Here is a 111,567-nt window from a genome sequence, read left to right as displayed (position 1 = left end):
CTGGAACAGCGCCAGCAGCCGTTGCGCCTGCTGCTGCGCACCGCCCGCCTGCACGGTCGCGTCCTGCGGCGGCGCCAGTGTGGCGCCGAGGGTCTGCAGCTGCGAGACGAACAGCTCGCTTTCGGTGAGCACCGGCTGGCCGCGCGCCAGACGCAGTTCGTTGACCGCAGGCTGCATGACCAGCGCGCAGTCCGGCATGCCGTCGGCCAGCGCATGGATGTAGTCGCTGAGCTGCACCGTCGCGCCCAGCAATGCGCCGTACAGCGCCTCGGGCTCGGCGATGCGCTGCTGCGTGAGATCCTGGATGCCCGCCGTCATCTCCGTGGCAACGGCGGCAAGTCCGAAGCACTCGATCATCGCCGCAGTGCCACGGACCTGGTGCAGCTCCACATAGGCCTGCTGCAACTGCAGCGGATCGCCGCTGCCTTCGGCGTAGTGGTCGATGAGCGTGCGCGCACGCGCGATGCTCTGGTCGAGCTCGCCGCGCACCCAGTGGATGCCGGTGATCATCTGCGGACGGCTCTGCGGACCTGGGCTGGCGTTCATATCGCGGCGGACCTGAAGGCTTCGTCCTGCACGAGCCGGTGCAGCGAGAACGCCAGCCAGTGCTGGTTCTCGCGCGCGAAAGCGCCGAGCAGATAGGGTGTGAACGGTTGCGCGTCGTTCATCAGCGCCGGGCGCTGGTCGCCCGGGGCGAACTGCCGGTGACCGGCCACCTCGTCGACGAGCAGGCCGACCGGCGTGCGCTTGGAGTTGAGCACGAGCACGCGCTGCAGGCGCTGTTGCGGGGCGTCGGGCAGTCCGAGCAGGTTCGGCAGGTCCACGACCGCCAGCAGTTCGCCACGCACGTTGGCCACGCCGCGCATCCAGGCCTTGGCATTGGGCACGCGTGTCGTCGGCGGCGGCGGGATCACCTCGCGCACGTCCTCGCGCGGGGCCACGAGCCAGGTCTGCCCTAGGCGGAAGCCCAGGCCGGTCCAGGTCTGCGCCTCGCCGGCGACGGCGTCCATGCGCGCCATGCGCAGCACGCGCTCCAGCTCGGCCAGCTGACCGAATGGATCGTCGCGCAGCGCCCTGAGTTCTGCTGCCATCCCTGCCCCCGCCTATTTCTTCGTGTGAGCCCGCACCGCGCCGAGCAATTCGTCCTTGGTGAACGGCTTGGTCAGATACTCGTCGGAACCCACGATGCGTCCCCTTGCCCGGTCGAACAGCCCGTCCTTGGACGACAGCATGATCACCGGCGTCTTCGCAAAGCGCGGATTGCCCTTGATCAGCGCGCAGGCCTGATATCCGTCCAGGCGCGGCATCATGATGTCGATGAAGATCAGGTCGGGCGGATCGTCGGCAATCTTCGCCAGCGCCTCGAAGCCATCCTGGGCGGTGGACACCTGGTAGCCCTCGCGTGCGAGCAGGGTCTCGGCGGTGCGGCGGATGGTCTGGCTGTCATCAATGACCATGACCTTCGCGATGGGCTCGGTGGACACTCACTACTCCCCGTAAGAAATGCGTCAAGAACATGATGCAAGCGCTCGTATTCGGCGGGTTTTAGCACAGTCGCCAGTGGTCTTGACAGCGCCGTCGCAGGGTCGCGCATCCACCGCGCCCGGCGGCGGCCATGCGTTACCATGCGGTCCCCTTGCCGGCGGCCCCGCCAAGCCGTCGCGCCCCCGATCGAGCCCCGACATGCAAAACCCCGTTCCCCACCTGACGACCGCGCTGACCGGCCCGCTGCTGGCGCTCGAGTCGACCCTGCTGCGGCGTTCCGCGGACATCGAAGCCTGGTTCCGCGAACAGTGGCTCAAGACGACGCCGCCGGTGTACAGCTCGGTGGACCTGCGCAACGCCGGCTTCAAGCTCGCCCCGGTCGACACCAACCTGTTCCCGGGCGGCTTCAACAACCTCAACCCGGCCTTCGAGCCACTGTGCATCCAGGCGCTGCAGACCGCAATCCAGCGCGTCTGTCCGACCGCGCGGCGGGTGCTGCTGGTGCCCGAGAACCACACCCGCAACAAGTTCTATCTGGAGAACGTGGCGACGCTGGTGGACCTGATCGGCAAGGCCGGCTTCCACGTGCGCATCGGCTCGCTGATCCCGGACCTGCACGAAGCCACCGACCTGACACTCGAGATCTCCGGACGGACCCTGCGGCTCGAACCGCTGCAGCGCAACGGCAACCAGGTGCAGGTCGGCGACTACGTGCCGTGCGCGGTGCTGCTCAACAACGACCTGTCGGCCGGCGTGCCGGACCTGCTGCGCGGCCTCGACCAGGAAGTCATCCCGCCGCTGGACCTGGGCTGGCACGCCCGCCAGAAGTCGAACCATTTCGGCTTCTACCGCGAGGTCGCCAAGGAGATCGGCGGCGAGCTCGACATCGATCCCTGGCTGTTCGACCCGCTGTTCCGCAACTGCGGACAGATCAATTTCCAGAAGCGCGAAGGCCAGGAGTGTCTGGAGGCCAACGTCGCCCTGCTGCTCGAGGACATCGCCGCCAAGTACAAGGAGTACGGCATCGAGGAGAAGCCGTTCGTGATCGTCAAGTCCGACGCCGGCACCTACGGCATGGGCGTGATGACGGCGCGCAGCGTCGAGGACATCCGCAACATGAACCGCAAGGCGCGCTCGCACATGTCGAGCGCCAAGGAAGGCAAGGACGTCACCGGCGCGATCATCCAGGAAGGCGTCTACACCTTCGAGAAGCTCGGTGCCGACGGCGCCACGGCCGAACCGGTGGTCTACATGATCGACCAGTTCGTCGTCGGCGGCTTCTACCGGCTGAACTCGCAGCGCGGCAACCAGGAGAACCTCAACGCCCCGGGCATGCGCTTCGAGCCGCTGGCCTTCGAGGAGTGCTGCAGCCATCCGGACCCGAACTGCGGCCCGGACGAACGCCCCAACCGCTTCTACGCCTACGGCGTGGTCGCCCGCATGGCGGCGCTGGCCGCGGCGCGCGAGATCGAGGCCACGCGGCAACTGGCAGCGCCGCAGGGTGAGCCGGATCAGGCGGGAGTCCAGTGGACTCCGGCCCCGGCGAACGCCCGGCCACGGATGGCCGGCCCGGTGGTCGAGTAAATGCGCACGGTCGCGCCAGGGACGGCAGGTATGACTCGTCTATCGGAACTACCGGAATGACGCGCACGCTCGCGGTGGTGATGGACCCGATCCAGTCCATCAAACCCTACAAGGACACGACGCTGGCGCTGATGCTCGCCGCGCAGAAGCGCGGGTGGGCGCTGCGCTACCTGGAGATGCAGGACCTGTGGCTGCGCGACGGCGTGGCGATGGCGCGCACGCGCCCGGTCACGGTGTTCGACGATACCCGGCGCTGGTTCGAACTCGGCGAGGCGCAGGACGCGCCGCTGGGCGAGGTTGACGCCGTCTTCATGCGCAAGGACCCGCCGTTCGATCTCGAATACATCGCGGCGACCTACGTGCTCGAACGCGCCGAGGAACAGGGCGCACTGGTGGTCAACCGGCCGCGTTCGCTGCGCGATGCCAACGAAAAGGTTTTCATCAGCTGGTTCGCGCAATGCTGTGCGCCGACGCTGATTGCCCGTGACACCGCGACGCTGCGCGCCTTTCATGCGGAGCACGGCGACGTGATCTACAAGCCGCTCGACGGCATGGGCGGCGCCGGCATCTTCCGCGTACAGGCCGATGGCCTGAACCTCGGCGCCGTGATCGAGGCCCTGACCGACAACGGCCGGCGCCACATCATGGCGCAGCGCTACATCCCGGAGATCGTGAACGGCGACAAGCGCGTGCTGATGGTCGACGGCGAGCCGGTGCCGTTCGCGCTGGCGCGTATTCCGCAGCACGGCGAGGTGCGCGGCAATCTGGCCGCCGGCGGCCGCGGCGAGCCGCGCGAGCTGAGCGAACGCGACCGCTGGATCGCGGCGCAGGTCGGACCGGCCTTGCGCGAGATGGGGCTGCTGTTCGTCGGCCTGGACGTCATCGGCGAGTACCTGACCGAGATCAACGTGACCTCGCCGACCTGCGTGCGCGAACTCGACGCCGGCTGCGACCTCGACATCGGCAGCGAGGTGATCGCCGCGATCGAGCGCCGCCTCGCCTGAGCCACACGACCGCGGCGGCCCGCGCGCCGGCACCGCGATCACCCGCCCCCGCCATGAAGCTGCCCGAATCCCCGCATCTGCGCCTGTTCCTCCGCCGGCTCGCGCTCGGCACCGGACTCGCCGTCTTCTTCACGTGGCTGGCCCTGCGCCAGCCCCAGGGCGACGACGGCCGGCTCGTGCAGGAGGAGTTCCTCGCGATGGGCACCATCGTGTCGATCTCGCTGTATCTCGATACCGACCAGGACCGCGACGCCGCGCTCGATGCCCTGGATGACGCGCGCCACGACCTCGAAACCTACGCGCAGCGCTGGAGCGCCTGGGGAGACGGCGCACTCGGCCGGATCAATCGCCAGCTCGACGCCGGCGAGCGCGTCGAGATACCGGCGGAGCTGCAGCCGCTGTTCGACGCGGCGGCGCGGCTCGGCACCGCCAGCGGCGGACTGTTCGACGTGCGTGTCGGCCGTCTGGTCGAACTCTGGGGCTTCGACGACGAGGCCCACTACCGCAGCGCGCCACCGGATGAGGCCGCGATCGAGGCGGCCGTCGCCGACCTCGCCGGGGCGCCGCCGCTGCTGCCCGGCGCCGCCGAGTACGGCCCGGCCGCCGGCGCGCGTTTCGACTTCGGTGCCATCGCCAAGGGCGAGGCGACCGACCGCATCGTCGAGACACTGCGCGAGGCCGGATACCCGAACGTGATCGTCAACGCCGGCGGCAACCTGCGTGCAGCCGGTCGCCGCGGCGGGCGGGCCTGGCGCATCGGCGTGCGCCACCCGCGCCCGGGCGCGCAGCAGCGCGTGCTGGCAACGCTCGACATCGACGGCGACGAGGCCGTGATCACCAGCGGCGACTACGAGCGCTACTTCGAGGCCGACGGCGAGCGCTATCACCATCTGCTCGACCCGCGCAGCGGCATGCCGGCGCGCGGGCTGCAGGCCGTGACCGTGGTCGCCCCGTCCGGTGCGCTGGCCGATGCCGCCAGTACCGCGATCTTCGTCGCCGGCCCCGGACAGTGGCGCGACACGGCGCGTGCGCTGGGCGTCGACCAGGTTTTCGTCGTCGATGCGCAAGGTCGCATCGAGGTCACCGCGGCGCTGGCCCGGCGCATCGACTTTGCCGAGGGGTCGGCGGCGATCACCGTGCCATGAGCCGCGGCGACGTTCTCGCCATCGTGCTGGCCGCGGCCTGCGTCGGCCTGCTCTACGCGCATCTCTGGCAGCCCGCCGTCACCGCCACGCACGTCGAGCTGCGCGTCGGCGGCAAGCCGGCAGGACGCTACGCGCTCGCCGATTCGCGCGACGTCGCCGTCGAAGGGCGCCTGGGCACGTCGGTGCTGCGGATCGAGGACGGCCGCGTGCGCTTTCTCCGCAGCCCCTGCCGCAACCAGGTCTGCGTCCACAGCGGCTGGCTGCACCGCGGCGGCGACGCCGCCGCCTGCCTGCCTAATCGCGTCAGCGTCGGCCTGGTCGGCGGCGACGCGCTCGACGGCGTCGCCCACTGATGCGGATCACGCCCTCGCCCGAGGATCGTCTGGTCGCCGGCTATGCGGCGCTGGCGATCGTCATCCATGTGCTCGAGGCCGGCTTCCCGTCACCGATCCCCGGCGTCAAGCCCGGCCTCGCGAACGTGGTGACTCTGATCGTGCTGCTGCGCCACTCCCTGCGCCTGGCGATCTGGGTCGCGCTGCTGCGCGTACTCGTCGGCAGCCTGCTGGTCGGCAGCTTCATGGCTCCGGGGTTCTGGCTGTCGACCGCCGGTGCGGCGGCCAGCCTGCTGCTGCTGACGCTGGGCAGCCTGTGGAACCGCACCGTGCCGGTGCTGCGCCTGGGTGCCCCGGGGTTGTCGGTTCTCGCGGCGCTCGCGCATATGGGCGGTCAGTTCGCCCTCGCCTACACGGTGTTCGTCCCGCATCCGGGCCTGCTGCGGCTGCTGCCGCCGCTCATGACCGCGGCCCTGGCTTTCGGCCTGGCCACCGGTTTCGCCGCGGCGGCGATCCTGCGCCAGCTGCCGCCGGTGGCTGCCGGGCGGCCTTGACTCCCCGTCCGGCGGGCCGATACTGGTCCCATGAACGACGTCGAGGCCTTCCTGAAGCACCAGTTTCTCGTGGCCATGCCCAGCCTGGACGACGAGAACTTCACCCACACCGTCTCGCTGCTGTGCGAGCACAGCGACAGCGGCGCCATCGGCCTGGTGATCAACCGCCCCATGGACCTGCTGCTGGTCGACATGATGGAGCAGATGGGCCTGGAGCACGATCGCATCGACGCCGGGGCCAGCGTGTTCTGGGGCGGACCGGTGCAGCCCGAGCGCGGCTTCGTGATCCACCGCGAGCCCGGCGGCTGGGAATCGTCGATGCCGCTCGACGACGGTCTGTACGTGACCACCTCGCGCGACGTGCTACGCGCGATCGGCAAGGGCGACGGCCCCGACGAGTACGTCGTCGTGCTCGGTTACGCCGGCTGGGGCGCCGGACAGCTCGAAAGCGAGATCCTGCACAACGCCTGGCTCAATGCCCCGGTCGACCAGCAGATCCTGTTCCGCACGCCGCCGCCGCAACGCTGGGCGGCGGCGACCAAGCTGCTCGGCGTCGATGTGACCCAGCTCAGCGGCGAAGCAGGCCACGCCTGATCGACGCACGGTCGGCACCCGACCGGCGCCTGGTCACGCTCAGAAGCGGTACGACAGCAGCAGCGACGTCACGATCGGATCGAGATCGATCGTCGTTTCGCTGCGCGCCAGACGCGTACCGTCGGCGGCGCTGAGCACGATCGTGGACGTCGTCTTCAGCGGTACGTGCGACACCGACGCCAGCACGCCCCAGCGCTCGCCCAGCGCATAGGCGAGGCCGGCGTTGAAGATCGGCGCCCACGACGGCGACGACTCGGCCTCGGCGTGCGTCGGCCCGGGCGCTCCGGCCGCCAAGGCCAGCGGCGCACCGAAGTTGCGCTGCACCTCGTCGCGAAACGACGGATTGAGTTCGATGTCGGTGAACCAGGTATAGGTCGCGCCGACGCCGACGAAGGGCCGCAAGCGCAATTGCGGCTCGAAGAAGTAGTACTGTAGCAGCAGCGCGGGACTCCACTGGCGGGCACGGGCCAGCGGATTGTTCGCAGGGGCTCCGAGGTCGACGCCGATCAGGGCGCCGGCCGGCCCGGTCGGGCGCACCAGGCCCTCGCCACGCAGATCGAAGCGCGCCGGTATGCCGCCTTCGGCCTTGATCGCCAGATGGTCGGTCACGAAGTAGGTCAGCGTCAGTGCCAGCGTGTCCGAGCGGTCGACCGATGCCGCCGTGCCCGGCGACTCGAATTCGGGACCGATCCCCAGCAGCGCACCGAGCGCGGTCGGTGTCAGCTCGGTGCGCAGCGGATCGCTGGATTCGTGCGGAGCGATGAAGAACCAGCCGGCCTGCGCCACCCAGTCACCGGCTTCGTTGGCCTGCGCGACGCCGGCCGAAAGCAGGGAAGGCCACAGCATCGACGCGATCCGCAAGCCGCGACACCACGGCGCCGGGCGCGCGGGGCGGCGTGATCGGTCGCCGGGCGGCATGCGCAATCTCCGGGAGGAACGGAAGCGCCAGCTTCGCGGCAGCCCACTGAATATGCTGTGAATCCCGCCAGGAATGGCCCGCTCGTCTTGAATCGCGACCAGCGAGCCTCGACACTGCCGTCGATGCCGCTCTATCTCGCATTCGATTTCGGTTTGCAGCGCACCGGCGCTGCCATCGGCGACGACTTCACCGGCCGCGCGCGCGCGCTGGCCTCGTTTCCCGGCGAGGACTGGAAGGCGGTGCTCGATCTGGTCGACCAATGGCGGCCGGCGGCACTGATCGTCGGCTTGCCGCTGGATCGCGATGGCTCGGAACAGCCGATGACCGCCGCTGCACGCCGCTTCGCCGCCCAGCTCGGCGAGCGCAGCGGACTGCCGGTGCACCTGGCGGACGAACGCTACAGCTCGCTGGCCGCCGACGAACTGCTGCGCGAAGCCCGCGCCAGCGGACGCATGACACGTCGCGTGCGCAAGGGCGATCGCGACGCGCAGGCGGCGCGGGTGATTCTGCAGCAGTGGCTGGAGAGTCGGGGCTGAGGGTGGAGCGTTTCCGAGATCGAATCAAAGCGGTTTCGGCCCTGCCGGGCCGAGTCACCTTTCTTTGCTTGTGCAAAGAAACGTAACCCAAAGAAAGCACACCCCGTGTCGGCGCCGGCTACGCCGGTACCCTCGCTGCGCGCCGTGCTCGGCCGACGGACCGACGGCACATCCTTGTGCCGGCGGTCCTTGCGCGGCATCCCTGCCGCGCACAGCCTGTGCGCGGCGCTCCACTCGGCGCCTCCAAGGGGACCCAACGTCAAAAGCACGGCGGCTCTGCGCCGCAACGACTCCCTCTCCCCGCTTGCGGGGAGAGGGTTGGGATGAGGGGCCGCTGTTCCGGGTGCCCTTCGGCCGCACCGAGCAGCGCAGCGCGCGCAGTGGGTCAGCCGGCCAGGGACGGCCGGCTGAGCGCTGCCGCGACAGGATGTCGCGTCAGCGCGACCCCGAGCACGTGAGCAGCGCAGGGAACCCGCGCAGCGGGGGCGGCCGCAGGGTGTCCTTTCTTTTCGTCCCTTTTCTTTGGACAAGCAAAGAAAAGGGACTCGGCCCGGCAGGGGCGAAACCGGCTCAGAGAACAAAGGCACGCGCGCTTTCATTGCCACGCCCGAACGCCCACAATACGCGCCCAGCATGAGCCCCCAACTCCAACTCGACAGCCACGGCCGCCTGCGCCACCTGCTCACGCTGGAAGGCCTCGACGCGGCGCTGCTGACGGAGATCCTCGACACCGCCGATGGCATCGAGCGCTCGCTGCGGGGACCCGACAAGAAGCTGGCGACGCTGCGCGGACGCACTATCGTCAACCTGTTCTTCGAGCCGAGCACGCGCACGCGCACGACCTTCGAACTCGCGGCCAAGCGCCTGTCGGCCGACGTGCTCAACCTGCAGATGGCGGCGTCCAGCACGTCCAAGGGCGAAACGCTGTTCGACACGCTCAAGACCCTGGAGGCGATGCAGGCCGACATGTTCGTCGTGCGTCACGAGGCCTCGGGAGCAGCGCATTTCTTCGCCGAGCACGCCGCGCCGGACGTCGCGATCCTCAACGCCGGCGACGGCCGCCATGCCCATCCGACGCAGGGCCTGCTCGACCTTCTGACGATCCGCCGCTACAAGAGCGGCGCCGGCAGCGGCGGCAATTGCTTTTCCGGGCTGCGCGTGGCGATCGTCGGCGACGTCCTGCACTCGCGCGTCGCACGCTCCGACATCCATGGCCTGCGGGCGCTCGGCACCCGCGACATCCGCGTGGTGGCGCCGCCGACGCTGGTACCGGCCGGCATCGAACAGATGGGCGTGCGCGTCTGCCACCGCATCGAGGACGGCCTCGATGGCGTCGACGTGGTGATCCTGCTGCGGCTGCAGAAGGAGCGCATGCTCGGTGCCTACCTGCCCTCCTCCGGCGAGTTCCATCGCGACTTCGGCCTCACCCGCCAGCGGCTGGGCGCGATGCGCCGCGATGCGATCGTCATGCACCCGGGTCCGATCAACCGCGGCGTCGAGGTCGAAGGCGAAGTCGCCTACGGACCGCAGTCCGTGATCCTGCAACAGGTCAGCCACGGCATCGCCGTGCGCATGGCGGTGATGTCGATGATTCTCGGGCGAGGCGGAAGAGGCCGGAGTCCGGTGGCCTCACGCCCCGCCGGGCGCGCGGCCAAGAATGGCCGGGCCGGAGGTCGATCAGGAAGCGGCACGTCGCGCCAGGGACGGCGAGCATGAAGCGCCCCGAGAACATGCGCGAATGGTCGGCGCGCGCACGCGCGCCCGAAACGCGGGCGGCAACGCCGGCAGGCACGACGCTGATCCGCGGCGCACGGGTTCTCGACCCGGGCAGCGGCGTGGACGAGACCGCCGACGTCCTCGTCGACGCCGGTCGCATTGCCGCGATCGGCGCGGCGCTCGATGCGCCGCCGCAGGCCCAGACCCTGGATGCGCGCGGCTGCTGGCTGATGCCGGGGCTCGTCGACCTGTGCGCGCGTCTGCGCGAGCCGGGCGCAACCCACAAGGCCAGCTTCGCCAGCGAGATTCCCGCGGCCTTCGCCGGCGGCATCACCCAGGTGCTGTTGCCGCCGGATACGCAGCCAGTGCTCGACACGCCGGCCATGCTGATCCGCGTGCAGCGGCTCGCTCGTCAGGCCGGCGCCCTCGACGTGCGCCTGCTCGGCGCCCTGACACGCGAACTGCGCGGCGAAGCCCTGGCCGAGCTGTCCGCCCTCAAGGCCGCCGGTGCGGTGGGCGCCAGCAACGCCTGGTCGCCCATCGACGACTCACGCATCGCACGACGCGCTCTTGAGTACGCCAAGGGCCTCGGCCTAACCGTACACGTCTACGCCCAGGATCACGGCCTCGCCGGCAGCGGCTGCGCGCACGAAGGGCCGGTCGCGACGCGCCTGGGCCTGGCGGCGGTGCCGGCCGCCGCCGAGGTCGCGGCCCTGCGGTTCTGGATCTCCCTGGTCGAGGACACCGGTGCACGCGTGCACTTCTGCCGGCTGTCGACCGCGCGCGGTGCCGAACTGATCGACGCCGCGCTCAGCCGCGACCTGCCGGTGTCCGCGGACGTGGCGGCGCACCAGCTGCATCTCTGCGACACGGACGTCGACGGCTTCAACGCCCAGTGCCACGTGCAGCCGCCGCTGCGCACCGACGCGGACCGCATCGCCCTTCGCGAGGCGGTGAGAAGCGGCGTCATCGCGGCCATCTGCTCCGACCACCAGCCGCACGAGGCCGACGCCAAGGTCAATCCGTTTCCGCTGACCGAGCCGGGCATCTCGGCCCTGGAAACGCTGCTGCCGCTGACCCTGGCACTGGTACACGACGGGCTGCTCTCGCCGCTGCAGGCGGCCGAACGCCTGTGCCATGGCCCCGCGCGCATCGCCGGGCTGGAAGGCGGGCACATCGGCATCGGCGCGCCGGCCGATCTGGCCGTGGTCGAGCCCGATACGGTGTGGACCCTGCGCGCCGCCCAGTTGCTCAGCGCCGGCCGCAACACCCCGTTCGACGGCAGACGTCTGCGCGGACGGGTGCGCGCGACGTTCCGCGGCGGCCTGCGGGTCCATGGCGGCGCGTCCTGAGCCCGGCTTTTTGGCGCCTTTGCACCGCGCTTGGTATAAAGGCGGCATAACGATTCCAGCATCCGAGGGTCCGTCCGCACGGACCGGGGAAAGACTATGGCACGCGTACTGATCGTGGATGATTCGCCGACCGACGTTCAGAACCTGCGCAACTTGTTGCAGAAGGCCGGACACACCGTCACCGACGTCTCCTCGGGGGAGGAAGCGATCGGCCGCGTGCGTGCGGAAAAGCCGGACGTGGTGATCATGGACGTGGTCATGCCGGGCGTGAACGGCTTCCAGGCCACGCGCATGCTGTCCAAGGATCCGGCGACCGCGCACATTCCGGTGGTCGTCGTCAGCAGCAAGAACCAGGAAACCGACCGCGTCTGGGCCCTGCGCCAGGGCGCCCGGGAATACCTGACCAAGCCGGTCAAGGAAGCCGACCTGCTCGCCAAGATCAATACGGTTCTCGGGCAGTAGCGGCAACCGCTTACAGGGGGAAACATGGCCGAACCACGCAGGGCCCGGGGCACCCGGCGCGAACTCGCGACGCTGATCGTCGCGGTATTGCTCATCGCCGTCGCGATGGCAGGCTTCTACTTCATCCAGCGCGTCGATACCCGTGACGAGACCTGGGTCGAGCTGTCGCGGCAGATTTCCGCGGACGTCGGCGAGGTGGTCGATGTCGGCGAAACCGCCACGCGCGGCCTGACGCCGGACTTCCTGACCCTGGTCGCACGCGTCGAGGATCTCGATCTCAATGTCGAGGCACTGGCGCAGGGCGACGACATCGCCGGCATCGAGCCGGCACCGCCGGCGGTACAGTCGGAAGTCGCCGAAGTGGCGGCCGCCTGGGAACAGATGAAGGGCACCGTGCAGACGGTGCTCGACGGCGAACAGGCCTGGCGCCTGTCGGCCAGCAGCGTCAGCACCATCCGCAGCGCGATCCATGCCGACGAGGGCGACGATCTGTTCAAGATCTACGAGCGCATCGCCGAGCGACTCGGCGGTCGCGCCGGACAGAATCCGGCCATCGCCCCGCTGGTGCGCCTCGAACGCATCTCCTCGGAGGCCACGCGCGTGCTCGGCGCCGGTCGCGACGCACTGGCCACGGTGCAGGCGCTGGATGCCGAGGTCCGCACCTTCCAGCAGACAAACGCACGTCTGGCCGGCGATGCCGAGGTCGGCGCGCTGGCGCGCGAGGCGGCCGAGCGCTTCGAGGCGGTGGCCTCGGCCAGCGAACTGCTGCTCGAGAACGCCGAAGCGGTGGACCAGTTGCAGATCGCCGCCGGCCAGCTGCAGGGCCTGGCCACCAACGTGATCGCCACCGCCAAGGCGCTGGAACAGCGACTGCTCGACACGCGCGTGCGGCAGGTGATCCTGCCGATCGTCGTCGCGGTGTCCGGCGGCCTCGCCATCGTGCTGCTGGTGATCTTCATCGTCATCACCGTGCGGACGACGCGCACGCGTCTGCAGAACGCCGAAGAGCGCGACGCCAAGCAGCAGCAGGCGATTCTGTCGCTGCTCGACGAGATCACCAACCTCGCCGACGGCGACCTGACGGTAGACGTCACCGTGACCGAGGACTTCACCGGCGCGATCGCGGACTCGATCAACTACACCGTCCAGAACATGCGCAACCTGGTCGGCACGATCAACAACACCTCGGTGGAGATCGCGACCGCGGCGTCCAACACCAAGGAAACGGCGCTGCGCATGAACGAGGCGTCCGAGCGCCAGGCCAAGGAGATCACCGCGGTCGCCAACACGATCACGGCGACCTCGCAGTCGATGCAGCAGGTGGCCGCCAGCGCCGAGCAGCTCGCCCAGCAGGCGCAGCAGTCGGTGCGGGTCGCGCACAACGGCGCCGATACCGTGAACCGCACGATCCTGGGCATGACCGCGCTGCGCGAACAGATCCAGGACACGTCCAAGCGCATCAAGCGCCTCGGCGAGTCGTCGCAGGAGATCGGCAACATCATCGAGTTCATCAACGACATCGCCGAGCAGACCAACACGCTCGCCCTCAACGCCTCGATCCAGGCGGCGATGGCCGGCGACGCCGGGCGCGGCTTTGCGGTCGTTGCCGACGAGGTGCAGCGTCTCGCCGAACGCGCGGCCAACGCGACGCGTCAGGTCGAAACCCTGGTCAAGACGATTCAGGCCGATACCAACGAGGCCATCGTCTCGATGGAGCGATCGACGCAGAACGTGGTCGTCGGCGCGAAGAGCGCCGAGGAAGCCGGTCAGGCGCTGACGAAGATCGAAAGCGCCTCGCAGGAACTGGCCAAGCTGATCACCAACATCTCGTCGTCGGCCCGCAAGGAATCCGCGCAGGCCACCAACATCGCCGGCACGATGCAGGTCATCCGGGACATCGCCGTGCAGACCTCGGGATCGGCCAACCGCACCGCAAGCGCGGTCGAGGAACTCAACGTGCTTTCGCAGAAGCTGCGCGAGTCCGTGGCCGGCTTCAAGCTGCCGGAAGACACGCTGGCCTGAGCGCCCGGCCGGCGGCAGCCGTCTTGACTCCCGCGCCCCCGGGCGCGGCGCGGCTGCGCTTGCCTCCCCCGCCCCCCCTCCTTACCATTTGCGCTCTTTTTTGCGCGGTTTCTGCACCGTCGCTCCCGACTTCCGAGGGATTTGAATGACCTTCCAGGCCGATCTTGAGAAGCTTCTTGGACTGAAAACAGTTACTTACAAGCACAATCTCGATAAAGAGGCGCTGTTTTCCGAAGCCATCGCCAACGACCGCGGCCGCGTGCGCCGCGACGGCCCCAGCAACGAGCAGAAGGCATATCCGACCAAACTGGGCGTCAAGGGCCCGCTGGTCTACTACACCGACCCGGACTGCACCGGGCGCCGCACCAAGGACACCTACGCGGTGAAATGGCCCGAAGTGGCCGACGAGATCTGGTTCAAGGCCGATCTGAACCCCTATGACCCGGCACAGTACGAAGGCCTGCTGCAGCGGGTGATCCAGCATCTCAACGACAAGCAGGCGACCCTCTACGTCAAGGACGTCTTCATGGGGTCCGACCCCGACTTCGCAGTGCCCTACCGCTTCGTCGGCGAGTACGCGACGCACGCGATGTTCGTGCACAACATGTTCCCGAAGGATCTGCAGGGCGTGCGCGATGTCGACGCGCGCCGCTGGACGATGCTCAACGCACCCAGCTTCGTCTGCGTGCCCGAGCGCGACGGGTGTCGCGCCGAGGCCGCGGTGATCATCGACGCCAAGAACAAGATCTGCCTCGTCGCCGGCCGCGCGGACTACTGCGGTGTCAACAAGAAGACCATCTTCACCGTCGGCAACTACCTGCTGCCCAAGGAAGGCCGGCTGTCGATGCACTGCTCGGCCAACGTCGGCGCCAACAACGACGCGGCCATCCTGTTCGGCCTGTCCGGCACCGGCAAGACCACGCTCTCGGCCGATGCCGCGCGCCGCCTGATCGGCGACGACGAGACGATCTGGTCCGACAACGGCCTGTGCAATCTCGAGGACGGCTGCTACGCCAAGCTGATCAACCTCGACAAGGAGGCCGAGCCGGTCATCGCCGCCGCCCTGTCCAAGCCCGGCACGATCATCGAGAACGTGCCGCCGCTGCCGGGCAAGCGGATGGAGGAATGCCATCCGGACGAGCTCGACCTGAACGACGATTCGATCGCCGAGAACACCCGCTTCTCGTATCCGCTGGACGCAAATCCCAACGTCATGCCCAACGGCCAGGGCCCGCATCCGCAGACCATCGTGCTGCTGACGGCGGATGCCTTCGGCGTGCTGCCGCCGATCTCGATCCTCGAGCCCAAGGACGTGATGTATCACTTCGTCTCCGGCTTCACGGCACGCGTGGCCGGCACCGAGGTCGGCGTCACCGAGCCGCAGCCGACGTTCTCGGCCTGCTTCGGCGGACCGTTCATGGCGCACAAGCCCAACGTCTACGCCAAGCTGCTCGCCGAGAAGATGCAGAAGCACAAGGCGCGCTGCATCCTGCTCAACACCGGCTGGAGCGGCGGGCCGCACGGCGTCGGCAAGCGCATGAGCCTCAAGGTCACGCGCGCGCTGCTCAACGCCGCCCTCAACGGCGAACTCGACACGGTCGAGACCGAGCTGCACCCGATCCTCAAGCTGAAGATGCCCAAGTCCTGCCCGGGCGTCGACAGCGGCATCCTCAACCCGCGTAACACCTGGACCGACAAGGACGCCTACGACGCGACCGCGGTGAAGCTGCGCGACATGTTCCGCGAGAACTTCAAGAAGAAGGGCTTCGCCGACTTCGGCATCGAAGAGCGCATCTGATCCGACCGTCCGCCGGAATGCGAAGGCCGCCCCCGGGCGGCCTTCGCCGTTTCTGGCACGTCGTGTGCCTGTATCAATCCCGACGGTGCGACATGCGGCACCGGTTCATCTTCGCTGGTCGATAATCGCCCGAAGTTCACATCGTCCGAGTGCCATGCCCGCCAACCGCATTTTCTGCATCGGCAAGAACTACGCCGAGCATGTCGCCGAGCTGGCCCACCTGGGCCACAGCCCCGACGGCGACTGCGTGGTGTTCATGAAACCCGCCAGCTGTCTGGTCGAGGAGGGTCAGCCCATCGTGCTGCCGCGCGACCGCGGCGCGGTGCACCACGAGGCCGAGCTGGTGATCGAACTGACCGGCGGCGGCCGCGACATTCCCGAGGACGAGGCGCTCGACTGTGTCGCCGGCATGACGCTGGGCCTCGACCTGACGCTGCGCGACCTGCAGACGGCGCTCAAGAGCAATGGCAAGCCCTGGGAGCTGGCCAAGGCCTTCGACGGCTCGGCGCCGATGGGCGCCGTGAAGCCCTACCTCGAACAGGACCTGCAGGACATCCGCTTCACCTGCCACGTCAACGGCCAGCTGCGCCAGCAGGGACACACGCGCGACATGCTGTTCCCGGTCGCACGCCAGATCCACATCCTCTCGCAGACCTGGGCGCTGGAGCCCGGTGATCTGCTGTACACCGGTACGCCCAAGGGCGTCGGGCCACTGGTGCCCGGGGACGAGATCGTGCTGTCGAGCCCCCTGCTCGGCGAGTTCGCCTGGAGCTGCGCATGACCGAGATCCCGTCCGCCGTCGCTGCCCCGCTGCGCCAGCAGTTCGCGCGCCTGACGCGCGTGTTCCTGACCGGCCTGCTCGCGATCCTGCCGATCCTGGTCACGATCGCCGTGATCCTGTGGCTGGTCCAGCTGGCCGAAGCGCTGTTCGGCGGCATGCTCGACGTGCTGCTGCCCGACCCCCTGTACCTGCCCGGCATGGGCCTGGTGGTCGGGGTCGTGCTGGTGTTTCTCGTCGGCCTGAGCCTGCAGGGTGTGTTCATGAACCAGTTGCTGCACTGGTTCGAGACCGTGCTCAACCGCATCCCGCTGGTGAAGACCGTGTACGGCGCCGTGCGCGATCTCACCGGCATGCTCGGCAGCAACGGCGAGCGCCGCTTCAGCCAGGTGGTGATGGTGCGGCTGCCCGACATGCCGATGCGGCTGGTCGGTTTCGTGACGATCGAGGACCTGCAGTCGGTGGGCCTGGCCTGCGACGACGACGAGGTCGCGGTCTACCTGCCGATGAGCTACCAGATCGGCGGCTATACCCTGCTGCTGCCGCGCCGCTGCCTGACGCCACTGGACATGGGCTTCGAGGACGCGATGCGCTTCGTCATCACCGCGGGCCTGTCGCGGCCCGGCGCCGAAGAGGGTGGAAACGGGCGGCGCGGCTGAGCGCGCATGCCGCTGGCCTACAAGATCTGGCTGCTGACGAGCCTGTATCTCGCGCAGGGCCTGCCCTACGGCTTCTTCACGCAGGCGCTGCCGGTGCTGCTGCGCGAGCAGGGTTTCTCGCTCACCGCGATCAGCGCGACGACGCTGCTGTTCGCACCCTGGGCCCTCAAGTTCGCCTGGGCACCACTGCTGGACCACACCGGCAGCCGGCGCCGCTGGCTGCTGGCGCTGCAACTGGGCGCCGTCGCCGGTGCAGCGGCGCTCGGCCTGGTCGTCGACCTGGGAGCGGCGCTGTGGCTGCTGCTGTTGTCGCTGTTCGCGTTCAATCTCGTCTCGGCGACCCAGGACATCGTCACCGACGGCCTTGCGGTGAACCTGCTCAGTGCCCGCGAGCGCGGACTGGGCAACGGCATCCAGGTCGGGGGCTACCGGCTCGGCATGATCCTCGGCGGCGGGCTGTTGCTGTGGGTGTTCGCGCAATCCGGCTGGCAGCTGATGTTCCTGGGCATGGCCGTGCTGCTGGCGATGACGGCATTGCCGGTTTTCGTTCTGCGCGAACCGGCGCCTGCCTCCCCCGCGTCGCCGCCGCCGCGTGCGCTCGTTCTGGGATGGTGGCCGCGCCTGCGGCAACCCGGCATCCCCGCATTCATCGGGCTGATCTGCCTGTACAAGTTCGGCGATTCGATGGGGGCATCGCTGGTCGGCCCGTTCATGCACGACAGCGGCCTGTCGAAGGCGCAGATCGCGCTGATCAAGGGCACGTTCGGCTCGGCGGCGACGCTGGCCGGTGCCGCCGCCGGCGGCTGGATGGCCTGGCGGCTCGGCCGACGCTCGGCGCTGCTGTCCTGCGGCCTGCTGCAGGCCGCCAGCCTCGTGCTGTACGCCATGGCCGCCCTCGGCGACAGCGGGCCGCCGCTGATCGCGGCGGCGTGCATCGCCGAGCACCTGCTCGGCGGCATGGCGGTGGTGGCGCTGTTCACGCTGATGATGGACGCCAGCGACCCGCAGCACGCCGGCACCGACTACACGCTGCTGTCGTGTGCGCTGGTGCTGATCCACGGCGCCGCGGCATTCACCGGTGCGTTGCTCGCCGACGCGGCCGGCTACGGCGCCCTGTTCGTCGTCAGCGTCGTCGTCGCGACGGCTGGCTGCCTGGTGCTGGTCGGCGCGATCGACCGCGGCGCCGGACCGGCGCGGCTGCGCGAGGTCTGGACACGGCGCATAACCTCAGAACTTCACGCACCGGCGCCCGCCCCGGGCGCCTAGGTCCGTGCATTGTTGCTATCGTCACCTCCGTCGCGCATGACGCACGGCATCGCACAGGGGGAAGCCGCGTCCATGTGACCGGGCATCGTGCCCGTACCCGGCCGCGACGAACCGGACTCATCATCCTCACCCGTTTATGGAATTCAACGCCTGGATCACGCTGGCCGTTCTGGCCGGCACGCTGGCCCTGCTGATACGCGAGAAGCTCGCCCCGGAACTGGTGCTGCTGCTCGCGATGCTGACGCTGCTGACACTCGGCGTGCTGTCGCCGCCGCAGGCGCTCGCCGGCTTCTCCAACGAGGGCATGATCACGGTCGCGGCGATGTACGTGGTGGCCGCCGGCCTGCGCGACACCGGCGCGATCGACCTCGTCGTCCACTACCTGCTGGGCCGGCCGCGCCGCCTCGCCACCGCGCAGATGCGGGTGATGGCCCCCACGGTCGCGCTGTCGGCCTTCATCAACAACACACCCGTGGTCGCGACCTTCCTGCCGGCGATCCTGACCTGGGCACGGCGCAACGGCCTCGCGGCGTCGAAGCTGCTGATGCCGCTGAGCTATGCCGCGATCTTCGGCGGAACCTGCACGCTGATCGGCACCTCGACCAACCTCGTGGTCAACGGCCTGTGGACCGGCGACGGTCACCCCGGCCTCGGGATGTTCGACATCGCCGCCGTCGGTATTCCCAGCGCGCTCGCCGGCATGGCCTATCTGATGCTGATCGGACGGCGCCTGCTGCCCGAGCGCCAGTCCGGCACGAGCGCCTTCGCGAACCCGCGCGAGTACACGGTCGAAATGCTGGTCGAGCCCGAGGGCCCGCTGGTCAACAAGACCATCGTGGAGGCGGGGCTGCGTCAACTCGGACGTCTGTACCTGGTCGAGATCGTCCGCGAAAGCCGCATCATCCCGGCCGTTAACTCCAGCGAACGCCTGCTGGCGGACGACCGGCTGGTGTTCGCGGGCGACATCGAGGCGATCGTCGAACTGCAGCGCATCCGCGGCCTGCGCGCGCCGCTGGGCGCCGACGACGCAGCGATCGCGCGCCAGTACCCGGAGCGCAAGCTGGTCGAGGTCGTGATCTCGCCGCGTTGCCCGCTGATCAACCAGACGCTCAAGGAAAGCCGCTTCCACACCTACTACGGCGCGGCAGTGGTCGCCATCGCCCGCGACGGCCAGCGCCTGCGCGGCGGCCTCGGCAAGGTCGTGCTGCGCGCCGCCGACACCCTGCTGCTCGAGGCGCGGCCGGTCTGGGTCGAACGCCATCGCCATTCGCCGGACTTTCTGGTCGTCAGCGACATCGCCGACTCCGAGGTGCCGCGTTTCGACCGCGCGGTGCGTGCCTGGGCGATCCTCGCGGCGGTCGTCGTCTCGGCAACCGCCGGCTGGGTGCAGATGATCACCGCCGCGCTGCTCGGCGCGGCGGCGACGCTGGCATTGGGCTGCGTGAGCCTGAGCGCCGCGCGCCGCAGCATCGACACCCAGGTGCTGCTGGTGATCGCCTGCTCGTTCGCCCTGGGCAAGGCCCTAGAAGTCACCGGCGCCGCGGCGTCGATCGCCGACCTGCTGCTCAACGTGCCGGGCAGCAATCCCTGGGTCGTACTGGCGCTGGCCTATCTGATGACCATGCTCCTCACCGAGATGATCACCAACAACGCCGCGGCGGTACTGATGTACCCGATCTGCATGGCGGCCGCGAAGACACTGGGCGTCAGCCCGCTGCCTTTCGTGTTCGCGGTGATGATGGCGGCCTCGGCGAGCTTCTCGACCCCGCTCGGCTACCAGACCAACCTGATGGTCTTCGGTCCCGGCGGCTACCGCTTCACCGACTTTCTCAAGGTGGGCATCCCGCTGCAGCTGCTGATGTGCGCGGTGAGCGTGAGCGTGATTCCGCTGGTCTGGCCGTTCTGAAGGTCGCGTAGGGACGCCAACCTACCCTCTCCCTCCGGGAGAGGGGGAACCGATCGCAGAGCGAGCGGTGGGTGAGGGCTGCGACCCATAGGGATCAGCGCTTGACGTGCGACATCAGCCGGCGCTTCTTCTTGATCTGGCGCGCGGACAGGACGTTCTTCTTCCCCTTGTACGGGTTGTCGCCGGTCTTGAAGCTCAGCAGCAGCGGCACGCCGACGAGCTTGAAGGCATCGCGGAAGCGGTTGGCCAGGTAGCGCTTGTAGGCGGCCGGCAGCTTCTCGGTCTGGTTGCCGTGGACGACGATGCGCGGCGGATTGCGCCCGCCCTGGTGCGCGTAGCGCAGCTTGATGCGACGGCCGAGCACGGCCGGCGGCTGATGGGATTCGACGGCCTGCTCGAGCACCCGCGTGACCTCGCCGGTCGACAGCTCGCGCATCGTCGATTCGTAGGCCTGCTGAACGAAGTCCATCAGCTCGCCGAGCCCGGAGCCGTGACGCGCCGAGATGAAGGCCGTCGGCGCGTAGTCCAGAAACGGCAGCTTCAGACTGACCTGGTAACGCACCTGCTCGCGCACGTCGCCGGCGAGGCCGTCCCACTTGTTGACCGCCAGCACCATGGCACGGCCGCGCTGGGCGATCAGCCCCATCAGGCGCGCATCCTGCTCGCCGATGTCGGCCCGGGCGTCGACGACGGCAACGACGACGTGCGCCTGCTCGATCGCCTGCAGCGTCTTGACGATCGAGATCTTCTCCACGCCTTCCCAGACACGCGCGCGACGGCGCACGCCGGCGGTGTCGATCAGCCGGTACGGCCGGCCGTCGTAGTCGAAGTCGACGCTGATCGCGTCACGCGTCGTGCCCGGCACGTCCGCGGCGAGCAGGCGGTCTTCGCCGAGCAGGCGGTTGACCAGCGTCGACTTGCCGACGTTCGGCCGACCGACGATGGCCACGCGCACCGTGCCATCCTCGTCGGGAAGCTCGTCGTCCTCGACCACGGGCAGCCCGTCGAGCACGCGCCGCAGCAGCGCCGGCACGCCCTGCCCTTTCTCCGCCGAGATCGCGATCGGCTCACCCAGGCCCAGCGCGTGAAAGTCCGCCGATGCCGTGTCGCGGTCGCGGCCCTCGGCCTTGTTGACGACCAGCGTCAGCTCCTGGCCACGCTTGCGCAGTTCGCGTGCGATCGCGGCATCCGAGGGCGTCAACCCGGCCTGCGCATCGACGACGAAGAGGATGCGGTCGGCCTCTTCGAGCGCCATGCGCGCCTGATCCTCGGCCAGCACCGCCAGCGGATCGCGCGATTCCGGCATCAGGCCGCCGGTATCGACCACCATGAACCGCCGGTTCTCGAAGCGGGCGCTGCCGTACTGACGGTCGCGGGTCAGGCCCGGCAGGTCGGCGACTAGGGCGTCGCGGGTGTCGGTCAGCCGGTTGAACAGCGTCGACTTGCCGACGTTCGGTCGGCCGACGAGCACGAGCAGGGGCAGCTTGGCGGCTTGCATGGGGGCCATTCTCCGCGAAGCCGCGCCGACGAAAAAGGCGGGCCGACCGGCCCGCCTCGTCCTTGCGTCCCGCGCAGCGGGTGGTCAGTCGACGCGGATCGCGCTCAGGCGTCCCGGCTGGTTGTAGACGTAGAGCAGGTTCTCGCCGACCGCGGGGCGTGCCCGGATCGGATCGCCGCCCGCCCGGCTGCGCGCAACCAGTCGGCCGTCGCGCGGATCCAGCCAGTGCAGATAGCCCTCGAAATCACCGACGACCACGTGGCCGGCGAAGGCCTGCGCCGGCGACAGGCGACGGTACTTCATGTCCTCGTTGCGCCACGCGGCGGCGCCGGTGCCGGCATCGAGGCCCCAGACGACGCCGGCCTCGTCGGAGACAACGACCAGCTCGCCGACGCGCACCAGACCGGTGTAACTCTTGAGTTCGCGCCGCCACAGGATCTGTCCGCTGTCGGCGTCGATGCGCACGACCTCGCCGCCGAAGCTGGCGACGAACAGATCGCCGTCGTCGAGCAGCAGATTGCCGTCGACGTCGTTGAGCCGTTCGAGCTCGTTGCGCCCTGCGGGGGCGGTCACCAGCTGCTCCCACAGCGGCTGGCCGTCGAGCATGCGCAGTGCGGCGACGCGGCCGTTGTCCATGCCGATGTACGCCAGCGCGCCGTCGATCACCGGCTTGCCGAGCCCGCGCAGGGTGAGGTTGGGCACGCTGCGGTCGAAGACCCAGCTGCGCGTGCCGCTGACGGCCGACAGCGCCTGCACCAGCCCGTCGCCGCCGCGCGCGATGACGCGCGTGCCGTCGCTGACCGGCGGCGCCAGCGCCTCGCTCGAAATCTGCGCGCGCCAGTACTGCGCGCCGTCGGCGCGCTTGAGCGCGATCACCTCGCCGTCCATCGTGCCGAGGAAGATCGCGTTGCCCGAGACGGTCGGCCCCGAGATCACGCGCGCATCGGTCTGTGTCTGCCAGATGCGCGAGCCGTCACGCGGGTCGTAGGCGTAGACGCGGCCGCGCACGTCGGCGACGAACACCGCATCGGTCTCGACGGCCGGGATCAGTGCGCTGTGATAGTCGTCGCTGCCGACACCTGCGCGCGCCGTCCACACCGTCTTCGGCTTGATCTTCGGGTTGACGATGTCCTGCAGCTCCGCCGGCTCGCGGACCTTGCCATCGCTCGAACAGCCGGCCAGTGCGGCCAGCATCAGCGCGCAGACGATACGGCGGGTCACGACTGCGCCACCGCGGTCAGATCGTCCAGCTTGCGCTGCAGGCTGTCGCGAAGACCGGGAATGTCTTCGGGCGCGCCGGCCAACGCCTTCTCGTAGGCGCCGCGCGCCGTGCCGCGGTCGCCCGCGGCCAGCGCGATGTCGCCGCGCAGCTCGTCGAACTGCGCCTGGAACGGACCGCCCGAGGTCGAGAGCAGCGCGAGCGCCGCGTCGGTTTCGCCCTGCTGCCAGGCGACGCGCGCCTCACGCAGCGTGGCGATATGACGCACGCCCTCGTCGTAGCCGTGTTCGCGCACCCAGGACAGACGCGTGCGGGCATCGGCGAAGTCGCCGGCCTCGACCGCCTGCGCGGCGAGAAACAGCATGGCGGTGGACGCGTACGGGCTGCGCGCGTGCTCGTCCGCCAGGGCCTCGCCGATGCGGCGCGCATCGTCGATGCGCTGCGCGTCGAGGGCAAGCTTGAGTTCCTCGTACATGCGCGAGGCGCTGGCGCCGCGGGCATCCTGGTGGGACTTCCAGCCCTCCCAGCCGAAGATCGCGGCCAGGCCGATGATCAGGCCGCCGGCCAGCGCCATCCAGTTCTCCTTCCACCACTGCTTGAGGCGCTCGGCCTGATCTTCGTCGTCGTAATGTGTAGCCACGGCAGCTCAGTTCCTGTTTCTATGACTCGAGCAGACCGCCGAGGCGCGCGGGCAGTTCCGCCCAGGCCAGGGTCTGCTGTGGTGGGGATGCGGCGCCGGAAGCGTCGGCGCGCAGGGATTTTACTTGAATGCTGCGGTCCGCAAGTTCGGCCTCGCCGAGAATCAGCGCCAGCTGCGCACCGCTGCGATCGGCGCGCTTGAGCTGCGCGGCCAGCTTGCCGCCGCCGGCGTTGACGATCAGGCGCAGCTGCGGCCAGGTGTCGCGCCACTGTTCGGCGAGCCTGCGCGCGGCACGCCCGGCCTCGTCGCCGAGCGCGCACAGGTAGACGTGTGCGCCGGACTCCGGCGTGACGCCGCCCTGCGACTTCATCAGCAGGATCAGGCGTTCGACACCGCAGGCCCAGCCGACGGCGGGCGTCGGCGAACCGCCCAGTTGCTCGACGAGGCCGTCGTAGCGACCGCCGGCGAGCACCGTCCCCTGGGCACCGAGCTGATCGGTGATCCACTCGAAGACGGTGCGGCTGTAGTAGTCGAGCCCGCGCACCAGTCGCGGGTTCACCGTGAACGCGATCCCCAGGTCCGCCAGCCCCTGCTGCAGGGCCTCGAAGTGGGCTCGCGAGTCGGCGTCGAGCGCATCGACGATGGTCGGTGCCTCGCGCAACACGTCCTGCGTCTGCGGCGACTTGGAATCGAGCACCCGCAGTGGATTGCGGTGCAGGCGCCGCTGCGACTCGGCGTCGAGCGCATCGGCATGGCGCTCGAGGAAGGCGACCAGCGCAGCGCGGTAACGCTCGCGCGTCTCTGCCGTTCCCAGCGAGTTCAGCTCCAGCCGGACGCCGCCGATGCCCAGGCCGCGCAGCAGCCGCGCCGACAGCGCGATGATCTCCAGGTCGATGTCCGGCCCGGCCATGCCGTAGGCCTCCGCACCGAGCTGATGGAACTGGCGATAGCGACCGGCCTGCGGCCGCTCGTGCCGGAACATCGGCCCGGCGTACCACAGCCGCTGCTGCTGGTTGTGCAGCAGGCCATGCTCGAGTCCGGCGCGCACGCAGCTCGCCGTTCCTTCCGGCCGCAGCGTCAGGCTGTCGCCCTCACGGTCCTGGAAACTGAACATCTCCTTTTCGACGATGTCGGTGACCTCGCCGATGGACCGCGCGAACAGGCTGGTGTGCTCGAGCAGCGGCAGGCGGATCTCGCCGTAGCCGTAGGCCGCGAAGCTGCGTGCGGCGACGGCGTGCAGCTGCTGCCACAGCGCAGTATCCGGCGGCAGCACGTCGTTGAATCCGCGAACGGACTGGAAGCGCTTGGCCATGAATCAGGCGCCCGTCGGCTCGGCCGCACGCGCCGTCCTGCGCGCGGCGATCTTCTCGCGTACGAGCTTTTCCAGCAGGTCCACCAACTCGTCGTTGTGCGCCTTGTGCGCGATCTTGCCGTCGACGAAGATCGAGTTCGGATAGCCGCCGGCGACGCCGATCGCCGCCTCGCGCGCCTCGCCCGGACCGTTGACCACGCAGCCGATCACGGCGACGTCGAGCGGTTCGTCGATCTCGTCGAAGCGCGATTCGAGTTCGGTCACGGCCTTGATCACGTCGAAGTTCTGGCGCGAGCACGACGGACAGGCCACCAGGTTGATGCCGCGGTTGCGCAGGTGCAGGCACTTGAGCAGGTCCCAGCCGACCTTGACCTCCTCGACCGGATCCGCGGCCAGCGAGATGCGGATGGTGTCGCCGATGCCTTCGGCCAGCAGCATGCCCAGCCCCGCGGCTGACTTTACCGCACCGGCGCGCGCGCCGCCGGCCTCGGTGATGCCCAGATGCAGCGGCTGGTCGATCAGCGCCGCGAGCTTGCGATACGCGAACACGGTCATGAAGATCTCGCTGGCCTTGAGCGAAACCTTGAAGTCCTCGAAGCTGTGCCGCTTGAGGATCTCGATGTGCCGCAACGCGGATTCGACCAGGGCGTCGGCGTTGGGTTCGCCGTACTTCTCCTGCAGGTCCGCCTCCAGGGAGCCGGCGTTGACGCCGATGCGGATCGGAATGCCGTGGTGCTTCGCGCAGGCGACGACCTCCGAGACTTTGCGGTCGCTGCCGATGTTGCCCGGGTTGATGCGCAGGCAGTCGGCGCCGGCCTCGGCAGCGGCCAGCGCGCACTTGTAGTTGAAGTGGATGTCGGCCACGAGCGGCACGTAGCCGACCTCGCGCTTGATCTCGCGGAACGCCTCGGCTGCCTTGAGCGTGGGCACCGAGACACGCACGATGTCGGCGCCCGCCTTCACACAGGAACGGATCTGCGCGACGGTCGCGGCCACGTCCTCGGTGTCGGTGTTGGTCATCGTCTGCACCGCCACCGGGGCCCCGCCGCCGACCGTCACCCGGCCGACGCGCAGCGCGCGCGAGACGCGCCGCGGAATCTGGTGGTGGTGGGTCATCGCCATGGCGGAGCGTTCGTCGGTCTCAGGGCAGCGGCAACGTGAAACGGGCGGTGTTGTTGTCGCGGGTGAAAGCGCTGATGTTCACGACCCGCCCCTCGTACTCGACCTCGGTCCCGGGGGCGTTGCCGAGGAACACGCTCAGCGGTGCCTGTCCCTGAATCGTCTCGACGGTACCGGCCGTGCGCAGACCGCTGAGCAGCACGCGACCGGCAACGTCGTCGATGCGCACCCAGGAATCCTGCGTGAAGCGCAGGCGCAGGCTGCCCGGAGGCGCCGCCGCGACCTCGGGCGTCGGCGCCGGCACCAGCGTCGCGTCGGGCGTCGCCAGCGGTTCGGGCGGTGTCGCCATCTCGGCCGCGGGAGGCTCGACCGTCGGCTGCACGGCGCTGAGCGGGACTTCCTCGAGCACTGCGGAAGCCGGTGGATAGGCCTGACGATCGTCGCGCGCGAACCAGATGAAGGCGCAGACGATCACCGCGACGACTGCGGCAAGCACCGCCATCGACACCGGCAACCGGCTCGTCGACCCGAGTTCGGTGCCGGACGCCAGACGCAGTTTCGCCGGTGCCTCCGGCGTACGCGGCGCCACGCGGGCGTTGTAGGCGGCGATCAGGCGCTCCTCGTCCATCTCGAGCACCTTGGCGCACTTGCGGTAGTAGCCGCGCACGTACACCGGTTCGAGCAGCGACTGGTAGTCGTCGCGCTCCAGCGCCTCCAGCGTCGGTCGCGCCAGCTTGGTGTGCGCGGCCATGTCGTCGATCGAGAGTCGCGCCTGCTCGCGCGCCTCGCGGATCATCGTACCGGGGCTTGCGGGGGGCGGCGGCGCGGGCGCCGGTTCCGGGGGCAGATCCGGGGTTTCGTTGGTCATGACGGATCGGGCGTCAGCTGTACGGCTTGTTCGGACTCGGGGAATTCGAGCAGCAGGCGTTGCTCGAGGGCATTGGATGCGGCGACGTCGCCAAGGGCGGCCTCGGCACGCGCCGCGATGAACAGCAGTTCCGGCGTGGCGCCGGTCGACAGATCGTAGCGCTGCAGGAATGCACGCGTGCGCAGGTAGTCGCCCTGGTCGAAACTCAGTCGCGCCATCTGTCCCAGCGCATCGCGATAGGCCGGGTCGATCTGCAAAGCCCTGCGCAGGTGTCGCTCCGCACGCTCGGCATTGACGCCCAGCATGCAGCGGCCGGCGTTGGTCAGCGCCGCTGCCGGCGTCGCGTAGCGGGCATCCTTCGCCGCTTCGAGAAAGTACGGCTCGGCCTCGTAGCTGCGGTTGCGGCTGCAGAGGAACACGCCGAAGTTGTTCTTCAGCGCGGGATCGTCGGGACTGAAGCCCAGCGCCTTGCGGTAGTGGATCTCCGCGCGCTGCGGATCGTCGAGGTTCTGGTAAACGTAGGCAATGCCGGCATGCGCGGGTGCGAGTTCGTCGTCCTGGCTCAGGGCGCGCTTGAGCTTGTCGAGCGCCGCGGCGAACTGGCCGCGCTGCGCGTAGCTCAAGCCGAGCTGCGCGTTGATGCGCGCCGCATCCTGTTTCTCCGCACGCGTCATCGTGCTGCCGCAGGCGGCGAGCAGGGTCACGGACAGGATCAGGACGATACCGCGCATCACGCGGTGGTCACCGGAACGTCGCCGATCCGGGTGCCCAGGCGGTTCTTCTGCCGGGACATCACCTTGCCGACGAGCTGGCCGCAGGCCGCATCGATGTCGTCGCCGCGCGTCTTTCGCGTCGTCGTCAGGATGTGCTTGTCGCGCAGGATCTTGGCGAAGGCCTGGATCGCCTCCGGCGACGAGCGTCGGTAGCGGGTCTGCGGAAACGGATTGAACGGAATCAAATTGACCTTGGCCGGCATGCCGGCGAGCAGCTTGGCGAGCTTGCGCGCATGCTCGGGCCGGTCGTTGATGCCGTCGAGCATCACGTACTCGTAGACGATGTGCGTCTTGCGGTCCTTGCCGGCGGTGTAGCGGCGGCAGGCGTCGAGCAGCTCGGCGATCGGGTACTTGCGGTTGATCGGGACGATCTCGTCGCGCAAGGCGTCGTCGGGTGCGTGCAGCGAGACCGCGAGGGCGGTGTCGACATCCTCGCGCAGCCGGTCCATGTACGGCACCAGCCCGGAGGTCGACACGGTCACGCGCCGCTTGGACAGGCCGAAACCGAAGTCATCGAGCAGGATGCGGATCGCCGGCAGCACCGCGTTGTAGTTCGCCAGCGGTTCGCCCATGCCCATGAAGACGATATTGGAGATGACCCGGCCGCCGCGTTCGTCCTCGGGCTGGTCGCGGTCCTTCCAGTGCTGGCCGTGAAAGTCGCCGCCGAGCGTGCGCGCCGCGAACCAGACCTGGGCGATGATCTCGGCCGTCGTCAGGTTGCGGTTGAAGCCCTGCTGGGCGGTCGAGCAGAACGAGCAGTCCATCGCGCAGCCGACCTGCGAACTGATGCACAGCGTCGCGCGACCTTCCTCGGGGATGTAGACCGTTTCGATCGCGTTGCCGCCGTCGAGGCGCAACACCCACTTGCGCGTGCCGTCGGTCGAGACCTGCTCGGTCACCAGCTCGGGCGTGCGGATCTCAAAATGACGGGCGAGCCGTGCGCGCAAGTCCTTCGACAGGTTCGACATGCCGTCGAAGCCATCCTGCCCGCGGCGGTAGATCCACTGCATGACCTGGTCGGCACGATACGGCTTCTCGCCCATGGCCGCGAAGGCCGCGCGCAGCTGCGCGCGGTCGAGACCGAACAGATTGGTCACCGGCGAGGGCCGATCCTGCGGGCGCGCAGACTCGACGGCGGCCGCAAGGGCCGCCGCACGGTCTTCACTGTCGATGCCCTTATCGGTCACGCATCACCTGCAACGGATCGAAAAGCGGCGCGCGTCAGCGCGTCCGCGGGCAGAGTTCGGTGGCGCGGAAGAAGTAGGCGATCTCGATCGCCGCGTTCTCGAGGCTGTCCGAACCATGGCAGGCGTTCTCGTCGATCGACGAGGCGAAATCGGCGCGGATCGTACCCGGCGCCGCCTTCTTCGGATCGGTGGCGCCCATGATCTCGCGATACCTGGCCACGGCGTTCTCGCCTTCCAGCGCCATCACGACCACCGGACCGCTGGTCATGAACTTGACCAGGTCGCCGAAGAACGGACGCTCCTTGTGCACCGCGTAGAATCCCTCCGCTTCGCGCTGCGTCAGGTGCTGCATGCGCGCGGCGACGATCTTCAGGCCGGCCTTCTCGATATAGGAAATCACGCCGCCGATGGCATTGTTGGCGACCACGTCCGGCTTGAGGATGGAAAGGGTACGTTCGACCGACACTGAGCAAACTCCTTCAAAAGCAAAAGAAAATGGGGCCGGCCGGCATTCCCGGCAGGCCTAATGAAATCAGTGGATTATAGCGGCCGCTGCTGCAGCGCGGCAATCAGATGGGCGCGACTCAGGTGGTGAAGCTTTCGCCGCAGCCGCAGTGGGCCCTGGCATTGGGGTTGACGAACTTGAAGGCCTGATTGAGCCCCTGCTTCTGGAAATCCAGCGTCGTGCCGACGAGCAACGGCAGGTACTCGCGGCGAACGACCACGGTGGCCCCGTGCTGCTCGAACACGGCGTCGCCGGCTTCGACGGCGTCGGCGTAGTCCATCGTGTAGGCATGCCCCGAGCAGCCGGACTTCTTGATGCCGACACGCAGGCCCAGCCCGTGACCGCGCTGCTGGAGTTGCAGCTGGATACGCTGCGCGGCGCGTTCGGTCAGGTGGATACCTTGGTTCGACTCAGTGCTCATGCGACTCGGGATTTCAGTTCGGCTTCCAGGGCGCGGATCGCGTCCTCGCCCATGAAGGCACAATGGGCGCGCTCATCGGGAATTTCAAGTGCGGCGCGGATCGCCGGCGCATCCAGTTCCGACAGAGCCAGACGCCCCTGCGTCTCCAGGCGCTCGGCCAGCCACGCGCCGACCGCGATCGTCACCGGACAGCCGAGCGCACGAAACCGCGCCCGCGGCACCGGTCCGGCGGCGAAACTCAGTTCGAGCACGAATGAGGCGGCCGGGCTGCGGGCGCGGACGCGGACGACATCGTGCCCATCCAGTCCGCCGGCACGCTCGGGGCTCACGAACCGCCGCCACACGGCGTCGGGATAGCCGAACACGTTGTCCATCACGCGTCTGCCGGCGCCAGCCCGCGCAGCAGCTCCACCGCCGCGCGCACCTCGCGCGCTGCCTGATCGATCTCGGCCTCGGTCGTCGTGCGGCCGGGCGAAAATCGCAGCGAGGCGCCGGCCAGCCGGTCGTCCCGACCCAGCGCGCGCAGGACGTACGAGGGTTCGCGCGTCGCCGACGAGCAGGCCGAGCCGCTGGAGACAGCCAGATCCGGCAGACGCGCCCGCAGGCTCTCCCCTTCGATGCCGCCAAAACTCAGATTGAGAATGTGCGGCGCGGCCCCATCCGCTGCGCCGTTGCGCCACACGTCGGGCAAGGTGCCGAGCTGCGCGTACAACCGCGCACAGAACGCCTTCATCCGCGGGGCGTCGACCTCGAGCCGCTGGGCCGCGAGCGCCGCGGCCTGCCCCATGCCGACGATCTGGTGCGTCGCCAGCGTGCCCGAACGCATCCCCTGCTCGTGTCCGCCGCCGTGCATCTGCGGCGCCAGACGGGCGCGGGGCCGCTTGCGCACGAACAGCGCGCCGATACCCTTCGGGCCATGGAACTTGTGCGCCGACAGCGACAGCAGATCGACCGGCACCTCGGCCAGATCGATCGGCAGCTTGCCGGCCGCCTGCACCGCGTCGACGTGCAGCAGCACGCCGCGCTCGCGCAGCAGCGGGGCCAGTTCGCGAATCGGGTTGACGGTGCCGATCTCGTTGTTCACCCACATCAGCGAGACCAGCGCCGTGTCGGGACGCAGCGCCGCGAGCACCTGCTCGACGCCGATGCGGCCATCGGACGTCGGGTCGAGCCAGCTCACCCTTACGCCGCGGGTCTCGAGATAGCGGCAGGTGTCGATCACCGCTTTGTGCTCGATGCGCGTCGTGACCAGGTGCGCCCGCTCCAGACCGCGGAACTCCAGCGCACCCTTGATCGCGAGGTTATTGGACTCGGTGGCACCGGAGGTCCAGATGATCTCCTCGGGCTGCGCCGCGAGCAGCGTCGCGACCTGCGCGCGCGCGCACTCCACGGCCGCACGCGCCCGGCGGCCAAGTGCGTGGTCCGACGCCGGATTGCCGTAGCCGCCGGCGTCGTCCAGCCAATCGAGCATCGCCGCACGCACCAGCGGATCCAGCGGCGTGGTCGCCGCATGGTCGAGATTGATCATGCGCCCGCCACCGCGCCGCGTCCCGCCGAGCCCAACACGCGGAGGGCGTCGACGAAGCCGTCGACCTCCTCGGCGGTGCTGGCAACCCCAAGACTCACGCGAATCGCCCCGCGTGCAGTCTCCCGCGAGAGACCCATCGCCAGCAGGACGTGGCTGGGCTCGCCCTTGCCGCTGGCGCAGGCCGAACCGCTGGAGACGGCAAATCCCTTGCGGTCGAGCTGCATAAGCAGGGCCTCGCCGTCGTATCCGGGAAGCGCGAACTGCACCGTGTTCGGCAGCCGCTCCACCTGGGCGCCGAAGATCACCACGCCGGGTAGCTCGCGAAGCGCCGCCTCCAGCCGCTCCCGCAAGACACCGACATGACCGGCCCGTGCCTGCCACTCGCGTTCGGCGAGTTCTGCCGCCTCGCCGAAGCCGACGATCGCGGCGACGTTCTCGGTTCCGCCGCGCAGGCCTTTCTCCTGGGGACCACCGTGGTGCAGCGGCCACAGGTCGATCCCCGCGCGGCGCACCAGTGCGCCGATGCCCTTGGGCCCGTAGAGCTTGTGGCTCGACAGGCTCATCAGGTCGGCGCCGAGCGCCTCGAAATCCAGCGCCATCTTGCCGGCTGCCTGCACGGCGTCCACGTGCAGCCGCGCGCCTGCGGCGCGGACCATCGGAGCGGCCCGCGCCACATCCTGGATGACGCCGGTCTCGTTGTTGGCGCGCATCAACGCCACCAGCGCGACCGGGCCCCGCTCGAGCTGCCGCGCGAAGGCCGGCCAGTCGACCAGCCCCTGCCCGTCGACCGCCACCGCCTCGACGGTCCGCTGATCGCCCAGCGCCTCGGCGGCTTCCATGACTGCCGGATGCTCGGTCGCCCCGTACAGCACCCGCCCGGGATGCAGTGCCGCCACCCCCTTGATCGCCAGGTTGTTCGACTCGGTGCCGCCCGAGGTCCAGACGACCTCGCCGGGCTGGGCGCCGACCAGCGACGCGACCTGCACACGTGCGCGCTCGACCGCATCGCGCGCCGCGCGCCCGAAGCGGTGCAGCGACGAGGCATTGCCGTAAGGCCCGGACAGATACGGGAGCATCGCCTCGAGCACGCGCGGATCGACGCGCGTGGTGGCGTTGTGATCGAGATAGGCAGGCATCGGTCAGACCGTGTCGCGGCCGTGTGCGACGAGACGATTCATCTCAATCGAGGCCGGCTCGCGCCTTCGTGTCCGCCCGTTCGCCCGCTTCGGCATCGTCTCTGCAGAAATCCGGCAGTTCCAGACGCCCGAGCTCGAGCTCCGGCATGCGGCTGTCCAGTGCGCGCACGACCTTGCACATGCGCGTGAGCTGCTCGTCCTGCGTCTGCACGTGCTCGAGAATCTTCGCGATCGCCTTGGCGACCGGGTCCGGCATGCCCTCGTCGGTGAGGCCGTAGGCATGGAATTCCGTCTTGCGCTGGGCATCGACGCCGACGACGCGTGCCGGAATGCCGACCGCGGTCGCCCCATCCGGCACCGCGCGAACGACCACGGCGTTGCTGCCGATGTTGGCGCCGGCGCCAACCGTGAACGGGCCCAGCACCTTCGCGCCGGCACCGACGACGACGTTGCTGCCCAGCGTCGGGTGCCGTTTCGCCCCGCGCGTCAGCGAGGTGCCGCCCAGGGTCACGCCTTGGTAGATCGTGCAGTCGTCGCCGACTTCCGCGGTCTCGCCGATCACGACGCCGAGGCCATGATCGATGAACACCCGGCGCCCCAGCCGGGCGCCCGGGTGGATCTCGATGCCCGTGAGCCAGCGCGCGAGGTGCGAGTTGAAGCGCGCCAGCCACTTGAATCCACGCATCCACAGGGCGTGCGAGATCCGGTGCCCCCAGATCGCGTGCAGCCCCGGATAACAGGTCACGACCTCCCACCAGGACTGGGCGGCGGGATCACGCTCGCGGATCGAGCGGATGTCTTCGCGGATGCGATCGAACATGACGTGCTCTTCGGCTGGCTTGAGGCGGGACTCGGCTGCGGTTCCGGCGGCAGGCGGGATGCTTTTTATTCTAGACCAATTTAGTCCGCTTTAGGCGCGTCTTTCGGCGGCGCGCCGGGGGTCGGCGGCGCAATCCGCCGGCGCTTGGGCTGCTCCACCGAGGTGAGAATCCCGCGCAGGATGTTGAGCTCGTTGCGATCCGGCGCCGAGCGATTGAAGTAGGTCCGCAGCCGCCGCATCAGCATGCGCGGATTGGCCGGGTCCAGAAAACCGGTCGACAGCAGGCAACGCTCGAGGTGCTCGTAGAAGCGTTCCATTTCCTCGGCGGTCGGCGGTGCGTACCAGGGATGCTGCTTCTTCGGCGAAACCGCCGCCTGCTCCGGGGCCGCCGCGCGACGCAACTCGTAGGCCACGACCTGGACCGCCTGCGACAGGTTCAGCGAGCTGTAGTCGGGGTTGGCCGGAATCAGTGTCGTGGCGTGGCAGAGGTCCACTTCCTCGTTGGTGAGGCCGGTTCGCTCGCAGCCGAAGACGAAGGCCACCGGCGCCTCCCCGGCCACCGCGACCGCGCGCTCCGCCGCCTGCCACGGGCGCAGCGGCTCGTCGCCGAGGTGGCGTACGCGGGCCGACAACGCGACGACCCAGCCGCAGTCGGCCACGGCCTCGTCGAGACTGCCGACGACGCGCGCACCGTCCAGCACCTCGGCGGCGTGGGCGGCAGTGGCCCTGGCCTGCGGATGCGGGAAGCGGTCCGGGTTGACCAGCACCAGATCACGCAGCCCCATCGTCAGCATCGCGCGCGCGCTCGCGCCGATATTGCCCGGATGCTGGGTCGAGACGAGGACGATGCGAATGTTGCCGAGAAGACTGCGTGTTGCGCGGATTTCCATGGATTGCTTGTATGAAAAGTCGGCGCCAGTGAGGCGGATCGAGCGAGAGTCCTGTGAACTCTCGCTCCGCCGAACGGCGCCGTCGTGTACAGGACGTACGTGCACACGATATTCTAGGATGCCTTTTTTCGTTCCTTTCAGAACATGCATCCGCTGGTCAATATCGCCGTGATGGCTGCGCGTGCAGCCGGCAACTTCATCATGCGCAGCTTCGACCGGGCGGACCAGCTCACCGTCGAACGCAAGGCACGCAACGATTTCGTCACGCAGGTCGACCGCGGCGCCGAGGCGGAAATCATCCGCCACATTCGCAAGGCCTATCCCGACCACGCGATCCTCGCTGAGGAATCCGGCTTTCTGGGTAGCGAGAAGGCCGGGCCACGCGGCGACAGCGATGTCACCTGGATCATCGACCCGCTCGACGGCACAACCAACTTCCTGCACCGCATTCCGCACTTCGCGGTGTCGATCGGCGTGAAGGTCAAGGACCGGATCGAGCATGGCGTGATCTACGCCCCCTGCACCCAGGATCTGTACAGCGCCAGCCGCGGCCAGGGCGCGGTGCTCAACAGCCGCAAGCTGCGCGTCAGCGCCTGCCGCGACCTCAGCCAGGCCCTGATCGGCACCGGCGTGCCGCTGAGCGAGGAGTACCTGGACCACTACACGACGATGCTGCGCAACGTCGCCCGCGAGACGGCCGGCGTCCGCCGCGCCGGATCGGCGGCGCTCGACCTTGCTTACGTCGCTTCCGGGCGCCTAGAGGGTTTCTGGGAGTACAACCTGAAGCCCTGGGACATGGCGGCCGGCATCGTGCTCGTGCAGGAAGCCGGCGGCGTCGTGCGCGAACTCGAGGGCGGCGACGATGTCCTCGCCAGCGGCCACGTGCTGGCCGGCACGGTCGGACTGATCGATCCGCTCAGCGAACTGCTGCCGCGACGACGGCCGGCCGCGGCCTGACCCGCCGACCGCGTCGGCAGGGATCACACAAGGGGGGAACCGCAGCCATGGCTTCGACGCTACTGGTCACCGGCGGCGCCGGCTTCATCGGCTCGGCATTGATCCGCCTGCTGTTGCGGGAGTCCGACTACCGCATCGTCAACGTCGACAAGCTGAGCTACGCGGCCAGCCCCGAGGCGCTCGAGGACGCGTCAGAGCATGCGCGTTACCGCTTCGAGCAGGTCGACATCTGCGACGCCGCGGCGCTGGCCCGCGTGTTCGCGGATCACCTGCCCGACGGGGTCCTGCACCTGGCCGCCGAGTCGCACGTGGACCGCTCGATCGACGGTCCGGCGGACTTCATCCAGACCAACATCGTCGGGACCTTCCGCCTGCTGGAAGCCGCGCTTGCGCACTGGCAGGCACTGGACGGCACGGCACGCACGAACTTCCGCTTCCATCACATCTCCACCGACGAGGTTTACGGCTCGCTGGGTGAAGACGGCCTGTTCACCGAGACCACGCCGTATGCGCCGAACTCGCCGTACTCGGCGAGCAAGGCCAGCTCCGACCACCTGGTCCGCGCCTGGCACCACACCTACGGGCTGCCGGTGGTGCTCACCAACTGTTCCAACAACTACGGGCCCTACCAGTTCCCGGAGAAGCTCATTCCGCTGATGATCCTGAACGCGCTGGAGTTCAGGCCGCTGCCGGTCTACGGCACCGGCGCCAACGTGCGCGACTGGCTCTACGTCGAGGACCATGCGCGCGCGCTGCGCCTGGTGTTCGAGCAGGGCCGCATCGGCGAGCAGTACAACATCGGCGGCCACAACGAGCAGCGCAATCTCGATCTGGTCGAGCAGCTCTGCGATCTGATCGACACGCTGCGCCCCGACAGCGCCGGGCGCAAGCGCCGCGAGCTGATCACCTTCGTCGAGGATCGCAAGGGTCACGACCTGCGCTATGCGATCGACGCCGGCAAGATCCAGCGCGACCTGGGCTGGCGCCCGCAGGAGACGTTCGAGACCGGTCTGCGCAAGACCGTCGAGTGGTATCTGGCCAACCGGGCGTGGTGCGAGACCGTGCAGTCACGCGGCTACCAGCGTCAGCGCCTCGGCCTGGGGAGAAAGGCATCATGAAGGGGATCATCCTTGCCGGCGGCAGCGGCACGCGGCTATATCCGGTCACGCAGGCCGTGTCCAAGCAGCTGCTGCCGGTCTACGACAAGCCGATGATCTATTACCCGCTGTCGACGCTGATGCTCTCGGGCATCCGCGAGATCCTGGTGATCTCGACACCGCAGGACACGCCGCGCTTCGAGGCGCTGCTCGGCGACGGCCGCCAGTGGGGCATTTCGCTGACCTATGCCGTGCAGCCGAGTCCGGACGGGCTTGCGCAGGCCTTCCTGATCGGTTCGGACTTCATCGGTGACGATGCCTGCGCGCTGGTGCTCGGCGACAACCTGTTTCACGGCCACGATCTGGCACCGCAGCTCCAGCGCGCCGCCAGCCGCCGCGACGGCGCCACGGTGTTCGCCTATGCGGTCACCGACCCCGAGCGCTACGGTGTCGTCGAGTTCGGCAGCGACGGGCGGGTGCTGTCGATCGAGGAAAAACCCAAGGCGCCGAAGTCGCGCTATGCGGTGACTGGCCTGTACTACTACGACAAGCAGGTCGTCGAGCTGGCACGACGCATCAAGCCATCCGCGCGCGGCGAACTGGAGATCACCGATCTCAACCGGCTGTATCTGGAAGCCGGCGCGCTGCACGTCGAGGTCATGGGTCGCGGCATGGCCTGGCTCGACACCGGCACCCACGACTCGCTGCTCGACGCCGGCACCTTCATCCAGACGCTCGAAAAGCGCCAGGGCCTGAAGATCGCCTGCCCCGAGGAGGTCGCCTGGCGCAGCGGCTTCATCGATGCGGAACAGTTGCGCACGCTCGCCCAGCCGCTGCTGAAGAGCGGCTACGGCGAGTACCTGCTGCGGGCACTCGAAGAAAAGGTTTACTGACGGGGGTACTGATGCAGGCCATCCCGACCACGCTGCCGGACGTCCTGATGCTCGAGCCCAGGGTATTCGGCGACGAGCGCGGCTTCTTCATGGAGAGCTTCCATGCCGCCCGTTTCGCCGAGTTGAGCGGCTGCAGCGAGCCAATGGTCCAGGACAATCACTCGCGTTCGGTGCGCGGCGTCCTGCGCGGCCTGCACTATCAGCTGCCGCCGATGGCGCAGGGCAAGCTCGTGCGCGTGGTATCCGGCGAGATCTACGACGTCGCCGTCGACATCCGCCGCGGATCGAAGACCTTCGGTCAGTGGGTCGGCGTCACCTTGTCGGCCGAGAACCGGCGTCAGCTCTGGGTGCCCCCGGGCTTCGCCCATGGCTTCTGCGTGACCTCCGATACCGCCGACGTGATTTACAAGGTCACGGCCTACTACTCGCCCGAACACGATCGTGGCATCCGCTGGAACGATCCCGCGATCGGCATCGCCTGGCCGCTGGAGACCGCACCGCAGCTTTCTCCGAAGGACGAGAAGGCGCCGCTGCTGCACGACGCCGAGGTGTTCTGACGATGAGACGCGTCGTCGTCACCGGCGCCGGCGGCCAGCTCGGCGTCGAACTGTTGCGGCGCATCCCGGAAGGGGTCGAGGCGACCGGTCTCGATCGCTCTGCGCTGGATCTTGCCGACCGCGACGCCGTCCTCGCGACGATGCAGCGCATCGAACCTGCCGCCATCATCAATGCCGGCGCCTACACTGCCGTCGACCGGGCAGAAACCGAATCCGAGGCCGCCTATCGCGCCAATGCCGAAGGGCCGCGGCATCTGGCCGCGGCTGCTGCGGCGGTCGGCGCGCGCCTGCTGCACGTCTCCACCGACTTCGTCTTCGACGGGCGCAAGTCCTCACCGTACATGCCGGACGACGCCACCGCCCCGCTGGGCGTCTATGGCGCGAGCAAGCTCGCCGGCGAGCAGGCGGTGCACGAAACGGCCGGTGTCGACGCGCTGATCGTGCGCACCGGCTGGGTCTACTCGGCACACGGCCAGAACTTCGTCAGGACGATGCTGCGCGTCATGCGCGAGCGCCCGGAAGTCCGGGTCGTCGCCGATCAGGTCGGCACACCGACCTCGACCGCGACGCTGGCCGAGACGCTGTGGACCCTGCTCGGGCGCGAGGCACCCGCCGGCACCTACCACTGCAGCGACGCCGGCGCCGCCAGCTGGTACGACTTCGCCTGCGCCATCCGCGAACTCGCCCAGGCCCACAGCGGCGAAAAGCTCGCACCGGTGCAGCCGATCGCAACCGCCGACTACCCGACGCCGGCGCGACGCCCGGCCTACAGCGTGCTCGACAAGACCGCGACCTGGGCCATCACCGGCGCGGCGCCGCACTGGCGCGAGCCCTTGCGGGCCGTGATCGAGACGCTGCTTCCAGCGCCCTGATCAGCCGATCCGCTCGGCACCGCCGACGTACGGACGCAACGCTGCGGGGACGGCGACCGAGCCGTCCGCCTGCTGGTAGTTCTCGAGAATCGCGACCAGCGTGCGACCGACGGCGAGCCCCGAACCGTTGAGCGTATGCAGCAGCTCGGTCTTGCCGGTTTGCGGATGGCGGTAGCGCGCGAGCATGCGCCGCGCCTGGAAGTCCTCGCAGTTCGAGCACGACGAGATTTCGCGATAGCGGTTCTGGCTCGGCAGCCAGACTTCGAGATCGTAGGTCTTGGCTGCCGCGAAGCCCATATCGCCCGCGCACAGCGCCATCACCCGGTACGGCAGCTCCAGCTTGCGCAGGATCGCCTCGGCGTGGCTCGTCATCTCTTCGAGCGCGTCATAGGACTTCGACGGCTCGACGACGTGCACCATCTCGACCTTCTCGAACTGGTGCTGGCGGATCATGCCGCGCGTGTCGCGCCCCGCAGAACCCGCCTCCGAGCGGAAGCACGGCGTATGTGCAACCCACTTCTTCGGCAGCTCGAACGCGGCGAGGATCTCGTCGCGCACGAGGTTGGTCACCGGCACCTCGGCGGTCGGGATCAGGCGCCAGTCCTGTTCGCCCTCCAGCGCGAACAGATCCTCGCCGAACTTCGGCAACTGCCCGGTGCCGCGCAGGCTGGTCGCGTTGACGATGTAGGGCACGTACAGCTCCTCGTAGCCGTGCTCCTGCGTGTGCACGTCGAGCATGAACTGCGCGAGCGCGCGGTGCAGGCGCGCAAGGCCTCCGCGCAGCAGCGTGAAGCGCGCGCCGGTGAGCTTGGCCGCGGCGGCGAAATCCATCAGGCCGAGCGCTTCGCCCAGATCGGCGTGGTCGCGCGGCGCTGCAATCGCCTTCGGTTCACCCCAGCGCCGCAGCTCGACGTTGTCGTCCTCGTCCTTGCCGTCCGGCACGCTGGCGTGCGGCGGGTTCGGCACGCGCGCGAGAAAGTCGTCGAACTCGGCCTGCAGGGCGCCGAGCTGCGTCTCGTTCTCCGCGAGCTGGGTCTTGATGCGATCCATGTCGGCGAGGATCGGCGATGCATCCTCTCCTTTCGCCTTGGCCTGGCCGATGCGCTTGGATCCGGCGTTGCGCTCCGCCTGCAACTGCTCGGTACGCACCTGCAGGTCCTTGCGGCGCTGCTCGAAACCGCGATAGGCATCGAGGTCGAAGACGTAGCCGCGGCGTGCCAGGCGGTCGGCAACGGCCTGCGTATCGCTGCGCAGCAGTTTGGCGTCGATCATCGTGGAGAGGTGGTTCTGTCGAGGGGCGCTATTGTAGAGCCTGCCCTGCGTGCCCCGAGGGCGTATCGAAGGGCCGGCGCTTAGGCTCCCAGCGCACGGGCCAGGCCGACGCCCAGCGCCGCGCCGCACAGACACAACACCAGGTTGGCGATGACATTGAACGCGGCGAGCCCGACGTGGCCCGCGTCGAACAGTCGCAAGGTCTCGACCGAAAACGCCGAGAACGTCGTGAACGCACCGAGAAAGCCGACGATCAGCAGGGCACGCAGCGTCTCGCTACCGCCACCCGACTCGACTAGGCGTACGAAGAGCCAGCCGGCCACGCCGCTGCCGATCACGTTGACCGCCAGCGTGCCGTACGGGAAGGCAGGTCCGAGCCAAGCGGTCAGCAGGCGCACGCTGCCGTAGCGCGCCAAGGCGCCGAGCGCACCGCCGGCGGCCACGGCCAGCCACGGCATCACGACGCCCCGCCCCGGCGCTGGCGCAGTGCGGCCAGACGCTCGGCGATGCGCCCCTCGATGCCGCGCGCGGTCGGTTCGTAGAGCCGCAACTCGCCGAGCGTCTCGGGCAGGAAGCGCTGTCCCGCAGCCTGCGCATCGGGCTCGTCGTGGTCGTAACGGTAGCCGTCGCCGTATCCCAGATCCTTCATCAGCTTCGTCGGCGCATTGCGCAGGTGCATCGGCACCTCGAGGGCGCCGGTCCGCTCGACGAGCGCGCGCGCCGCGTTGTAGCCGGCATAGACCGCATTGCTCTTCGGTGCACAGGCGAGATAGACCACGGCCTGGGCGATCGCCAGTTCGCCCTCGGGACTGCCGAGGCGCTGATAGCTGTCCCAGGCGGCCAGGCACAGCTCCTGTGCACGCGGATCGGCGAGGCCGATGTCCTCGATGGCCATGCGCAGCACGCGGCGCGCGAGATAGTGCGGATCGCAGCCGCCATCGAGCATGCGTGCATACCAGTACAACGCGGCGTCCGGGTCGCTGCCGCGGACCGACTTGTGCAGCGCCGAGATCTGGTCGTAGAAGTGCTCGCCCTGCTTGTCGAAACGACGCAGGCCCTTGCCGATCAGCCGTTCCAGGGTGCGCAGATCGTCCGCCTGCGGCTGCGCACGGATGAGTTCCGCCGCCGTCTCCAGCAGCACGAGACTGCGCCGCGCATCGCCATCGGCGGCTTCGGCAATGCGCTCGATCCAGCCCGCCGGCAACTCGACGCCGACCCCGCGCTGCGCGTCGGCACAGGCGCGGCGCAGCAGGTCGACGATGTCGGACTGCTCCAGCGCGCGCAGCACGAACACGCGCAGCCGCGACAGCAAGGCACCGTTGAGTTCGAACGAGGGATTCTCGGTGGTCGCGCCGATCAGCGTCAGCGTCCCGTCTTCGACGAAGGGCAGCAGCGCATCCTGCTGCGCCTTGTTGAAGCGGTGGATCTCGTCGATGAACAGCACCGTGCGCTGCGGCGCGAGCCCCTCGGCAGCAGCCTTCGCCTGCGCCACCGCTTCGCGGATGTCCTTGACGCCGGCCAGCACCGCCGACAGCGTCAGGAACTGCGCCTGCGTGTAGCCGGCGATGAGCCGCGCCAGCGTGGTCTTGCCGACGCCCGGCGGCCCCCAGAACACCATCGACGGCACGCTGCCGGCTTCGAGCAGCGTACGCAACGGAGCGCCGGAACCGAGCAGGTGCGCCTGGCCGACCACCTCGTCGAGCGTTCGCGGACGCATGCGCTCCGCCGTCGGCTGGGCAGGTGACTGATTCCGTCCACCAGAACGGATCGGGGGCTGTGAAGACATCGCGCTCGCGGCATCTGCGTCCTGAGCGCGGATCGTATCAGGCGTGTCGATCAGCCCGCCGGGTCCAGATTCACGACCTCGACGCCGGCCGGCGGCCGGAAGCGGAACACGCCGGCATCGATCTTCGGGTTGCGGACGACGTCGCTGAACCGGATCTCGCTGATGCCGCCCAGCGGATCGTGCAGACGCATGCGCGTCGGCGTCCCGGAGGATTCCAGCCACAGCTCGATCTGGCGAAAATCCGCGTCGTCGGTCTTCGGCCGCAGGCGCAGGCCGCTGTCCCTGCCCTCGCCGATCGGCTCGACCTCGAAGCGCTCCGCCAGATTCGCGCCTTCGGCGAGCAGGGCCACCGGCGTGTCGCGCAGGATGTCGCCGGCCGTTCGCACCGTGACCTGCGCCAGATCCGGCTCGTAGTTCCAGATGCGCTCGCCGTCGCAGACCATGCGCTGCTCGTAGGGCTGCTCGTAGTGCCAGTCGAATCGGCCCGGACGCGCCAGCGAGAAACGGCCGCTGCGACGCCCGAGCTCGCCGCCGTCTTCGTCGTACTGGATCTGCTCGAAGTGCGCCGTGAACGTGCGCACCTCGTCGACGAAACGCTGCAGCGCGTCGGCGGCGGGCGCCGGCCCGGTACTGGCGAGCAGTAGGGCGACGGCAAGGACGAGGGTTCGGATCATGGCGGGACGGGATACGGGAGAAGTCGAAGTGTGCCGGTCGCGGCTTGCCGGCCCATGAACCGCACGCGTCAGTCGCGGCCGCCCGGTGCGAGAATCTCGCGGTTGCCGCCGGGGCCACTGGGACCGACGATGCCGGCGGACTCCATCTGCTCGACCATGCGCGCCGCGCGGTTGTAGCCGATCTTGAGCCGGCGCTGCACCCAGGACACGGACGCCTTGCGCGTCTCCAGCACCAGCGCGACGGCCTGGTCGTAGAGCGGGTCGGCCTCGGCATCGCCGCCGCCGTCGCCCGCGGCATTTGCCGGCGGCTCGTCGGCGCACAGGTCCTCGATGTACTCGGGCGGGCCGACCTGCTTGAGATAGGCCACGACCTTGTGCACCTCGTGGTCGTCGACGAAAGCGCCATGCACGCGATCGAGACGGTTGGCGCCGATCGGTCGGAACAGGCCGTCGCCGTGCCCGAGCAGCGTTTCCGCTCCCATCTCGTCGAGAATCGTGCGCGAGTCAATGCGCGAGGCCACCTGGAACGCCAGCCGCGACGGGATGTTGGCCTTGATCAGGCCGGTGATGACGTCGACGCTCGGCCGCTGCGTCGCGACGATCAGGTGCACTCCGGCCGCACGCGCCTTCTGCGCCAACCGCGCGATCAGTTCTTCGACCTTCTTGCCGACGACCATCATCATGTCGGCCAGCTCGTCGATGATGATGACGATGTTCGGCAGCGACTCCAGCGGCATCGGCTCCGGCGGCCCCTGCTCGGGATCGAACAGGTCCTGCGACGGGTTGGCCAGCGGGTCGCGGATCGGCTCACCGGCCTTGGCCGCATCCTCGATCTTGCGGTTGAGGCCGGCGAGATTGCGCACGCCGAGCGCCGACATCAGCCGGTAGCGACGCTCCATCTCGGCCACGCACCAGCGCAGCGCGTTGGCCGCGTCCTTCATGTCGGTGACGACGGGCGTCAGCAGGTGCGGGATGCCCTCGTAGATCGACAGTTCCAGCATCTTCGGGTCGATGAAGATGAAGCGCACCTGGTCCTTGGTCGCCTTGAACAGCATCGACAGGATCATCGCGTTGATCGCCACCGACTTGCCCGAGCCGGTGGTGCCGGCGACCAGCAAGTGCGGCATCTTGGCCAGATCGACGGCCACTGGGTGACCCGCGATGTCCTTGCCCAGCGCGATCGTCAGCGGTGATGCGACGTTGCGATAGCCCGGCGAGTCGAGAATCTCGCTGAGCATCACCATCTCGCGCTTGGCGTTGGGGATCTCCAGCCCGATGACCGACTTGCCTTCAATGACCTCGATCACGCGCACGCTCGACACCGACAGCGAGCGCGCGAGATCGCGCGACAGGTTGGTGATCTGCGAGCCCTTCACGCCGGGCGCCGGCTGCAGCTCGAAACGCGTGATCACGGGGCCGGGCCGGGCGTCGACCACTTCCGCCTTCACCCCGAACGAGGCCAGATGACGCTCGACCTCGCGCGACAGGTGCTCGAGTTCCTCCGCGCTGTACTTACGGCCGGACGGGCGCGCCGGATCGAGAATCTCCAGCGGCGGGATCGGGTCGCCATCGAAGGCCGGCACCGGCTCGCCGGCATCCTTGCGCGCCGTCGCGCGGGGCTTCTTATCGGCCTTGGGCGCGGCAACCGGCAGCAGATCGAGCTGCTCCTCTTCAGAACTGGTGAGCACCGGCGCCTTGCGCAGCCGACGCTTGTCCCTGGCCGCCACCGGCTCGGGCTCCGGCATCGGGCGCGGCAGTGGCGACTCAGCCGCCTCCCCTGCAAAGGGGGACGGCACTGCATCCTCGTGCTCAGCCGCCGCCTGCCGCCGACGCGCGATCAGCTCGAACAAGCGCTCGCCGAGGCGGTCGGCGATCTGCACCCAGGAAAAGGTCAGCGCCAAGGGCGCGGAGGTGATCGCCAGCGTCAGCAGCAGCAGGCTGGCACCGAAGGCGCTGAGCACGTCGACCAGCGTCCGCGCCAGCGCGAGGCCGGCGATGCCGCCGCTGCCTTGCGGCGCCCAGTCCGGCGACGCGCCGACATGCAGCGCCGCCAGTGCGGCCAGGCTCACCAGCAGCACCAGCCAGGCGGCGATGCGCACGCCGCGCGGCATCACCTCTTCCTCGGGCGGCGGGTTGTGGAAGATGCGCAGACCGATCAGCAGTACCGCCAGCGGCAGCAGGAAGGCGACGTAGCCGCACAGGGACAGCAGCACGTCGGCAATCCAGGCGCCGACCGTACCGGCGAGGTTGTGCACCGGCTCGCCGGCGCCGGAAGACGACCAGCCCGGATCGTTGGGATGGAAGCTGGCCAGCGTCACGAGCAGGAAGAGCGACAGCCCGAGACAGGCCAGCATCGCCGCTTCGCGGGGGAGTCTCTCCAGCCAGCTCGGGCCGACGGCCGCATCCGTGGCGTGGGATTTGCTTCTCAGCATGCCGAATGGTGCGATCTGATGCGCGGCAGTATAGCGAACCGCCCGGCGCGCTCGCTGCCCTGTCCGCCACTCGACCGGCCTTGAATACCGCAGGTAAACCTTCATATTGAATTCCGGTCCAAAATCCTGAAGAGTGGTCTTCAGAGCATCCGAATGAGCACGCAGACTCGCCATTTCGTCCTGACGCCGGAAGGCACGATCCGCGAATTCTCCGCGGAGCAGGCGGCGTCGATCGCGGCAGGTGCCGACCGGATCCCGGAGTTCGCCGGGCACGACCTGCGTTACCTGCAACTCACGCTCGAGGACGCCCCGGACACCAGCGAGCTGCGGGTGCAGACGGCGGGCGCGCGGATTCACTTCGACGACGACGGCCGTCTGACGCAGGCCGGCCCGCCGGCCGAGTCCGAGCCGATCACGCGCTTCGAGCACGACGCGGTCGTGCAATGGGCGCTGCGCGACGTCGCGTCGGTCGCGCCGACCTTCCACTGAGCGCGCACCCGGCACGACGGCCGCTCCACCGGGCTCCGCTGGCGTATGCTGGCGGCGTCGTCCCCCACGCTGCCGGCCATGGATAGTCCTGTCCGCCTGCACTGGCTGGACCCGCGTCATCCGCTCCAGCCCTTCCCGCCCGTGCATCTGGCAATGCGCGAGCCCAACGGGCTGCTGGCGATCGGCGGCGACCTTTCGTTGACCCGCCTGCTGCGCGCCTACGCGCAGGGCATTTTTCCCTGGTACAACCCCGACGAGCCGATCCTGTGGTGGTGCCCGGACCCGCGCGCGGTGCTGGTACCGGACCGGCTGCATGTCTCCCGCTCGCTGCACCGGACGATCCGCCGCGCCGACTACGCGGTCACGCTCGATCGCGCCTTCGAGGCGGTGCTGGACGGCTGTGCCGCTCCGCGTCGCGGCAGCCAGGGCACTTGGCTGGGCGGCGACATGCGGCGCGCCTATCGCCAGCTGCACGCCCACGGCCATGCCCACAGCGTGGAGGTGTGGCGCGCCGGCACGCTGATCGGCGGCCTCTACGGCGTGGTCAGCGGCCGCGTGTTCTTCGGCGAGTCGATGTTCTCCGCAGCGACGGACGGCTCGAAACTGGCCATGTTCTGGCTGTGCCGTCAGTTGCAGGCCTGGCACTTCTCGCTGATCGACTGCCAGGTGAAATCGCCCCATCTCGACCGGCTCGGCGCCATTGAGATGCCGCGCGAGACCTTTCTGCGCGAGCTCGCGCTGTCGCGTGAGCGGCCGCATCCGCCGGGCATCTGGCGCTTCGGCATCGAGGTGCCCTCGTCGCCGGAGCACCTGCCGCGATGAACGACTCGCAACCCGTCCGGCTGTACCTCAGCGCCGAACACGCCTGCGGTTACCTGAGCGGCTATGCCGCCCGCAGCGCTTTCGTCGATCCCGAGTGGACCCTCAACGCGCCGCGCTACCAGCGCCTGCTGGAGATGGGCTTTCGCCGCAGCGGCGGTCACGTCTACCGCCCGCACTGCCGCGACTGCATGCGCTGCGTGCCGGTGCGCGTGCCGGTCGCCGATTTCCGTCCTTCGCGCTCCCAGCGCCGCTGCCTGCAGCACAACGCCGACCTGCAGCTGAGCCTCGACACCGAACTGCGCGACGAGCACTTCGCGCTGTACCGGCGCTACCTGCTCGGACGTCACGCCGACGGCGGCATGGACCCGCACGACCGCCTCGCGTTCCACAATTTCCTCGAATGCCCGTGGGCCCCGGTGCGTTACTGGAGCTTCCGCGAGCACGGGCGCCTGCTCGGCGTCGCGGTGGTCGATCACCTGCCGCTGGCGTTTTCGGCGGTCTACACCTTCTTCGAGCCGCGCGCCGCCGACCGCGGCCTCGGAACCCTGGCCGTGCTCCGGCAGATCGAGCTGGCCCGCGAACGCGGCCTCACGCATGTCTATCTGGGCTACTGGGTGCGCGAGAGCCGCAAGATGGCCTACAAGTCGCGCTTCCGCCCGCTGGAGTCGCTGACCGCACACGGCTGGACGCCAATGCCCGACGACGTAGACCGGCCATCAGCCCCTGCCGGTTGAAACATTCGGGGCCGGCTCCAATAATGCACGCCTCATTTTTGCCGGCAGGGCGTATGGCCAAGGAAGATCACATCGAGATGAACGGGGTGGTGCTGGAAACACTCCCGAACACCACATTCCGCGTAAAGCTCGAGAACGGCCATATCGTCGTTGCACACATCTCCGGCCGCATGCGCAAGCACTACATCCGCATCCTCACCGGCGACAAGGTCACGGTGCAGCTCACGCCCTATGACCTGACCAAGGGCCGCATCACGTTCAGAGACAAGTAAGTTCCGGGCAGCGTGGAGGGCCCTGGCGCCGCCGGGAATCTTGCGTCGCGAAGGGTCGGCGCGCAGCTTCACGGACTGCACGCCCGAAAACGACAAAGCCCGCTCGAAGCGGGCTTTGTCGTGTGGAACCACCTCAAACCGGCTCGAGCTGCGCCGCCTTCTCGCGCCCTTCGAGTTCGAACTCCAGCTGTCCGTCCTCGCCGAGCACCACGTGCACGCGGCCGCCGTTGGCGAGCTTGCCGAACAGCAGCTCCTCGGCCAGCGGGCGCTTGAGATTCTCCTGGATGATGCGCGCCATCGGCCGCGCGCCCATCTTCGGATCGTAGCCCCGCTCGGCCAGCCACAGCCGCGCGGACTCGTCGATGTCGAGCTGCACGCCCTTGGCGCCGAGCTGCTCCTCCAACTGCATCAGGAACTTCTCGACGACGCGCAGCACCTCGGCCTGACCCAGCGGCGCGAACTGCACGATCGCATCGAGGCGGTTGCGGAACTCCGGCGTGAACATGCGCCGGATCACCTCCATCGCATCGGTCGCGTGGTTCTGCTCGGCGAAGCCCATCGAGCGCCGTGACGATTCCTCGGCACCGGCATTGGTGGTCATCACCAGGATGACGTTGCGGAAGTCCGCCTGCCGCCCGTTGTTGTCCGTCAGCTTGCCGTGGTCCATGACCTGCAGCAGCAGGTTGAAGACGTCGGGATGGGCCTTCTCGATCTCGTCGAGCAGCACGACACAGTGCGGATGCTTGATCACCGCTTCGGTCAGCAGGCCGCCCTGATCGAAACCGACATAGCCGGGCGGTGCGCCGATGAGGCGCGACACGGTGTGCCGCTCCATGTACTCGGACATGTCGAAGCGGATCAGCTCGATGCCCAGCAGCTGGGCGAGCTGGCGCGTGACCTCGGTCTTGCCGACGCCGGTCGGGCCGGCGAGCAGGAAGTTGCCGATCGGCTTCTCCGGATTGCCGAGCCCGGAACGCGCGAGCTTGATGCACGCGGTGAGCTGGTCGATCGCCGCGTCCTGACCGAAGATCACCAGCTTGAGATCGCGCTCCAGCGTCGCCAGCCGGTCGCGGTCGTTGGCCGAGACGCTCTTCGGCGGGATTCGCGCGATGCGCGCCACGGTTTCCTCGATGTCACGGACCTGCACGGTCTTGCGGCGCCGCGATTCCGGCAGCAGGCGCAGACGCGCGGCGGCCTCGTCGATGACGTCGATCGCCTTGTCCGGCAGGTGCCGGTCGGTGATGTGGCGCGTGGACAGCTCGACCGCGGAACGCAGCGCGCCGCGCGTGAACTGGACCTGGTGATGGTCCTCGAATCGGGCACGCAGCCCTTCGAGAATCTTCACGGTGTCCTCGACACTGGGCTCACCGACGTCGATCTTCTGGAAGCGCCGCGCCAGCGCACGATCCTTCTCGAAGATGCCGCGATATTCCTGGTAGGTGGTGGAGCCGATGCAGCGGATCCCGCCCGACGCCAGCAACGGCTTGAGCAGGTTCGAGGCGTCCATGACACCGCCGCTGGCGGCGCCGGCGCCGATGATCATGTGGATCTCGTCGATGAAGACGATCGAGCCGGGGCGCTGCTGCAGGTCCTGGATCACCGCCTTGAAGCGCTTTTCGAAGTCGCCGCGGTACTTGGTCCCGGCGATCAGCGAGCCCAGATCCAGGCTGTAGACCACCGAGCCGCGCAACAGCTCCGGGACGCGTCCTTCGACGATCAGCCACGCCAGTCCCTCGGCGATCGCCGTCTTGCCGACGCCGGCCTCGCCGACGAGCAGCGGGTTGTTCTTGCGCCGCCGGCACAGGGTCTGCATGACCCGCTCGACCTCGAGATCGCGACCGATCAGCGGGTCGATGGCGCCATGCGCCGCCCGCTCGTTCAGGTTCACGGCGTACTGCTCGAGCGCGCTCTGGTTGGCCTGGCCCTTGTCGCCGGCGTCTTCCCGCTCCTCGGACTCCGCCGGCTTCTCGGCCGCCGCGTTGTTCTTGGCGATGCCGTGCGAAATGAAGTTGACGATGTCGAGCCGGCTGACACCCTGCTCGCCCAGCAGATAGACCGCGTGCGTGTCCTTCTCCGAGAAGATGGCGACCAGCACGTTGAGCGTGGTCACGTGCTTCTTGCCGGCCGCCTGGACGTGGTAGATCGCCCGCTGCAGCACGCGCTGGAAGGACAGCGTCGGCTGCACTTCGTGCTTCTCGACGTCCTTGACCGCCTGGATGTGGGTGCGGATGTACTCCCGCAGGCCCTCTTCGAGTTTCTCGGAATCGGCCCCGGCAGCACCCAGCGCCTCGGACACCTGGGTGTCCGACAGCAGCGCCAGCAGCAGGTGCTCGACCGTCAGCAGCTCATGGCCTTCCATGCGCGCCGAAACGAACGCGGCATCCAGGGCTTTCTGTAGATCTTCCGACAACATTGCGTCTGCTCCGTATGGCTCTTCCATGCCCGTTCCGTCATCCGCGGATCAGGCCTTCTCCATCACCGTCAGCAACGGGTGTTGGTGCTGGCGGGCGTAACCGTTGACCTGCGCGGTCTTGGTCTCGGCGATCTCCGCCGGGAACAGACCCGCCACGCCGCGCCCCTGTGTATGAATGGTGAGCATGATCTGCACCGCCTTTTCACGCGTGTGGTGAAAAAACTGCTGCAAAACCTGGACCACGAACTCCATCGGCGTGTAGTCGTCGTTGAGCATCACCACCTTGTACATGGGCGGCTGCTGCAGGCGGGGTTTGACCTCCTCGACGGCGACGCCCTGGCCGGAGTCCGTGCCGTTGCGCGGTTTGATGTCGTTGCTCATCGGCGGACACCCGCCGCCCGCAGGCGCCGCGCGCGGCACCGCCCATCGAAATCCGTGACCGGTCGACTCGTTCTCACCATGATCCCAGTGTAGCGCTGCTGTCCCACTACTTGGAGACTCGCCGGACCGAATGCAAGCCCGCGGGCACGAACGGCACTCTGCCGCGCCCGGAACTGCGCGGCGCAGGGGCTCTACTTGTGCCGGAAGGTGAAGGTGCCGTTCCAGTCCGGGGGCGGCGGATTCTCGCGCAAGGCCATGATGCGCTGGATGAACAGGCTGTAGACCGGGTGCGGCCGCGGACCCTGCGCCAGGTTGAAGAACTCCACCTCGGCCTCGTCCCAGCGCCGCGCCCGGTAGAGCTGCAGCGCGCCGCGGTGCCGCGCCAGGTCTTCGCGCAGACCCGGATCGAGCTGGTCCTTCGGCCCCATCGGCTCGTAGATCGCCACCGGCTCGCGGCGCCCCTTGACGATCACCAGATCGACTTCGCGGAAGGCCCAGCCGGAGGGCAGCAGATCGCGCGTCTGCTGGCCGACGAGCACGCCGACGCCGTATTCCTTGGTCAGGCCCTCGAGCCGCGACGCCAGGTTCACCGCATCGCCCATGACCGTGTAGGCCATACGGAACTCCGAGCCCATGTTGCCGACGCTCATGCGCCCGCTGTTGATGCCGACGCCGATGTGCAGCTTGGGCCAGCCGCGACGCTCGAACTCGTCGTCCAGCTCGCGCACCGAGCGCTGCATCTGCATGCCGGCGAGCACGGCGTGCAAGGCGTGCTGCTCGTCGCGCAGCGGCGCGCCCCAGAATGCCATCACCAGGTCGCCGATGTACTTGTCGATGGTCCCGCGGTGCTGCTGCACCACGGCGGTCTGCCGCGTCAGGAAGGTATTGATCATCGCCGCCAGCTCGCGGGCGTCGAGATTCTCGGACATGCTGGTGAAGTCGCGCACGTCGGAGAACAGCACGCTCATTTCCCGGCTCTCGCCGGCCATCGACACCGCTTCCGGATGGGCGGCCAGCTCCTCGACGAGTTCCGGCGGCACGTACTGGCCGAAGCGGCGGGAGATCTCGCGCTTGCCACGGGACTCGATGAAATACCCGTAGAGCAGGTGCGCCATGACCAGGGTCAGCGTGAACACCACCGGCACGCCGAGCGGCATGACGAAGTCGGCGCCACTCCACATCGCCAGCGCCAGGCCGACGATGCCGGCGACCACCGCAGCGCTGACCAGTGCGCTCGCCAGCGCACTCAGCCGGGCAAACGCCCAGGCCAGCAGCAGCGCGATCAGCACGTGCATCACGACCTCGATGCCGGCGTAGTACGGCGCCTTCTGGCGGATGCGCCCGTCGAGCATCCCCGACACCAGGTTGGCGTGGACCTCGACGCCGGCAAACACCTTGTTGACCGGCGTACTGCGCAGATCGAACAGGCCGGCGGCGGTGGTCCCCATCAGTACGATGGCGTTGCGCAGGCGCTCCGGGGACACGACCTCGCCGCGCAGCACGTCCACCGCCGGAATGTAGGTGAAGGTCCGGTTGTCGCCGCGGTAGGGCACGTAGGCCGCGACGCGGCCGTCGACGGGAACCTCCAGCGGCCCGACACGCAGGCGTTCGAGATGCAGCGAGCTGCGCACTTCCGGCGGATCGAAGACCAGCTCCACCGGCGGATCGCCGAGTGCCAGCCGCACCAGGGACAGCGCCAGCGACGGGTAGACAGCGCCGTCGTACTGCTGCAACAGCGGCACGCGACGATAGACGCCGTCGTCGCTGGCCGCGAGCGGGTTGTCGAAGAAGCCGCAGGCGGAAGCCGCCTCGGTCAGCCGCGCAAGGCTGCCGCCGTAGCCCCTTGCCTCGATGAAATCGACGTCGTACAGCTGCGCCGTGCGCGCATCGATCAGGGGCGCACACAGGCCGCCGGTCGTCGGCAGCTCGCCGCTCCGCACGACCGGCTTGAAGAAGTAGCCGAGAACGACCGGGCGGCGGCTCAGCGCGGCGGAAAAGCGGCCATCGTGGTCGAGTTCGGCACGGATCGCGGTGTCCCGGGAAACGACTTCGGGAATCTGCGAGAACTCTTCACGGTGCAGGCGGTCCCACAGGCGCAAGGCGCTGTCGTCGGGCTCGGCAAACACGATGTCCAGGCCGAGCGCACGAACGCCATAACGCTCGAACAGCTGGTCGACGAGGGTCGCGAACTTGTGCCGCGGCCACGGCCAGCCCTCGGCGGCGAGACTGCGTTCGTCCAGATCGACGATCACGACGCGCGGATCGTCGGTACCGGGGGCGGTCAGCACGACGCGTGCGTCGTAGGTGAAATTCTCGATCAGATCGAGCAAGCGCAGGGGCAGCCAGCGTCCGCCATGCAACACGAAGACCAGCAGCACCGCGGCACTGATGCACAGGCGGACCAGGCTGCGTGCGGACATGAACCTCCCCCAAGGGTTCGCAGCAAGGTAACCAATGGCGCCGGCCGCAGCAATCCGGCCGCTGCCCTACAGGCCCCACGAGTCCACGGGTTATGATTCGCCGATGTCTGAAACCCTGAGTCTGCAGCGCGCTGCGCAGTGGTACGAGCGGCACGGACGCCGCTTGCCGCCGCTGGCCAATCTGGCGCTGGCCATCGTCGTCGCGTGGCTGCTGTCCAAGATGGTCTGGGCGCTCATGCCGGTACCCGAGGCCGCCCGCTGGCAACCGCCGCCGCCCCCGCCGGCTCCGGCGCGCGCCGGCAGGACACCGTCGGCGGGTATCGACCGCCTGCTCGCCGCCCAGCTGTTCGGCCGCTACGAGGCGGAGGCCGCGCCGGCCGGCAACGTCGAGGACGCACCGGACACCCGCCTGTCGCTGAACCTGCTCGGAATTCTCGCCGGCGCCGACCGCGAGTCGCGCGCACTGATCGGCACCAGCAACGGCGAAGAGAAGCCCTACGCGATCGGCGACACCGTCGTTTCCGGCGTCAAACTGCAGTCCATCTTCGCCGACCGCGTCATCCTGTCGCGGGCCGGCAAGCTCGAGACCCTGCGGCTGAACAAGGATGCACCGAGTTCGGCGCAGGCGGTCGCGGCGCGCAATGCCTCGGCCGCCGCCGCCCTGCCGCAGACCGATGCCAACACCGCGCAGATGCTGTCGCAGATCCGCGAACAGATCATGTCCGACCCGACCAAGGCGTCCAACTACCTGCGTGTGCAGCCGGCGACGGTCGGCGGCCAGCAGCGTGGCTACCGCATCTATCCCGGCCGCGAGCGCGAAGCCTTCCAGCAGCTGGGGCTGCGCCCCGGCGATCTGGTCACCGCAGTCAATGGCGTACAATTGGACGACAATCAGAAGGCCCTGCAGCTGCTGGGGCAGCTCAGTCAGGCCAATGCCATTTCCCTGACGATCGAACGCGGCGGGCAGGTGCAGAACCTGAACGTGACGCTTGGCCCTTGACCCGGCGCGCCCGATGACCCGGTCCAAGATCGCAGACCCTGACTCCAGCCCGGCCGCGACCGTACTCCGCCAACGATGAAATTCCGCAATCTCGCTGCCGCCACGGCGGCCGTCATGCTGACGCTAGGCACGCTGCCCGCGCGCGCCGAGATCACGCTCAACCTCAAGGACGCCGACATCAGCACGCTGATCGCGACCGTCAGCGAGGTGACTGGAAAGAACTTCATCGTCGATGCCCGCGTCAAGGGCAAGGTCACGGTCGTCAGCGCCTCGCCGATGAGCAGCGACGGGCTGTACGAGACCTTCCTCGCCGTGCTGGCGGTCAACGGTTTCGCCGCGATTCCGGCCGGCGACACGATCAAGATCATTCCCGAGGCGACCGCGAAGCAGGAAGGCAGCGGCGTCTACGGCTCCAGCAGCCGGCTGCCGATCGACGAGGTGGTCACGCACGTCTACCAGCTGCAGAACATCAACGCGGCGCAGCTCGTCCCGATTCTGCGGGTGCTGGTTCCGCAGTGGGGCCATCTCGCGGCCTACCAGCCCAACAACTCGCTGATCATCACCGACCGCGCATCCAACGTCGAACGCATCGGCCGGCTGATCCAGCAGATGGACCAGGCCGGCGACCGCGAGATCGAGTTCGTGCGCCTGCAGTACGCGGCCGCCAGCGAGATCGTGCGCATCCTCACGGCGATGACGCAGCAGGACAAGCAGTCCGACCCGACCAGCCAGCCGGCGACGATCATCGCCGACGAGCGCAGCAACAGCATCCTGATCGGCGGCGACAAGGCCGCGCGGCAGAAGTTCATCGACATCGTCAGGCAGCTCGACATCCAGCTCGAGGACGACGGCGCCACCCAGGTCGTCTACCTGCGGCATGCGAGCGCCGAGAACCTGGCGCCGATCCTCGAGGGGTATGCCCAGCAGGTGCGCGAGGTCGACAACGGCTCCGGAGCCGCGGCGGGTGGCGGCGCTGCTGCGCCGGCCGCCGCCGGCCGCTCGGGCGGCGGCACCGTGGACGGTGCCCGCGTGCTCGCAGACCCGGATACCAACGCGCTGATCATCACCGCCAATCCGAAGGCGATGCGCCAGATCCGCGACGTCATCGCGCAGCTCGACATCCGCCGTGCACAGGTCCTGGTCGAAGCGATCGTCGCCGAGGTCAGCGCCAACAAGTCCAGTCAGATCGGCGTCGACTGGGCGGTATTCAACGGCGACCGCATCGCGGCCGCCGGCATCCTCGATCCCGGTACCCTGTCGGCACTGACCGCGGCGGCCGCCAGCGGCAACCCCGAAAGCGCCCTCGGGGCGATCGGCCAGGGCATCAACATCATCGGCGGGCGCGACGGCGGCGACAACGGCACCACCTTCGGCCTGCTGCTCAAGGCCCTCAAGGGCGACGGCGACACCAACGTGCTGTCGACGCCGACGCTGGTCACGCTGGACAACGAAGAAGCCAAGTTCTCGGTCGGCCAGGAAGTCCCGTACCAGACCGGCTCGTTCACCAACACCGGCTCGGTCAGCGGCTCGGTCAATCCGTTCCAGACCATCGAGCGCAAGGACGTCGGCCTGACGCTGTCGGTCACGCCCCAGATCAGTGGCGAAAGCGAGACCATCAAGCTCAAGCTCGACCTCGAGGTTTCCGGCATCGCCAGCGGCACCGCCGGCTCGGCCAACCTGATCACCAACAAGCGCACCCTGACCAACGTGGTCGGTGTCGAGAACGGTCAGGTCCTGGTCGTCGCCGGCCTGATCGACGACCAGATCAACGATCAGCAGCGCGGCGTACCCTTCCTCAGCGACATTCCGCTTCTGGGCGCCCTGTTCAAGTACCGCTCGATCGACAAGACCAAGCAGAACCTGATGCTGTTCATCCGGCCGTCGATCCTGCGCAAGAGCGCGGACGGCGACTACTACACGCGCAAGAAGTACGACGCGGTGCGCCAGGCCCAGATCGATGCCGCCACCGGCGCAGCCTCGCTGATCGGCGGCCAGCGTCCGATCCTGCGCCGCCTCGAGGACTGGGCCACCCGCCCGGACTCCGACGCGCCGGCCGCCGCCGTCGAGGATGCGGCTTCGGCGCCGGCCGCGCCGGTGGCCCCGACCCCGGCGGCGGACTGATCGCGCAGCCGGCCCATCGACCCCATGGAACCCGCCGCCCTGCGCCGCCCGCCGTTCGCTTTCGCCAAGCGGCACGGGCTCGTCGTGACCGAGGATCGCGGTGACCACGTGCTCGCCGTCATCCGCCCGGGCATCGCCATCGACGTCGTCCAGGAGGCGCGGCGCTTCGTCGGCCGCCCGCTGCGATTGCAGAGCGTCACGCCGCAGGAATTCGATGCCCTGCTGTCACGCACCTACGAGGGCCAGACCGCTGCCTCCTCGTCGCTGATCGACGGCCTCAACGACGACGATGCCGATCTCGACGCGCTGGCCCTCGCGCTGCAGGAGAACCAGGACCTGCTCGAATCCGACGACGATGCGCCGGTCATCAAGTTCATCAACGGCCTGCTGGTCGAGGCAATCCGCGAGAACGCATCGGACATCCACGTCGAGAGCTTCGAGAGCCGTCTGCAGGTGCGCTTCCGCGTCGACGGCGTGCTGCGTGAGATCATGTCGCCACCGCGCAGCCTGGCACCGCGCCTGGTGTCGCGCATCAAGGTCATGGCCAAGCTCGACATCGCCGAGAAGCGGCTGCCGCAGGACGGTCGCATCTCGCGCGCCTTCGGCGGCCGCAAGGTCGATGTGCGCGTGTCCACGATCCCGACCGGCGCGGCCGGCAACGAGCGCGTGGTCATGCGTATCCTCGACAAGCAGGCCGAGAAGCTCGACCTGGAGCAGATCGGCCTGGATGCGAAGCAGGTCGCGACGATCAACCGCATCATTCACCGGCCCTACGGCATCCTGCTGGTGACCGGGCCCACCGGCTCGGGCAAGACCACGACGCTGTACTCGGCGCTGTCGGTGCTCAACGATCGTGCGCGCAACATCATGACCGTCGAGGACCCGATCGAGTACTACATCGACGGTGTCGGCCAGACCCAGGTCAACACCAAGGTGGAAATGACCTTCGCCCGCGGCCTGCGCGCGATCCTGCGCCAGGATCCGGACGTGGTGATGGTCGGCGAAATCCGCGACCTCGAGACCGCGCAGATCGCGGTACAGGCGTCGCAGACCGGCCATCTGGTGCTGTCGACGCTGCACACGAACACCGCCGTCGGCGCCGTGACCCGCCTGCGCGACATGGGAGTGGAGCCCTACCAGCTCTCGTCGTCGCTGGTGGGGCTGATGGCACAACGGCTGGTGCGCGAGCTGTGCAGGCACTGCAAGCAGCCCTACGAGGCCAGTACGGTCGAGAAGGAACAGCTCGGCGTCGATCCGTCCAAGCCGCTGACGCTGTACCAGTCCGCCGGCTGCCCGCAGTGCCGCCACATGGGCTTCGCCGGCCGCACCGGCATCCACGAGATCATCGAGGTCGACCGCAAGCTCGAGGCGATGATCCACGACAACGCCTCCGAGCAGGCGCTGGAGACCTACGCGCGCACCCAGAGCGCCGGCATCCTGCAATCGGGCCGCAACAAGGTCATCGCCGGGACGACGACGCTCAAGGAAGTCCTGCGCGTGACGATCGAGGAATAGGCGCAGGTCCGTGGCCGCCTACGAATACAGCGCGCTCGACGCCAAGGGTCGCCAGACCAGGGGGCTGATCGAAGGCGACACGCCCCGCCATGCACGCCAGTCGCTGCGCGAGCGTGGCCTGTCCCCGCTCGACGTTCACGAGGTCGCCGAGAGCAAGCAGACCGGCAGATCGCTGTTCAGCCGCGGCGGCAGCCTGTCGAGCACCGAGCTGTCGCTGTTCACCCGGCAGCTCGCCACCCTGGTGCGCTCGGGACTACCGCTCGACGAATCGCTGACCGCCGTGTCCGAGCAGAGCGAGAGCAAGCGCGTCAAGCGCATTGCCCTGGGCGTGCGCGCCGGTGTGGTCGAGGGCAATTCGCTGGCCAGCTCGCTCGACCAGTTTCCCAACGCCTTTCCGACCCTGTTCCGCGCCACCGTCGAGGCCGGCGAGCAGTCGGGCCAGCTCGACTACATCCTCGAACGGCTCGCCGACTATGTCGAGCGCCGGCAGGTGATGCAGCAGAAAGTCATGCTCGCGGCGTTCTATCCGGTGATCCTGAGCTTCGTCGCCATTACCGTGGTCGTCCTGCTGCTCACCTATGTGGTGCCGCAGGTCGTGGACGTGTTCACCAGTATCGACGCGCAGTTGCCGGGCCTGACCACCGGACTGATCGCGGTGTCGGACTTCCTGCGGGACTACGGCGTCTATCTGCTGATGGTCCTGGCCGCTGCCGGCATCGTGTTCGCACGGATGATGCGCAACGACGGCTTCAAGCGTCAGGTTCACCGGGCCACGCTGCGCCTGCCCCTGGTCGGCAGGCTGGTTCGCGGTGCCAACACCGGCCGCTTCACGCGCACGCTCGGCATCCTGTTCGGCAGCGGCGTGCCGATTCTGGATGCGATGCGCATCGGCACGCAGGTGGTCAGCAACGTGCCGATGCGCGATGCGATCGAGGCAGCTGCGGCCAAGGTCCGCGAAGGCGCGGCCCTGAGCCGCTCGCTGGCGGCGAGCAAGCTGTTTCCGCCGATCACCGTGCACCTGATCGCCAGCGGCGAATCGTCAGGCAAGCTCGACGACATGCTCGACCGCGCCGCGGAGAATCAGGAGCGCGAGGTCGAAACGCTGGTTGCCGCGATGATGGGCGTCTTCGAGCCGATGCTGATCCTGGTGATGGGCGGGGTGGTCCTCCTGATCGTCCTCGCCATCCTGCTGCCGATCTTCGACCTCAACACGCTCGTCCAGTAGGTGACACCGCTCGAACAGGGGCTGCTGGCGCTGCTCGGCTTCGCCGCGAGCTTCTTCTCCGCGCTGGCCGGCGGCGGCGCGGGACTGCTGCAATTTCCGGCCCTGGTACTGCTCGGTCTGTCGTTCGCCGCCGCGGTCGCCACGCACAAGGTCGCGGTCGTCGCGCTTGGCGTCGGCTCGACGCTGCGCCATCTGCGGGAGGGCGGCATCGACTGGCAGCTGCTGGGACTGATGACGCTGCTCGGCCTGCCGGGCGTCGTGCTGGGGACGCGCATCGCGCTGACCATTCCCGATCGTCCCGGCGAGATCATCTTCGGCTTCGTCAACATCGGCCTCGGCCTGTACTCGATCTTCCGCCCACGGCTCGGCATCGACAGCCAGCCTCGCAACCGCCGCGGCCGCGGCCTGGCCATCGGCGGCGCGCTGGTCTTCGCGATCGGTTGGGTCACCGGACTCGTGCCCTCCGGCCCCGGCGTATTCACGACGCTGCTGCTGCTGACCTGGTTCGGCTTCGACTACCGTCAGGCCGTGGCGTACACGATGATCATGGTCGGCCTGCTGTGGAACAGCGCCGGCGCGATCACCGCGGGGATGACGGGCCCGGTTGCGTGGCACTGGATTCCCGCGCTGGTGATCGGCGGACTGCTCGGCGGCTACGCCGGCGCGCATACGGGCCTGCTGCGCGGCAATCGCCTGATCAAGCGCGCCTACGAGACCCTGACGCTGCTGATGGGGATCGCCCTGATCACGCAGGGCGTACTCGGCTAGGAGCCCCGGCGGCAGGAGCCGCTCAGGCCTGCGCGACGAGTTGCGGCGTCTTCGGCAGCGTCGCCGCCATCAGGCCGACGATGCGCTGCGGAACGGCCTGCTCGACCTCGCGGATCGCCACGCGGATGGCCGTCGCGAACGCCTGCGCGTCGGCGCTGCCGTGGGACTTGATGACGATACCGTTGAGCCCCGCGAGACTCGCGCCGTTGTAGTTGCGCGGGTCCATGCGTCCGCCGAGCGCCTTGAGCGCCGGCATCGCCATCACCGCCGCCAGCTTGGTGAACAGCGAGCGCGTGAACTCTTCCTTGATGAAGTGGTAGATCAGCCGCGCGACGCCTTCCCCGGTCTTGAGCGCGATGTTGCCGGTGAATCCGTCGCAGACGACGACGTCGATGTCACGCAGGAACACACCGTCGCCCTCGACGAAACCGATGTAGTTCAACGGCGACGACGCGAGCAGCTGCGCCGCCTGCTTGATCACCTCGTTGCCCTTGATCTCTTCCTCGCCGATGTTGAGCAGCGCGACCTTGGGTCGCTCGATGCCCAGTGTCGCGGTGACCAGGGCCGAGCCCATGACCGCGAACTGCAGCAGTTGCTCCGCCGAGCACTCGGCGTTGGCGCCCAGGTCGAGCATGTGCACATGCCCGTTGACCGAGGGAATCGCCGAGATGATTGCCGGCCGGTCGATGCCGGGCAGCGTCTTGAGCACGAACTTCGCGATCGCCATCAACGCGCCGGTGTTGCCGGCCGAGACGACCGCCTGCGCCTGCCCCTGCTTGACCAGGTTGAGCGCGACTCGTGTCGACGAGTCCTTCTTGTTGCGCAGCGCCTTCGACGGCGACTCGTCCATCGCCACCACTTCCGAGGCGTGCTGGATCCGCAGCCGCGGATCGCCGGCACGCTTGCGCCGCTGCAGGTCGGCACGCAGCGTCGCCTCGTCGCCGACCAGAATCAGCTCCACCGAGGAATGGGCATCCAGAGCCAAAAGAGCCGCGTCCACGACCGTCTCATGGCCGTGGTCGCCGCTCATGGCATCGATGGACAGAACAACGGGAGCCTTCATCGCCAGCCGCCCGCCGCCGCGTCGGGCGTTACTCTTCGCCGACGTCGGCCGCCGCGCCCTTGTCGATGACCTTCTTGCCGCGGTAGTAACCGTCGGCGGTCACGTGGTGGCGGCGATGCGTCTCGCCCGAGGTCGGGTCGGTCGACAAGGCCGGCGCCGTCGCCTTGCGTGCCCAATGGGCCTTGCGGTGACCGCGGTAGGCGCGCGACTTCTTGGAATCCTGAACTGCCATGGCTCAACTCCGTCGGACCTCTCGGCCCGCTACTCTTTCGACTGCAATTGCCGCTTGAGCACCGCGAACGGGTTGTCCCGCGATGCCGGCGCCTCCTGTTCCGGCGGGAGCGCGGGGTGCGCCGCCGCCTGATTCACCTCATTTTCACACGATTGACAGCGCGGCAGCATCGGCAGCGCCAGCAATACCTCGTCCTCGACGATCTGCCGCAGCGGCAGGCGATCGCCCTCGATCAGCAGCGGCTCGGCCTCTGCGAGCGCGGCGCGCTCCTCGGCCTCGCCGAACACCAGCCGCAGATCCAGCGCCAGATCCAGTGCATGGTCGTAGACGCGACCGCAGCGACGACATTCCAGCGCCAGTGTCCCGGTCACGCGACCGTGCAGACGCGGCCAGCCACTGCGCCGATCGGCCTGCAGTTCGGCCCGCAGTACCGGGTCCGTTCCCGCGACGATCTCGGCGCTCAGGCGCGTGCACTGCGACACCGCGAGCTCGCCAGCGTAGTGCTGCGCGCGCTCCAGGGCGACCGACGCCCGCGCTTCATGTGCAAGTCCCATCGGCGCTTGCCCATCAAAGGGCCGCGCATCATAGTGATGCGCCCCTCGAAAGTCAAAGAAATCCTATGCTTAAGGCGCCGCCCCCGCTGCTGCTGGCGTCATCCTCGCGCTACCGCGCGGAACTGCTCGCCCGCTTGCGCCTGCCGTTCGCCAGCGACAGCCCCGATATCGACGAGCAGCCTGCTGCCGGCGAGGCGCCGGCAGCGCTGGCGCTGCGGCTCGCCCGCACCAAGGCGGCCGCGCTGCGGCCGCGCCATCCTCAGGCCTGGATCATCGGCTCCGACCAAGTCGCGGTGACGGACGATCGCGTCCTCGGCAAGCCCGGCCACCGGGCCCGTGCGATCGAGCAACTGATGCTGGCGTCCGGACGTGAGGTGCGGTTCGAAACGGCCGTGGTTCTGTCGACACCCGACGGACGTTTCTTCGAGGCCGTGGACAGCACGCATGTGCGCTTTCGCGAACTGACCACCGACCAGATCGCCCGGTACGTCGATGCCGAACAGCCGTTCGACTGTGCCGGAAGCTTCAAGTGCGAGGGTTACGGCATCACGCTGTTCGAAGCGATCAAGTCGCGCGATCCGACGGCGCTGATCGGCCTGCCGCTCATCGCACTGTGCGGCCTGCTGCGCGACGCCGGCTACACCCTGCCCTGAAGCCAGACCGGCAGCCCCGCCACCGATTCGATTACCGCGGCGGCGCCCGCGCGCTGCAGTCGTCCCGGGTCGTGCACGCCGCAGGCGACGCCCAGCCCGTGCATGCCGATGGACTGCGCCATCGCGATGTCGTACTCGGTGTCGCCGATCATCAGCGCGCGCTCCACGGCAACGCCTTCGTCGGCGAGCAGCTCGCGCAGCATCAGCGGGTCGGGCTTGGAGGCCGTTTCGTCGGCGCAGCGCGAATTCGCAACCAGCTCGGCGAGCCGCTGGTGATGGCGCAGCGAGCGGTCCAGGCCTCGCCGCGACTTGCCGGTCGCGATCACGATGCGGCAGCCTTGGCGATGCAGATCGGCCACCGCCTCGAAGGCCCCGTCGAACAGGCGCGCCTCCCCGGCGCCTTCGGACAGCCATTTCGCCCGGTAGCCGTCGAGCAGCGCCCGCAGCCCGCTCAACTCGAGCTCCGGATACAGGCGGGCCAGCGCATCGTTGAGCCCGAGCCCGATCAGCTCGCGGATCGACTCGTCGCTGCGCGGCGGCAGCCCGAGCCCGTCGATCGCGCCCTGCATCGCCGAAACGATCTGGCCGGCGGAGTCGGCGAGGGTTCCGTCCCAGTCGAAGATCAGCAGTTCGTACTTCAAGTGCGTTCCGTTTCAGCCGTCCATGGCGCGTAGCCCTGCCCGCACATCCTTGTGCGGGCGCTCATCAGGACGCGAAGCGGTGCTTCGCAAGACGTCCTGATTCGCCCCAGTCGAAGATCAGCAGTTCGTACGTCATCCGCGACGGCGGCGCGACGACGCCGCTTGCGGCGCGCCCAGGTTGTCGAGCACCTCGCGCAGCTCATCGGGCATCGGCGCGCTCAGCAGCAGCTTCGGGAACTCGCCGGACGCCGGCAGCGTCAGCAGATGCGAGTGCAGGAACATGCGCTTGAGGCCCTTGTCGCGCAGCGGCCGGTTGTCCTCGCGCTCGCCGTACTTGTCGTCACCGGCTACCGGATACCCGAGCGCCGCGGCGTGCACGCGGATCTGGTGCGTGCGCCCGGAGAAGATCTGGACCTCGCACAGTGTCGCGTCCTGGTAGCGCGCACGCGGCGAGAACCGCGATTTCGACGGCTTGCCGTCATCCTCGTCGACACGCACGCGGCGTTCGCCCCCGGCGATGGCATTGCGTACCAGCGCCGCATCCACGTCCCGGTCCTCGCCCTTCCAGCGTCCGACCAGCAGCGCGAAATAGCGCTTGTCCGCCTCGCCGTGCTTGAACGCGCGCTGCGCACGCAGCAGGGCGGGCCGCGACTTGGCCAGCAGCAGCACGCCGCTGGTGTCGCGGTCGAGCCGGTGGCACAGCTCGAGGAACTCGTGCCTGCCCCAGGCACGCGCGGATTCGATCACGCCGAACTTCACGCCGCTGCCGGCGTGCGCTGCCAGACCGGCCGGCTTGCTGATGGCCAGGTAGTGCTCGTCCTCGTGGACGATCGCCTCGCGCAGTTTGTTGAGCACGGCGTCCGGCGGACGAACGGCCTCGCCGCGTTCGGCGGCCCGCACCGGCGGTATGCGGACCTCCTCGCCCTTGACCAGCTTGCGTTCCGGCTTGGCGCGCCCGCCGTCGACCCGCACCTGGCCGGAGCGCAGCAGGCGGTAGATGTGCGACTTGGGGACGCCCGGAAGCTGACGAATCAGGAAGTTATCGATGCGCTGCCCGTCTTCCCGGGCGCCGACGGCGATCTTGCGGACTTGGGGACGATTCTGTGTCAAACTATGACGATCCGTCGGTACGGGTGGGAAAACTGATCCAAATCAGACCATTCCCGCCTCAACGCTAACGGAAATCGAGAAGGCGTCGAAGCGCCCGGCATTGTATCAGCCCGCCCGCCGCCGAAGAGTCCAGGACCGCATGCGCCGAGACGCGCCTGCCGTCGCAAGCTTATAGCCTCACCTCACCATCCGCGCGTTCGCGCCTTACCCGGGGATCGACCATGACTCGCCAGTCGGCTGAGATTCTGACGCACGACTCCGCTGCGCGCCGCCAGACAGACCAGGATCTCATTCATGAAACGCATCCTCATCAACGCCACGCAGCGCGAGGAGCTGCGCGTGGCGATCGTCGACGGGCAGAAGCTGATCGACCTTGATATCGAAACCGCCGCCCGCGAACAGAAAAAAGGAAACATCTACAAGGGACGCATCACCCGCGTCGAACCCTCGCTCGAAGCCTGCTTCATCGACTACGGCGGCGAGCGCCACGGCTTCCTGCCGGTCAAGGAGATCGCCCGCTCCTACTTCAAGGAGGGCAAGTCCGGCGGCAACCTGCGCGACCAGCTGCACGAAGGCCAGGATGTCATCGTCCAGGTCGAGAAGGAAGAGCGCGGCAACAAGGGCGCGGCGCTGACGACCTACGTCTCGCTGGCCGGGCGCTACCTCGTGGTGATGCCCAACAACCCCAAGGCCGGCGGCATCTCGCGCCGCGCCGAGGGCGACGAGCGCGAAGAAGCCAAGGAAGCGCTCGAGAAGCTGCAGTTGCCCGACGGCATGGGCGTGATCATCCGCTCCAACGGTGTCGGCCGCTCCGTCGAGGAGCTGCAGTGGGATGCCGACTACCTCAAGGACATCTGGAACGCGATCGAGAAGGCGGCCGCCGAGCGCAAGGGGCCGTTCCTGATCTACCAGGAAAACAACATCATCCTGCGCGCCCTGCGCGACTACCTGCGCCCGGACATCGGCGAGGTGATGATCGACAACGAGCACATCTACGAGCAGGCGCGCACGCATCTCGAACACGTGATGCCGCACCAGCTGCAGCGGCTCAAGTTCTACAAGGACGAGATGCCGCTGTTCTCGCGCTTCCAGATCGAATCGCAGATCGAACTGGCGCATGAGCGCACCATCCGCCTGCCGTCCGGCGGCTCGATCGTCATCGACAGCACCGAAGCGCTGACCGCGATCGACATCAACTCGGCCAAGGCCACGGGCGGCGGCAACATCGAGGACACCGCGCTCAACACCAACCTCGAGGCGGCCGACGAGATCGCGCGCCAGCTGCGCCTGCGCGACCTCGGCGGCCTGATCGTGATCGATTTCATCGACATGAACGCCTCGAAGAACCAGCGCGAGGTGGAGAAGCGGCTCGATGCCGCCGTGGAGATGGATCGCGCCCGCATCCAGCTCGGTCGCATCTCGCGCTTCGGCCTGCTCGAGCTCTCGCGTCAGCGCCTGCGCCCGACGCTCGCCGAGCACACCCAGATTCCCTGCCCGCGCTGCTCGGGCCGCGGCCAGATCCGCTCGGTCGAGAGTCTGTCGCTGTCGATCCTGCGGCTGATCGAGGAAGAGGCGATGAAGGACCGCACCGGGCGCGTGATCGCGCAGGTGCCGGTCGATGTCGGCACCTTCCTGCTCAACGAGAAGCGCCTGGCCGTGCGCGAGATCGAGGCGCGCTGCCGTGCGCACATCGCCGTCGTGCCGAACCCGACGATGCACACGCCGAACTACGAGATCCGGCGCGTCCGCGCCGATCACCTGCAGCAGGACGACAACGGCGCGATCAGCTACACGCTGGCACAGAATTTCGATGCCGCGGCCCACGAAGAGTTGGCGAAGCCGCCGGCCATCGTCCGGGCCGGCCCCGAGGCCGCGGTGAAGCAGATCCTGCCCTCGAGCCCGGCGCCCATCGTCATCCGCGAAGTGGCGGCACCGCTGACGGCGGTCGCTGCAACGGGCGAAGGCTTCTGGTCGCGGCTGATGCGCTGGCTCGGCTTCGGCGGCGCGTCCGACACTTCCGACACGCCGGACCGGCCGCGCAAGACCGAGCCGGCCCGCGCATCCAGGCCCGAGCCCCGTCGCGAAGACCGTCGCGGCGGATCGCGTGGCGACAAGCGGCGCGGACACGAGCGCCGCGGCAGGCAGGGGCAGCGAGACGCCAAGTCGTCCGACAAGCCCGCCGACAAGCGCCAGGAGCGTGGTGGACAGCAGAACAAGGCCGCTGCACCGGCAACCCCCGCCAAGCGAGACGAGCGTGCAGGCGCGGCGCGCGCCCCCGCACCGCGTCGCGAGGACGCACCGGAAACCGCCGTCGCCACGGCCGCGACAGCCGCTGCACCGGCTGTTGCCGCCGAGGGCGATGCCGCGGCCGGCACCACCCCGGGCAACCGCGAAGGTCGCGGCCGTCGCCGCCGCGGTGGCCGCGGTCGTGGCCGCCGTGAGCGCGAGGCAGGCGCGGCGGTTGCCGTAGCCGGCACTGGCGAAGCCACTGCCGACGGCACCACGCCCGCACCGCAGACGTCCGGTGACGAACCCCGTCGCGAGCAGCAGCAGGAGCTGGCGCTGACGGCCGCCGCAGGCGCGGCGGCGATCGCAGCGGAGGCGCCGTCGCACATCGACGAGCCCGGCGAAACCTCGCCGGCCGTTGACGCGCCGCCGACCGATGCCGGCGATGCCGCCGTGGCAACGGCCGATGCGCAGGTCGAGGTGACACCGGCCGCCGCACCGGCTGCCGCCGAGCCGGGCGCCGACGAAGTCGTGCAGCCGAAGATGGAAACCCCGGCCGTGACCGAAGCGGCGGCGCAGCCCGTGCCTGAAGCCGAATCCGCGCTCGACGCCGATGCCGAGCCGACCATGGTCGCTACCATCGACACCGCGTCGGCACCGGCGCCCGTCGGCGATACCGGCGAAGCCGCCGCCCAGCCGCTCGAGCCCGTCCCCCCGCCTGCCGACGCGGCGACGAGCGCGGAGCCCGAGCTGCCGGCCGAAGAAGAGACCGAGGTTGCAGCCGAGCCGACGCCGGCCGAACCCCGGACCGCGAGCGAGCCGGCACCCGTCGTCGACACCCCGTTCCGGGCGACGGCCCCGGCGGCGGATTACCTCAAGTACTTCGAACAGGCGGCCGGCAGATCGCCGGAACCGTCGACGAACGACGGCGACAAGACCGGCTGAGGTCGATGCGCAGCTTCCGGCAGCCGATGGCCGGAGGCTGCGCGCCGTCAGATTCTCGCGTCGCGCTGCGCGAGCAGCGCGGCCACCGCGCGCAGATCGTCCGCGGTATCGACACCGCGCGGCGGCGGCACGTCGATCACGCCGACCTTGATCCGGTAGCCGTGGGTGAGCGCCCGCAACTGCTCCAGCGCCTCGCAGGTTTCCAGCGGCGCCGGCGGCAGTGAGCTGAACTCGGCGAGCGCGGCAACGCGATAGGCGTAGAGCCCGATGTGGCGATAGGCCAGCCCCGCGGGCATCGCTGGTGCCTGGTCGCGCGGCCACGGAATCGGCGCGCGCGAGAAGTACAGCGCGTAGCCGCGGCGGTCCAGCACGACCTTCACCACGTTCGGGTTCTGCCACTCATCCTGCGCGTGCAGCGGGTGGCACAGCGTGGCGATATGCGCCTCGCGATCGTCCGCGAGCAATGCCGCCGCCTGGCGCAGCAGGGCCGGCGGCATCAGCGGCTCGTCGCCCTGGAGATTGACGACGACGGTGTCCGCCGGCCAGTCACGGCTGCGGGCGATCTCGTTGCTGCGGTCGGTCCCCGACTGGTGACCGGCTGACGTGAGTTGCACGTCCGCCCCGAACGCCGAGCACGCGGTCACCACTTCCTCGCTGTCGGTGGCGACCACGATCTCCCCGGCACCGGCGCGACGCGCCGCCTCCCAGACGTGGCGGATCACCGGCTTGCCGGCCACCTCGAGCAGCACCTTGCGCGGCAGACGGGTCGAGCCGAGCCGCGCGGGAATGACAATCTTGAAGGCGATCCCGCTCATCGACCGAGCTCTTCGTCGGTCAGCGTCCGCGCCTCCTCCTCGAGCATCACCGGAATGTCGTCGCGCACGGGATACGCCAGGCGCGAGGCCCGGCACCAGAGTTCGCTGCGCTCGGGGTGCCACTCCAGCGGCGCCTTGGTCACGGGGCATACCAGAATGTCCAGCAGGCGCTTGTCGATCATCGCATTGTCCTCAGCAGGGCCACGGATTCTTGCACGCGGTCGGCATCCGCGGCATCGAACGCGGCGCTCACCGGCAGCGTCCACCAGTGCGCCTGCGCGAACGGCCGGCACTTGACGGCGTCCTTCTCGGTCATCAGCACCGGCAGGGCATCGCCGAAGTGCAGATCCTGCGGGCGGTAGCGATGGTGATCGGCGAAGGCATGCTCGATCACCTCGATGCCCGCGGCCCGCAGCGTCGCGAAAAAGCGCGGCGGATGGCCGATGCCGGCCACTGCGTGCACGCGCCGGCCGGCAAAGGCGACCAGGTCGCTGCGCTCCTCGCCCGCGAGCTTGCGCAACAAATCGGCCTGCAGGCGCATCCTCAGCAGCGGCAGCCCCGGCTCGCTCCAGCCATCGCCGTTGACGACGACCAGATCCAGCTCGCGAAGACGCGCGGGCGGCTCACGCAGCGGTCCCGCCGGCAGCAGTGCGCCATTGCCGAGACCACGAGCGCCGTCGACGACGCCGATCTCGAGATCGCGCGCCAGACGATAGTGCTGCAGGCCATCGTCGCTGACGATGATGTCGACATTGCCATGCGCGAGCAGCGTCCGGCACGCGGCCACCCGATCGGGGGCGATCACCACCGGCGCCCCGGTGCGCTGCGCGACGAGAACCGGCTCGTCGCCGCACTCGGCGGGATCGCTCTCAGGCAACACCTCGCAGGGCAGGCGTGGCGGCCGGGCCCCGTAGCCGCGGCTGACGACGCCCGGTCGCCAGCCCCAGGCCCGCAACTGCTCCACCAGCCAGATCACCAGCGGCGTCTTGCCGGTGCCGCCGACGGCGATGTTGCCGACGACGATCACCGGTGCGTCGACGTGTTGTGCCCGCGCCTGCAAGCGTCGTCGCCGGGCCGATGCCAGGCTGCCATACAGCGTCGCCAGCGGCCGCAGCACCGCCGGCGCGGGCCCGTCGGTGTACCAGCTCGCCTGCAGGCGCGATGCCTTCACGCGCCGGACTCGGCCTCGAACTGCAGGCGATGCAGGGCGGCATAGAGCCCCTTGCGGGCCAGCAGGCTCTCGTGCGTGCCGGTCTCGATGATCTGGCCGTCCTGCATGGCCACGATCAGATCCGCGTTCTGGATGGTCGAGAGGCGGTGCGCAATCGTCAGCGTCGTGCGGCCGCCCACCAGCGCTTCCAGGGCCGCCTGGATCAGGCGTTCCGACTCGGTGTCGAGCGCCGAGGTCGCCTCGTCCAGAATCAGGATCGGCGCGTCCTTGAGCAGCGCGCGGGCGATGGCCAGCCGCTGGCGCTGGCCACCCGACAGCGTCGCCCCGTTCTGCCCCAGCGGCGTCTGCAGTCCCTGCGGCAGCTTCTCGATGAACTCCCAGGCGTGCGCCCGCTTTGCGGCGTCGATGATCTGCGCCTCGTCGGGCTTCGGGTCGAGCCCGTAGGCGATGTTCTCGGCCACGGTTGCGCTGAACAGGCGCACCTGCTGGTCGACCAGGGCGATCTGCCGGCGCAGGTCGTGCAAGCGGTATTCGCGCAGGTCCACGCCGTCGAGGCGGATCGTGCCGGACGAGACGTCGTAGAAGCGCGGCAGCAACGACAGCAGCGTGCTCTTGCCACTGCCGGACTTGCCGACGAAGGCCACCGACTGCCCCGGCTCGATGCGCAGATCGATGTCGTGCAGGGCATCGGCGAGTTCGGCCCGGTAGCGGAAGCGGACACCCTCGAAGCTCAGCGCGCCGCGCGCGCGCGGCAGCGGGATGGTGCCGTCCGTTGGCTCGGCCTGCTCGTCGAGCGTCGCGAAGATCTCGGCCGCCGCGGCGATGCCGCGCTGCAGGCGTTCGTTGACCGTACCCATGTTCTTCATCGGCTGGGTCAGCGACATCATCGCCAGCATGAACGCCGCGAAGGTTCCGGCGGTCATGTCCTCGATCATGCCGGGATGGGTGGCGAAGAAGACGATCGCCGCGACGGCCCACGCGGCGATGAACTGGATCAGCGCGGCGCTACCGGCGCGCGTCGCCACGATCTTCATCGACAGCTGGCGGTTGCGCTCGTTGACGGATTCGAAATGCCGCGATTCGAAGTCCTGGCCGTTGTAGACCTTGATCACCCGCTGTCCGTTGACCGCCTCGTCGACGGCTTCGGTCACGTCGCTGACGCTGTCCTGGATGCGCGTGCTGATCTTGCGGAAGCGGACGCTGACGTAGCGGATGATCAACGCGATGAACGGCACGACGACGAAGGCGAACAGCGTCAGCCTCCAGTTCAGCCAGGCCATCAGCCCGATGTAGAACACGATCGTCAGCGTGTCCTTGAGCACGCCGGTGAGCACTGTGCTGGCCGCGTCGGCGAGCTGCTCCACGTGATAGGTCAGCCGCGCGATCAGCGCGCTGCCGCTGACGCTGTCGTAGAAGCGCGCCGGCAGTCGCAGGAGCTTGTCGAAGAGCTGACCGCGCACGTCCTTGACGACACGTCGCGCCACCCAGGACATGCCGTAGGTCGCGGCGAACGAGCTGACACCGCGCAGCAGGAACAGGCCGACGATCAGCAGCGGCATCGTGCGGATGTAGGTCGGATTCTGCTCGACGAAGGCCTTGTCGAGCAGTGGCTTGACCAGCGCCGCGAAGCCGGCGTCGACGGCGGCAAATCCCGCCGTCGCCAGGGATGCCAGCAGCATCACGCGCCAGTGCGGCAGCGAATAGCCGAGCAGACGGCGATAGGTAGGCCAGGGTTTGCGGATGGCTTCGGCGGCGGTGGACATGCTAGCCCGCAGTTCTCGCAGGGGGATCGAGCGATGGCCGTGTGCCTAGGATGCCAGCGGCGCCGGGATGGAGCGAAACCGATGGTAATTCCATCGGTTGAGTGAAGCCCAAGGCGCTGGCACCGCAGGCAGGCCAGCGCCGATCAGCCTTCGATCCTTGCGACGGTCTATATCGAGAATACGTCATGAAGCTCTCAGTAAGTTCCAGTACTGGCCCGGGGATCGAAGGCGACCCTGTGGGAAGTGCGGGCTAGATCGGTGACGGTTCAGCGTATGCTACCAACTCGCCCGCACTCCCCCCGACAGCCGTCATGTCCAAGACCCTGTTCGAGAAGATCATCGACCGCGAGATTCCCGGCGAGATCGTCCACGAGGACACACACTGCGTCGCCTTCCGCGACATCAACCCCGGCGCACCGATGCATATCCTGCTGGTGCCACGCAAGCCGATGCCGCGCCTGTGCGACGCTACTGCCGAAGACCAGGCCTTGCTCGGTCACCTGATGCTGACCGCCTCGAAAATCGCTGCGGACCAGGGCCACGGCGAAGCCTTCCGCCTCGTGGTCAACAACGGCGCCGCCGCCGGGCAGTCCGTATTCCATCTGCACCTGCACATCCTCGGCGGCCGCCCCCTCAAATGGCCCCCGGGGTGAGCCGGGGCTGTCGTGAAGCGAAGCTTCACGCCGGCGAACGCCCGGCCATGGATGGCCGGGCCGGGCCATCCCGCAGGGGCACAGTTGCGCCACGGACGGCTTGGACACCCGTAGCAAATGCGCGGAAGCCCGGTGGGCTCTCGCGCGGCGCGCTTACGGGCGGCCAGGAATGGCCCGAGTCACCGACGAGCGCCAACACGTCCCCCTCCCCCCTGAGCCGCGTGCTCCCAGGGTTCACACCGGATTCAGCCCCCTGTTCTATCCTGCATCTGTTCGAGTCCACGAATGGGCTCGGCACTCATGTTCAATCCAGGGGAAAACCATGACCAGAATCTCTTCCATGCTCGCCGCAGCCGCGTTCGCTGCAGGCCTGCCCGCACTGGCGCTGGCACAGGCCGAGGCAGGTGCCAAGGCCGATGCGTCGGTCGGCGTCTCCGTCGATGCCCAGGGCGCCACGAATGCGGCGGCAGCGCTCGGCGAGAAGGCCAAGGCGGCTGGCCAGGCGAGCGTTGACGGTGCGGGCAAGCTCGGCAGCGGCATGAAGGCGAAGGCGGAAGGCGGCCTCGAAGCCGGCGCCGACATGGCCGGCAAGGCCAAGGACGCCACGGCGTCCGCTGCCGCCAAGGGCAAGGCGAAGGCCGAAGCGGGTGTCGAGGCCGGCGCCGACATGGCCGGAAAAGCCAAGGACGCGACGATGGAAGGCGCAGCCACCGCCGGCAGCAACACGGCCGCCGGTCTCGGCGCAGCCAAGGACGCCACCGTCAGCGGCGGCAAGAAGGTCGGCGGCGCGCTCAAGTCCGGCGTGACGACCGGCCTCGGCGCCGTGGGCGGCGCGCTCGGCACGGCGGGCAGCGCCAGCGCCAATGTCGAGGTGGACGCGCAGGCCGACGTCGGCGCCGAATAAGCGCGACCGGAAGGCGGTTGTGGAGGCCCCGCACGGCAACCGTGCGGGGCTTCGTCAGTTCTGGCGGGACGCGCCGGCTTCGAACCGTTGGCGCAGCTCCTCCACGCGGGCACGGTTGACGCCGAAGTCGCGGTAGCCGAAGCGCGAGATCGAACGCACCTGGATCTGCCCGTCCGGTTCGATCAGGAGTTCCAGGTCGTCGCGAAAACGCATCTTCGGCGTCGTGAACAGCACGTGCAGGTACTCGGCGCGTTCCTCCTCGATGCGACCGCCGGGCATCGCGCGGATCGCCTCGACGAGCCGTTCGTGCGCCTGCAGCAGGTCACCCTCGTAGCGCAGCGGCTCGATGCGATGCACCTCGTCCTCGGCCACCGACGACACACAGCTCGGTCGCGCCGGGCAGTCGGCAAACACGCCCGTCTGCGCATAGAGATGGCCCGGCGTGCGGAACGTCGCGTACAGCGCGATCGCGAGGCTGGCGAGCACGACGAACAGCAGTAGACGGCCCAGGAACTTCATGGCCTGCGCTCCCCCTTGCTGACGGGTTTGCCGTCGACGATCAGTGACGGATCGAGCCGCGTATCGAACCAGTTGGCGCGCCAGCACAGGTGCGGGCCGGTCGCGCGACCGGTGGCGCCGACCAGGCCGATCGTCTGACCGCCTTCGACGCGCTGGCCCGGCTTCACGTTGAGCCGCGAGAGGTGCAGATAGGTCGTCGACACGCCCTGCCCGTGGTCGAGAATGATGGTGCCGCCGGTGTAGTAGAGATCGTCGCGCGCGAGGCTGACGACACCACCGGCCGGGGCCTTGATCGCCGTGCCCTTGGGCGCAGCGAGGTCGATGCCGAAGTGCGGCTGCCTGGGCTCGCCATTGAGAATCCGGCGGCTGCCGAAGACACCACTGACCGTCGCCGACAGCGGCCAGTCGAAGCCGCCCGCGAAATCGGCGTGTGCCGAGTCCCGTGCCCGCGCGGCCGCAACGCGCTGGTTGTCGAGCGCGATCTGCTTGAGTGCTGCCTCGGGCGGCGTCACCATCTTCTGCGGCAAGCCGGAAATGCGCTGCTCGTCGTACTCGCGCCGCTCAACGGCGTACTCGTGGCGCTGCTCGCTGCCGTCGGGAAGGCGCACGCGCAATTCCGCGGCAGGTCCTTCCTCATACGCCAGGCCGAAAGCAAAGTCGCCGGCCGGCGATACGCGCAGCGGCTTGCCGTTGAACCATACCTGTGCCCCCGGTTCGGTCTGGCCGCGGATCAGGCCGCCCTGCATCCAGCGGCCGTGCAGGTCCGGCGCAGCGGCGAGACCGGACGCCGACACGCCGGCCAGCAGCAAGGCGCAGAGAACGTGTCGCATCATGGCTCGACTCCAAGTCGCGACAGGATGAAGGCCTGGCTCTGCGCGGTCTCGCGCAGCTGCTGATAGCGCCCCGACTTGCCGCCATGGCCGGCGCTCATCTCGACGCGGAACAACACCGGTGTCTGCGGCGAGGTGTCGGCGTCGCGCAGGCGCGCGACCCACTTGGCCGGCTCGAAGTACTGCACCTGGGAGTCCCACAGACCGGTGGTCACGTACATCGCCGGGTAGTCCCGGTAGTGCACGTTGTCGTAAGGGGAGTACGAAAGCATGTACTCGTAGTACGGCTTCCGCTTGGGGTTGCCCCACTCGTCGAACTCGTTGGTCGTCAGGGGGATGCTCTCGTCGAGCATCGTCGTGACCACGTCGACGAAGGGCACGTGGGCCAGAATGCCGCGGTACTTCTCAGGCGCCATGTTGGTGATCGCGCCCATCAGCAGGCCGCCGGCGCTGCGCCCCTCGGCGAACACCTTGCCCTTCGCAGCCACGTTCTCGGCGACGAGAAAGTCGGTCACGTCGATGAAGTCGGTGAACGTGTTGCGCTTGTTCAGCAGCTTGCCATCCTCGTACCACGCCCGCCCGAGTTCCTGCCCGCCGCGGATGTGCGCGATGGCCCAGACGAAGCCGCGATCGAGCAGCGGCAGGCGCTCGGCATCGAACTCGGGGTCCATCGAGTAGCCGTAGGACCCGTAGGCGTACTGCAGCAGCGGCGCGCTGCCGTCGAGCTTGGTGTCACGGCGATAGACCAGCGAGACCGGCACGCGCGCGCCATCGCGCGCGATGGCGTGGCGGTACTCGGTGACGTAGTTCGCGGCATCGAAGCCACCGGGCACCGGCTGCACGCGGCGCACGAAGCGCTCGCCGGTGACCGGATCGAGATCGATGGTCGTCGCCGGCGTCGCCATCGATTCGTACACATAGCGCAGCGTCGCGCTGTCGAGGTCGGGCGTCGTGCGCAGGGACATCGTGTAGGCGGCTTCCTGCGCCTCCACCAGCGACGACGGGCGGCCGTTGAGCGGCACGATGCGCAGCTTCGCCAGGCCGCCGCTGCGTTCGCCGACGGCAACATGTGTGCGCAGCACGTCGAAGCGTTCGATGAAGGCATCATCGCGATGCGCCAGCAGGGTGCGCCAGTGGCGGCGATCGGCGCTGCGGGTGACCGGTACGCGCACCAGCCGGAAGTTCGGCGCGCGATCGTTGGTGCGCAGGATGAAGTCGCCTTCGCCGGACTCGCCACCCGACGGCGGCAGGTGCTCGGCGCCGTACTCGTGCCGGCCGCCGCGCGGCACGATGGGCGTGAAGCGCAGCGGCCAGGCCGCGGCGTCGGCATACAACTGCTCGCTCTGCTCGGTGCTCTCGCAGTAGATGTAGACGTAACGCCCCGACTTGGAGCGGTCGACCCCGATGTAGAAGCTGTTGTCACGCTCGGTGTACACCACCTCGTCGCGTTCCGCGGATTCGCCGCGGCGGTGCGCGCGCACGCGGTAGCCGAGCAGTGTCTGCGGGTCGAGTTCGGTGTACAGCACCGTGCGGTTGTCGTCGAGCCAGGCCAGGTCGCCCTGGATCAACGTCACTTCGTCGCCGGTCAGCTCACCGGTCCGCAGATCCTTGATTCGAAGCACGTACTGGCGACGCCCCACCGTGTCCTCGGCCCACGCCAGCCAGCGGCTGTCGGGGCTGACGACGTAGTAGCCGATGCGGAAGTAACCGTGACCCTCGGCCAGCAGGTTGCCGTCGAGCAGGATCTCCTCGGGCGCGTCCATCGTGCCCTTGCGGCGCGCGTGGATCGGGTGCTCCCGGCCCTTCTCGTAGCGGCTGTAGTACCAGTAGCCCCGCTCGAACACCGGCGCGCTCCGGTCATCCTCGGCGACATGGCTGCGCAGCTCGGCGAACAGGCGTTCCTCGAGTGCGCGCCGGGGCGCCATCACCGCTTCGACGTACCGGTTCTCGGCGCGCAGATGTGCGAGCACGCGCCGGTCGCTGCGCGTGTCGTCGCGCATCCAGTAGTACGGATCGATGCGCGTGCCCTGCGGCGACTCGACCCGGTATGCACGCTGCTCGGCCATCGGTGGCTGCGGCAGTGCCGCGCAGCCCGCGAGCAGCCATACCGCAAGCACGACGATCGCTTCACGCATGCAGATGCTCCACGACCGCATCGAGCTTCACGGTCTGCTGTTGTTCCTGCCCGCGGAAACGCAGCGTGACCGTGCGCTCCTCGGCCTCCTTGCGTCCGACGACGGCAATGACCGGAATCTTGTGCGTCGCGTGCTCGCGGATCTTGTAGTTGATCTTCTCGTTGCGCAGGTCGGTCTCGGCGCGCACGCCGGCACGCTTCAGGCGCTCGCAGACCTCGGTGGCGTAGTCGTCGGCGTCGGAGACGATCGGCGCGACGACGACCTGCAGCGGCGCCAACCAGAACGGGAAGGCGCCGGCGTGGTTCTCGATCAGGATGCCGATGAAGCGTTCGAAGCTGCCGAGCACCGCACGGTGCAGCATCACCGGGCGCTTGCGCGAACCGTCCTCGGCAACGTACTCGGCATCGAGCCGCTCGGGCAGCATGAAATCCACCTGCAGCGTGCCGCATTGCCAGTCGCGCCCGATGGCATCGCGCAGCACGAACTCGAGCTTGGGACCGTAGAACGCGCCCTCGCCCGGATTCATCGTATACGGCAGCCCGGCCTCCTCGACCGCCTTGCGCAACGCACCCTCGGCACGATCCCAGATCGCATCGTCGCCGGCGCGGTTGTCCGGGCGGTCGGAGAACTTGACGCTGACCTCCTCGAAGCCGAGATCCTTGTACATGCGCTTGAGCAGGTCGCAGAACGCGACCGTCTCCGCCGAGATCTGCTCCTCAGTGCAGAAGATGTGCGCGTCGTCCTGCACGAAGCCGCGCACACGCATCAGCCCGTGCAGCGCGCCGGACGGCTCGTAGCGGTGACAGGCGCCGAACTCGGCCATGCGCAGCGGCAGTTCGCGGTACGAACGGATGCCCTGACGGAAGATCTGCACGTGGCACGGACAGTTCATCGGCTTGACCGCCAGCACGGCCTTGCGCTGCTGGCCGTCCTGCTCGCCTTCGTCGACCTCGGCGATGAACATGTTCTTGCGGTAGTTCTCCCAGTGGCCCGAGGCCTCCCAGAGCTTGCGGTCGACCAGCAACGGCGTCTTCACCTCGTCGTAGCCGGCGTCCTCGAGCTGGCGCCGCACATAGTTTTCCAGCGTGCGGTACAGGGTCCAGCCCTTCGGATGCCAGAACACCTGGCCCACCGCCTCGTCCTGGATATGGAACAGGTCGAGCGCGCGGCCGAGCTTGCGGTGGTCGCGCTTCTCGGCCTCCTCGACCATCTTCAGGTAGGCCTTGAGTTCGTCCTCGGTGGCGAAGGCCACGCCGTAGATGCGCTGCAACTGGGCGTTGTTCGCATCGCCGCGCCAGTAGGCCCCGGACACCTTGGTCAGCTTGAACGCGGTGCCGAGCTTGCCGGTCGACGGCAGGTGCGGCCCCAGGCACATGTCGAGCCAGTTCTCGCCCTGCCTGTAGATCGACAGCTCCTCGTCCGGCGCCAGGCCGTCGCGGATCCACTCCGCCTTGAACCTCTCGCCGGCCTGCTCGAAATGCTTGACCGCGACTTCATGCGGCCACACCTCGCGGGTGATCGGCAGGTCGCGCTTCACGATCTCGCGCATCTTCTGCTCGATCTTTTCGAGGTCGGCTTCGGTGAACGGCAATTCGCGCGCAAAGTCGTAGTAGAAGCCCACCTCGGTCGCCGGGCCGAAAGTGATCTGCGTCCCGGGAAACAGCTCCTGCACCGCCTGCGCCAGCACGTGCGCCGCGTCGTGGCGGATGACCTCCAGCGCCTGCGGCTTGTCGCGGGTGACGATGCTGACCGTCGCGTCGCGGTCGATCGGACGCGTCAGATCCCACAGCTCGCCGTTGACTTCGATGACCGCGGCCTTCTTGGCCAGGCCGGGCGAAATGCCCTGCGCGATCGCAAGGCCGGTGACGGGTTCGTCGAACGACTTCTTGTTGCCGTCCGGGAAGGTGATTTCAATCGACATGTTCTGATTTCACTGCTGTCCGGTTTCAGGTTTTGCTGCGTGCGAAGCTGACGGCGGCCTTCAGCCGCGCGAGCGTTCGTTCGCGCCCGAGCAGGAACAGCGTCTGGTCGATCGGCGGCGACACCGCCATACCGCAGCAGGCGACGCGAATCGGCTGCGCGACCTTGCCCAGGCCCAGCCCGCGTGTCTCGGCAAAGCCGTTGACCGCTGCGTGCAGCGCCGGAACGTCCCAGTCGGGCAACGCGGCGAGCGCGTGGTCGAGCGCTTCGAGCAGCGTCGCCGACTCCGCGGTCAGGTGCTTGGCCGCGTCCTTCTCGTTGTAGCCGTCGAGATCGGCGAAGAAGAACTTCGATTTCTCCGCCATCTCCAGCAGCGTGCGGCAGCGCTCGCGCTGCTGTTCGATCACAGCCTTCAGATCGGGACCGTTTGCCGGATCCAGGTTCAGGCGCCGCAGGTGCCAGTCGAACTCCCCGGCAATCAACCCCAGGTCGGCGGTCTTGAGGTACTGGTGGTTGACCCAGTACGCCTTTTCCATGTCGAAGCGCGACGGGCTCGCCGACACGTGGTCGAAGTCGAACTTGGCGATCATCTCCTCGTGCGTGAACAGCTCCTGGTCGCCGTGCGACCAGCCGAGACGCACCAGGTAGTTGAGCATCGCCTCGGGCATGAAGCCCATCGCGCGGTACTCCATGACGCCGAGCGCGCCGTGACGCTTCGACAGCTTGGCGCCGTCGCTTCCGAGGATCATCGACACGTGGGCATAGGCCGGCGGCGTCGCACCGAGTGCCTGCAGGATGTTGATCTGGCGCGGCGTGTTGTTGACGTGATCGTCGCCGCGGATGACGTGGGTGATGCCCATGTCCCAGTCGTCGACGACGACGCAGAAGTTGTAGGTGGGCGTGCCGTCGGCGCGGGCGATGATCAGGTCGTCGAGTTCGCGGTTGTCGAAGACGATCTCGCCCTTGACCAGATCCCTGACGACCACCTGGCCGTCGGCCGGATTGCGGAAGCGCACCACCGGCTGCACGCCGGCCGGCGGCGTCGGCAGGGTCTTGCCGGGCTCGGGGCGCCAGCGGCCGTCGTAGCGCGGCTTTTCCTTGCGTGCCATCTGCTCGGCGCGCAACTGCTCGAGCTCTTCCTTGCTCGCATAGCAGTGGTAGGCGGTACCGGCAGCCAGCATCTGCTGCACGACCTCCTTGTACCGGTCGAAGCGCCGGGTCTGGTAGATCTCGTCGAAATCGGACTTCAGCCCGAGCCAGGCCATGCCCTCGAAGATCGCGTCGACCGCCTCCTGGGTCGAGCGCTCGCGGTCCGTGTCCTCGATGCGCAGCAGGAATTTGCCGCCAAAGCGCTTGGCGTACAGGTACGAGAACAGCGCCGTACGGGCGCCGCCGATGTGCAGGAAGCCGGTCGGGCTGGGGGCGAAGCGGGTGACAACGGTCATGGTCAAGGCGGCACGTGAACGGCGCGCACCGACGGGCGCGCATGAAAGTCCGCCATTCTAGACGATGCCCCCTAAACTATGCCCCTGAGTTCATTGGGCATTACCCCCCACTGCCGTCGCCATGACCACCCTGTTCGTCGAGCAACTCACCGTCATCGACTGCGCCTACCTCGACGTGGCGCGCGGCCTCGTCGGCGAGAGCTGGATCGTCGATGTCGAACTCGAAGGTGCGCTCGACGAGCAGTCGATGGTGCTGGACTTCGGCGAGGTCAAGCGCCGTCTCAAGCGCGCCGTCGATACGCATGCCGATCACCGCCTGCTGGTGCCGGGACGGGCGCCCGAGGCGCAGTGGATCGAGGACGGCGACGCCGCGCACCTGCTGTTCCGGTCGGACATCGGCGCCATCGAGCACCGCTCACCGGGTGCCGCGGTGTTGCGCATCGACACCGACGAGATCACGCCCGAGGCCGTGGCGACAGATCTGCTGCCCCGGCTGCGGGCGGTCCTGCCGTCGAGCGTCGGCGGCGTGCGCCTCGGCTTGCGCAGCGAGCGCATCGACGGCGCCTATTACCACTACGTGCACGGCCTCAAGAAGCACGACGGCGCCTGCCAGCGCATCGCGCACGGTCACCGCTCCCGGATCGAGATCCGGGTGGACGGTCGACGCGATACCGCACTGGAGCACGGGGTCGCGTCGCGCTGGCTCGACATCTATCTCGGCACCCGCGCCGACATCGTCGCGCACGGCAGCGGCCGGGTACGCTTCGCGTACACCTCGCGGGAAGGTCACTATCAACTGGCGATGCCGGAAACGCACGTCGACCTGCTCGACGACGACAGCACGGTCGAGTGCATCGCCGGGCATCTGGCCCGCGGACTCGCACCGCAGCATCCCGGGCGCGAGATCCAGGTACGCGCCTACGAAGGCGTGATGAAGGGCGCCGTCGCCACCGCCAGGGCCTGAGCACGGCATTCAGACCGGGTTCAGTGGAGGCGCGTAGCCTCGTCCCCATGTACCGGCATTCCGCCTTGCTGCGTCTGCTCCTGACCGTTTGCGCGGCCGGACTCTCCGGATGCGTGACCAGCCCCTACTACACGCCGGCGCGAAGCAGCGTGTATTACGTCCAGGATCCGTGGTTCTACCGCAACGGCTACCGGTATTGTCATGACGTGTGGTACGGGTGCTCGCGTCCCTACTACGGCAACAGCTATTACGGCGGCTATCCGCCACCCCCGGCTCATCCGCCGCCGCCGGCCAAACCACCCCCGCGCCCGAGGCCGCCCCCGGACGACGAACCGGTCTACGCGCCCAAGCCCCCGCGCCTGATCCGGCTGGGACACAGCGAACCGGCGCCGGGCCGGGTGATCGCTCCCGCCCCCGCAAAGCCGCCCGTAACGGTGCGCGCGCCGGCCAAACCGCTGATCAAAGCGCCCCAGGCGTCGCTCCCGCAGCAGGCGCCTGCCCGTGCGGCTGCGCCCCCGGTGAGCCACGAGCGTTCGCGCACGGCCGACAGACCCCAATCGGCTGCCCGCCCTCGCCTGCTGCGCGAACGGCGAGAACGCTGACGAACGGGCCGCAGTACCCGGGGGCCTGACCGGGCGGCTGTGGTATAAAAGCGCCCCTTTTTTCGGGCCGCTCCCGCGGTAGCAGCACAATGGCCAGCAATACTCCCCCCGGCACCACCCCGGAAATCCGGTTCTTCTCCCGCATCAGCATCGAGCAGGTCGAGGAAGGGCACGAGCTGGCGCCGAAGTTCGACGAACACGGTCTGCTGCCCTGCGTCACCACCGCAGCGAAGACCGGCGAAGTGCTGATGCTCGGCTACATGAACGCCGAGGCCCTCAAGCGCACGATCGCCACCGGCGAGGCGCACTACTGGTCACGCTCGCGCGAGGTGCTGTGGCACAAGGGCGCCACCTCCGGCTTGGTGCAGAAGGTCGTCGACCTGCGCATCGACGACGATCAGGACGCGGTGTGGCTGCAGGTCGAAGTCGTCGGCGATGCCAGCTGCCACGTTGGTTTCCGCTCCTGCTTCTACCGCTCGGTACCGACCGGCGACGGCCCGGCGGAGCGCGAGCTGATCTACCGCGAAAGCGAGAAGACCTTCGATCCGAAGGAAGTCTACGGCGACGCGCCGAATCCGACGAAGCTCTGAGCCCTCCCTGCGAAAGCTTAGACGGCCTCCGAAGAGGCTGTTTATATCGATAGCAACGGGACCGAGGTCCCTAAAGCTTTGTGCCGATAGTCCCCACCGTCGGAAAACCTGATACGGTTTTTACCGCCCAAGAAGAATCCGGGGCGCAATGGACTATCGACTGGAAATCGATGCGGGCACAGCCGCCTGGTGTCCCGGGAGCCTTTGCAACCTGATAGAACCCTACCGCCATCTCGTCAAACGCATCGTGTTTGAAGGGCGTGGCGAAATGACGGAGTTCAACCCGCAAGCACGTCTGAGAGTATTGGGCCTGATCAAGCGGACAGTGATGCTTGGAAATCTGGAGTTCCACCTGCCGGCGGCATTGCGCGAAACCATCGCTAGCTACGTCCGCGTTCTGGAGTCCGGTGCCGGGGGACCGGCCCTGCCCTGACAGCACTCCCGACGTGACTTTAGTCCCATTTCGGGACTATACTGGGCCATGCGGGTCATCGCCCTGTCGACACTCAAGCAATTCTGGACCCGGTACCCGAACTGCAGGGACGCTGAGAGGCCGACGCTCGCCTGGTATCGGGACGTCGTGCAGGCGGACTGGTCGTCGCCAGCCGATGTGAAGCGCCAATTCGGCAACGCCAGCGTGCTGCGCGGCGGCCGGGTGGTCTTCAACATCGGCGGCAACAAGTACCGCATCGTGGTCTGGATCAACTATCACTACCGCGTCGTGTACATCCGTTTTATCGGCACACACGCGCAGTACGATGCCATCGACGTTCAGACGATCTGAGGTACCCGATATGAACATCAAGCCTATCAAGACCCGCAAGGACTACCGCGCAGCGCTCAAAGAAGTCGAGTCCCTGATGTCGGCCATTCCTGGCACAGACGAGGGTGACCGGCTGGACGTCCTGGTGACGCTGGTGGAGACCTACGAGCGCATCCATTTTCCGATGGACCTGCCAGACGCGGTGGACGCAATTGAATTTCGCATGGAGCAGCAGGGCCTCTCGGTGAAGGACCTTGAGCCGGTCATCGGGCGAAGGAACCGCGTTTACGAAATTTTGAGCCGCAAGCGGCCCTTGACCTTGCGCATGATCGAGGGCCTGCACACCAAGTTCGGGATTCCCGCAGAAAGCCTGCTGAAGCAGAGCGTCCGCAAGCCGCGTCGAGAAACGGCTTAGACGCCATGGCAAACGTGGCCGTCAACAGCTGGCGTGTCGTGTGGCCAGTTTCGATTGCCCTGTAGGCTCAAAGGACAGAGCGACACGACTACACGGTATTCCGGCGTACCCTTTTGCGAGAGAACTTCACCCAACATCAATTCTGGTCTACTTCAAGCTCTTCCCGACACCGGCGGCCGCGCAAGCGCAAGTCGAGCGACTCCGGCCGAACGTACCGGAAGACGCGCATGTCGCCTTCTTCTTCAGTACCGATAAGCAGTACGGCACGACGCGCGAATTCATCCGCCCGAGACGCAGCAAAATCCGGCACGGCGCTCTCGAACAGCTACTGCTTATCTAAAAAGAACGCACGCAAGTCAGAGAGTTGCGGGCGACCGGACCGTATCAGGCTTTCCAACGGTAGAGGACGGAAGAGGCGCTCGCCGTCGCGGCGTCTCCTACGGCTCCGCCGGTGCGTTCCACCAGCGCGCCGCCCTGCTGCGCCAGCCTTCGACCCGCAATGTGCCGTCCGGGTCGCGGACAATGCGCACCGCACCTTCCACGCCCGTGACGTGCTGGCGCACCCCGACCTCCGCGTAGCGCCCGACGACATCGCCACGCGGATGCCCGTAGCGGCTGCGCCAGCCCGCCGGGTGCACGACGACCTGCGGCGACACGGCGTCGATGAAGGCCGCCGTCGATGAGGTCCCGCTGCCGTGATGCGGCGAGAGCAGCAAATCCGCGGACAGCGCCGCTCGATGCGCCCGCAGCAGCCGCGCCTCGGCGCCGCGCTCGATGTCGCCGGGCAGCAGCACGTCGAAATCGCCGTCGATGTGCAACACGCAGGACCGGTTGTTCGGCGACCACGCGCCGTCGTCTGGATGCAGGAAGCGGAACACGACACCGTCCCACTGCCATGACAGGCCGTCGATGCAGGGCTCGCCGTCCGCCGTACCGATGACGCGATCCACTGCCAGCAGCCCGCGCACCGCATCGACGCCGCCCGCGTGGTCGTTGTCGCCGTGCGACAGCACCAGCGCGTCGATGCGGCGGATGTCCTGCGCCAGCAGATACGGCACGACCACCGAACGCCCGGCGTCGAAGCCTTCGTCGAAGGCCGGTCCGGCATCGAACAGCAGCGCGTGATGCGGCGTGCGCACGACGACCGCCGTGCCCTGCCCGACATCCAGCGCGGTGACCTCGAGACCCGTTACCGACGGTGTCCGCGGCACAACCAGCGCCGCGAGGCCGACCAGCGCCAGCGGCCGCAGCGGCAAACCGCGCGGCGCGAACAGCAGCACGGCGCCGATCGCGCCCAGCGCCAGCGCCGCGGGCTGCGGACTCGCCGGCCACCATGCCGACGGAACCGTATCCGCGGCCCAGGCCAGTGCCGCATGGACGCCGTCGAGCAGCCAGCCCGAGGCACGCAGGCAGACCCGGCCGAGCGGCTCCCACAACCCGTACAGCAGCAGCGAGGACATGAGCATCGGCGTCAGCACGCCGAAGACCGGCACCGCGATCAGGTTCGCCACGGGGGCGAGCCAGGCGAAGCCGGCGAAGAACCCCATCGTCATCGGAACCAGCACCAGACTCAGGAAGAGCTGCACGTGGATGGCCAGGCGCCAGGCGGGCGCACGGCGATGACGACCGAGGCTCACGTAGAGGATCGCGGCCACCGCGCCGAACGACAGCCACAGTCCCGGACTGAGCACGGCGAAGGGGTCGAGGGTGACGATCAGCGCGAAGGCGTACAGCAGCGCGCGCGACGGCTGCTGCAGGCGGTCCCTGGTCGCGGCGAGGATCAGCACCAGCAGCATGATCAGCGCACGTGTCACCGGTGGCTCGAAGCCGGCGAGCAGCGCGTAGACGATCGCGACCGCGCCCGACCCGTAGAGTCCGGCGCGCTGGGCCGGCACGCGCAGGCACAGCCATGGGAACAGCGACCACGACCAGCGCATCAGGAAGAACGCGAAACCGGTGACGATCGCGAGATTGAAGCCGGAGATCGCGATCAGATGCGTCGTGCCGGTGACGCGGAAGCGCTCCCAGTCCAGATCGGTCATGGCCGAGGTGTCGCCGACCGACAGCGCCGCCAGCAGGGACGCGGCCGGGCGTTCGCCCAGAACCGCGCCGATCGCGGCGACGATGTCGCGGCGCCAGCGCAGGAGGCGGTAGCCGCCGGAATCCTCGCAGAGCTCCGCGTCGCGCACGCTCGCAGTCGCTCCGATGCGCTCGCGCAGCAGCCAGGCCTCGTAGTCGAAGCCACCCGGATTGAACGAACCGCGCGGCGTGCGCAGACGCAGTTGCAGGCGCCAGCACTGGCCTGCGACCACCGCCGTGTCACTGCGATACCACGAGACGCGCAGTCGCGGCGGCAGCCCGGCCTGTCGGGTATCGAAGCGAAACCGCCAGGTCGGCCTGCCCTGCGGCTGCACCGCGCGCTCGGGTAGCGAGGCAACGATGCCCTCGACCCACAGGGTCTGGCCATGCCGCTGTGGCGGCAGGCGCTGATCCAGCGCACGCTGCCCATGCCAGCAAGTGAGCAACACCCCCAGCGCGACGGCGGACCACAGAACCCGCCCGCGCCACGGCAGCACGGCCGGCAGGGCGAGGGCTAGACAGGCACCGAGGCCAGGAAGGACGGGCAACAGGAACGGAGCGGCGACGCCCGCGCCATAGGCCAGCGCCAGCGTACGCAGATCGGTCGGCGGCCGCGGCCTCAGCGGCCCCGCGGCGACGGCATCCACATCGCGTCCCTCCCCGGCCGTCTTGCGGCGGCCTGAGCGGGGACTATGCCGCCTTCAGCGTCCCGCCATCCAGCGTCAGCACGCGATCCATGCGTCCGGCGAGCGCCAGATCGTGCGTCACCACCACCAGACTGGTGCCGAACTCGCGGTTCAGTTCGAGCATCAGGTCGAACACGCGCTCGGCAGTCTTGCGATCGAGGTTGCCGGTCGGCTCGTCGGCCAGCACGCAGGCGGGTTGCGTCACCAGCGCGCGCGCCACCGCGGCGCGCTGGCGCTCGCCGCCGGACAGTTCGCCCGGCTTGTGCGCCACACGCTCGCCCAGGCCGACGCGCTCCAGCAGTCGCTGCGCCTGTGCGTAGGCCTCGCCGGCCGGCAGGCGCCGGATCAGCATCGGCAACGCCACGTTCTCCAGGGCGCTGAACTCCGGCAGCAGGTGGTGGAACTGGTAGACGAAGCCCAGCGCGCGATTGCGCAGCCGGCCGCGCGCGGCATCCGACAGTGCCGACATGCGCTCGCCGCACACCCAGACCTCTCCGGCGCTCGGCGCATCGAGTCCGCCGAGGCAGTGCAGCAGCGTCGACTTGCCGGTGCCGCTGGCACCGACGATGGCGATGCGCTCGCCGCGCCGCACCTCGAAGTCGATACCGTGCAGCACCGCCAGCCGCAGGCGGCCGTCGTCGAAGGTCTTGGACAGGCCCTCGGCCTTGAGAATCGTTTCGGTCGCGGACCGCTCCACGCTGCTCGGCGCCTCACTCATAGCGCAGCGCCTCCGCGGGTTGCACGCGCGAGGCGCGCCAGGCCGGATACAGCGTCGACAGCAGCCCCAGGGCGAGCGACAGGCCGGCAATGCGCACGACGTCGGTCGACTTGAGTTCCGACGGCAGATCGCTGATGTAGTAGACGTCGGGCGAAAGGAACTGCTGGCCCATCAGCCGCTCGAGCAGCGGCACCAGGCTCTCGACATTCAGTGCCAGCGCGACGCCGCCGGCGACGCCGAGCAGGGTGCCGACGATGCCGATGATCGCCCCCTGCACCATGAAGATCGCCATGACCGAGCGCGGCGTCGCGCCGAGCGTGCGCATGATCGCGATGTCCGCCTGCTTGTCCTGCACGACCATGACCAGGGTCGAGACGATGTTGAACGCGGCCACGCCGACGATCAGCGACAGGATGATGAACATCACCATCTTCTCGGTACGCACCGCACGGAAGAAGTTGGAGTGGCTGCGGGTCCAGTCGTTGACATAGAACATGCCGGGCAGCTCGCCCGCGAGTTCGCGCGCCACCCGCGGCGCCTCGAACATGTCGTTCAGCTTGAGGCGTACGCCGGTGACGGTGTCGTCCATCCGCAGCAGGGCCTGCGCATCCGCCAGATGCACGACCACGAGCCCGCGATCGAACTCGTACATGCCGACGCGGAACACGCCGCTGACGGTGAAGCGGCGGAAACGCGGCATCACCCCGGCGGGGGTGACGCTGGCCTGCGGAATCATCAGGTCGACCTTGTCGCCGACGGTGGCGCCCAGCGCGGTGGCCAGCTCGAACCCGAGAACGATGTTGAAGCGCCCGGCCTCGAGCGACTCCAGCGACCCGGCCACCACGTGACGGCCGATGTCGGACACCGCGTTCTCCTGGTCCGGCAGCACACCGCGCAGCAGCGTGCCCGACAGCTCCTGCCCGACGCGGACCATGCCCTCGCCCTCGATGTACGGCGCCAGACCGGCGATGTCAGGATTGCGCGCCGCGATCGCCGACACGCCCTGCCAGTCCGCGAGGCCGCCGTCGAAGCCGGAAATCGTCGCGTGCGAGGCCATGCCGAGGATGCGCGTGCGCAGCTCGCGTTCGAAGCCGTTCATCACCGACAGGACCGTGATCAGCGCGGTCACGCCGATCGCGATGCCGAGCATCGAGGCCAGGGAGATGAACGAGATGAAGTGATTGCGCCGCTTCGCGCGCGTGTAGCGCAGGCCGGCGTAGAGTTCGTAGGGATGGCGCATGCGCGCGCATTAGACCACAGCGCCAGACCCCGGCGCCGGCTCCGCGAAGGCCGCCCCGCGGTGCTGCGGCGACGGCGCCGGTGCTATAGTCGGCGCCAACGCCTCAGCCCAAGTCCTGTCATGCGCAAGGTTTTTCGCTCGCTGCTGATTGCGTCCCTGCTGACGGTACCGACGATACGGGCCGAAATCCTGGAGTTGCCGGCCGGTGACCCTGCGGCAACCCTCGACGTGCCGTCGCGCGGCATGAGCCAGGCTGCCGTGGCGCGGCGCTACGGCGAACCGCTGCGCCGCCACGCGCCGGTCGGCGGCGGCAGTCCGCAGCAGCCGCCGATCACGCGCTGGGACTACGACGGCTGGTCGGTGTTCTACGAGAACAACACGGTTGTCGACGTCGTCGTCAAGGATGCGCCGGCCCCCGTGCACAACGTGGACGCGCTGCGGGCGGCTCCCTAAACTCCGCGCCGTCCGCCCCCGGGCCGCCTCGTGCGGCCCTTTTGATGTGCGCGCCGCCCGGAGCCCCCGCATGAGTGACCACACCGTCTTTCCCGCCGAATGGGCGCCGCAGGCCGCGGTGCAGCTGACGTGGCCGCGCCCCGACGGCGATTTCGCTCAGGCCTTCGACGCGGTCGAGCGGACCTTCGTCGACATCGCGGTGGCAGTCGCCGGGCGCCAGCCCCTGATTGTCGCCTGCGGCCCCGACATCGAGGCCCTGCGCCGGCGTCTGGTCGCCGCAGGCGCGCCGGCAGCCAACCTGCGGCTGCACGCCGTGGCGGCGAACGACGTCTGGGCCCGCGACCACGGGCCGATCACGGTGTTCCGCGACGGCCGCCCGGTGCATCTGGATTTCGTGTTCAACGGCTGGGGCGGCAAGTTCGACGCGACGCTGGACAACCGCGTCACACGCGAGCTCGACGCACAGCAGGTCTGGACGGCGCCGGTGGAATCGCTGGACTTCGTGCTCGAGGGCGGCGGCATCGAGTCCGACGGACTCGGCACGCTGCTGACCACCGAGCGCTGCCTGCTCGCACCGACGCGCAATCCGCAGTTCGACAAGGCGCAGATCGAGGCGAAGCTGAAGTCGTGGTTCGGCCTGCAACGCGTGCTGTGGCTGCACCACGGCGACCTGATCGGCGACGACACCGACGGCCACATCGACACCATCGCCCGCTTCTGCGATGCGCGCACGATCGCCTACCAGGCCTGCGACGATCGCGGCGACGCGCACTACGACGACCTCAAGGCGATGGAAGCCGAGCTGCAGGCCCTGCGCACCGCAGACGGCGCGCCGTACCGCTTGGTGCCGCTGCCGCTGCCGCGCGCGATCTTCGACGACGACGGCCGGCGGCTGCCGGCAGGCTATCCGAACTTCCTGATTCTCAACGGCGCGGTGCTGGTGCCGACCTACGGCAACACCGATCACGACGCGATCGCGCTCGAGCGCCTGCGCACCTGCTTTCCCGAACGCGAGATCGTCGGCATTGATTGCCGTCCCCTCATTGCCCAGTATGGCAGCCTGCACTGCGTGACCATGCAGATACCGAGCGCACCGCAATGACCCAGCCCCTTCGCGTCGGCCTCGTGCAACAGAGCTGCGGAACCGACCTCGACGCCAACCAGCGCGCCTCGGAGGCCGGCATCCGCGACGCCGCCGCGCGTGGCGCCCGGCTCGTGCTGCTGCAGGAACTGCATCGCAGCGTCTACTTCTGCCAGCACGAATCGACCGACCTGTTCGATCTCGCCGAGCCGATCCCGGGACCGTCGACGCAATGGCTCGGCGCGCTTGCCAAGGAGCTGAACGTCGTCATCGTCGGCTCGCTGTTCGAGAAGCGCGCGACCGGGCTCTACCACAACACGGCAGTCGTGATGGAGTCCGACGGCACGCTGGCCGGCATCTACCGCAAGATGCACATCCCGGACGATCCGGGCTACTACGAGAAGTTCTACTTCACGCCGGGCGACGCCGAGGGTCGCGGCTTCACGCCGATCGCCACCAGCGTCGGCAAGCTCGGCCTGCTCGTCTGCTGGGACCAGTGGTATCCGGAAGCCGCCCGCCTGATGGCGCTGGCCGGCGCCGATCTGCTGCTCTACCCGACAGCGATCGGCTGGAATCCGGCAGACCCCCCTGAAGAGAGGGGGCGCCAGCGCGACGCCTGGGTCACAATCCAGCGCGCCCATGCGGTCGCCAACGGCCTGCCGGTGCTGGTGGCCAACCGCGTTGGCTTCGAGTCGGATCCGACCGGCCAGTGGCCGGGCTCGCAGTTCTGGGGACACAGTTTCGTCGCCGGGCCGCAGGGCGAGATCGTCGTCGCCGCGGGCGAAGAGGCCGAGGTCGTCGTCGTCGACGTCGATCTCGAACGCAGCGAAAACGTGCGCCGCTGGTGGCCGTTCCTCCGCGACCGGCGGATCGACGCCTACGGCGACCTGACCCGTCGCTTCCGCGACTGAAGACACGCCACGTCCAGGAGGGACTGCACATGCACAGGATCGCCATTGGCCTGCTGGCCGCCGGCCTGCTGCCATCGATCGCGCTGGCGCAGGGCGCCCGCGTCGACCAGTTCCGCTGGCTCGCCGGCTGCTGGGCGTTCGACACGCCCGACGGCCGCTACGAGGAAATCTGGACCCCGCCGACCGGCAACAGCATGCTGGGTGTGTCGCGGCGCATCGTCGACGGCTTCACCCGCGAGTTCGAGTACATGCGCATCGTCACCAGCGGCGGTGGCGGCTTCGACTTCATCGCCCTGCCGCAGGGCGAGAACGCCACGCGCTTCAACAGCGTCTCGTTCACCGACGACAGCGTCGTGTTCGAGAATCCGGACAACGACTTTCCGAATCGCGTGACCTACACCCTGGCGCCGCCCGACGGCGTCGACGCGCGCATCGAAGGCCGATCGAACGGCCAGCCGATGGGCATCAACTTCCCCCTGAAACGCACGTCCTGTCCCTGAGCCCCGATCCCAATGACTGTCGAAACCGAAGAGCTGGAACTGTTCCGCGATACCGTCGTCCGCTTCCTCAAGGACAAGGTCGAACCGCACTACGACCAGTGGGAGCGCGACGGCATCCTGCCGCGCGAGCTGTACCTGGAAATGGGCGAGGCCGGCCTGCTGTGCGTCGACCAGCCCGAGGAGTACGGTGGCATCGGCGCGCCGTTCCAGTTCTCCTGCGTGGTCGTCGAGGAGGCGGCGCGCCTGGGCTTTCTCGCGCTGGCGTCGAACCTCACCGTGCATTCGGACATCGCCGCGCCGTACATCCTGCATCTGGGCACCGAGGAGCAGAAGCGCAAGTACCTGCCGAAGATGGCCAGCGGCGAGTGCATCGGCGCCATCGGCATGACCGAGCCGGGCGCCGGTTCCGACCTGCAGGGCATCAAGACCACGGCGACGCCCGACGGCGACGACTACCTCATCAGCGGCTCCAAGACCTTCATCACCAACGGCCAGAACGCCGGTGTCGTCGTGCTCGCGACCAAGACCGACCCCAAGGCCGGTGCCAAGGGCACGACGCTGTTCACCGTCGAGACCGGCCTGCACGGCTTCAAGCGCGGCCGCAACCTGGAGAAGGCCGGTTTGCAGTCGGCCGACACCTCGGAGCTGTTCTTCGACAACGTGCGCGTGCCGAAGTCCGAGATCCTCGGCCGCATCGGCGGCGGCTTCGGCCACCTGATCGACGAGCTGCCGCGCGAACGCCTGGTGCTCGCCGTGTCTGCGGTCGGCCATGCGCAGGGCGCGCTGGAGAAGACCATCGAGTACGTCACCCAGCGCAAGGCCTTCGGCCAGCCGATCGCCAGCTTCCAGAACACGCGCTTCGTGCTCGCCACCTGCAAGACCGACATCGAGGTGCATCGCGCCTTCGTCGAGAAGTGCAACGCGCAGTACGCCGAGGGCAAGCTCGACGTGCCGACCGCGGCGATGATCAAGCTCGCGACCACCGAGATGGAAGGTCGCGTCACCGACGCCTGCCTGCAGCTGTTCGGAGGCTACGGCTACATGGCCGAGTACCCGATCTCGCGCTACTGGGCCGACGCGCGCATCCAGCGCATCTACGGCGGCACGTCGGAGATCATGAAGGAAGTGATCGCACGCTCGATGGTCGGGCGCTGACAATCACCGGCCTCATCGGCGCCCCGCAGCCCGGTTTTGCGGCAGGCAGAGCCGGGAACCCGCCGTGGTGACGGCTTCCCGGCTCGGCTGGGCGGAACCGCGCCAGCCATCTAAGAGATCGCTTAACCCGAACCGGAACCTCAGGCCTCGGGTGGCTGTGCCGACTTCGGATCGGCCTTCAGTTCTGAAACCTTCTTGATTTCGCGCGGATCCTCTTCGCCGGTCTGCATGAAGCGCAGCTCCGGCGGAAGAGCCCAGTCGCCCAGTTCGTAACCGCCGGCCTTCATCTTGCGCGCCAGCGCTTCAACGGCCTTGATCGGGCCGCGAGTCGCGGCCTGGGTGCCGGGGCGCGAGATCAGCACGCCGATCTGTTCGAAGAAACGTCCGCGATCGGTGACGCGATTGCCGGATGCGGCCTTGCGCTCGGCCCACTTGCGCGCCGGCATGAACTCTTCGAACGTCGTGACGAACGCGCCGCCACCGTCGATGACGATCTGAATCAGATCGCCCTGCTTGATGACCCGGGCCTGCCCGGTCGCTGCTTCGAACAGGTTTTTCTGAGCAGCCATGTCAGTGTTACTCGAACTCCATGCCACCGGCGCCCTTGCGCACCGAGAAGCCGCCATTCTGCAGATCGTCGAAGATCTGCCGCGCATGCGCCTCGTCCTGCGCCTCGACCAGCACTTCGAGCGTCGCGTTCTTGGCATGGCCGCGATGCAGTCGCTCGTGGTGGACCTGCACGATGTTGCCACCGGATTCGCCGATGCGGCCGGCGACGCGCGCGAGAAAGCCCGGCTGGTCCTCGATGTCGATCGACAGCGAGATCAGCCTTTGCTCATGCACGAGCTGGCGCAGCAGCACGGAGGCCAGCAGTCGCGTATCGATGTTGCCGCCGCAGAGCACCAGGCCGACCGTGCGCCCGGCGAAGCGCGTCGGATCGGCGAGCAGTGCCGCCAGGCCGGTGGCGCCGGCGCCTTCGACGATGACTTTCTCGATGCCCGCGAGCAGGCCGATCGCGCGCTCGATCGCCGCCTCCTCGACGCGCATCAGCTCGGCCACGTGTTCGCGGATGATCTGCAAGGTAAGCCGCCCGATGTTCTTGACGGCGATGCCCTCGGCGATCGTTTGGCCGCCCTTGATCGGCACATCGTCGTCCTGCAGCGCGGCATAGGCCGAGGCATAGCCGGCCGACTCGACGCCGACCACCCGCAGTTCCGCCTTGATCGCATGCGCGGCGATGGCGATGCCGGAGATCAACCCGCCGCCGCCGATCGGGATCGCCAGGGTATCGAGCTGCGGCGCCTGCTCCAGCATCTCCAGCCCCACCGTTCCCTGGCCCGCGATCACGTGCGGATCGTCATACGGATGGACCAGCGTCATGCCCTGTTTGCCGACGAGTTCGGCCTCCAGGTACTCCTGGGCATCGGCCAGCGTATCGCCGCGCAGGATCACCTCACCGCCGAGCTCGCGCGTGTTGCGCACCTTGGTGAACGGCGTGCTCCGAGGCATCACGATCACGCTGCGGATGCCCAGACGCGTCGCGTGATAGGCCACGCCCTGTGCGTGGTTGCCGGCCGACATCGCGCAGACCCCGGCGGCACGCTCCGCCTCGCCGAGCTGGAGCAGCTTGTTCAGCGCGCCGCGCTCCTTGAACGAGGCTGTGAACTGGAAGTTCTCGAACTTGAGCCAGACCTCGGCACCGGTGAGTTTCGACAGCACCCGCGAGCGGGTGCAGGCCGTGCGCACGACCTGGCCGTCGATGTTCGCCGCGGCGCGGCGGATGTCGTCGATCGTCACCGTCATGTCCGGCGCCACCGCCTTTATTGTTTCGGCTCGCGCATGCGCACGCTGCTCACCCGCCCTTCGCTGAAGGTCACGTGCAGGCGGCGATCGCCGTCGAGCGCATAGCTCCAAGTCTCGCGTATTCCCGATTTCGACTCGCGCTTCGACACCACCGCCGGCTCTCCGTGAATGCGCCGCACATCGCCCGCGCTCATGCCCTCGACCACCGTGCGCGTGATCCGGCCGCTGCGCAGGCGTTCTTCCTCGGCCTTGCGCTTCTCGTGCTCCGCCACCCATTCGGCATCAGCGGCATCGCGCGCCCGGGTGCCGGCTTCGCGTCGCCGCTTCGCCTCTCCGAGCAGATCCGCCTTGGGCCCGGCCGGAATCACGACCGGGTCCGGCAGGTCCACCGGCCGCGCCTTGTTGCTGCACGGCTTGTCGGTGTAGCGGACCACGCCGTCCTGCTCGCAGCGGTACACCTGCGCGCCGGCGCTCCCGCACAGGGCGAGCGCCCCGGCAGCGGCCACGTGCAACAGGCGGCGCCCGCTCTTCGACATGGGCGGATTATGGCGCCTGCGCATCGCCGCCGCATGAGGGGAAAGACGCCATCCGGTAGAATTCCGGCCCGTTTTCCCACTCCCCGACTGCCCCATGTCCCAGTACGTCTACACCATGAACCGGGTCGGCAAGACCGTCCCGCCGAAGAAGGAAATCCTGCGCGACATCTCGCTGTCCTTCTTCCCCGGGGCCAAGATCGGCGTGCTCGGCTACAACGGCGCCGGCAAGTCGACGCTGCTGCGCATCATGGCCGGCATCGACAAGGAGTTTCACGGCGAAGCCCGCCCGATGCCGGGGCTCAAGGTCGGCTACCTGCCGCAGGAGCCGCAGCTCGACCCGAACAAGAACGTGCGCGAGAACGTCGAGGAAGCCCTGTCGGAAATCATCGGCCTGAAGGCCGAACTCGACGCGGTCTACGCCGCCTACGCCGAGGAGGACGCGGACTTCGACAAGCTTGCCGCCAAGCAGGCGGACCTGGAGGCGAAGATCGCCGCGGCCGACGCCGAGAATCTCAACGTGATTCTCGACAAGGCCGCCGAGGCGCTGAACCTGCCGCCCTGGGATGCCGACGTCACCAAGCTCTCGGGCGGCGAGCGCCGCCGCGTCGCGCTGTGCCGGCTGCTGCTGTCGAAGCCGGACATGATCCTGCTCGACGAGCCGACCAACCATCTCGACGCCGAATCGGTCGCCTGGCTGGAGAAGTTCCTCAAGGACTTCCCGGGCACGATCATCGCGGTCACCCACGATCGCTACTTCCTCGACAACGTCGCCGGCTGGATCCTCGAACTCGACCGCGGCCACGGCATTCCGTGGCAGGGCAATTACTCGACCTGGCTGGAGCAGAAGGAAAAGCGCCTCGAACAGGAACAGAAGTCCGAGGACGCGCATGCCAAGGCGATGAAGGAAGAGCTGGAGTGGGTGCGCAAGAACCCCAAGGGCCGGCAGGCCAAGTCGAAGGCGCGCGTGAAGGCCTTCGAGGAACTGGCCTCGCAGGAGTTCCAGAAGCGCGCCGAGACCAAGGAACTCTACATCCCGCCGGGGCCGCGCCTGGGCGACATGGTCATCGAGGTCAGTGACCTGAAAAAGCAGTACGGCGACCGGGTGCTGTACGAAGGCGTCAACTTCCAGGTGCCGCGCGGCGCGATCGTCGGCATCATCGGCGCCAACGGCATGGGTAAGACCACGCTGTTCCGCATGCTGATCGGTGCCGAGCAGCCGGACGGCGGCAGCATCAAGATCGGCGAGACGGTCAAGTTCGCCTACGTCGACCAGTCGCGCGACGCGCTGGACGGCAGCAAGACCGTCTTCCAGGAAATCTCCGGCGGCAACGACATCATCCGCGCCGGTTCCTACGAGATGCCGGCCCGCGCCTACATCGGCCGCTTCAACTTCAAGGGCGAGTCCCAGGGCAAGCGCATCCAGGACCTGTCCGGCGGCGAACGCAACCGCGTGCACCTGGCCAAGCTGCTGATGAGCGGCGGCAACGTGCTGCTGCTCGACGAGCCGACCAACGATCTCGACGTGGAAACGCTGCGCGCCCTCGAGGAGGCCCTGCTGGACTTCCCCGGCTGTGCGCTGGTGATCTCGCATGACCGCTGGTTCCTCGATCGCGTCGCCACCCACATCCTCGCCTTCGAGGATTCGGGCGAGGTGATCTGGCACGAGGGCAACTACCAGGACTACGAAGAGGACTTCCGCAAGCGCACCGGCGCCGAACCGGGTGTGAACCGGCGCGCGCGTCACAAGAAGCTCGCGTAGGATTTCGCCGCGATTGCGCAGCCGGTCACGGACGCCGCCATCGGCCCCGCTATGCTGCGCGCCTCGCCGGGCCACCGGTCTTTCGGGGTGATGCAGATGGTCGTATCGCAGCGGTTGTGGCGCAGTGCCGGTGTCGGAATCGGGATCGGCCTGCTGGCGTCGGTCTCCGCCCACGCGGCGGAAACCTACGGACGGCTGACCGTCGACATCCGCATCGACGGCGAGCAGAACTGGTCGGCCCAGCAGGACTGGGGCAAGACGAAGATCGCCGAGCGCTATCGCGTCGTCACCCATGTGCAGTGGGACGGCGAGCTGCAGACCGTCGACACGCTGGCCCCGGACTATGCCGAGAAGCAGATCGCCAAGGGCGCCGCGATCCAGCGCCGGGTGGCCGAGGTCCAGCAGCGCACCGGCACCGCGCCCAAGAACGTCCCGAAGACGCCCGAGGAGCAGCAGGCGCTGATGCAGCGCATGCAGACCGAACAGCTCGCTTGCAACAATGATCCGCAGTGCCTGATGAACCTGGCGATGCGCTACGCGCCGGTGATGAACGCAGTGGCGATGCAGGCCATGCCGCAGCCGGAAGCCGGCGCGCCCGAGATCGACCTCGATGCCGAGGAAGTGCCACGCTACGCGCACTACTACGGCTACGAAGGCTGCCCGACGACGATCGAGATGCACGTGGACTATCGGGCCGAGGGGGCCTGGGCCGATGTCGGCGGCATGGTGCCGTGGAAGGAAACCTACAGCGCCGACGACCGCGGCAACGACCTGCAGCGCAAGATGCAGTGCCTGGGCCAGCAGATGAGCTTCGATCCGCAGACCAACAGCTTTCACTCGCTCGGCTTCGGCCTGCCGCTGCCGCGGGGCTCGCGCGTGTACTGGGATCGCCTGCATGGCGAGGAGCGCGGCGACGGCGAGGTGCCGACGACCGGCGAGGCCCTGGCCTGGGCCTCCGAGCAGATGCGTGCGGCCCCGGCCAGCGGCTCGCGCCGCACCACGCTCAAGCCGGATCGCCCGCGCGGCGGCACCGTGACCACCGGTGCGCGTCACGATGGCGAGATCCGCGTGCAGATCGACTGGCGTTTCGAGCCCGACGTGCAACCGCGCTAGGCTCCCGCACATGCCGGACACCACGCTCGACCGACCGACCGCCGACTCGCGCGCCTACCGCTGGCGCGAACGGCGGCTGCTGCCGATCCTGCATCCCCAGGTCGTCGACGTGGACGGTCTGCTCGGTATCGACCGGCAGAAGCAGGCGCTGCTCGACAATACGCGCCGCTTCGTCGAGCGTCGTCCGGCCAACCATGCCTTGCTCACCGGCGCCCGCGGCACCGGCAAGTCCTCGCTGGTCAAGGCGATGCTGCACGCCTTCGGCGACCGCGGCCTGCGCATGGTCGAGGTGCCGCCGCACGATCTCACCGACCTGCCGGATATCGTTGCGCCGCTGCGCGGCCGTGACGAGCGCTTCGTGCTGTACGTCGACGATTTCTCGGTCGCGGCGAACGACCCTGCGCTGACGGCGCTGAAGACCGCCCTCGACGGCGGTGTCGAGGCACCGCCGGACAACGTGCTGATCTACGCCACCAGCAACCGGCGGCATCTGATGCCCGAGCTCCGGCGCGACAACGAGGAATATCACTGGGTCGACGACGAACTGCATCCGGGCGAATCGACCGAGGAGAAGATCTCGCTGTCCGAGCGCTTCGGCCTGTGGCTGTCGTTCCAGCCGTTCGACCAGGACCGCTATCTCGATCTGGTGCGCCTGCACCTGGGTGCACTCGGCGACACGCACTGGGACGAGGCGACCGAGAAGCTCGCGCTGCGCTGGGCACTGGAACGCGCCTCGCGCAGCGGTCGCGTCGCCCAGCAGTTCGCCCGTCACTGGGCAGGGCGCGCCGCCGGTTAGATCAGCACCGGCGTTGCGTGCGTCTGCGTGTCGGCGAGGGCCGCCGCGGATAACCTGCCCGGGACGGAGCGACTCGGTCGCGCGCTACCGCGTCACCCGCCGCAGCACGACCGCCTCGATTCGCTCGGTGCGCACCACGGCGTCGAAGTACTCCATGCCGCTGAGTTCGGTCAGGCGGACGCTGTCCTCGTCCACGGACGCAACGACGCCGCTGATCTCCTGGCCGGACTCGAGCCTGAGCGTCGCCCGCTTGCCCTTGAGTTCGAGCAGCGTCGCGACGATGACCTCTTCGCCGTCGGCCAGCGCCGGCGCGATCGGCAGCACGCCGGCCAGCAACACCAGCGCGGCAACGGCGCGGCGCGCGCTCATTTGTGGCTCTTGAGCAGCGTGGCAACCTTGTCGACGTACTTCTTCATCGCGTCGTCGGCCTTCGTGCCCTTGAGCTTGGCCCAGGCGTCGTACTTGGCACGCCCCACCATGTCGAGCATGCCCGGACGCGAACCCTTGACGTCTCCTTCGGCGGCCTGCTTGAAGTGGGCATAGAGGAACAGCATGTCCTCGTTGCCCGGACGCTTGGTCAGCGTCTTGACGTCCTTCTGCGCCTGCTCGAACGCGGCTTTGGTATCGGCCATGGTCTCTCTCCGTTCCGTGTTGTTCGGGTCGCGCGAGAATAGCAGAGCGCTCAGACCCGGCTGGCGAAAATCCGGCCGCTGCTGCCGTCGAGCGGAATCGCATAACCCAGTTCGACTTCGAAGTTGACGAAATGCGAGAAGCGGACCCGCAGCGCCGCCCCGAGACTGCCGTAGGTCCGTTCGAAATCGGCGTCCTCCGGTCGCCGGAACACGTTGCCCGCCTCGGCGAGCACCACCCAGCGCAGCCAGCGTTTCCACACCGGCCGGGCAAACTCCGCAGTGACGTAGTAGTACGCGTTACCTTCGATGAAGCTGCTGTCGTAGCCACGCAGGAACGACGCGCCGCCCAGGCTGTACTGCTCGACCTCGTCCGGCCCGCTGAAGTAGGCCCCGGTGTAGGCGCGCAGGTGCACGGTCTGGTGCTCGGTCCGGCCCACCTGCCACTGCCGCACGAATGCGGTATCGAGATCGACGTAGCTGTAGTCGCTGCCGAGTGCCTCGTCGGCGAAGCGCGCGCGCAGCAGCCAGTAGCGCCCGACGTCGCTGTAGATGCGGTTATGGAAGTCGCGATGGCTCACGAACGCCGAAGGCGACAGCGCCGCACCATAGGCCGGTGGCGCGAGCGCCCCGCTGGTGCGCTGCTGTTGCCAGCCCAGGCCTCCGCCGACGCTCCGGCCCTGGCTCGCCGGGCCGTCCGAGTACGTCCGCGAGATGCCGATACCGACACTGCGGAAGTTCTCGGTGAACTCGCCGTCCGTCGTCTCCACCGGCCTCGATGAATAGCCGGTACTGATCGCGATCGTGTAAGGCGAATCGAACGCGAACGGTGCGCTGTAGCTGGCGGCGTAGTTCGTTTCCCGGCCGATCCCCTGGCGCCGACGATCCTCCTGCTCGGCGAAGACGCGCAGTGTGTGGTTGAGGCCGGCGACGTTGTCCCAGCGCACCTGGGCGCCGTAGGCGTAGCGCCCGTCGCTCTTCGCGTCGAAGCGCGGCGTCGGCAGCAGGTAGTAGCGCTCGTCGACCCGGAATACCACGCGCACGCCGCCGCCGACGGGCTCCGTGCGCAGATCGACGGCGCGGAACAGGCCGAGATCGAGCAGGCCCTGGCGGCTGCGCTCGAGTGCCTGCGGCTCGGCCGGCTCGCCGATGCGGATGACCAGCTCGCGCAGCATCACCTTGGGCTGGGTTGCGGCGTTGCCCTCGAAGACGATCTCGACCACCGGCGGTGCCGCGGCCTGCTGTGCGCCGGACGGCGGCGCGAGCAGCATCGCCAGCACCGCCAGCAGCCGCCTCACACCTTGCGCTCCAGCGTCACGAACCGGTAGGGCCAGGCATGGCGGTCGTCGGCCTCGTGTCGCTCGGATTCGACTTCGCGCCACAGACTGCGATCGAACACGGGAAACCGCGTGTCGCCGTCGAGCGTGGCCCCGACTTCGGTGAGGTAGAGACGCTGCGCGCGCGCCAGTGTTTGCCGGTAGAGTTCGGCGCCGCCGATGACCATCAGCTCACCGTGCTCGTGTGCCGCGAGCGCCTCGTCCAGCGACCGGAACACCCGCGCGCCGTCGGCACGGAAGCCGGCATCGCGAGTCAGCACCCAGTTCTCGCGCTGCGGCAGCGGCCGGCCGAGCGACTCCCAGGTGCGGCGCCCCATCAGCACCGTCTTGCCCAGGGTTTGGCGCCTGAAGTACTTCAGGTCGTTGGGCAGGCGCCACGGCAGGTCGCCGTCGCGGCCGATCAGACCGCCGCGGTCCATCGCAACGATCAGGGACAGCGTCGGCGGGGTGGCCATGCTCGGGAGTGCTCCTCGCGGTCGGTGAACGTCGTGCCGTCAGGCCGGTGTCGCGGCCGCGTGCTCGCTGGCCACGCGGCCACGCAGCGCAGCGCGGTAGCGGCGGCTGCACGGCAGTGTAGCGCCGTCCTTCAGATGCACCCGTGCGTCGCCGGTATCGAGCGGCTCGATCGACGCGATCTGATCGAGGTTGACGATGTAGCTGCGGTGGATGCGGACGAAGCGCGCCGGGTCGAGTCGCGCCTCGATACCGCCGATCGTGCTGCGCAGCGGGTAGTCGTGTCCGCGCACGCGCAGATTGACGTAATTGCCCCAGGCCTGGAGCCATTCGATGTCGGCCGCCGCGACCAGGAACTCGCGCCCGACCTTTCGGACCAGGAAGCGCTCCGGCCGCTCGACCGGCTCGACCGGCGGCCCCTCGTCCGGCTCCGCGAGCAGATGGACCTCCCCCTGCAGGCGCCGCATCAGCAGCCCGTAGAAGTCGAACACGAGGATGAGCAGGGCGTAGGAGCGGACGTCCTTCAGGTACTCGTACCAGAGCTCACGCGGCCACGGGCCGAAGTCGTAGTCCAGGCCCTGGCTGCGATAGACGAGCTGGCGCAGGCCGACCATGCCGACGACATGAACGAGGCAGACGGCGACGCTGGCCAGCGCGTGAACCGCCAGGGCGCGCCGCCAGGTGTCCCGGGTCAGCGGCAGGCGCCGGTTGAGGGCAGCGACGGCCGGAACGATGAGCAGCCACATCAGGCTGCTCGACACCTCCCAGACCACCGGCTCCCAGGCGGCGATCGGCAGGCCGGCGCGGCGGATGTCGATCTGCGTCGTCAGGCTGTTGGCGACGGCATTGACGGTCAGCAGGACGAGCCAGAAGCCGATCTCGACGGTGGGTCGCCACGGCTGATAGCGCTCGTAGGCGGTGCGGGCGGTCGCGGGCATGGCCTCATTCTAGTGGCCTGCAACAGAGGAATCGCTGGCGCCTGGCCGCGTCTCCCACACCGATGCGGCGTTGCTCGGCGTCGCCATAGCCACCGCTATGCCTCCTTCTCGCGCCTTGCCTCGGCGCACGAGCCATCGGCCATGCTCACTACCTCTTCCTCTGCTACCGGCCACCAGGCCACGAACCGTCCCTGACGTCCGCGATTCGTCACTCGCCACGGGCAATGCATCCCCTCGCGGTGGCCGGCGCCGCCCACGGCTGCCAGCGTGAGCACCGTCCTTCACCCGGAATTCCCCGATGACTCGCCGCCACGACCTCGACTGGGTCCGCGTCCTCGCCTTCGCACTGCTCGTCGTCTACCACGTCGGCATGTACTACGTGAGCTGGGACTGGCACGTGAAAAGCCCCTTCGCCGGGGCCGCGGCCGAACCGTTCATGCTGCTGTCGGCCCCGTGGCGGCTGAGCCTGCTGTTCCTGGTGTCGGGCGCGGCCAGCGCGTTTCTCATGGACAAGCTGCGCGCGGGCTTTGTCGGGGTGCGCAGCCTGCGCCTGCTACCGCCCCAGATCTTCGGCATGCTCGTGGTGGTGCCGCCGCAGTCCTACTTCGAGGTGGTCGAGAAGCTTGGCTACGCCGGGGGCTATCTGTCGTTCTGGGGCCGGTATCTGCAGGCCGACGGCAGCTTCTGTCGCGACGGCGACTGCCTGATCCTGCCGACCTGGAACCACCTGTGGTTCGTGAGCTATCTGTGGGTCTACACGCTCGTCCTGGCACTGGTCGTCCGCGTCGCACCGCGGCTGCGCGCATCGCTGACCCGCGGACTCGAGGCGCTGCTGCGCGGCTGGGGGCTGCTGCTGTGGCCGGCGGTGGCGCTCGGCCTCGCCCGTCTGATGCTGCTCGACCGCTTCGGCTCGACCCATGCGCTGATCGACGACGGCTACAACCACGCCCAGTATTTCGCCGTGTTCGCGCTCGGCTTTCTCATCGCACACAGCACCGCCGTCTGGGCCGGCGTCGAGCGTTTGCGCTGGCCGGCGCTGCTGCTGGCACTCGCCGCCTGGGCCGCGCTGATCGCCTACTTCGTCGGCTTTGCCGATATGGCGCCGCCGGACGGCCTGCGTGGCGCGATGCGCCTGGTCTGGGGACTCAACCAGTGGTCCGCGATCGTCGCGATCCTCGGGTTCGCGCGGCGCTGGGCGCCTCGCGACAGCCGCCTGCTGCGCTATCTTGTCCCTGCGGTGTTTCCGGTCTACATCCTGCACCAGACCGTCATCGTGGTCGCCGCGCTCGGACTCAAGCCGCTGGCCCTGCATCCGGGACTGGAAGCACCGCTGCTGATGGCGCTGACCTTCGCGGTCTGTTTGGCCGCCTACGAGGGCATCCGCCGCGTGTACCTGTTGCGACCGCTGTTCGGGCTACCGGCCGCGGCGCGCCGGCGCCACGGGTCCGCCGTCAGACCGCAACCGGCGCCTTGATGTGCGGATGCGGGTCGTAGCCGGACAAGGTGAAGTCCTCGAAGCGGAATGCGAACAGGTCGGTCACGTCGGGATTCAGCGTCATCGTCGGAAGCGGACGCGGGCTGCGTGAAAGCTGCTCGCGGGTCTGATCCAGGTGATTGGTGTACAGGTGACAGTCGCCGCCGGTCCAGACGAAGTCTCCGGGCTTCAGTCCCGCGACCTGGGCGATCATCATCGTCAGCAGCGCATAGCTGGCGATGTTGAACGGCACGCCGAGGAAGATGTCGGCGCTGCGCTGGTAGAGCTGGCAGGACAGGTGCCCCTGCGCGACGTAGAACTGGAAGAACGCGTGGCACGGCATCAGCGCCATCTGATCCAGCTCGCCGACATTCCAGGCCGAGACGATCAGCCGCCGCGAATCCGGGTTGCCGCGGATCTGGTCGAGCAGCAGCTGGATCTGGTCGATGTGGCGGCCGTCGGCCGTCGGCCACGAGCGCCACTGCTTGCCGTAGACCGGGCCGAGCTCGCCGTTGTCGTCGGCCCATTCGTCCCAGATCGAGACGCCGTTATCCTTCAGGTAGCGGATGTTGGTCTCGCCCTTCAGGAACCACAGCAGCTCATGGATGATCGAGCGCAGGTGGACCTTCTTGGTCGTCACCAGCGGAAAGCCGTCGCTCAGGCGAAAGCGCATCTGCTGGCCGAACACCGACAACGTGCCGGTGCCGGTACGGTCGCTCTTCTCCACGCCGTGTTCGAGCACGTGGCGCATCAGGTCGAGGTACTGGCGCATGCAACTCCTGCGGGCGGCTTAAACTGCGACGGACCGCATTGTAATCCCGACCCGTGCCATGAGCCTTCTCATCGAAACCCCGCGATGCGTCATCCGTGCCTGGCAACCGGAGCGTGACCGCGCCGGCCTCATGCGCATGACCTCGGACGCGGAGATGATGCGCTACATCACCGGCGGCGAGACCTGGGACGACGCACGCGTCGACGGCCTGTTCGCACGGCAGGCGCGCAGCATGGCGGCGCACGGCGTCTGCGTCGGCGCGCTGTGCCGCAAGGACGACGGCGAGATCGTCGGCATCGTCGGCGTGCAGCCGCTGGATCGTCTCGACGGCTTCGATCTCGGCTGGTGGATCTGGCGTGCGTACTGGAACCAGGGCTTGGCGACCGAAGCCGCGATCGCAAGCTGCGACGATGCCTTCGGCCGCGCGGGTCTGCAGCGCCTGTATGCCTGCATCGATCCGGACAACCATGCGTCGCACGGTGTCGCACGCAAGCTGGGCATGCGCGCCATTGGCCGCATGAAGGCCAGCGAAACCGGCTCATGGCGCAACGACGCTCTCGTGGACGTCTACGAACTCACCCGGCCGGACTGGCAGGCTCAGCGCCTGCGATAGGCGAGCAGCAGCATCGCCGCGCCGGCCAGCCACATCGGCGCCGACAGCACCATGCCCATGGTCAGCCAGCCTGTGCCGGCCAGGTAGCCGATGTGCGCGTCGGGCAGGCGCACCGTCTCGACCAGCGTCCGGAAGAGCCCGTAGCCGAGCAGGAACAGGCCGCCGACGGCCATGCGCGGTCGCGGCTTGCGCGCGAACCACCACAGGATCGCAAACAGTACGGCGCCTTCGAGGAAGGCCTCGTAGAGCATCGACGGGTGGCGCGGCTCGGGTCCGGCGGCGGGAAACACCATGCCCCAGGGCAGCGTCGTCGGCGCGCCCCAGAGTTCGCCATTGATGAAGTTGCCGATGCGCCCGGTGAGCAGGCCGAGCGGAATCATCGGTACGGCGAAATCACCCACGTCGAAGAAGTTCAGCTTGTGCACGCGGCCGAACCACCACATCGCCACGAGTACACCGATCAGCCCGCCGTGGAAGGACATGCCGCCCTCCCAGATGCGCAGGATCGACAGCGGCTCCGCCAGGAAGGCCGGCAGGTTGTAGAAAAGCGTGTAGCCGATGCGTCCGCCCAGGATCACGCCGACGACGCCGTAGAACAGCAGGTCCGACACGCGCTCGCGCGGCCAGTCGATGTGCGGCTGCGCCGCCCTGCGGCCGCCGAACCACCAGAAGCCGAGAAAGCCGAGCAGGTACATCAGCCCGTACCAGTAAACGGCCAGCGGGCCGAGCCTGACGGCGACGGGATCGAATCCGGGATGTACGAGCATGGGCGAAGTGTAGTGCGGGTTCGTGACGGTCAACCGGCGAGTGCGCGGCAGAAGAAGGCCTTCAGGTAGCGGGTCTCGGGGATCGCCGGATGCACCGGATGGTCCGGGCCCTGCCCGCCCTGCTCCAGCACCTGCAGGCGCCGGCCGACGTGACGCGACTCGCGCAGCAGGATGCGCTGCAGCGCGTCGGCGTCGAGGTGATGCGAACACGAGCAGGACACGAGAATCCCGTCCGGCGCGAGCAGATGCAGTGCGGCGCGATTGAGTGCCGCATAGTGCTCGAGGCCGGCCTCGGCATCCTTGCGCCGCTTGATCAGGGCGGGCGGGTCGACGACGACCACGTCGAAGCTCCGGTCTGCCGCGCGCAGGGCCTTCAGGCCTGCCAGGGCATCGTCGCGGATGGTTTCGAGCGCGATGCCGGCGCGCTGCGCCGCCGCCGATGCGCGATCCAGCGCCGGCTGCGAACTGTCGAGACAGCTCACCTCGGCAGCGCCGTCGCGTGCCGCGCGCAGCGCCCAGGCCCCGACATAGCTGAAGACATCGAGCACGCGCTGGCCGCGGACATAGCGCGCCAGCCGGGCGCGGTTGTCACGCTGGTCGAAGAAGAAGCCGGTCTTCTGCCCGGCCTTGAGGTCGGCCTGGAGGACCACGCCGTCCTCGATCACGTCGACCGTATCGGGCACCTCGCCGATGACCTCGACGGCGGACGGCAGCCCCTCGAGTGCGCGCGACCCGCTGTCATTGCGCAGCACGATGCCCCGCGGCGCCAGCAGGCGATCGAGGGACTGGAGCAATTGCGCCTGCATCCGGTCCATGCCGGCGGTGGTGACCTGGACGACGAGGACATCGCCGTAGCGATCGACGACCACACCGGGGAGGCCGTCCCCCTCGCCGTGTATCAGCCGGTAGTAGGGTTCCGGGTAGATCCGCTCGCGCAAGGACAGCGCCGCCTGCAGGCGGCGGTCGAACCACGCAGCGTCGATCTCGGCGTGGACGTCGCCGGACAGCAGGCGCACAGCCAGCAGGGTGCGCGGATTGACGTAGCCCGTGCCGATCGGCTTGCCGCGCCCGTCGACGACGCGGCACAGGCTGCCCGGATCGATCGTGCGGAACGTCGCGTCGGTATCGATCTCGTTGGAGTAGATCCACAGATGCCCGGCGCGGGCCCGGCGCTCCTCGCGCGGCCGCAGCTTGAGCGTGACCACGGCGCGCTCAGGCGAAGTCGTACCGGAACTCCTTGCGGAACCGCGTGCGGAACTGCTCGAGCGTGAACCGGTGATTCTGCGTACCCGGGCGCTCGATGTTGTAGGCCCCCATCAGCGAGGCGATCCGGCCGGTCGTGTCCCAGTCCATGCCCTGCGACAGGCCGTGGAGCAGCCCGGCGCGGAAGGCATCGCCGCAACCCGTCGGGTCGGTCAGCGAATCCGCCTTCGCGCATGGAATCTCGTACACCTTGCCCTTGGCGTGGATGTGCGAGCCCTTGCCGCCATGGGTCACGATCAGCGCGTCGACGCGCGAGGCGATGTCCTTGAGCGTCCAGCCTGTGCGATCCATCAGCATCTCGGCCTCGTAGTCGTTGACGGCGACATAGTTCGCCTGCTCGACGAACGCCCGCAGATCCTCGCCGTTGAACATCGGCAGCCCCTGGCCCGGATCGAAGATGAAGGGGATGCCGGCTTCGGCAAACTGCTGCGCGTGCCTGATCATGCCGTCGCGCCCGTCCGGCGACACCGTGCCGATCGTCACGCCCTGTGCCGGAACGTCCTGTTCGTGCGCGTGATTCATCGCGCCGGGGTGGAACGCCGTGATCTGGTTGTCGTCGAGGTCGGTCGTGATGTAGGCCTGGGCGGTGTAGGCCTCGCCGATCACCTTGATGAAGTCCCGCGGAATCTCGTGCCGGTCCAGCCAGTCGCCGTACTGATCGAAGTCCTTGCCCACCGTCCCCATCGGCAAGGGCTGGCCACCCAGCAGCTTGAGGTTGTAGGCGATGTTGCCGGCCGTGCCGCCGAATTCACGACGCAGCTGCGGAACGAGAAACGAGACGTTCAGGATGTGCACCTTGTCCGGGAGGATCTCGTTCTTGAAGCGCCCGGGGAAAACCATGATCGTGTCGAAGGCCAGCGAGCCGCAGATGAGAGCAGACATTGAGTTTCCAGTAGTCGTCGTAGGTGAACATGCGCCAAAGCCGTCAGCATAGTGGAACGGTCGCGTAGCGGCGGCTCATCGCCGGTCGCTCCGGAGCGATCTATTTAGTTTTTCTATCTTATAGACCAAAAATACTCATTTGTTGCGACGCAACAATGCCCTTACATTGAGGTCAGACCGGTAAGCCGCATGACCGCGGCATGCCGTGAAACCGGAGTCTGACCATGTCCGTCCTACCGCTTGTAAGCTTCATTGTCGTCAGCACCGCCGTACTGGCCTTTGCCCTTCTCGGACTGATCGCGCACGACGAGCTGAAGTTTCAGCGCCAGCATCGTGCGGCCAACGACAGCCTGATGAACCCGTCCGCTCGCCGCCAGCCGGTGGCGCTCGTCGAAGAACGCCCCTCGCTGCCGAAGGCGGCGTAAGCCCGCCGCTCATGCGCCGGGGCGCCGCCGCGCGCCCGTGCCTGCCTCAAAGAGCCTGTGCAAAGGAGGCCCGCCCGTCGCGGGCCTCTTTGCGTTGCGCCTCAGGACGCCTGCGCCACCGGCTGGAAGCGGAGATCGAGTTGCCGCGCAGCCCTCACATCATCGAGCCGGCGCACCGGCATGGTGTACGGCGCGCCCTTGACCCGGCCGATGTCCTGCCGCGCCTCGTCCCAGATCGCCGCCAGCGCATCGACGAAGGCGTCGAGGGTTTCGCGGTCCTCGGTCTCCGTCGGCTCGATGAGCAGGCATTCAGGGACCGTTAAGGGAAAGTAAATCGTCGGCGCATGGAAGCCGTAGTCGAGCAGGCGCTTGGCGACATCGGTCGCCGTGAGCTGCAGCTCGGCCTTCTGCTTCTTCAGCGTGATGATGAATTCGTGGCTGGCGCGGCGCCGGGGAAAGGCAAGGTCGAAGCCCTTCTCGCGCAGCCGCGCGGCGAGGTAGTTGGCATTGAGCGTCGCGAACTCGCCGACGCGGTGCATGCCGTCGCGGCCCAGCAGCCGGGCATAGATGTAGGCGCGCAGCAGCACGCCGGCATTGCCCATCCACGCCGACAGGCGGCCGATGCTCTGCGGCAGATCCTTTTCATCCAGCCAGCGATAGGCGTCGCCGCGCTTGCCGACCACCGGGATCGGCATGAACGGCTTGAGCCGCTCCGATACGCCCACCGCACCGGCGCCCGGCCCGCCGCCGCCGTGCGGCGTCGAGAAGGTCTTGTGCAGGTTCATGTGGATGACGTCGAAGCCCATGTCGCCGGGCCGCACCTTGCCGAGAATGGCGTTGAGATTGGCGCCGTCGTAGTACAGCAGACCGCCCGCCTCGTGGACGATGCCAGCGATCTCCTTGATGCGCCGCTCGAACACGCCGAAGGTCGACGGGTTGGTCAGCATGATGCCGGCCGTCTGTGGCCCGACCGCCGCCTTGAGCGCCTCGACATCGACGTCGCCCTCGGCATTGGTCGGGATCTCGCGCACCGTGCAGCCGAGCATCGCCGCCGTTGCCGGATTGGTGCCGTGCGCCGCGTCGGGCACCAGGATCTCGGTGCGGGCGTGATCGTTGCGCGACCGGTGGTAGGCCTGGATCATCGCCACGCCGGCGAACTCGCCCTGCGCGCCGGCCATCGGCGTCAGCGACACGCCGGCCATGCCGGTGACGTCCTTGAGGATTTCCTGCAGCTCGTACATGCAGGCGAGAAAGCCCTGCGAATGCGACTCCGGCGCCAAGGGATGGCGGCCGAGGAAGCCCGGCAGCATCGCCAGCCGGTTACAGGCACGCGGGTTGTACTTCATCGTGCACGAACCCAGCGGGTAGAAGTGCGTGTCGATGGAGAAGTTCTTCTGCGACAGGCGCGTGAAGTGGCGCACCGCCTGCATCTCGGAGACTTCGGGCAACCCGGGACGCGCCTTGCGACGCAGCGACTCGGGGATCGCCGAGGCGTCGACGGCAGTGCCCGGCGTCTGCGCATGGGCCACACGGCCCGGACGCGAGACTTCGAAAATCAGCTTTTCGGTCGTTTCTGGGGTCATGGGCGTTCTCAGGCCAGCAGCTCGGCGAGCGTGCGCCGGTAGGTCTCGATATCGGCGCCGGTCTTGGTCTCGGTCGCGCAGACCAGCAGGGCGTTGCCAAGCTGCGGGTGATGCGCCGAGAGATCAAAGCCGCCGAAGATCTCGCGCTGCGACAGCCGCTCCAGCAGCGGCGCCACCGGCTGCGGCAGCCGGATCACGGCCTCGTGGAAGCCCGCCCCTTCGAATGCTCGGGTCACGCCCGGAATCGAGGTCAACGCCTCGACCAGCGTGCGCGTGTTGGCCATGCTCGCCGACGCGACCTGCTCAAGCCCCTCGGGGCCCAGCAGCGACATGTGGATCGTTGCCGCCGTCACCAGCAGGCCCTGGTTGGTGCAGATGTTGGACTTGGCCTTGGCGCGGCGGATGTGCTGCTCGCGCGCCTGCAGCGTCAGCGTGAAGCCCGGCTTGCCGTCGAGGTCGACGGTGCGCCCGACGATGCGGCCCGGCATCTCGCGCACATAGGCCATCTTCGTGGTCATGAAGCCGAAGTACGGCCCGCCCGAGGACAGCGGCGAGCCCAGCGGCTGGCCGTCGCCGCAGACGATGTCGGCGCCCTGCGCGCCCCACTCGCCCGGTGGCTTGAGCAGCGCCAGCGACACCGGATTGACGACGGCGACGACGAGCGCACCCTGGGCCTGCGCCCAGTCGGTGATCGCATCGACATCCTCGAGCTGGCCGAAGAAGTTCGGCTGCTGGATGACGACCGCGGTCGGTGCGCTGCCTTCATGTGCCGTCAGCGCATCGGCCAGCGTGACCCCGCGCTGCGGGCAATAGTCGAGATACTCGACGGCAATGCCCTGTGCCGGCGTCGTTGCGCGGACGACATCGAGGTAGTACGGATGCACCGTGCGCGGCATCAGCACGCGGCCGGAGCCGTTCTTGCGGTTCGCGCGCAGCGCCATCAGCAGCGCCTCTCCGAGTGCCGAGGCGCCGTCGTACATCGAGGCGTTGGACACCTCCATGCCGGTCAGCGCCGTCATCATCGTCTGGTACTCGTAGAGCACCTGCAACGTGCCCTGGCTCGCCTCGGCCTGGTACGGCGTATAGGCCGAGTAGAACTCGCCGCGCGTGGTGATCTCCCAGACCGCCGCCGGGATGTGATGCTCGTAGGCGCCGGCGCCGATGAAGTTCAGCGCGCCGCCGTCGAGCGCCGCACGCTCCGACATCAGCCGCGAGACCTGCATCTCCGGCAGGCCCTCGGGCACGTGCTTCAGCGGCCCGCAGCGCAAGGCCGCCGGGATCTCGTCGAACAGCGCGTCGATGCTCGACGCGCCGATGGCACCGAGCATGCCTTTGACGTCGGCCTCGGTATGGGGAATGAACGGCATGGGGAAATCCAGTCGGCTCAGAGCGTCTTCAGATAGGCTTCGTAGCCCGCGGCATCGAGCAGCGCGCCGAGATCGGCGTCGCCGGCCGGCTTCATCTTCCACATCCAGCCGTCGCCATAGGGATCGGTGTTGAGGATTTCGGGCCCGGTGCCCAGCGCCTCGTTGGCGGCGACGACTTCGCCGGCCACCGGCGCGTAGACGTCCGACGCCGCCTTCACCGATTCGACGACCGCGCAGGCCTCGTTGGCCGCGAGGGTGCGCCCCACCGCCGGCACCTCGACGAACACCAGGTCGCCCAGCGCCGCCTGTGCGTGGTCGGTGATGCCGATCGTGACCGTGCCGTCGGATTCGACGCGCAGCCACTCGTGGGACTTCACGTACTTCAGTTCAGCCGGAACCTTGCTCATCTCTATCTGCTCCCTGAAATTTCAAACCAGAACCTTGCCGTGGCGCACGAACGGCGGCTTCACCACCCGCGCCGCCACCCACTGACCACGGATCTCGATCTCGCAGGCGCCCTCCGCCGTCGCGTCGACGCGGGCCAACGCAATGGATTGCTTCATCGTCGGCGCGAAGCCGCCGCTGGTGGTCTCGCCGGCAGCGCCGTTGGCAAAGCGCAGCTTCATGTGTGCACGGGCGATGCCGCGCCCCTCGATCACCAGCCCGACCAGCTTGCGCGGCGACGCGCCACGCAGCGGCGCGATCGCCGTACGGCCGATGAAATCGCGATCCTCCGGTGTCCAAGCCACGGTCCAGCCCAGCCCGGATTCGAGCGGGTGCGTGGATTCATCCATGTCCTGGCCGTACAGGTTCATGCCGGCCTCGAGACGCAGGGTGTCGCGCGCGCCCAGCCCGCAGGGCTTCACGCCGGCGTCCAGCAACTGTTTCCACAGCGCGATCAGGGCGGCGTGCGGGAGCATCAGCTCGAAACCGTCCTCGCCGGTGTAGCCGGTGCGCGCAACGAAAACGTCGCCATCGACGGCAGCCTGGAAGTTCTCCAGTGTCCCGGCCGCTGCGCGCAGCGCGGCCGGCAGCAGCGGCTCGACCTTTGCCCGCGCCTCGGGTCCCTGCACCGCCAGGATGCCCAGATCGTCGCGATGATGGACATCGACGCCGAAATCCGCGGCATGCCGGCGGATCCAGGCCAGGTCCTTGTCCGTCGTGCCGGCGTTGACGACGAGCCGGAACCACGACTCGTCGATGAAATACACGATCAGGTCGTCCATCACGCCGCCGTCGTCGCGCAGCATGCAGGTGTAGAGGGCCTTGCCGCCGACTGTCAGCTTGGCCACGTCGTTGGCCAGCAGGCGACGCAGGAACTCACGCACCCGGGCGCCGTGCAGGTCGACGGCGGACATGTGCGCCACGTCGAACATGCCGGCGCTCAGGCGCACGGCGTGATGCTCGTCGAGCTGGGAAGCGTACTGGATCGGCATGTCCCAACCGGCGAAATCGACCAGCCGGGCACCGAGGCGGACGTGTTCGGGGTGCAGCGCGGTGTGCTTGAGCATGCGGTTCTGCCGATGGAAGTGACTTCGGTACGAACCGCCCCTCTGTCCGGGAACCTGAAAGTTCGAAAGCGGCGGACCGCCTCTGCCTCGTCGGTGGTCCGCGCAAGCGCGGACGCTCTCCAGAGTTTTGCTGCGACATCGCGCTCCGTTTGCCTGAGCGATTCCGGGCGGTTTGCGCCTTCGGCGCCACCACTGAAGGTGGTCTCTCGCGCGATGCTTCGTTTAACGACTACAGCTTTAGTTTACCCCGGCCGTCCTTGGCGCGACTTCACCGCTTCGATCCAGCCCCGGCCCGGCCATCCATGGCCGGGCGTTCGCCGGCGTGAAGCTTTGCTTCACGAAGGCCCCGGCTCACCCTGAGCGATTCCGGGCGGTTTGCGCCTTCGGCGCCACCACTGAAGGTGGTCTCTCGCGCGATGCTTCCAACCTACTTTACCAGATGGGGTTCCGCTCGACCGGCCTGTCGGCACGTCCCGGGCTCGCGCCAGACCGGCACCGGGCTAGGGCGCGGACGTGATGGCTGTCGCGATCCCTTTCGAAACGCTGAGCTATAGTGCCCGGGCTTTCCGTCGGTTGCGCAGGGTCAGCCGATCGCCAGGGGAAACAGATGCGCAGGTCTCGAAGGGAGCTCAGGCAGACGGTCGCGGCGGCCTTCGGGTTGTCGGCCTGCATGGTCGTACACGCGCAGACGGTAGCGCCTGGCGAACTGGGCAATACGCTGGAGCCCTCGCCCGGGCTGGCGACGCCACAGTCCTCGGAACCCGCCATTTCAGCACCCCAGCAACCCCGCGTCGTGCCGGTGCTGGCGCCGGGCGAAGGCACGCTCGTCGTGCAGCGGTTCGAGTTCACCGGCCATGCCCTGTTCTCTGAGCAACACCTGTCGGCGCAGCTCAAGGATTACCTCGGCCGCCGCGTGACGCTGGGCGAGCTGTACGAGGCGGCGGATCGCATCGCCGCCTTCTACAGCGAGCGCGGCTACACGCTGGCAACGGTCAACCTGCCGCCGCAGAAGGTCAGCGACGGCGTGGTGCTGCTGCAGGTGTCGGAAGGCCGCGTCGCCAGCGTGCAGATCGAAGGTGCCG

General features: G+C 68.4%; 110 protein-coding genes, 1 pseudogene and 2 riboswitches (2 of these 113 running past the window's edge). Of the genes and pseudogenes, 51 read left to right on the top strand and 60 right to left on the bottom strand.

Features of this window, described 5'->3' with window-relative positions:
• The 3 genes in view from C8D93_RS14875 to C8D93_RS14865 are tightly spaced (at most 12 nt apart) and all read right to left on the bottom strand, a layout consistent with a single transcriptional unit that may run on beyond the window.
• Positions 1-546 carry the 5' end (the start) of a hybrid sensor histidine kinase/response regulator gene (locus tag C8D93_RS14875; RefSeq protein ID WP_110265998.1) on the bottom strand. Its footprint begins 6,177 nt before the window's first position, so only the first 546 of its 6,723 coding nucleotides appear in the window; the start codon lies at positions 544-546; its stop codon lies off the left edge, out of view.
• Complete coding sequence (locus C8D93_RS14870; RefSeq protein WP_110265997.1) at positions 543-1,091, bottom strand: chemotaxis protein CheW; 549 nt, start codon at positions 1,089-1,091, stop codon at positions 543-545. The genes C8D93_RS14875 and C8D93_RS14870 overlap by 4 nt, the downstream gene beginning before the upstream one ends.
• Before the next feature lie 12 nt (positions 1,092-1,103).
• Complete coding sequence (locus C8D93_RS14865) at positions 1,104-1,457, bottom strand: response regulator (protein ID WP_110266023.1); 354 nt, start codon at positions 1,455-1,457, stop codon at positions 1,104-1,106.
• Between the two features lie 226 nt (positions 1,458-1,683).
• Here C8D93_RS14865 and gshA point away from each other — a divergent pair, with 226 nt between their 5' ends.
• From gshA to C8D93_RS14835, 6 genes are read left to right on the top strand one after another with little or no spacing between them, the layout of a single operon-like run.
• Positions 1,684-3,069, top strand: coding sequence for a glutamate--cysteine ligase (gene gshA, locus C8D93_RS14860; RefSeq protein WP_110265996.1), 1,386 nt, complete (start codon positions 1,684-1,686; stop codon positions 3,067-3,069).
• A gap of 56 nt (positions 3,070-3,125) precedes the next feature.
• A complete protein-coding gene (gshB, locus tag C8D93_RS14855) occupies positions 3,126-4,073 on the top strand; it encodes a glutathione synthase (protein ID WP_110265995.1) in 948 nt (315 codons plus the stop codon).
• A gap of 53 nt (positions 4,074-4,126) precedes the next feature.
• Positions 4,127-5,218 carry an FAD:protein FMN transferase gene (locus C8D93_RS14850; RefSeq protein ID WP_110265994.1) on the top strand — a complete coding sequence of 364 codons (1,092 nt, stop codon included), beginning with the start codon at positions 4,127-4,129 and terminating at the stop codon, positions 5,216-5,218.
• Positions 5,215-5,571 carry a NusG domain II-containing protein gene (locus tag C8D93_RS14845; RefSeq protein WP_110265993.1) on the top strand — a complete coding sequence of 119 codons (357 nt, stop codon included), beginning with the start codon at positions 5,215-5,217 and terminating at the stop codon, positions 5,569-5,571. Before C8D93_RS14850 ends, C8D93_RS14845 begins: the two co-directional genes overlap by 4 nt.
• A complete protein-coding gene (locus tag C8D93_RS14840; RefSeq protein WP_110265992.1) occupies positions 5,571-6,104 on the top strand; it encodes a Gx transporter family protein in 534 nt (177 codons plus the stop codon). Before C8D93_RS14845 ends, C8D93_RS14840 begins: the two co-directional genes overlap by 1 nt.
• Positions 6,105-6,134: 30 nt before the next feature.
• Positions 6,135-6,698 (top strand): YqgE/AlgH family protein, encoded by a 564-nt coding sequence (locus tag C8D93_RS14835; protein ID WP_110265991.1) that lies wholly within the window; start codon positions 6,135-6,137, stop codon positions 6,696-6,698.
• A gap of 39 nt (positions 6,699-6,737) precedes the next feature.
• Here the strand turns inward: C8D93_RS14835 and C8D93_RS14830 are convergent, their stop codons facing one another.
• Positions 6,738-7,544 (bottom strand): OmpW/AlkL family protein, encoded by an 807-nt coding sequence (locus C8D93_RS14830; RefSeq protein ID WP_170124045.1) that lies wholly within the window; start codon positions 7,542-7,544, stop codon positions 6,738-6,740.
• A gap of 159 nt (positions 7,545-7,703) precedes the next feature.
• Here C8D93_RS14830 and ruvX point away from each other — a divergent pair, with 159 nt between their 5' ends.
• From ruvX to C8D93_RS14775, 10 genes and pseudogenes are all read left to right on the top strand, one after another.
• Positions 7,704-8,153 carry a Holliday junction resolvase RuvX gene (gene ruvX, locus C8D93_RS14825; RefSeq protein WP_245903919.1) on the top strand — a complete coding sequence of 150 codons (450 nt, stop codon included), beginning with the start codon at positions 7,704-7,706 and terminating at the stop codon, positions 8,151-8,153.
• A 633-nt stretch (positions 8,154-8,786) separates the two neighbouring features.
• Positions 8,787-9,749 (top strand): annotated as a pseudogene (locus tag C8D93_RS14815) (aspartate carbamoyltransferase catalytic subunit); the annotation flags it as partial.
• A 134-nt stretch (positions 9,750-9,883) separates the two neighbouring features.
• A complete protein-coding gene (locus C8D93_RS14810) occupies positions 9,884-11,221 on the top strand; it encodes a dihydroorotase (protein WP_380732534.1) in 1,338 nt (445 codons plus the stop codon).
• A 96-nt stretch (positions 11,222-11,317) separates the two neighbouring features.
• Positions 11,318-11,683, top strand: a complete 366-nt coding sequence (locus C8D93_RS14805; RefSeq protein ID WP_110265985.1) for a response regulator — start codon at positions 11,318-11,320, stop codon at positions 11,681-11,683.
• Positions 11,684-11,707: 24 nt separating this feature from the next.
• Positions 11,708-13,705 (top strand): methyl-accepting chemotaxis protein, encoded by a 1,998-nt coding sequence (locus tag C8D93_RS14800; RefSeq protein ID WP_110265984.1) that lies wholly within the window; start codon positions 11,708-11,710, stop codon positions 13,703-13,705.
• Positions 13,706-13,850: 145 nt separating this feature from the next.
• Positions 13,851-15,503 (top strand): phosphoenolpyruvate carboxykinase (ATP), encoded by a 1,653-nt coding sequence (locus C8D93_RS14795; protein WP_110265983.1) that lies wholly within the window; start codon positions 13,851-13,853, stop codon positions 15,501-15,503.
• 154 nt (positions 15,504-15,657) lie between these two features.
• Positions 15,658-16,284: a fumarylacetoacetate hydrolase family protein gene (locus C8D93_RS14790; RefSeq protein ID WP_110265982.1), complete on the top strand. Its 627-nt coding sequence runs from the start codon at positions 15,658-15,660 to the stop codon at positions 16,282-16,284.
• A complete protein-coding gene (locus tag C8D93_RS14785; RefSeq protein ID WP_110265981.1) occupies positions 16,281-16,940 on the top strand; it encodes a DUF502 domain-containing protein in 660 nt (219 codons plus the stop codon). Before C8D93_RS14790 ends, C8D93_RS14785 begins: the two co-directional genes overlap by 4 nt.
• A gap of 6 nt (positions 16,941-16,946) precedes the next feature.
• Positions 16,947-18,206 carry an MFS transporter gene (locus tag C8D93_RS14780; protein WP_110265980.1) on the top strand — a complete coding sequence of 420 codons (1,260 nt, stop codon included), beginning with the start codon at positions 16,947-16,949 and terminating at the stop codon, positions 18,204-18,206.
• 136 nt (positions 18,207-18,342) lie between these two features.
• Positions 18,343-20,112, top strand: coding sequence for an SLC13 family permease (locus tag C8D93_RS14775; protein WP_110265979.1), 1,770 nt, complete (start codon positions 18,343-18,345; stop codon positions 20,110-20,112).
• Between the two features lie 94 nt (positions 20,113-20,206).
• Here C8D93_RS14775 and der read toward each other — a convergent pair whose 3' ends face one another.
• The 15 genes from der to C8D93_RS14700 all read right to left on the bottom strand — a co-directional run bounded on the left by der (position 20,207) and on the right by C8D93_RS14700 (position 34,028).
• Positions 20,207-21,610 (bottom strand): ribosome biogenesis GTPase Der, encoded by a 1,404-nt coding sequence (gene der, locus C8D93_RS14770; RefSeq protein WP_110265978.1) that lies wholly within the window; start codon positions 21,608-21,610, stop codon positions 20,207-20,209.
• Between the two features lie 84 nt (positions 21,611-21,694).
• Positions 21,695-22,831 carry an outer membrane protein assembly factor BamB gene (bamB, locus tag C8D93_RS14765; RefSeq protein ID WP_245903918.1) on the bottom strand — a complete coding sequence of 379 codons (1,137 nt, stop codon included), beginning with the start codon at positions 22,829-22,831 and terminating at the stop codon, positions 21,695-21,697.
• Positions 22,828-23,469 carry a YfgM family protein gene (locus C8D93_RS14760; RefSeq protein WP_110265976.1) on the bottom strand — a complete coding sequence of 214 codons (642 nt, stop codon included), beginning with the start codon at positions 23,467-23,469 and terminating at the stop codon, positions 22,828-22,830. The genes bamB and C8D93_RS14760 overlap by 4 nt, the downstream gene beginning before the upstream one ends.
• A gap of 19 nt (positions 23,470-23,488) precedes the next feature.
• Positions 23,489-24,781 carry a histidine--tRNA ligase gene (gene hisS, locus C8D93_RS14755; RefSeq protein ID WP_110265975.1) on the bottom strand — a complete coding sequence of 431 codons (1,293 nt, stop codon included), beginning with the start codon at positions 24,779-24,781 and terminating at the stop codon, positions 23,489-23,491.
• A 3-nt stretch (positions 24,782-24,784) separates the two neighbouring features.
• Positions 24,785-25,897, bottom strand: coding sequence for a flavodoxin-dependent (E)-4-hydroxy-3-methylbut-2-enyl-diphosphate synthase (ispG, locus tag C8D93_RS14750; RefSeq protein WP_110266022.1), 1,113 nt, complete (start codon positions 25,895-25,897; stop codon positions 24,785-24,787).
• Positions 25,898-25,922: 25 nt separating this feature from the next.
• Positions 25,923-26,768, bottom strand: a complete 846-nt coding sequence (locus C8D93_RS14745; RefSeq protein WP_110265974.1) for a helix-turn-helix domain-containing protein — start codon at positions 26,766-26,768, stop codon at positions 25,923-25,925.
• Positions 26,765-27,499 (bottom strand): type IV pilus biogenesis/stability protein PilW, encoded by a 735-nt coding sequence (gene pilW, locus C8D93_RS14740; protein ID WP_110265973.1) that lies wholly within the window; start codon positions 27,497-27,499, stop codon positions 26,765-26,767. The genes C8D93_RS14745 and pilW overlap by 4 nt, the downstream gene beginning before the upstream one ends.
• On the bottom strand, positions 27,499-28,638 hold the full coding sequence (gene rlmN, locus C8D93_RS14735) for a dual-specificity RNA methyltransferase RlmN (RefSeq protein ID WP_366515937.1): 1,140 nt from the start codon (positions 28,636-28,638) through the stop codon (positions 27,499-27,501). The genes pilW and rlmN overlap by 1 nt, the downstream gene beginning before the upstream one ends.
• 124 nt (positions 28,639-28,762) lie before the next feature.
• A complete protein-coding gene (gene ndk, locus C8D93_RS14730) occupies positions 28,763-29,194 on the bottom strand; it encodes a nucleoside-diphosphate kinase (RefSeq protein ID WP_110265972.1) in 432 nt (143 codons plus the stop codon).
• 118 nt (positions 29,195-29,312) lie between these two features.
• The gene (locus C8D93_RS14725; protein WP_110265971.1) at positions 29,313-29,654 is read right to left on the bottom strand and encodes a HesB/IscA family protein; all 342 of its coding nucleotides are present in this window, start codon (positions 29,652-29,654) and stop codon (positions 29,313-29,315) included.
• Positions 29,651-30,028 carry an iron-sulfur cluster assembly scaffold protein gene (locus tag C8D93_RS14720; RefSeq protein ID WP_110265970.1) on the bottom strand — a complete coding sequence of 126 codons (378 nt, stop codon included), beginning with the start codon at positions 30,026-30,028 and terminating at the stop codon, positions 29,651-29,653. The genes C8D93_RS14725 and C8D93_RS14720 overlap by 4 nt, the downstream gene beginning before the upstream one ends.
• A complete protein-coding gene (locus C8D93_RS14715; protein WP_110265969.1) occupies positions 30,028-31,182 on the bottom strand; it encodes a cysteine desulfurase family protein in 1,155 nt (384 codons plus the stop codon). Before C8D93_RS14715 ends, C8D93_RS14720 begins: the two co-directional genes overlap by 1 nt.
• A complete protein-coding gene (locus tag C8D93_RS14710) occupies positions 31,179-32,318 on the bottom strand; it encodes a cysteine desulfurase family protein (RefSeq protein ID WP_110265968.1) in 1,140 nt (379 codons plus the stop codon). The genes C8D93_RS14715 and C8D93_RS14710 overlap by 4 nt, the downstream gene beginning before the upstream one ends.
• A 43-nt stretch (positions 32,319-32,361) precedes the next feature.
• Entirely contained in the window at positions 32,362-33,138 is a 777-nt protein-coding gene (cysE, locus tag C8D93_RS14705) for a serine O-acetyltransferase (RefSeq protein WP_110265967.1), read from the bottom strand.
• Between the two features lie 80 nt (positions 33,139-33,218).
• Complete coding sequence (locus tag C8D93_RS14700) at positions 33,219-34,028, bottom strand: RNA methyltransferase (RefSeq protein WP_110265966.1); 810 nt, start codon at positions 34,026-34,028, stop codon at positions 33,219-33,221.
• Between the two features lie 144 nt (positions 34,029-34,172).
• Between C8D93_RS14700 and C8D93_RS14695 the strand changes: the two genes are divergently transcribed.
• The 5 genes from C8D93_RS14695 to rfbD are packed head-to-tail and all read left to right on the top strand — an operon-like array spanning position 34,173 to position 38,404.
• Complete coding sequence (locus tag C8D93_RS14695) at positions 34,173-34,985, top strand: inositol monophosphatase family protein (protein ID WP_110265965.1); 813 nt, start codon at positions 34,173-34,175, stop codon at positions 34,983-34,985.
• A 47-nt stretch (positions 34,986-35,032) separates the two neighbouring features.
• Positions 35,033-36,103, top strand: coding sequence for a dTDP-glucose 4,6-dehydratase (gene rfbB, locus C8D93_RS14690; RefSeq protein WP_110265964.1), 1,071 nt, complete (start codon positions 35,033-35,035; stop codon positions 36,101-36,103).
• Positions 36,100-36,975, top strand: a complete 876-nt coding sequence (gene rfbA, locus C8D93_RS14685; RefSeq protein WP_110265963.1) for a glucose-1-phosphate thymidylyltransferase RfbA — start codon at positions 36,100-36,102, stop codon at positions 36,973-36,975. The genes rfbB and rfbA overlap by 4 nt, the downstream gene beginning before the upstream one ends.
• Positions 36,976-36,986: 11 nt before the next feature.
• A complete protein-coding gene (gene rfbC, locus C8D93_RS14680; protein ID WP_110265962.1) occupies positions 36,987-37,532 on the top strand; it encodes a dTDP-4-dehydrorhamnose 3,5-epimerase in 546 nt (181 codons plus the stop codon).
• Between the two features lie 2 nt (positions 37,533-37,534).
• Positions 37,535-38,404: a dTDP-4-dehydrorhamnose reductase gene (gene rfbD, locus C8D93_RS14675; protein ID WP_110265961.1), complete on the top strand. Its 870-nt coding sequence runs from the start codon at positions 37,535-37,537 to the stop codon at positions 38,402-38,404.
• Here the strand turns inward: rfbD and serS are convergent, their stop codons facing one another.
• The 5 genes from serS to C8D93_RS14650 form a co-directional block, all read right to left on the bottom strand.
• Positions 38,405-39,676: a serine--tRNA ligase gene (gene serS / locus C8D93_RS14670; protein WP_110265960.1), complete on the bottom strand. Its 1,272-nt coding sequence runs from the start codon at positions 39,674-39,676 to the stop codon at positions 38,405-38,407.
• 80 nt (positions 39,677-39,756) lie between these two features.
• On the bottom strand, positions 39,757-40,134 hold the full coding sequence (locus C8D93_RS14665; protein ID WP_110265959.1) for a fluoride efflux transporter FluC: 378 nt from the start codon (positions 40,132-40,134) through the stop codon (positions 39,757-39,759).
• A complete protein-coding gene (locus C8D93_RS14660; protein WP_110265958.1) occupies positions 40,134-41,462 on the bottom strand; it encodes a replication-associated recombination protein A in 1,329 nt (442 codons plus the stop codon). Before C8D93_RS14660 ends, C8D93_RS14665 begins: the two co-directional genes overlap by 1 nt.
• Before the next feature lie 50 nt (positions 41,463-41,512).
• Positions 41,513-42,136 (bottom strand): outer membrane lipoprotein periplasmic chaperone LolA, encoded by a 624-nt coding sequence (gene lolA / locus C8D93_RS14655; RefSeq protein ID WP_110265957.1) that lies wholly within the window; start codon positions 42,134-42,136, stop codon positions 41,513-41,515.
• A 68-nt stretch (positions 42,137-42,204) separates the two neighbouring features.
• Positions 42,205-44,568, bottom strand: coding sequence for a DNA translocase FtsK (locus C8D93_RS14650; RefSeq protein WP_110265956.1), 2,364 nt, complete (start codon positions 44,566-44,568; stop codon positions 42,205-42,207).
• Positions 44,569-44,721: 153 nt separating this feature from the next.
• Here C8D93_RS14650 and C8D93_RS14645 point away from each other — a divergent pair, with 153 nt between their 5' ends.
• From C8D93_RS14645 to infA, 4 genes are all read left to right on the top strand, one after another.
• The gene (locus C8D93_RS14645) at positions 44,722-45,057 is read left to right on the top strand and encodes a hypothetical protein (protein ID WP_110265955.1); all 336 of its coding nucleotides are present in this window, start codon (positions 44,722-44,724) and stop codon (positions 45,055-45,057) included.
• A 78-nt stretch (positions 45,058-45,135) separates the two neighbouring features.
• Positions 45,136-45,879 (top strand): leucyl/phenylalanyl-tRNA--protein transferase, encoded by a 744-nt coding sequence (gene aat, locus C8D93_RS14640; protein ID WP_110265954.1) that lies wholly within the window; start codon positions 45,136-45,138, stop codon positions 45,877-45,879.
• Positions 45,876-46,613: an arginyltransferase gene (locus C8D93_RS14635; RefSeq protein WP_110265953.1), complete on the top strand. Its 738-nt coding sequence runs from the start codon at positions 45,876-45,878 to the stop codon at positions 46,611-46,613. The genes aat and C8D93_RS14635 overlap by 4 nt, the downstream gene beginning before the upstream one ends.
• 53 nt (positions 46,614-46,666) lie before the next feature.
• Positions 46,667-46,885, top strand: a complete 219-nt coding sequence (infA, locus tag C8D93_RS14630; RefSeq protein ID WP_110265952.1) for a translation initiation factor IF-1 — start codon at positions 46,667-46,669, stop codon at positions 46,883-46,885.
• Positions 46,886-47,018: 133 nt separating this feature from the next.
• Here infA and clpA read toward each other — a convergent pair whose 3' ends face one another.
• The 3 genes from clpA to C8D93_RS14615 all read right to left on the bottom strand — a co-directional run bounded on the left by clpA (position 47,019) and on the right by C8D93_RS14615 (position 52,099).
• Positions 47,019-49,298 (bottom strand): ATP-dependent Clp protease ATP-binding subunit ClpA, encoded by a 2,280-nt coding sequence (gene clpA / locus C8D93_RS14625; RefSeq protein ID WP_110265951.1) that lies wholly within the window; start codon positions 49,296-49,298, stop codon positions 47,019-47,021.
• 48 nt (positions 49,299-49,346) lie between these two features.
• Entirely contained in the window at positions 49,347-49,679 is a 333-nt protein-coding gene (clpS, locus tag C8D93_RS14620; protein WP_110265950.1) for an ATP-dependent Clp protease adapter ClpS, read from the bottom strand.
• Positions 49,680-49,870: 191 nt separating this feature from the next.
• Positions 49,871-52,099 (bottom strand): CHASE2 domain-containing protein, encoded by a 2,229-nt coding sequence (locus C8D93_RS14615; RefSeq protein ID WP_110265949.1) that lies wholly within the window; start codon positions 52,097-52,099, stop codon positions 49,871-49,873.
• Between the two features lie 103 nt (positions 52,100-52,202).
• On the opposite strand from C8D93_RS14615, the gene gspC reads away from it, so the two are divergent.
• The 5 genes from gspC (at position 52,203) to C8D93_RS14590 (ending at position 58,728) form a co-directional block, all read left to right on the top strand.
• Complete coding sequence (gspC, locus tag C8D93_RS14610; RefSeq protein ID WP_170124043.1) at positions 52,203-53,099, top strand: type II secretion system protein GspC; 897 nt, start codon at positions 52,203-52,205, stop codon at positions 53,097-53,099.
• 75 nt (positions 53,100-53,174) lie between these two features.
• Positions 53,175-55,220 carry a type II secretion system secretin GspD gene (gene gspD, locus C8D93_RS14605; protein ID WP_245903916.1) on the top strand — a complete coding sequence of 682 codons (2,046 nt, stop codon included), beginning with the start codon at positions 53,175-53,177 and terminating at the stop codon, positions 55,218-55,220.
• 24 nt (positions 55,221-55,244) lie between these two features.
• Positions 55,245-56,735 (top strand): type II secretion system ATPase GspE, encoded by a 1,491-nt coding sequence (gene gspE, locus C8D93_RS14600; protein ID WP_110265947.1) that lies wholly within the window; start codon positions 55,245-55,247, stop codon positions 56,733-56,735.
• 10 nt (positions 56,736-56,745) lie between these two features.
• The gene (gspF, locus tag C8D93_RS14595) at positions 56,746-57,960 is read left to right on the top strand and encodes a type II secretion system inner membrane protein GspF (RefSeq protein ID WP_110265946.1); all 1,215 of its coding nucleotides are present in this window, start codon (positions 56,746-56,748) and stop codon (positions 57,958-57,960) included.
• Positions 57,961-58,728 carry a sulfite exporter TauE/SafE family protein gene (locus tag C8D93_RS14590; protein ID WP_110265945.1) on the top strand — a complete coding sequence of 256 codons (768 nt, stop codon included), beginning with the start codon at positions 57,961-57,963 and terminating at the stop codon, positions 58,726-58,728.
• A 22-nt stretch (positions 58,729-58,750) separates the two neighbouring features.
• Here the strand turns inward: C8D93_RS14590 and plsX are convergent, their stop codons facing one another.
• The 3 genes from plsX to C8D93_RS14575 are packed head-to-tail and all read right to left on the bottom strand — an operon-like array spanning position 58,751 to position 60,577.
• On the bottom strand, positions 58,751-59,791 hold the full coding sequence (plsX, locus tag C8D93_RS14585) for a phosphate acyltransferase PlsX (RefSeq protein ID WP_110265944.1): 1,041 nt from the start codon (positions 59,789-59,791) through the stop codon (positions 58,751-58,753).
• A 28-nt stretch (positions 59,792-59,819) separates the two neighbouring features.
• Positions 59,820-60,023, bottom strand: coding sequence for a 50S ribosomal protein L32 (rpmF, locus tag C8D93_RS14580; protein WP_110265943.1), 204 nt, complete (start codon positions 60,021-60,023; stop codon positions 59,820-59,822).
• 29 nt (positions 60,024-60,052) lie between these two features.
• Positions 60,053-60,577 carry a YceD family protein gene (locus C8D93_RS14575; protein WP_110265942.1) on the bottom strand — a complete coding sequence of 175 codons (525 nt, stop codon included), beginning with the start codon at positions 60,575-60,577 and terminating at the stop codon, positions 60,053-60,055.
• Between the two features lie 65 nt (positions 60,578-60,642).
• Between C8D93_RS14575 and C8D93_RS14570 the strand changes: the two genes are divergently transcribed.
• Complete coding sequence (locus C8D93_RS14570) at positions 60,643-61,230, top strand: Maf family protein (protein ID WP_110265941.1); 588 nt, start codon at positions 60,643-60,645, stop codon at positions 61,228-61,230.
• Here the strand turns inward: C8D93_RS14570 and C8D93_RS14565 are convergent.
• Positions 61,215-61,871: an HAD family hydrolase gene (locus tag C8D93_RS14565; RefSeq protein ID WP_110265940.1), complete on the bottom strand. Its 657-nt coding sequence runs from the start codon at positions 61,869-61,871 to the stop codon at positions 61,215-61,217. The genes C8D93_RS14570 and C8D93_RS14565 overlap by 16 nt on opposite strands.
• A 132-nt stretch (positions 61,872-62,003) precedes the next feature.
• Complete coding sequence (locus tag C8D93_RS14560; protein WP_110265939.1) at positions 62,004-62,981, bottom strand: RluA family pseudouridine synthase; 978 nt, start codon at positions 62,979-62,981, stop codon at positions 62,004-62,006.
• A 294-nt stretch (positions 62,982-63,275) separates the two neighbouring features.
• On the opposite strand from C8D93_RS14560, the gene C8D93_RS21245 reads away from it, so the two are divergent.
• Positions 63,276-66,152 (top strand): Rne/Rng family ribonuclease, encoded by a 2,877-nt coding sequence (locus C8D93_RS21245; protein ID WP_110265938.1) that lies wholly within the window; start codon positions 63,276-63,278, stop codon positions 66,150-66,152.
• Between the two features lie 47 nt (positions 66,153-66,199).
• On the opposite strand, the gene kdsB is transcribed toward C8D93_RS21245, so the two are convergent.
• The 4 genes from kdsB to msbA are packed head-to-tail and all read right to left on the bottom strand — an operon-like array spanning position 66,200 to position 69,901.
• A complete protein-coding gene (gene kdsB, locus C8D93_RS14550; RefSeq protein WP_110265937.1) occupies positions 66,200-66,967 on the bottom strand; it encodes a 3-deoxy-manno-octulosonate cytidylyltransferase in 768 nt (255 codons plus the stop codon).
• Positions 66,964-67,149 (bottom strand): Trm112 family protein, encoded by a 186-nt coding sequence (locus C8D93_RS14545; protein WP_366515934.1) that lies wholly within the window; start codon positions 67,147-67,149, stop codon positions 66,964-66,966. The genes kdsB and C8D93_RS14545 overlap by 4 nt, the downstream gene beginning before the upstream one ends.
• Complete coding sequence (lpxK, locus tag C8D93_RS20980) at positions 67,146-68,138, bottom strand: tetraacyldisaccharide 4'-kinase (RefSeq protein WP_245903914.1); 993 nt, start codon at positions 68,136-68,138, stop codon at positions 67,146-67,148. Before lpxK ends, C8D93_RS14545 begins: the two co-directional genes overlap by 4 nt.
• Positions 68,135-69,901 (bottom strand): lipid A export permease/ATP-binding protein MsbA, encoded by a 1,767-nt coding sequence (gene msbA / locus C8D93_RS14535; protein ID WP_110265936.1) that lies wholly within the window; start codon positions 69,899-69,901, stop codon positions 68,135-68,137. The genes lpxK and msbA overlap by 4 nt, the downstream gene beginning before the upstream one ends.
• A 311-nt stretch (positions 69,902-70,212) precedes the next feature.
• On the opposite strand from msbA, the gene C8D93_RS14530 reads away from it, so the two are divergent.
• Both C8D93_RS14530 and C8D93_RS14525 read left to right on the top strand, forming a co-directional pair.
• Positions 70,213-70,554 (top strand): histidine triad nucleotide-binding protein, encoded by a 342-nt coding sequence (locus C8D93_RS14530; RefSeq protein WP_110265935.1) that lies wholly within the window; start codon positions 70,213-70,215, stop codon positions 70,552-70,554.
• Between the two features lie 322 nt (positions 70,555-70,876).
• Positions 70,877-71,458, top strand: coding sequence for a hypothetical protein (locus C8D93_RS14525; protein WP_146216622.1), 582 nt, complete (start codon positions 70,877-70,879; stop codon positions 71,456-71,458).
• Positions 71,459-71,512: 54 nt separating this feature from the next.
• On the opposite strand, the gene C8D93_RS14520 is transcribed toward C8D93_RS14525, so the two are convergent.
• Genes C8D93_RS14520 through gltX form a run of 5 tightly spaced genes read right to left on the bottom strand, consistent with a single transcriptional unit; the run spans position 71,513 to position 78,307 of the window.
• The gene (locus C8D93_RS14520; protein ID WP_110265933.1) at positions 71,513-71,977 is read right to left on the bottom strand and encodes a DUF1499 domain-containing protein; all 465 of its coding nucleotides are present in this window, start codon (positions 71,975-71,977) and stop codon (positions 71,513-71,515) included.
• On the bottom strand, positions 71,974-72,810 hold the full coding sequence (locus tag C8D93_RS14515; RefSeq protein ID WP_245903913.1) for a M23 family metallopeptidase: 837 nt from the start codon (positions 72,808-72,810) through the stop codon (positions 71,974-71,976). Before C8D93_RS14515 ends, C8D93_RS14520 begins: the two co-directional genes overlap by 4 nt.
• The gene (locus C8D93_RS14510; protein ID WP_110265932.1) at positions 72,807-74,942 is read right to left on the bottom strand and encodes a S9 family peptidase; all 2,136 of its coding nucleotides are present in this window, start codon (positions 74,940-74,942) and stop codon (positions 72,807-72,809) included. The genes C8D93_RS14515 and C8D93_RS14510 overlap by 4 nt, the downstream gene beginning before the upstream one ends.
• The gene (gene thrS / locus C8D93_RS14505; protein ID WP_110265931.1) at positions 74,935-76,863 is read right to left on the bottom strand and encodes a threonine--tRNA ligase; all 1,929 of its coding nucleotides are present in this window, start codon (positions 76,861-76,863) and stop codon (positions 74,935-74,937) included. Before thrS ends, C8D93_RS14510 begins: the two co-directional genes overlap by 8 nt.
• 25 nt (positions 76,864-76,888) lie before the next feature.
• Positions 76,889-78,307, bottom strand: coding sequence for a glutamate--tRNA ligase (gltX, locus tag C8D93_RS14500; protein WP_110265930.1), 1,419 nt, complete (start codon positions 78,305-78,307; stop codon positions 76,889-76,891).
• A 121-nt stretch (positions 78,308-78,428) separates the two neighbouring features.
• Between gltX and C8D93_RS14495 the strand changes: the two genes are divergently transcribed.
• The 5 genes from C8D93_RS14495 (at position 78,429) to C8D93_RS14475 (ending at position 81,641) form a co-directional block, all read left to right on the top strand.
• On the top strand, positions 78,429-79,271 hold the full coding sequence (locus tag C8D93_RS14495) for a 6-carboxytetrahydropterin synthase (RefSeq protein ID WP_110265929.1): 843 nt from the start codon (positions 78,429-78,431) through the stop codon (positions 79,269-79,271).
• 691 nt (positions 79,272-79,962) lie between these two features.
• A complete protein-coding gene (gene hisI, locus C8D93_RS14485; RefSeq protein WP_110265928.1) occupies positions 79,963-80,463 on the top strand; it encodes a phosphoribosyl-AMP cyclohydrolase in 501 nt (166 codons plus the stop codon).
• A gap of 148 nt (positions 80,464-80,611) precedes the next feature.
• Positions 80,612-80,896 carry a CRISPR-associated endonuclease Cas1 gene (locus C8D93_RS20460; protein WP_146216621.1) on the top strand — a complete coding sequence of 95 codons (285 nt, stop codon included), beginning with the start codon at positions 80,612-80,614 and terminating at the stop codon, positions 80,894-80,896.
• Between the two features lie 48 nt (positions 80,897-80,944).
• Positions 80,945-81,247, top strand: coding sequence for a type II toxin-antitoxin system HigB family toxin (locus tag C8D93_RS14480; protein WP_110265927.1), 303 nt, complete (start codon positions 80,945-80,947; stop codon positions 81,245-81,247).
• Positions 81,248-81,257: 10 nt separating this feature from the next.
• Positions 81,258-81,641, top strand: coding sequence for a helix-turn-helix domain-containing protein (locus C8D93_RS14475; RefSeq protein WP_110265926.1), 384 nt, complete (start codon positions 81,258-81,260; stop codon positions 81,639-81,641).
• A 437-nt stretch (positions 81,642-82,078) separates the two neighbouring features.
• Here the strand turns inward: C8D93_RS14475 and C8D93_RS14470 are convergent, their stop codons facing one another.
• Genes C8D93_RS14470 through C8D93_RS14460 form a run of 3 tightly spaced genes read right to left on the bottom strand, consistent with a single transcriptional unit; the run spans position 82,079 to position 86,364 of the window.
• Positions 82,079-84,367, bottom strand: coding sequence for a DNA internalization-related competence protein ComEC/Rec2 (locus tag C8D93_RS14470; RefSeq protein ID WP_110265925.1), 2,289 nt, complete (start codon positions 84,365-84,367; stop codon positions 82,079-82,081).
• Between the two features lie 43 nt (positions 84,368-84,410).
• Entirely contained in the window at positions 84,411-85,124 is a 714-nt protein-coding gene (gene lolD, locus C8D93_RS14465) for a lipoprotein-releasing ABC transporter ATP-binding protein LolD (RefSeq protein ID WP_110265924.1), read from the bottom strand.
• Positions 85,117-86,364, bottom strand: coding sequence for a lipoprotein-releasing ABC transporter permease subunit (locus C8D93_RS14460; RefSeq protein WP_110265923.1), 1,248 nt, complete (start codon positions 86,362-86,364; stop codon positions 85,117-85,119). The genes lolD and C8D93_RS14460 overlap by 8 nt, the downstream gene beginning before the upstream one ends.
• 120 nt (positions 86,365-86,484) lie before the next feature.
• On the opposite strand from C8D93_RS14460, the gene C8D93_RS14455 reads away from it, so the two are divergent.
• From C8D93_RS14455 to C8D93_RS14435, 5 genes are all read left to right on the top strand, one after another.
• Complete coding sequence (locus C8D93_RS14455; protein WP_110265922.1) at positions 86,485-86,817, top strand: phosphodiesterase; 333 nt, start codon at positions 86,485-86,487, stop codon at positions 86,815-86,817.
• Positions 86,818-86,887: 70 nt separating this feature from the next.
• Entirely contained in the window at positions 86,888-87,919 is a 1,032-nt protein-coding gene (locus C8D93_RS14450; RefSeq protein ID WP_110265921.1) for an agmatine deiminase family protein, read from the top strand.
• Positions 87,916-88,809 carry a carbon-nitrogen hydrolase gene (locus C8D93_RS14445; RefSeq protein WP_110265920.1) on the top strand — a complete coding sequence of 298 codons (894 nt, stop codon included), beginning with the start codon at positions 87,916-87,918 and terminating at the stop codon, positions 88,807-88,809. The genes C8D93_RS14450 and C8D93_RS14445 overlap by 4 nt, the downstream gene beginning before the upstream one ends.
• 29 nt (positions 88,810-88,838) lie before the next feature.
• Positions 88,839-89,309, top strand: coding sequence for a DUF6265 family protein (locus tag C8D93_RS14440; RefSeq protein WP_110265919.1), 471 nt, complete (start codon positions 88,839-88,841; stop codon positions 89,307-89,309).
• A gap of 12 nt (positions 89,310-89,321) precedes the next feature.
• Positions 89,322-90,464 (top strand): acyl-CoA dehydrogenase family protein, encoded by a 1,143-nt coding sequence (locus C8D93_RS14435; RefSeq protein WP_110265918.1) that lies wholly within the window; start codon positions 89,322-89,324, stop codon positions 90,462-90,464.
• 140 nt (positions 90,465-90,604) lie between these two features.
• Here C8D93_RS14435 and C8D93_RS14430 read toward each other — a convergent pair whose 3' ends face one another.
• The 3 genes from C8D93_RS14430 to C8D93_RS14420 are packed head-to-tail and all read right to left on the bottom strand — an operon-like array spanning position 90,605 to position 92,803.
• On the bottom strand, positions 90,605-91,033 hold the full coding sequence (locus C8D93_RS14430; RefSeq protein ID WP_110265917.1) for a hypothetical protein: 429 nt from the start codon (positions 91,031-91,033) through the stop codon (positions 90,605-90,607).
• A gap of 7 nt (positions 91,034-91,040) precedes the next feature.
• Entirely contained in the window at positions 91,041-92,267 is a 1,227-nt protein-coding gene (locus C8D93_RS14425; RefSeq protein WP_110265916.1) for a threonine ammonia-lyase, read from the bottom strand.
• A gap of 17 nt (positions 92,268-92,284) precedes the next feature.
• Positions 92,285-92,803 carry a DUF4124 domain-containing protein gene (locus tag C8D93_RS14420; RefSeq protein WP_170124041.1) on the bottom strand — a complete coding sequence of 173 codons (519 nt, stop codon included), beginning with the start codon at positions 92,801-92,803 and terminating at the stop codon, positions 92,285-92,287.
• Positions 92,804-92,897: 94 nt separating this feature from the next.
• On the opposite strand from C8D93_RS14420, the gene ettA reads away from it, so the two are divergent.
• The 3 genes from ettA to C8D93_RS14405 all read left to right on the top strand — a co-directional run bounded on the left by ettA (position 92,898) and on the right by C8D93_RS14405 (position 96,471).
• Positions 92,898-94,562, top strand: a complete 1,665-nt coding sequence (gene ettA, locus C8D93_RS14415) for an energy-dependent translational throttle protein EttA (RefSeq protein WP_110265914.1) — start codon at positions 92,898-92,900, stop codon at positions 94,560-94,562.
• A 96-nt stretch (positions 94,563-94,658) separates the two neighbouring features.
• Positions 94,659-95,675, top strand: coding sequence for a hypothetical protein (locus C8D93_RS14410; RefSeq protein ID WP_146216620.1), 1,017 nt, complete (start codon positions 94,659-94,661; stop codon positions 95,673-95,675).
• 10 nt (positions 95,676-95,685) lie between these two features.
• Entirely contained in the window at positions 95,686-96,471 is a 786-nt protein-coding gene (locus C8D93_RS14405; protein WP_110265912.1) for an ATP-binding protein, read from the top strand.
• A gap of 84 nt (positions 96,472-96,555) precedes the next feature.
• On the opposite strand, the gene C8D93_RS14400 is transcribed toward C8D93_RS14405, so the two are convergent.
• From C8D93_RS14400 to C8D93_RS14380, 5 genes are read right to left on the bottom strand one after another with little or no spacing between them, the layout of a single operon-like run.
• A complete protein-coding gene (locus tag C8D93_RS14400; RefSeq protein WP_110265911.1) occupies positions 96,556-96,840 on the bottom strand; it encodes a hypothetical protein in 285 nt (94 codons plus the stop codon).
• Positions 96,837-97,103: an acyl-CoA-binding protein gene (locus C8D93_RS14395; RefSeq protein ID WP_110265910.1), complete on the bottom strand. Its 267-nt coding sequence runs from the start codon at positions 97,101-97,103 to the stop codon at positions 96,837-96,839. Before C8D93_RS14395 ends, C8D93_RS14400 begins: the two co-directional genes overlap by 4 nt.
• A gap of 50 nt (positions 97,104-97,153) precedes the next feature.
• Positions 97,154-98,398 (bottom strand): ShlB/FhaC/HecB family hemolysin secretion/activation protein, encoded by a 1,245-nt coding sequence (locus C8D93_RS14390; RefSeq protein WP_110265909.1) that lies wholly within the window; start codon positions 98,396-98,398, stop codon positions 97,154-97,156.
• Complete coding sequence (locus C8D93_RS14385) at positions 98,395-98,892, bottom strand: dihydrofolate reductase (protein ID WP_110265908.1); 498 nt, start codon at positions 98,890-98,892, stop codon at positions 98,395-98,397. The genes C8D93_RS14390 and C8D93_RS14385 overlap by 4 nt, the downstream gene beginning before the upstream one ends.
• A gap of 39 nt (positions 98,893-98,931) precedes the next feature.
• The gene (locus tag C8D93_RS14380; RefSeq protein ID WP_110265907.1) at positions 98,932-99,828 is read right to left on the bottom strand and encodes a LytTR family DNA-binding domain-containing protein; all 897 of its coding nucleotides are present in this window, start codon (positions 99,826-99,828) and stop codon (positions 98,932-98,934) included.
• A 298-nt stretch (positions 99,829-100,126) separates the two neighbouring features.
• Between C8D93_RS14380 and C8D93_RS14375 the strand changes: the two genes are divergently transcribed.
• The gene (locus tag C8D93_RS14375) at positions 100,127-101,302 is read left to right on the top strand and encodes an acyltransferase family protein (RefSeq protein ID WP_110265906.1); all 1,176 of its coding nucleotides are present in this window, start codon (positions 100,127-100,129) and stop codon (positions 101,300-101,302) included.
• Here C8D93_RS14375 and C8D93_RS14370 read toward each other — a convergent pair.
• The gene (locus C8D93_RS14370) at positions 101,280-102,074 is read right to left on the bottom strand and encodes a thymidylate synthase (protein ID WP_110265905.1); all 795 of its coding nucleotides are present in this window, start codon (positions 102,072-102,074) and stop codon (positions 101,280-101,282) included. The genes C8D93_RS14375 and C8D93_RS14370 overlap by 23 nt on opposite strands.
• A gap of 58 nt (positions 102,075-102,132) precedes the next feature.
• Here C8D93_RS14370 and C8D93_RS14365 point away from each other — a divergent pair, with 58 nt between their 5' ends.
• Positions 102,133-102,687, top strand: coding sequence for a GNAT family N-acetyltransferase (locus tag C8D93_RS14365; RefSeq protein WP_110265904.1), 555 nt, complete (start codon positions 102,133-102,135; stop codon positions 102,685-102,687).
• Here the strand turns inward: C8D93_RS14365 and lgt are convergent.
• Genes lgt through C8D93_RS14350 form a run of 3 tightly spaced genes read right to left on the bottom strand, consistent with a single transcriptional unit; the run spans position 102,672 to position 105,599 of the window.
• Positions 102,672-103,454: a prolipoprotein diacylglyceryl transferase gene (gene lgt / locus C8D93_RS14360; RefSeq protein WP_110265903.1), complete on the bottom strand. Its 783-nt coding sequence runs from the start codon at positions 103,452-103,454 to the stop codon at positions 102,672-102,674. The two genes, C8D93_RS14365 and lgt, sit on opposite strands and share 16 nt — an antisense overlap.
• Before the next feature lie 29 nt (positions 103,455-103,483).
• Positions 103,484-104,659, bottom strand: a complete 1,176-nt coding sequence (locus C8D93_RS14355) for a class I SAM-dependent rRNA methyltransferase (protein WP_110265902.1) — start codon at positions 104,657-104,659, stop codon at positions 103,484-103,486.
• A 7-nt stretch (positions 104,660-104,666) separates the two neighbouring features.
• Complete coding sequence (locus C8D93_RS14350) at positions 104,667-105,599, bottom strand: carbohydrate kinase family protein (RefSeq protein WP_110265901.1); 933 nt, start codon at positions 105,597-105,599, stop codon at positions 104,667-104,669.
• Between the two features lie 224 nt (positions 105,600-105,823).
• Here C8D93_RS14350 and C8D93_RS14345 point away from each other — a divergent pair, with 224 nt between their 5' ends.
• The gene (locus tag C8D93_RS14345; protein WP_110265900.1) at positions 105,824-106,024 is read left to right on the top strand and encodes a hypothetical protein; all 201 of its coding nucleotides are present in this window, start codon (positions 105,824-105,826) and stop codon (positions 106,022-106,024) included.
• 101 nt (positions 106,025-106,125) lie between these two features.
• Here the strand turns inward: C8D93_RS14345 and gcvPB are convergent, their stop codons facing one another.
• The 4 genes from gcvPB to gcvT are packed head-to-tail and all read right to left on the bottom strand — an operon-like array spanning position 106,126 to position 110,485.
• Entirely contained in the window at positions 106,126-107,607 is a 1,482-nt protein-coding gene (gcvPB, locus tag C8D93_RS14340; protein WP_110265899.1) for an aminomethyl-transferring glycine dehydrogenase subunit GcvPB, read from the bottom strand.
• Positions 107,608-107,615: 8 nt separating this feature from the next.
• On the bottom strand, positions 107,616-108,974 hold the full coding sequence (gene gcvPA / locus C8D93_RS14335) for an aminomethyl-transferring glycine dehydrogenase subunit GcvPA (protein WP_110265898.1): 1,359 nt from the start codon (positions 108,972-108,974) through the stop codon (positions 107,616-107,618).
• 17 nt (positions 108,975-108,991) lie between these two features.
• On the bottom strand, positions 108,992-109,381 hold the full coding sequence (gene gcvH / locus C8D93_RS14330; protein WP_110265897.1) for a glycine cleavage system protein GcvH: 390 nt from the start codon (positions 109,379-109,381) through the stop codon (positions 108,992-108,994).
• Between the two features lie 21 nt (positions 109,382-109,402).
• Positions 109,403-110,485 (bottom strand): glycine cleavage system aminomethyltransferase GcvT, encoded by a 1,083-nt coding sequence (gene gcvT, locus C8D93_RS14325; protein WP_110265896.1) that lies wholly within the window; start codon positions 110,483-110,485, stop codon positions 109,403-109,405.
• A 131-nt stretch (positions 110,486-110,616) separates the two neighbouring features.
• A riboswitch (glycine riboswitch) is annotated at positions 110,617-110,706 on the bottom strand.
• 107 nt (positions 110,707-110,813) lie between these two features.
• Positions 110,814-110,909, bottom strand: a riboswitch (glycine riboswitch).
• Between the two features lie 183 nt (positions 110,910-111,092).
• On the opposite strand from gcvT, the gene C8D93_RS14320 reads away from it, so the two are divergent.
• On the top strand, positions 111,093-111,567 hold the beginning of the coding sequence (locus C8D93_RS14320; RefSeq protein ID WP_110265895.1) for a ShlB/FhaC/HecB family hemolysin secretion/activation protein. Its footprint extends 1,160 nt past the window's final position; the window shows 475 of its 1,635 coding nt (coding positions 1-475); the start codon lies at positions 111,093-111,095; its stop codon lies off the right edge, out of view.

Origin of the sequence: Sinimarinibacterium flocculans, assembly GCF_003201205.1 — a bacterium.
In the GTDB taxonomy this organism is placed as follows: domain Bacteria; phylum Pseudomonadota; class Gammaproteobacteria; order Nevskiales; family Nevskiaceae; genus Solimonas; species Solimonas flocculans.
Note: the sequence above shows the minus strand (reverse complement) of the source record. Positions and strands in the feature narration are given on the sequence as shown.

Bases quoted from the DNA above. Each gene is read 5' to 3' on its own strand.
- C8D93_RS14385 (WP_110265908.1), bottom strand. From the start codon at position 98,892: ATGGCCACCCCGCCGACGCTGTCCCTGATCGTTGCGATGGACCGCGGC.
- clpS (WP_110265950.1), bottom strand. From the start codon at position 49,679: ATGAGCAACGACATCAAACCGCGCAACGGCACGGACTCCGGCCAGGGC.
- rfbD (WP_110265961.1), top strand. From the start codon at position 37,535: ATGAGACGCGTCGTCGTCACCGGCGCCGGCGGCCAGCTCGGCGTCGAA.
- C8D93_RS14720 (WP_110265970.1), bottom strand. From the start codon at position 30,028: ATGGACAACGTGTTCGGCTATCCCGACGCCGTGTGGCGGCGGTTCGTG.
- C8D93_RS14345 (WP_110265900.1), top strand. From the start codon at position 105,824: ATGTCCGTCCTACCGCTTGTAAGCTTCATTGTCGTCAGCACCGCCGTA.
- C8D93_RS14660 (WP_110265958.1), bottom strand. From the start codon at position 41,462: ATGTCTTCACAGCCCCCGATCCGTTCTGGTGGACGGAATCAGTCACCT.
- C8D93_RS14780 (WP_110265980.1), top strand. From the start codon at position 16,947: ATGCCGCTGGCCTACAAGATCTGGCTGCTGACGAGCCTGTATCTCGCG.
- C8D93_RS14440 (WP_110265919.1), top strand. From the start codon at position 88,839: ATGCACAGGATCGCCATTGGCCTGCTGGCCGCCGGCCTGCTGCCATCG.
- C8D93_RS14430 (WP_110265917.1), bottom strand. From the start codon at position 91,033: ATGGCTGCTCAGAAAAACCTGTTCGAAGCAGCGACCGGGCAGGCCCGG.
- C8D93_RS14405 (WP_110265912.1), top strand. From the start codon at position 95,686: ATGCCGGACACCACGCTCGACCGACCGACCGCCGACTCGCGCGCCTAC.
- C8D93_RS14460 (WP_110265923.1), bottom strand. From the start codon at position 86,364: ATGCGCCATCCCTACGAACTCTACGCCGGCCTGCGCTACACGCGCGCG.
- C8D93_RS14365 (WP_110265904.1), top strand. From the start codon at position 102,133: ATGAGCCTTCTCATCGAAACCCCGCGATGCGTCATCCGTGCCTGGCAA.
- C8D93_RS14400 (WP_110265911.1), bottom strand. From the start codon at position 96,840: ATGAGCGCGCGCCGCGCCGTTGCCGCGCTGGTGTTGCTGGCCGGCGTG.
- C8D93_RS14435 (WP_110265918.1), top strand. From the start codon at position 89,322: ATGACTGTCGAAACCGAAGAGCTGGAACTGTTCCGCGATACCGTCGTC.
- hisS (WP_110265975.1), bottom strand. From the start codon at position 24,781: ATGGCCAAGCGCTTCCAGTCCGTTCGCGGATTCAACGACGTGCTGCCG.
- C8D93_RS14575 (WP_110265942.1), bottom strand. From the start codon at position 60,577: ATGGGACTTGCACATGAAGCGCGGGCGTCGGTCGCCCTGGAGCGCGCG.
- C8D93_RS14615 (WP_110265949.1), bottom strand. From the start codon at position 52,099: ATGTCCGCACGCAGCCTGGTCCGCCTGTGCATCAGTGCCGCGGTGCTG.
- plsX (WP_110265944.1), bottom strand. From the start codon at position 59,791: ATGAAGGCTCCCGTTGTTCTGTCCATCGATGCCATGAGCGGCGACCAC.
- thrS (WP_110265931.1), bottom strand. From the start codon at position 76,863: ATGTCGATTGAAATCACCTTCCCGGACGGCAACAAGAAGTCGTTCGAC.
- C8D93_RS14795 (WP_110265983.1), top strand. From the start codon at position 13,851: ATGACCTTCCAGGCCGATCTTGAGAAGCTTCTTGGACTGAAAACAGTT.
- rfbC (WP_110265962.1), top strand. From the start codon at position 36,987: ATGCAGGCCATCCCGACCACGCTGCCGGACGTCCTGATGCTCGAGCCC.
- aat (WP_110265954.1), top strand. From the start codon at position 45,136: ATGGATAGTCCTGTCCGCCTGCACTGGCTGGACCCGCGTCATCCGCTC.
- C8D93_RS14710 (WP_110265968.1), bottom strand. From the start codon at position 32,318: ATGCCTGCCTATCTCGATCACAACGCCACCACGCGCGTCGATCCGCGC.
- C8D93_RS14420 (WP_170124041.1), bottom strand. From the start codon at position 92,803: ATGTCGAAGAGCGGGCGCCGCCTGTTGCACGTGGCCGCTGCCGGGGCG.
- gcvPA (WP_110265898.1), bottom strand. From the start codon at position 108,974: ATGCCGTTCATTCCCCATACCGAGGCCGACGTCAAAGGCATGCTCGGT.
- infA (WP_110265952.1), top strand. From the start codon at position 46,667: ATGGCCAAGGAAGATCACATCGAGATGAACGGGGTGGTGCTGGAAACA.
- C8D93_RS14425 (WP_110265916.1), bottom strand. From the start codon at position 92,267: ATGACGGTGACGATCGACGACATCCGCCGCGCCGCGGCGAACATCGAC.
- C8D93_RS14665 (WP_110265959.1), bottom strand. From the start codon at position 40,134: ATGCCGTGGCTGGCCGTGGCCGCCGGCGGTGCGCTCGGCGCCTTGGCG.
- C8D93_RS14790 (WP_110265982.1), top strand. From the start codon at position 15,658: ATGCCCGCCAACCGCATTTTCTGCATCGGCAAGAACTACGCCGAGCAT.
- C8D93_RS14800 (WP_110265984.1), top strand. From the start codon at position 11,708: ATGGCCGAACCACGCAGGGCCCGGGGCACCCGGCGCGAACTCGCGACG.
- C8D93_RS14350 (WP_110265901.1), bottom strand. From the start codon at position 105,599: ATGTCTGCTCTCATCTGCGGCTCGCTGGCCTTCGACACGATCATGGTT.
- C8D93_RS14805 (WP_110265985.1), top strand. From the start codon at position 11,318: ATGGCACGCGTACTGATCGTGGATGATTCGCCGACCGACGTTCAGAAC.
- lolA (WP_110265957.1), bottom strand. From the start codon at position 42,136: ATGATCCGAACCCTCGTCCTTGCCGTCGCCCTACTGCTCGCCAGTACC.
- pilW (WP_110265973.1), bottom strand. From the start codon at position 27,499: ATGCGCGGTATCGTCCTGATCCTGTCCGTGACCCTGCTCGCCGCCTGC.
- C8D93_RS14520 (WP_110265933.1), bottom strand. From the start codon at position 71,977: ATGAAGTTCCTGGGCCGTCTACTGCTGTTCGTCGTGCTCGCCAGCCTC.
- C8D93_RS14700 (WP_110265966.1), bottom strand. From the start codon at position 34,028: ATGGAAATCCGCGCAACACGCAGTCTTCTCGGCAACATTCGCATCGTC.
- rfbA (WP_110265963.1), top strand. From the start codon at position 36,100: ATGAAGGGGATCATCCTTGCCGGCGGCAGCGGCACGCGGCTATATCCG.
- C8D93_RS14845 (WP_110265993.1), top strand. From the start codon at position 5,215: ATGAGCCGCGGCGACGTTCTCGCCATCGTGCTGGCCGCGGCCTGCGTC.
- C8D93_RS14370 (WP_110265905.1), bottom strand. From the start codon at position 102,074: ATGCGCCAGTACCTCGACCTGATGCGCCACGTGCTCGAACACGGCGTG.
- C8D93_RS14785 (WP_110265981.1), top strand. From the start codon at position 16,281: ATGACCGAGATCCCGTCCGCCGTCGCTGCCCCGCTGCGCCAGCAGTTC.
- C8D93_RS14445 (WP_110265920.1), top strand. From the start codon at position 87,916: ATGACCCAGCCCCTTCGCGTCGGCCTCGTGCAACAGAGCTGCGGAACC.
- C8D93_RS14455 (WP_110265922.1), top strand. From the start codon at position 86,485: ATGCGCAAGGTTTTTCGCTCGCTGCTGATTGCGTCCCTGCTGACGGTA.
- C8D93_RS14850 (WP_110265994.1), top strand. From the start codon at position 4,127: ATGAAGCTGCCCGAATCCCCGCATCTGCGCCTGTTCCTCCGCCGGCTC.
- C8D93_RS14725 (WP_110265971.1), bottom strand. From the start codon at position 29,654: ATGAGCACTGAGTCGAACCAAGGTATCCACCTGACCGAACGCGCCGCG.
- C8D93_RS14835 (WP_110265991.1), top strand. From the start codon at position 6,135: ATGAACGACGTCGAGGCCTTCCTGAAGCACCAGTTTCTCGTGGCCATG.
- clpA (WP_110265951.1), bottom strand. From the start codon at position 49,298: ATGTTGTCGGAAGATCTACAGAAAGCCCTGGATGCCGCGTTCGTTTCG.
- C8D93_RS14870 (WP_110265997.1), bottom strand. From the start codon at position 1,091: ATGGCAGCAGAACTCAGGGCGCTGCGCGACGATCCATTCGGTCAGCTG.
- rpmF (WP_110265943.1), bottom strand. From the start codon at position 60,023: ATGGCAGTTCAGGATTCCAAGAAGTCGCGCGCCTACCGCGGTCACCGC.
- C8D93_RS14865 (WP_110266023.1), bottom strand. From the start codon at position 1,457: ATGGTCATTGATGACAGCCAGACCATCCGCCGCACCGCCGAGACCCTG.
- C8D93_RS14410 (WP_146216620.1), top strand. From the start codon at position 94,659: ATGGTCGTATCGCAGCGGTTGTGGCGCAGTGCCGGTGTCGGAATCGGG.
- C8D93_RS14510 (WP_110265932.1), bottom strand. From the start codon at position 74,942: ATGCGTGAAGCGATCGTCGTGCTTGCGGTATGGCTGCTCGCGGGCTGC.
- C8D93_RS14375 (WP_110265906.1), top strand. From the start codon at position 100,127: ATGACTCGCCGCCACGACCTCGACTGGGTCCGCGTCCTCGCCTTCGCA.
- C8D93_RS14810 (WP_380732534.1), top strand. From the start codon at position 9,884: ATGCGCGAATGGTCGGCGCGCGCACGCGCGCCCGAAACGCGGGCGGCA.
- C8D93_RS21245 (WP_110265938.1), top strand. From the start codon at position 63,276: ATGAAACGCATCCTCATCAACGCCACGCAGCGCGAGGAGCTGCGCGTG.
- C8D93_RS20460 (WP_146216621.1), top strand. From the start codon at position 80,612: ATGGACTATCGACTGGAAATCGATGCGGGCACAGCCGCCTGGTGTCCC.
- C8D93_RS14530 (WP_110265935.1), top strand. From the start codon at position 70,213: ATGTCCAAGACCCTGTTCGAGAAGATCATCGACCGCGAGATTCCCGGC.
- C8D93_RS14840 (WP_110265992.1), top strand. From the start codon at position 5,571: ATGCGGATCACGCCCTCGCCCGAGGATCGTCTGGTCGCCGGCTATGCG.
- C8D93_RS14695 (WP_110265965.1), top strand. From the start codon at position 34,173: ATGCATCCGCTGGTCAATATCGCCGTGATGGCTGCGCGTGCAGCCGGC.
- C8D93_RS14395 (WP_110265910.1), bottom strand. From the start codon at position 97,103: ATGGCCGATACCAAAGCCGCGTTCGAGCAGGCGCAGAAGGACGTCAAG.
- C8D93_RS14745 (WP_110265974.1), bottom strand. From the start codon at position 26,768: ATGACCAACGAAACCCCGGATCTGCCCCCGGAACCGGCGCCCGCGCCG.
- kdsB (WP_110265937.1), bottom strand. From the start codon at position 66,967: ATGAGCGGGATCGCCTTCAAGATTGTCATTCCCGCGCGGCTCGGCTCG.
- C8D93_RS14380 (WP_110265907.1), bottom strand. From the start codon at position 99,828: ATGCCCGCGACCGCCCGCACCGCCTACGAGCGCTATCAGCCGTGGCGA.
- gcvT (WP_110265896.1), bottom strand. From the start codon at position 110,485: ATGCTCAAGCACACCGCGCTGCACCCCGAACACGTCCGCCTCGGTGCC.
- C8D93_RS14495 (WP_110265929.1), top strand. From the start codon at position 78,429: ATGACCACCCTGTTCGTCGAGCAACTCACCGTCATCGACTGCGCCTAC.
- ettA (WP_110265914.1), top strand. From the start codon at position 92,898: ATGTCCCAGTACGTCTACACCATGAACCGGGTCGGCAAGACCGTCCCG.
- C8D93_RS14650 (WP_110265956.1), bottom strand. From the start codon at position 44,568: ATGCTGAGAAGCAAATCCCACGCCACGGATGCGGCCGTCGGCCCGAGC.
- C8D93_RS14525 (WP_146216622.1), top strand. From the start codon at position 70,877: ATGACCAGAATCTCTTCCATGCTCGCCGCAGCCGCGTTCGCTGCAGGC.
- C8D93_RS14645 (WP_110265955.1), top strand. From the start codon at position 44,722: ATGAGCACGCAGACTCGCCATTTCGTCCTGACGCCGGAAGGCACGATC.
- gspD (WP_245903916.1), top strand. From the start codon at position 53,175: ATGAAATTCCGCAATCTCGCTGCCGCCACGGCGGCCGTCATGCTGACG.
- C8D93_RS14635 (WP_110265953.1), top strand. From the start codon at position 45,876: ATGAACGACTCGCAACCCGTCCGGCTGTACCTCAGCGCCGAACACGCC.
- C8D93_RS14775 (WP_110265979.1), top strand. From the start codon at position 18,343: ATGGAATTCAACGCCTGGATCACGCTGGCCGTTCTGGCCGGCACGCTG.
- lolD (WP_110265924.1), bottom strand. From the start codon at position 85,124: ATGAGTGAGGCGCCGAGCAGCGTGGAGCGGTCCGCGACCGAAACGATT.
- gshB (WP_110265995.1), top strand. From the start codon at position 3,126: ATGACGCGCACGCTCGCGGTGGTGATGGACCCGATCCAGTCCATCAAA.
- hisI (WP_110265928.1), top strand. From the start codon at position 79,963: ATGGCCAGCAATACTCCCCCCGGCACCACCCCGGAAATCCGGTTCTTC.
- C8D93_RS14475 (WP_110265926.1), top strand. From the start codon at position 81,258: ATGAACATCAAGCCTATCAAGACCCGCAAGGACTACCGCGCAGCGCTC.
- gspC (WP_170124043.1), top strand. From the start codon at position 52,203: ATGTCTGAAACCCTGAGTCTGCAGCGCGCTGCGCAGTGGTACGAGCGG.
- msbA (WP_110265936.1), bottom strand. From the start codon at position 69,901: ATGTCCACCGCCGCCGAAGCCATCCGCAAACCCTGGCCTACCTATCGC.
- C8D93_RS14715 (WP_110265969.1), bottom strand. From the start codon at position 31,182: ATGATCAATCTCGACCATGCGGCGACCACGCCGCTGGATCCGCTGGTG.
- C8D93_RS14480 (WP_110265927.1), top strand. From the start codon at position 80,945: ATGCGGGTCATCGCCCTGTCGACACTCAAGCAATTCTGGACCCGGTAC.
- gcvPB (WP_110265899.1), bottom strand. From the start codon at position 107,607: ATGACCCCAGAAACGACCGAAAAGCTGATTTTCGAAGTCTCGCGTCCG.
- cysE (WP_110265967.1), bottom strand. From the start codon at position 33,138: ATGTTCGATCGCATCCGCGAAGACATCCGCTCGATCCGCGAGCGTGAT.
- ispG (WP_110266022.1), bottom strand. From the start codon at position 25,897: ATGACCCACCACCACCAGATTCCGCGGCGCGTCTCGCGCGCGCTGCGC.
- der (WP_110265978.1), bottom strand. From the start codon at position 21,610: ATGCAAGCCGCCAAGCTGCCCCTGCTCGTGCTCGTCGGCCGACCGAAC.
- lgt (WP_110265903.1), bottom strand. From the start codon at position 103,454: ATGCTCGTACATCCCGGATTCGATCCCGTCGCCGTCAGGCTCGGCCCG.
- gcvH (WP_110265897.1), bottom strand. From the start codon at position 109,381: ATGAGCAAGGTTCCGGCTGAACTGAAGTACGTGAAGTCCCACGAGTGG.
- C8D93_RS14450 (WP_110265921.1), top strand. From the start codon at position 86,888: ATGAGTGACCACACCGTCTTTCCCGCCGAATGGGCGCCGCAGGCCGCG.
- gltX (WP_110265930.1), bottom strand. From the start codon at position 78,307: ATGACCGTTGTCACCCGCTTCGCCCCCAGCCCGACCGGCTTCCTGCAC.
- gshA (WP_110265996.1), top strand. From the start codon at position 1,684: ATGCAAAACCCCGTTCCCCACCTGACGACCGCGCTGACCGGCCCGCTG.
- gspE (WP_110265947.1), top strand. From the start codon at position 55,245: ATGGAACCCGCCGCCCTGCGCCGCCCGCCGTTCGCTTTCGCCAAGCGG.
- C8D93_RS14545 (WP_366515934.1), bottom strand. From the start codon at position 67,149: ATGATCGACAAGCGCCTGCTGGACATTCTGGTATGCCCCGTGACCAAG.
- C8D93_RS14515 (WP_245903913.1), bottom strand. From the start codon at position 72,810: ATGATGCGACACGTTCTCTGCGCCTTGCTGCTGGCCGGCGTGTCGGCG.
- rfbB (WP_110265964.1), top strand. From the start codon at position 35,033: ATGGCTTCGACGCTACTGGTCACCGGCGGCGCCGGCTTCATCGGCTCG.
- C8D93_RS14830 (WP_170124045.1), bottom strand. From the start codon at position 7,544: ATGCTGTGGCCTTCCCTGCTTTCGGCCGGCGTCGCGCAGGCCAACGAA.
- C8D93_RS14570 (WP_110265941.1), top strand. From the start codon at position 60,643: ATGCTTAAGGCGCCGCCCCCGCTGCTGCTGGCGTCATCCTCGCGCTAC.
- serS (WP_110265960.1), bottom strand. From the start codon at position 39,676: ATGATCGACGCCAAACTGCTGCGCAGCGATACGCAGGCCGTTGCCGAC.